The following is a 115,343-nucleotide window of genomic DNA, read 5'->3' as shown; positions in this document are numbered from 1 at the left end:
CGTCCCCGGCCGGTTGCCGGCCAGCGCCCGGTACACGTCGACCGGGGTGCGCCCGCCGAGCCCGACCTTGCGCACGACCGGCACGACCCCCCGGGTCCCGGCCAGCTCGCGGAACCGCGGCCGGGACGGGCTGGTCAACCCGAGGTCGTCGTCCTCGTCGAGCAGGTGCACCCACATCCGGTTCGCTCCTCACCGCGTTCGCCCTCCGCCGTGTCTATCGGGCCCGGTCGGGTGCGTGCAGCGGATTTCTTGCGGTGGCGGTGGTCGGTTGTTGCGCCGCACGGCGCCTGTTGCTGACCGTCCCGCTTTTCGTGGTCGGGCCACGCGGGCTCGACTACACACGGACCAGGAGCACCGCCGCGGACGTCCGGGCCGCGGGCGGCTCCGGCACAGACACCGGGAAGGTGCGCGATGGTTCCGCTCAGGCCGCTCGTCACGGGGCTCGGCGCCGTGTCCGCCGCGGGGCTCGGGCGCACGCCGCTGTGGGACGCGGTCCGGCACGGCAAGGTGTGCACCGGGCCGGTGCGCCGGTTCGCGTTCCCGCACCCGGCCGGCGAGGTGCCGCCCGAGGCCGGGCTGGACGTGCCGGCGCACCGCTCGCTCGCGGCGCGGTTCCTCGCCGCCGCGGTGCTGGAGGCGCTCGGGCACGCGGGCGTCACCTCCGGTCGGATCGGGCTGTTCGTGGGCACCGTGCTCGCCGACCCGCGCGACCTGTTCGACGTCGTCCGCGCCGCGGTGGCCCTGCGCGGGCCCGCGGTGCTGGTCGGCTCCGGGTGCGCGGCGGGCAACGACGCCATCGCGCTGGGCGCCAACGCCGTCGCCGCGGACGAGGTGGACGTGGCGATCTGCGCCGGCGTGGACGAGCTGGGCCCCGGCACGGCCGCGGCGTTCGCCGGCATCGGCCCGCTGAGCCCCGACGTGGTGCGCCCCTTCGACGCCGGCCGGCTGGGCACGCTGCCCGCCGAGGGCGCCGGGGTGGTGGTGCTCGAACACCCCCGGCACCTGGCCGCGCGCGGCGGCACGGCGCTCGCCGCCCTGGCCGGCCACGCGTCCACTTCGGACGCCCACTACCGGACCCGCCGCACACCCTTCGACGGCGCGGTCGTCGACTCGCTGCGGCGGTGCCTGCACCGCGCGGGCCGCCGGGCCGACCAGGTCGACTGGCTGTGCGCGCACGGCAGCGGCACCCGCGCGGGCGACGCGGTCGAGGCGGTCGCCGCCGCCTCCCTGGGCACGCCGGCGGTGTCGTCCACCAAGGGCGCGCTCGGGCACGCGCTCGGCGCCGCCGCCGCGCTGGACGCGGTGGTCGCGGTGCAGGCGCTGCGCGCCGGGTTCATCCCCGGCAACGCCACGCTGCGCCACGCCGACACCGACCTGGACCTGGTCGAGCCCGCCGGCCGCCGCGCACCGGTCCGGCTGGTGCTCAGCCCGGCGTTCGGGCTCGGCGGCGGGGTGTGCACGATCGCGCTGGAGGCCGTCGATGAGCGCTGAGCCCACCGTCCGCGTCGCCGTGCGCGGCACCGGCCTCCGGCTGCCCGGCGTGAGCTGCCCGGAGATCCGCTGGCCCGTCAACCACGACCGGGAGTCCTCGCTGGCCGTGTCGGCGGCCTCGGCCGCGGCGTTCCGGGCGAAGTCCGGCCGGGGCGCGCCGGTCGTCGGCCGGGTCGGCACGGTGTGGGCGACGCCGGGGGCGCGGGTCGCCTCGGAGGTGTCGCGGCGGCTGCACCTGACCGGCCCGTACCTGGACCTGGTGGGGACGCGGGACGCCGGCGCGCAGGCGTTCGTCGAGGCCGCGCACATGGTCCAGCAGGGGTGGGCGGACCAGGTCGTGGTCGGCGCGTCGGCGGGCCCCGACCGCGACGGCGCGGTGTCCGCGGTGCTGGACAACCGGCCGGTGGCGGGCGACCTGGTGGTCAGGCCGGTCGGCCGCACCCAGCTCGGGGAGCCCGACGACCTGCTGGCGGAGTGCCTGGACCGGCTGGGCGGGCCCGCGGACGCGGTCGTGCTGTCCGCGAGCGGCGGGGTGGAGGAGTTCCGCGCGGCGGTGCGGCGGCGCGGGCTGCCGTTCAGGCACGTGGAGCAGCAGTTCGGGGATTTCGGCGCGGTGGGCGGGCTCGTCGCGGCCGTGTCGCCGGCCACCGTACGGACACGACAACACGCACTCACTCTCGTCGTCACCGTCGGCGAAACCGGCAACGCGGTCGCCGTCGAGGTGACGACCTGGAACGGAGATCCGCGATGGACCTGATTCACCACCTGGTCGGCAGGCACGACGGTGACCGCGTCAGCTACGTCGACCCCGCCGCGGGCGAGGTGACCTACCGCGAGCTGCACGAGGCGGCCGGGGCCTACGCCGCCCGGCTGCGCGACAGCGGCGTGCCGCGCGGCAGCCGGTGCCTGATCGTCTCGGACGACTCCGTCGCGGCGGTGACGGCGGTGCTCGGCACGTGGTGGCACGGGTGCGTGCCGGTGCCGGTGAGCCCGGTGCTGCGCGAGTCCGAGATCGTGTTCATGGCCAAGGACTCGGGCGCGGTCGCCGCGCACATCGACGCGCCGCCGGCCAAGGAGCGGGTGCTGCGCGAGGAGCTCAGCTCGCTGGTGCGGCTCGACGGCGCGGAGGCCGGGACCGGCACCGCGCCCGAGCCCGCGGTGTTCGCGGCCGACGACGAGGTGCTGGTGCAGTACACCTCGGGCAGCACGGGCACCCCCCGCGGCGTGCGGCACGGCCTCGCCGGCGTGGCGGCCACGCTCGCCGGGTTCGGCGCCCACCTGGGGCTGACCCCGGACGACGTGGTGGTGTCGACCGCCAAGCTGTCCTTCGGCTACGGCTTCGGCAACTCGCTGCTGTTCCCGCTCGCCGCGGGCGCGAGCGTCGTGCTGCTGGGCGGCGCGGTCGACCCGTACGTGGTGGCCACCGCGCTGAACACCCACCGGCCGACCGTGCTGTGCTCGGTGCCCAGGGTGTACGCGGGGCTGGTCGCCCTGGCCGAGCAGGTCTCGGCGGGCTCGCTGCGCCGCGCCGTGTCCGCGGGCGAGCACCTGCCCGCGGAGCTGGCCGAGCGGTTCACCGCGACGTTCGGCGTGCCGCTGGTCAACGGCCTGGGCGCCACCGAGGTGCTGCACATCGTCGTCGCCACGGACCCCGGGCGCACCGAGCCGGGCTCCACCGGCCGCGCCGTGGCGGGCGTCGAGGTGACCGTGCGGGACGAGGACGGCGAGGTCGTGCCGGACGGCGTCGACGGCAGGCTGCACATCGCGGCCGGCTCGGTGGCGCTCGGGTACATCGACCGGCCCGACGCGACGGCGCGGACCTTCGCCCGGGGCGGCGCGTACACCGGCGACATCGTGCACCGCACCCCCGAGGGCGACGTGCGGCACCTCTGCCGCGCCGACGACCTGCTGAACCTCGGCGGGTACAAGGTCTCGCCGGCGGAGATCGAGAAGGCGGTGCGCGGCACCGAGGGCGTCGCCGACTGCGCGGTGGTCGGCGAGACCGACGACAACGGCCTCCAGCAGGCGATCGCCTACGCCGTGCCGGTGGCCGGGGTGGGCGCGGCGGACCTGCGGCAGGCGATCCTGCGGTCGGTGCGCGCCGACCTGGCGCCGTTCAAGCGGCCCGCGCGGATCGAGGTGCTCGACCAGCTGCCGGTCACCTCGACCGGCAAGCTGGCCCGGTTCAAGCTGCGGTCGACCGGGGTCGCGAAATGACCTGGGACATCACCGGCCTGGGCGCGGTCGCGAGCGTCGGCGACACCCCGGAAGAGGTCTACGAGGCGCTGTGCGCCGGGCGCAGCGGCGTCTCCGGGCTCCAGGTGTTCGACACCTCGAAGTACCGCGCCCGGCACGCCTACGAGATCGACGACCGCGCCACGCCCGGCGTCGACGAGCCCCTGCGCGCCACGAAGTGGCTCGGGCAGGTCGTCGGCCAGGCGCTGGACGACGCCGGGCTGCCCCGGGACGGCGACTACCCGGTGCTGGTCGGCACGACGCTGCGGGAGCTGCGCTCGGCCGAGCTGTGGTGGCGGCACGGCACCCCGGTGTCGCTGCCCGACCTGCACTTCGGCGGCGCGCTGCGGACCGGCTTCGGCACCACCGAGAGCCACACGGTCGCCAGCGCCTGCGCCGCCTCGCTCTACGCGCTCGGCATGGCCACGGACATGATCGAACTGGGCCTGGCCGACACCGTCGTGGTGGCGGGCACCGACTCGATCACCGAGAGCTCCTACGGCGCGCTCGACCGGCTCCAGAACCTGACCCCGGAGGCCGTGCGCCCGTTCCACGCCGACCGGCGGGGCATGTTGATGGGCGAGGGCGCGGTGGCGGTGGTGGTGCGCAGGTCCGGCGCCGGCGGCCGGGTGCGGGCCCGGGTCCGCGGGGTGAGCATGAACTGCGACGGCGCGCACCCGACCATGCCCGACGTGGCCGGCATCGTCCGCGCCATCCGCGAGGCGCACGACCGCGCGAAGGTGCGCCCCGAGGACATCGACCTGGTGATCACCCACGGCAGCGGCACCAAGCAGAACGACCTGGCCGAGACCGTCGCGCTGGAGGACGTGTTCGCCGCCGTGGCCGAGCCGCCGTTCGTGACGTCCGTCAAGTCCGGCGCGGGCCACACCTGCGGCGGGTCGGGGCTGCTCAGCCTGGTGGTGGCGGTGCTGTCGCTGGACCACGGCGCGGTGCCGCCGATCATCGGCCTGGACGACCGCATGGAGGAGGCGGCGGACCTGCGCCTGGTGCACGGCGAGCCCGCGCGCGGCGACCTGTCCACCGCGCAGGTCCACTCCATCGGCCTCGGCGGCATCAACGCCGTCGCGATCGTGGAGCGGGTCGCGTGAGCGCCCCGGCGAGGGCCCTCGTGGGCGCCGAGGTGACCGGTGTCGGTCTCGCGGTGTCCGGCGTGCGCGCGGTCGAGGACCTGCTGCGGCCCGCCGCCGGGGACTTCGAGCCGTCGCTGCGCGGCCGGGGGATGAGGCACAAGGACCGCGCGTCCAAGCTCGCGCTGGTGGCCACCGCCGAAGCCCTGCGCGACGCGGGGGCCGACGACCTGGACGGCGACCGGGTCGCCGTCGTGGTCAGCTCGAACTTCGGCAACCTCGACACCGCCTGCGAGTTCACCGACATCATCCACACCGAGACGGTGACCGGCATCAGCCCGATGCGCGTGCCGCACATGTCCAGCAACGTGACCGCGTGCTGGGTGGCCATCGAGCACGGCCTGCGCGGCCCCAACCTGACGCTGTGCAGCGGCACGGCCGGCGGGCTCGACGCGGTGTCCTGGGCGCGCAACCTGATCGCGGTGGACCGCGCCGACGTCGCGGTGGTCATCGGCGTCGAGCCCGACACCGAGCCGGTCGCCCGGCTGCACCGGGCCAACGGCGGCCGGCGGTGGCTCGACGGGGCGGTGGCGCTGGTCGTCGAGTCGACCGGTCGGGCCCGCCGCCGGGGCGCCCGGGTGCGCGCCCGGGTCGGCGCGTACGGCCGGGGCGTCGAGCCGCGCACTGCCGTCGAGGCGGCCCTGGGCGGGCACGCCGAGCCGGTGGACCTGTACGTCTCGGCGCCGGGCGTGGCCGGGCTGCCCGCCGGGGGCGACCCGGTGGACCTCACCGACCGGTTGGGCCGCTGCTCCGGCGCGCTCGGCGTGCTCCAGTGCGCCGCCGCCGTGGCGTGGTTCGACGCGGCCGGGGGAGGGGCCGGCGGGGGAGGGGCCGGCGCGGGCGCGGTGCTCGCGGTGGCCGGCGCGCCCGACGACGGCGAGGGCGATGCCACGGGTAGCGCGGCACTGGTGCTGACCGGCCCGCGCGCGACGCGACAGGAGGACGTGGCGTGACGGACGACGACACCCGCGTGGTGATCACCGGGATCGGTGCCGTGTCCTGCCTCGGGACCGGGGCGGACGCGCTGTGGAAGGGCCTGCTGGCCGGCGGCGGGGAACCGGTGCCGGTGCCCGAGCCGCACCTGAACATGGGCGCCACCAAGATGTACCTGGTCCCGGAGGCCGACCTGCCCGCGGAACCGACCGCGTTCGCGCACGTCCGGCTCGGCGACGGGCCGAGGTTCGGCGTCGCCGCGGCCAGGCAGGCGATCGCCGACGCGGGCCTGTCCGCCGACGCGGTGCGGGACCTGCCGGTCGTGATGGGCGTGGAGATGGGCAACGCCTCGCGGCAGGAGCAGGAGCGCGCGGCGCACGGCCGCATCGGTCGCTGGACCCCGCTCACCGTCACCTCGGCGGTGGTCGGCGCGGCCATCGGGTCGCGGGCGGGCAACGTCAGCGTCGGCAACGCCTGCTCGGCCGGCGGCTACGCGCTGACCATCGCGCTGGACATGATCCGCGGTGGCGAGGCCGAGGCCGTGCTCGTCGGCGGCGCCGAGGCGTTCACCCGGGTCGGCATGGGCGGGTTCGACCGGCTGGGCGCGGCCGACCCGCTGCGCTGCCGCCCGTTCGACCGCGGCCGGCGCGGCACCATGTTCGGCGACGGGGCCGCGATGGTGGTCCTGGAGTCGGCTGCGCACGCCGCCCGGCGCGGCGCCCGCACCTACGCCGAGCTGGCCGGCGGCGCCTGGAGCTGCGACGCCCACCACCCGACCGCGCCCGACCCGAGCGGTGCGCAGATCACCCGGTGCATGGGCGAGGCGCTCGCCGAGTCCGGGCTGCGGCCCGAGGACGTCGGCTGCATCCTGCCGCACGGCACCGGCACCCCGCTCAACGACGTCGTGGAGAGCGGCGCGCTGCGGGCGGTGTTCGGCGACGCCTGCGACCGGCTGCCCCTGCTGTCGCTCAAGGCGATGATCGGGCACACCGCGGGCGCGGCCGCCGTGTTCGCCTGCGTGGCCGGTGTGCTCTCGCTCCAGCACGGGCAGGTGCCCGGCAACCCGCCGATCGACCAGGACCCGGAGTGCGCCGTGTGGGTGCCGCAGGGCGAGCCGGTGCCGCTGGAGCGCCCGGCGGTGCTGGTCAACGCCTACGCGTTCGGCGGCAACAACGCCTCGTTCGTGCTGACCCGCGGGGGGAACGACCGATGACCATGGTGATCACCGGGTTCCGCACCGTCGCCCCCGGCACCGCCGCTCCCGGCGGCGGGGCCGAACCGGGCGCGGACTGGTTCGACGTGAAGACCGCCCTGCCCGGCCGCGGCTACAAGCGGCTGCCCAGGGCCTGCCAGTACCTGCTGGCCGCGGCGCGCGAGGCGATCGCCGGGGCGGGCGACCCGCTGGCCGGGGCCGACCCGACCCGCCGGGCGGCGGTGGTGGGCACCAACAACGCCGGCGCGCGGCTGCTGGAGGAGCTGGACCGGACGATCATCGACGGCCACGCCGGCGAGATGTCCCCGATCACCGCGCCGTTCATGGCGATGAGCTCGTTCGCCAGCCGGCTGTCCACCGAGCACGCCATCAAGGGCTTCAACCTCACCACGAACTCGCCCCGCACGGCCGGCCTCGACGCCATCGGCATCGCCGCGCGGGCCCTGCGCGCCGGTCGCGCGGACGTGTTCGTCGTCGGCGCGACCGAGGACGACCCGCCCGAGGACCAGCGCGCGGGCGCGGCCGACGTCGGTGCGGCCGTGCTGGTCTGCGAGTCCGCCGAGGCGGCCGCGGCGCGCGGCGCCACCGTCTACGGCGAGTGCCGCGTGCGGTCGTTCTTCCTCGACCCCGCCGATCCGGACACCTCGGTGCTCGCCGGGTCGACCTGCACGGACGCGGTGCTCGACGACTCGCCCGTGGGCCGGGCGGTGCGGGCCTGGGCCGGCCGGCCCCGGGAGCACCGGGTCGAGGTCGACAGCGGGTGCTTCACGCCGGTGCGGGTCCTGGTCGACCTGCTCGCGGCGGGCGGGGACGGGTCGCGCCCGCGGACCCTCGTCACCGCGTCCGCCGAGGGCACCGTGGCGCTGGTCGAACTCGTGGCGCCGAACCCGCGGTGACGCCGCGCAACCACACTCCACCGGAGGGAGCTTGAACGTGCTGGTAACGCTGAAGGGGTCCTGGGCGCTGATATTCGGCGTGTCCAGCGGCATGGGGCGCGCGGCCGCCCGCGCGCTGGCCGCCGAGGGCTGCCACGTCATCGGCGTGCACTTCGACATGGCCGACGGGCAGGAGGCCGCCGACGAGCTGGCGGCGGAACTGCGCGAGCTGGGCGTGGAGGCGCACTTCTTCAACCGCAACGTCGCCGCCCGCGAGACCCGCGCCGAGCTGGTGCCGGCGATCAAGGAGCTGACCGGCGGCGTCGGGACGCGCGTCGTGCTGCACTCGGTGGCGTTCGGCTCGCTGGTGCCGTTCCTGCCGACCGAGGACGCGCCCAAGGGCGTGACGGCCAAGCAGATGGCCATGACGCTCGACGTGATGGCGCACAGCCTCGTCTACTGGACGCAGGACCTGCTCGCCGAGGGCCTGCTGCCCCGGGGCGGCAAGGTCTGGTCGCTGACCAGCTCCGGCGGCACCAGGGTGCTGAGCAGCTACGGCGCGGTCTCGGCGGCCAAGGCGGCGCTGGAGGCGCACTCGCGGCAGCTCGCCGTGGAGCTGGCGCCGCACGGGGTGGCGGTCAACGCCATCCGGGCGGGCACCACCCTCACCCCGGCGCTGCGGAAGATCCCGGGCAGCGCGGAGGTCGCCGAGCGGGCCCGCGCGCTCAACCCGCACGACCGGCTCACCACCACCGAGGACGTCGCCGAGGCGATCGTCCTCCTCTCCTCGACCGACTCGTCCTGGATCACCGGGAACGTGATCGGCGTCGACGGCGGCGAAGCGATCGTCGCCTGAGGGCACTACGAAAGGACACCCACACCATGGCCGACGTCGACAAGAACGAGCTGCGCACGCTGGTGGCCGACGCCATCGAGCTGGAGCCCGAGGAGGTCACCGACACGGCGGACTTCGTCTCCGAGCTGGAGGTGGACTCGCTGACCACGCTGGAGATCACCATGCGGCTGGAGAAGAAGTACGGCATCAAGATGGCCGAGGAGGAGCTGCTGGAGATCACCTCCCTCAACCGGGTGCACGAACTGGTCACGGCCAAGCTCGCGGCCACGTCGTGACCGGGTCGGGACCGGAGGTGGCGGCGGAGGCGCCGGCGGAGCGCGGACGACCGGTCGCGCTGGTGACCGGCGGCTCGCGGGGCATCGGGCGGGCCGTGGTGCGCCGCCTCGCCCACGACGGCTTCGACGTGGCGTTCTGCTACCGGTCCCGGCCGGACGCGGCGGAGGAGCTCGTCGCGGAGCTGGGGACGTCGGGCGCGCGCGTGGTCGCGCGCAAGGCCGACGTCTCCAGCTCCGGCGAGGCCCGCGCGTTCGTCGCGGAGGCCGAGGAGGAGCTCGGGCCGCTGTCGGCGCTCGTCACGTGCGCGGGCGTGGTCAGGGACAACCCGCTGGTGCGGATGACCGACGAGGACTGGCGGTCGGTGATCGACACCAACCTCGACGGCACGTACTTCGCGTGCCGGGCGGCGATCTTCTCGTTCATGAAGCGCCGCACCGGCAGCATCGTGACCACGTCGTCGGTGGCCGGCGTGCACGGCAGCGCGACCCAGTCGAACTACTCGGCGTCCAAGGCGGGCATCATCGGGTTCACCCGGGCGCTGGCCAAGGAGGTCGGCCGCTACGGCGTCCGGGCGAACGTGGTGGCGCCCGGCCTGATCGACACCGACCTGACCGAGGGCTTGCCGGGCGCGGTGCGCGGGAAGATCCTGGAGCGGGTGCCCCTGGGTCGCGCGGGCACCCCGGACGAGGTCGCCGACCTCGTGTCGTTCCTCGTGTCCGAGCGCGCCGCCTACATCACGGGCCAGGTGCTCGGGATCGACGGCGGACTCGTCGTCTGACCACCTCAAGGGAGTCGTCCGTGAAGCGTTCCCCCCTGCCGGGGGTGCTGGCCGCGCCGATCGCGCCGGTGCTGGCCGCCCTGGTCGCCTACCGCGTCTGCCATCCGCCGCGGCCCAAGCGCACCAAGCGCCCGGCCGAGTTCGGGCTCACCGCGCGGGACCTGCCGGTGCCGGCCCCGGTGCCCGGCCGGACCCTGGACGCCTGGCTGTTCGAGGGGGACCCGGCGCGCGTGGTGGTCGTCGGCCACGGCATCGGCCTGGACAAGTCGCGCAGCCTGCTGCACGCCCGCTTCCTGCACCAGGCCGGGTACACGGTGGTGCTGTTCGACTTCCGCAACCACGGCCGGAGCTTCACCGACCGGGGGCTGACGAAGTTCAGCGAGCGGTTCGCCGACGACCTGATCGCGGTCGTGCGGCACGTCCAGGCCATGCCCGAGCACGCCGGGGCCGGGTTCGGGCTGTACGGGTTCTCGATGTCGTCGTTCGCGGTGCTGCACGCGCTGGGGCGGCTGTCGGGCATCGACGCCGTGGTGTGCGACAGCGGCCCGGCGCCCGACCCCGACCGCACCATCCGCAACCTGCTGCGCTCGGGCATGGTGCCGGTGCCCGAGCCGGTCCGGGCCGCGCCCGCGCGCGCCGTGTTCGACGCGGTGTTCCGCCCGCTGGCGGCGGCGAGCACGTCCACCCCGCCGAACTGGCCGCCCGCGCCCACCACGCCCGGCTACGCCACCGTGCCGATGCTGTTCCTGGTCGGCGACCAGGACACGGTGGTGGGCGTCGACGAGGTGCGCGGCCTGGCGGAGCCGTACCCGCTCGCGGAGGTCGTCGTCGTGCCGGGCGCCGGGCACATGCGCCCCATCGCCGTCGACCCCGGCCACTACAGCACGACCGTGCTGGAGTTCCTGGGCAAGGCGATGGGACAGGTCGGATGAGACTCGCGCTCAACCTGCGCTACCTCGGGCCCCGCACCGACCACCGGGACCTCCCGCGGCTGGTGCGGGAGGCCGAGCGGCTCGGGTTCGGGGTCGCCTGGGTGGCCGAGGCGTTCAGCTCCGACGCGCCGTCGGTGCTGTCGTGGCTGGCCGGGCAGACCACCACGATCGGGCTGGGCAGCGCCGCCATGCAGATCCCGGCCCGCAGCGCGGCGATGACCGCGATGACCGCGGCCACCCTCGACGTCCTGTCCGGCGGCCGCTTCCACCTCGGCCTCGGCGTGTCGGGCCCGCAGGTCGCCGAGGGCTGGCACGGCGCCCGGTTCGGCAAGCCGCTGGCCCGCACGCGCGAGTACGTCGAGATCGTGCGCCAAGTCCTGGCGGCCAAGGGCCCGGTCACCCACGAGGGCGAGCACTACCCGCTGCCGCTGCCCGACGGCCCCGGCAAACCGCTGCGCCTGGGCATGCGCCCGCCCCGCCCGCACCTGCCGATCTACCTGGCCGCCGTGGGCCCGAGGAACCTGGCGCTGGCGGGCGAGATCGCGGACGGCTGGCACGCGGTGTTCGTGGACCCGGAGTTCCTGCCCGCCCAGCTCGCGGGGCTCGGACCCGTCCGCGACGGGTTCGACGTGGTGGCCAACCTGCCGCTGGTGGTGGCGGACGACGTCTCCCTGTGCGTGGACCGCGTCCGCGCGTACGCCGTGCAGTACCTGGGCGGGATGGGCAGCCGCGAGGAGAACTTCTACAGCAGGCTGGCCGCGCGCATGGGCTACGCGGACGCGGCCACCGAGGTGCAGGACCACTTCCTGGCCGGTCGCATGCGCGCCGCGGCCGCCGCCGTGCCGGACGAGTTCATCGACCGGACCTCGGTGCTCGGCCCGGTCGACCGCGTGGCCGACCGCCTGCGCGACTACGCCGCCGCGGGCGTCACCACCCTGTCCACCATCCTGTTCGTCCGCGACGCCGACGAGGGCGTGCGCACACTCCAGGACGTCGCCACCGCGCTGGACAAGGCGGGCGTCGGCGCCTGAGACCCCGGAGGTCCCGTGTACGACATCATCGTGGTGGGGGCGCGCTGCGGAGGCGCGCCCACCGCCATGCTCTTCGCCCGCGCGGGCTACCGGGTGCTCCTGCTCGACCGCGCCAAGCTCCCCCGCGACACGCTCTCCACGCTCTACATCCACCAGCCGGGCATCGCCCTGCTGCACCGCTGGGGCCTGCTCGACGCGCTCGTGGGGTCCGGCTGCCCGCCGATCACCTCCGCGCTGCACCAGGTGGAGGACGTCCGGCTGGTCGGGTGCTCGATGCCGGTCAACGGCATCCGCGCCGCCTACGCCCCGCGCCGGTACGTGCTCGACCGGATCCTGCTCGACGCCGCCGTGGCCGCCGGGGTCGAGTTCCGCCCGGAGTGCGGGGTCGAGGACGTGCTGTTCGACGAGGGCGGCCGGGCGGTCGGCGTGCGCGGCCGCGGCTTCGAGGAGCGGGCCCGGCTCGTGGTGGGGGCCGACGGGATGCGCTCCCGCGTGGCGGCGGCGGTGGGCGCCGAGTACGAGGTCGAGGACCCCGAGATGACCTGCGTCTACTACTCCTTCTGGGAGGACGTGCAGGCGGGTTTCGAGGCTTACGGGGCGCGCGGCAGGTGGGCGGGCTGCGTGCCGACGCACGACGGTCTGACGCTGGTGGCGGCCTACTTCCCGCAGGCCGAGTACCCGAGCGTGCGGATGGACGCGATGGCGGCGTACCTGGAGAACCTGCGGGCCGTGGCGCCGGGGCTGCACGCCCAGGTGGTCGACGGGGCGCAGGCGGAGCGGCTGTACGGGACCGGCGCGCAGCGCAACTTCTTCCGGCGGGCGTTCGGCGCGGGCTGGGTGCTCGTCGGGGACGCCGGGCACCACAAGGACTCGATCATGGCCAACGGCATCACCGACGCGTTCCGGCAGGCGCAGCTGCTGGTGGACTGCGTCGGGACGGGGCTGCACGACGAGCCCGCGCTGGGGGTGGCGCTGCGGCGGTTCGCCGACGAGCGGGCCCGGTTGTTCACCGGGGTGTACCAGGACACGCTGACGGTCGCGCGGTTGACGCCGGACCGGCGGTTGGGCGTGCTGCGGGCCATCGCCGACGACCCGGTGAAGGTGGAGAAGTTCTTCACCAAGATGGCGGGGGCGACGAGGGACGACCCGATCTTCAGCACGGAGCCGGTGCCCGCCTCCTGACGGGCGGCGGCGCCGCGGGTGGTCCCGCGCCTGCCGGGGACGCGCTCCGGTCCCGCGTCCCGGGGCCGTCGGTCCCGGCGTGAGGGTGGCGGTGACCCCGATCAGCCGGGTGGCGCGTCGGGGGGCGGCGGGGTCGCGCGGGCGAGGACCTCGTGGGCCGTGCGCAGGACGGCCGGGTCCACGAAGCGCCCGGTGCGGTCCACCGCGACGTCCCCGGTGAAGCCCCGCACCAGCGCGGTGGCTTCGGCGACCTCCGCCGGGGTGGGGGTGAAGACGGCGTTGATCGTCCCGACCTGGCGGGGGTGCAGCGCCGTGCGGGCGCGGAAACCCTGCCGCAGCAACGTGGTCGTGGTCTCCACGAGCCGCTCGGTGTCGTGCACGTCGGTCTCGACGGGGCCGATCGGCGCCGCCAGGCCCGCCGCGGCGGAGGCCAGCACCACCTGGAGGCGGATGCCGTGCAGTTCGCTGCGCCGGTCGTCGGGGCGCAGGCGCAGCTCGCGTGGCGGACGTCGTGCGCACCTCGATCGGCGTGCGGGACGGGAAGGTCGCCGCGATCTCGCCCGACCTGGGCGCCGAGGACGCCGACGAGGTCGTGGACGGCGGCGGCCGGCTCGCGTTCCCCGGCGTGGTCGACGCCCACCAGCACCGGGGCATCTACAACGAGCTGGGCGCGGACGTGGCCTCGGAGAGCCGGGCGTGCGCCCAGGGCGGCGTGACCACGGCGTTGACCTACATGCGGACCGGGCAGCACTACCTCAACAAGGGCGGCGACTACGCCACGTTCTTCCCCGAGGTGCTGGAGACCGGGCGGGGCCGCGCGCACGTGGACTACGGGTTCCACCTGGCGCCGATGATGCGCGGGCACGTCGAGGAGATCCCCGAGCTGGTCGAGGCGTTCGGCGTGCCGTCGTTCAAGGTGTTCATGTTCTACGGCTCGCACGGCCTGCGCGGGAAGTCGAAGGACCAGAGCTCGTTCCTGATGATCCCGGAGGGGGAGCGGTACGACTACGCCCACTTCGAGTTCGTGATGCGCGGCATCCAGGCCGCCCGCGAGCGGTTCCCGGAGCTGGCGGACTTCCGCACGGCGCACGGCCTGGGCGGCAAGGTCAACCCGCCGCTGCGCGACCGCGACGACGTGGAGGCGCTGTGGGAGTACGTCGCCGACGGCACGATCGACTGGGTGGTCAGCGACCACGCGTGCTGCCGCGACGAGACGAAGTTCGGCGACCCGCGCGAGGACGTGTTCGTCGCCGAGTCCGGCTTCGGCGGCACGGAGTACCTGCCGGCCGGCCTGGTCACCGGGGGACTGCGGCGCGGCCTGCCGATGCACCGCGTGGCGGAACTGGTGTCGGCGAACCCGGCCCGGCGCTGCGGCCTGCGCACCAAGGGCGACCTCGACGTCGGTTACGACGCGGACATCGCCCTGGTCGACCCCGACCACCCGTGGGTGGTGCGGGCCGAGGACTCGGAGTCGACCCAGGAGTACACGCCGTTCGAGGGCTTCGAGCTGACGGCGCGGGTCACGGACACGTTCCTGCGCGGACGGCGGATCCTCCAGGACGGCGAGGTGGTGGGCGAGCCCGCCGGCCGGTACCTGTCCCGCCCGACGACCTGACCACCCGCGACGCGCCGCCGCACCCGGTCGCGGGGCCACCCGCCCCGTCGGCCGGGCGTGGTCCGTCCTCGCCGAAGACCCGGTTCGGGCACGACCCGGACGACGGGGTGGGTGGCCCCGACCGCCCGGGACGTCAAGCGGGTGAGGCGGTGTCCGTGTCGGCGCCGTTGTCGGCGTGGCGCTGGGTGCGGTCGGTCCCGTGCCAGTCCAGGCAGAGCACGGTGGCGTCGTCCTGGAGGTGGTCGTCGCAGGCGTGGCGCACCGCCCTGGTCACCGCCCGCACCACCTCCCTGACGTGCAGCCCGGCGGTGTCGCGGATCAGCGCCGGCAGGTCGGCGTCGGCGGCGTCGCGTTCGAACATGCCGTCGGTGATCAGCACCAGCCGGTCGCCGGGGCGCAGGTCGAGCCGCTGCACCCGGTACCGGCGCGGCTGGACGCCGAAGAGCAGGTCGATCTCCAGCTCGACCGGTCGCACCACGCCGTCGCGCAGCAGCAGCGGTGGGGGATGACCGGCGTTGACCAGCTCGCACCGCCCCCGGTGCAGGTCGACGCGCAGCAGCAGCCCGGTCGCCAGCGATCTCCCGCCGTGGTCCAGCAGGGCCTGGTTGGCCTGCCGCGCCTGCTCGGCCAGGTCGTGGCCGGCCCTGCGGGCGCCGCGCAGCGCGCCGACCAGCAGGGTCGCGGTGAGCGCCGAGGTCACGTCGTGGCCGACGGCATCGGTCATCGACAGGTGCAGGGTGTCGCGGTCCAGGGTGTAGTCGTAGGTGTCGCCGCCGATGTCGTCGGCGGGCACCAGGGCGCCGGCGACGGTGAACTGGGCCGCCTCGCAGCAGGACGCCGTGGGCAGCAGCTGGTGCTGGATCTCCGCGGCCAGGCTCATCGGGGTGGTGCGCCGGCCGGAGTGGTAGAGGTCGGTGAAGCGGCGGTCGGCGACGATGACGTAGGCCAGCGCGTGCGCGGCTCGCCCCAGCTGTGCCAGCACGGCCTCGTCGAGGGACGGCACGGTCACCTCCAGCACGCCGACGCTGTCGCCGCGGTTGGTCACCGGCAGCACCACCCGCACCCCGTCGCCGTCCCGCTCCTGCCACGGCTGCTGGGTGCGCAGCACCTCCTCGTAGGCGCTGCCCCTCAGGTCGACGCGCTCCGCGCCCCACCCGTGCGCGGTCTCCGCCGTCGAGGTCAGCCGCACCAGCTGCTCGTCGACGAGGTCGACCAGCAGGAACGACACGTCGAAGGCGTCGAACCGCTTCGCCAGGTCACGCGCGACCACCTCGACCGAGTCCGCCGGCGGTGCGCTCTCGGCCGCCCCCAGCACGTCACCCGGTTCCAACACCCCACCGCTCACGGCAACCTCCGACGACTGGAGGTCCAGCCAACCACATCGGCCACGCCGTCATCGGCCACGCCGCCCGGAGCACGCGGCTCGCCGGTGGCGCGGTCCGCCGGGGGACGGGCTTCAGGACGGGGTGAGCGGTACGGCGTCCAGCAGACCCAGCACGGCCACCTTGCGGCGCACGACCGGTGAGGGCACCAGGCGCAGCGCGCGTCCCGACCGGTCGCACCAGCGGGCCAGCGCGGACAGCGCGTACGCGGCCTCGCTGCACAGCAGCCCGACCCCGGTCAGGTCCACCACCACCGCGGGCGCGTCGGTGTCCAGCACCCGGAAGAAGCCCTCCAGCAGTTCGCCCACCATCGGGTAGGGCACCCCGCCGGTCACCCTCAGCACCACCTCGCCGGTGGCGGTCCCGGAGAGGTCGACGGCACAACGGCGCACTCCGGCGTCGGGCACTGCGGTGGTGGTGCTCATTCGGGGTGGCCCCTTCGCCGGCGCCTGGTTATCGCGACGACGCACACGGTCGTTACCCGCTGTTCGTCACCCACACGGGTACTGGTTCGCCCCGACTTCACCGGTGCCCCGGTCGGAACGGACGCCGTTCGGCCGGAAAGCCCATTTCGGGCGGCCGAGTTCCGGAGTGGTCCAGGGCCGCCCGGATGCGTCCGCGAGGTCGATTGCCGATGCGGATGTGCGGTCATTGTGCGGTGGCGGAGGCGGCCGAACGAGTGAGGGCGTTGTCCCAGGTAGAAGCTGGTCTGATAGATTTCCCTGGCGCAATTTCCGGTCAGCGGCACCGGTTTCGGCGGCGTTCGGTTCATTCGTGTCGCGCATCTGCCGGTACTTCGGGGGCCTGTTATTCGAGGGGGAGTCGTGTCGGCACGACAGGAGAGGCCGCTCAGATCCCGGGTGTTGTCGATGCGCGCCCTCGTGGTGCTCGTTCTGGTGGCGGCGTCCGTCGTGGCGGTGGGCGACGCCCGGCCGAGACCCGTCCATGCGCAGCCCGCCGCCGCGGCGGCGGTGTGCGACGCGCCGGTGGTCAACCAGGTGGCGTGCGAGAACACCAAGCCCGGTGCGTCCGACTGGCAGGTGGCCTACCGCGACCCGTCCATCGTCGGCTTCACCACGGACATCAGCGCGACCCCCGGCAGCCGGGTCGACTTCAAGGTGAAGACCAGCGCGACGGCCTACCGCGTGGACGTCTACCGGCTCGGCTGGTACGGGGGAGCGGGGGCGCGGCTGATCGACTCGGCCGCGCACGGCGGCGGCTCGACCCAGCCCGCGTGCCTGCGCGGCACGGACGGCAGCGCGCTGATCGACTGCGGCAACTGGGCGGTGTCGGCCGGCTGGACCGTGCCGCTCGACGCCGTGTCGGGCATCTACTACGCGCGGCTGCGGCGCGACGACACCGGCGCGATGAACGAGATCGTGTTCGTGGTGCGCGACGACACCAGCACGTCGAAGATCCTGTTCCAGACCTCCGACTCGACGTGGGCGGCGTACAACCGGTACGGCGGCAACAGTTTGTACTTCGGCGACGGTCCGGGGCAGGGTGGTCAGGCGTACAAGGTGAGCTACAACCGGCCCTACACCGGCGGTGACGGCGAGGAGAACTTCATCTTCAACGCCGAGTACCCGATGCTGCGGTTCCTGGAGCGCAACGGTTACGACCTGAGCTACACCACCGACGTGGACTCGGCGCGGCGCGGGCACCTGATCCGGAACCACCGGGTGTTCATGGCGGTGGGTCACGACGAGTACTGGTCGGAGGAGCAGCGCGCCAACGTCGAGGCCGCCCGGGACGCGGGGGTGCACCTGGCGTTCCTGACCGGCAACGAGATCTTCTGGAAGACCCGCTGGGAGAAGTCCGTCGACTCCTCGCGCACCGACTGGCGCACCCTGGCCTGCTACAAGGAGACCAAGGGCGCGCAGGACGACGGGCTGGACGACTGGACCGGCACCTGGCGCGACCCGCGCCACAGCCCGCCGCAGGACGGCGGCCGACCGGAGAACGCGTTGCTGGGCAACACCTTCACCGTCAACGGCCGCCGCGACGACCGCCTCCAGGTGCCCGCCGCGTACGGGAAGATGCGGCTGTGGCGGCACACCGACCTCCAGGACATGGCCGCCGGCTCCACCCACACGTTCCGGCCCGGAACCCTCGGCTACGAGTGGAACACGGTGCCGGACAACGGGTTCCAGCCCGCCGGCGTGGCGAAGATGTCGTCGACGACCGTGGCCCTGAGCGGCGCGTACCTCCTGAAGAACCACGGTGACCTCTACGTCTCGGGGACGGCGACCCACTCGGTCACCTACTACCGGCACCCGAGCGGGTCGCTGGTGTTCGGCGCGGGGACGGTCCAGTGGGCGTGGGGCGTGGACGACGAGCACGCCTTCCTGACCAACACGCCGACGTCCGACGTCCGGATGCGGCAGGCCACGGTCAACTTCCTGGCCGACATGGGCGCGCAGCCCGCCACGCTCCAGCCCACCCTCCGGGCGGCCACCGCGAGCACCGACACCGCGCCGCCCGTCGTGGCGCTCACCACCGTGCCCGCCCTCTCCACCGTCGGCGCCGCCTACACCTTCTCCGGCACGGTCGCCGACGCGGCCGGCCAGGTCGCCGGCGTCGAGGTGTCCACCGACGGCGAGTCCTGGCACCCGGCGGTGTGGCAGCCGGGGCGCGGCACGTGGAGCCACACCCACACCCCGGCCAGGTCCGGCCCGGCGAGCCTGCGCGTGCGCGCGGTCGACGACTCGCTCAACCTCTCCGCGCCCGTCACGGCCACGCCCACCACGTCGGCGCGGACCTGCCCGTGCGGCATGTGGACCAACGACGACCGGCCGGCGGAGCTCGAACTCTCCGACGGCTCCGCGCTGGAGCTGGGCGTCAAGTGGCGTGCCGACCGGAGCGGCTACGTGCGCGGCGTGCGGTTCTACAAGAGCTCCGGCAACACCGGCAGGCACACCGGCAGCCTGTGGACCCCGACCGGTCAGCGCCTGGCCACCGGCACGTTCACCAACGAGACCGCGAGCGGCTGGCAGACCCTGCTGTTCGCGACCCCGGTGGCGGTCGCGGCGAACACCACCCACGTCGTGTCCTACCTGTCCCCGACCGGCCGCTACTCCACCAACATCGAGTACTTCAGCCACTTCAGCCGCCTGCGGACCCACCTCGAACCGCTCACCGCGCTGCCGAGCGGCGTCGACGGCCCCAACGGCCTGTACCGCTACGGCGCCGGGTTCCCCGACCGGAGCGCGGAGGACGCCCACTACTGGGTGGACGTGGTGTGGGCCCCGACGGCGAGGGGCTGAGTCCGAGCCCCGTTGGCATCGGGGTCGATCACACCCCACCACCGCTTCGAACGGCAGGTTCACGACCACCGGTGCCGACCTCGGCCAGACCATCGACGCCTTCGTGTCCGCCTTCAACGACCCGGAGCCCGACCTCGACCGGGTGATGTCCTTCTTCGCCGAGGACGCCCGCTACCTGCCCGGTCACGGCCCCGAACTGCGTGGCCTCGCGGCGATCCGGGCGGAGTTCGCGCCGCAGTTCGCCGGCCGCTACGGCGCGATGACCTTCGACGTGTACGACCGGGTGATCGACGAGTCCCGCGGCCGGGCCACGATCCGCTGGGCGTGCCGACTGGACCTGACCGGCGAGCACGGTCGGCGCGCGATCCCGCCGCTGCGGTGGTTCGCCCGGATCCGCCACGGCGGCCGCGTCCAGCGGCACGGCCTGGACGTCTTCCACTTCGATCCCGCGGGGCGGATCACCGGCAAGTTCACCTACGCGACGTTCCGCCTCCCCCTCTGGGAACGGGCGCGCTGACGAATCCGCCGCACCGCCGCCGGCACGGGCCTCATCGCGGCCGGTGCGCGAGCACGCGCGGTCGCGACCCGTCCCGGCCGGGTGGCGGCGGGATCTCGCCCGAACCCCGCTGGACGAGGGTGGCAGGGACGACCGCGTGCGTGGGTGGGGACTGCTCGCCCGTGATGCGGTTGAAGATCAGTTCCGCGGCCTTGCGGCCGAGGGCGGGGACGTCCTGGCGCAGCACCGTGACGCCGGGTTCGAGCATGTCGGCCAGGGGGAAGTCGTCGAAGCCGATGAGCGCGACCGAGCGGTGCAGGTCGCGGTCGCGCAGGGCGCGCATCGCGCCGACGGTGACCAGGTTCTGCGCGGTGAACAGCGCGGTCGGCGGCTCGTCCAGGTCGAACAGGGCCGCGGTGGCGGTCGCCGCGGCGTCGGGACCGCGCAGGTCGGTGCGGACGAGTTCCGCGCGCAGGGTCAGACCGGCGCGGGCGAGCCCCTCCAGGTAGCCGGTGTAGCGCTCCTGGCTGGTCCACAGCGTCTGGCGGTCGCCGAGGAAGGCGATGCGCCGGTGACCGAGGCCCGCGAGTTGGAGCACGGCCTCCCGGGAGCCGTCGCGGTTGGTGGTGGTGACGCTGTCGGTGCCGTCGAACGTCGGCGGACGGTCCACCAGGACCATCGGCGTGCCCCGTTCGCGTTCCTGCTGGAGGGCGTCCTGGTGGCCGCCGGCGGCCATGACGACCACGCCGTCGACGCGGCGGGTGGCCAGGGAGGTGAGCAGTTCGCGCTGGAGTTCCGGGTCGTCCTCGCTGCTGCCGGCCAGCACCAGCACGTCGTTCTGCCTCGCCCGGTCCTCGACCGCCCGCAGGAGGGCGGCGTCGAAGGGGTTGGACAGGTCCTCCAGCAGCACGCCGATGGTGGCGCTGCGCCGGTCGGCGCGGCGCAGGCTGCTGGCGGTCAGGTTCGGCCGGTAGCCCAGGGTGCGGGCGGCCGCGCGGACCCGTTCGACGACCTCGGGGCCCGCGCCGGGCAGGTCGTTGATCACCCGCGACACCGTCTTCGTGCTGACCTTGGCGAGCGCGGCGACGTCCCGCATGGTCGGCTCCCGCCGTGCACCCCGTACATCCATGGACCCCTGCCCCATTCTGAGTAACGCTTGCGTAACGGCGGCTTGTCGTGACCTGGACCACGAAGCTAGCGTCAACGATGACTTAACGAAAGCCCCACTTCCTCGGAGCGTCCTGACGGGGCCGGAAGTACGGCTATTTCCACTGCTGACCGCGTAACGGATACCCGCACGGGAACTCGTCGTGCCCGGAGGTCTGTTACGTCAACGTTGACGTAGGAGGAGACATGACCGGACGGTCGCGGATGGGCGTCAGGCTCACGGCGCTGGTGTCGGCGTCCTTGCTGGCGCTGGTCACCGGGTGCGGGGACGGTGGCGACGCGGCCGGTGGCGGCACGCTCGTCGGACTGGTGACCAAGACCGACACGAACCCGTTCTTCGTGAAGATGAAGGAAGGCGCGCAGCAGGCCGCGAGCGGCACGGGTGCGGCGGTGCAGTCGTTCGCGGGCAAGCAGGACGGCGACAACCAGTCCCAGGTCGACGCGGTCGAGAACCTGATCGGCGCCGGGGCCGAGGGCATCCTGATCACGCCCAACGACTCCAAGGCCATCGTGCCGTCGGTGGACAAGGCGCGGCAGGCCGGGCTGCTGGTCATCGCCCTGGACACCCAGCTCGAACCCGCCGACGCCGCCGACGCGACCTTCGCCACCGACAACTACCGGGCCGGGCTGCTGATCGGTCAGTGGGCGAAGGCGAAGTTCGAGGCCGAGGGCAGGCAGGCGAAGATCGCCCTGCTGGACCTCAACCCCAACCAGGTGTCCGTGGACGTGCAGCGCGACCAGGGCTTCCTGGAGGGCTTCGGCGTCGACGTCGAGGACAAGGCGAAGATCGGCGACGAGGACGACCCGCGCATCGTCGGCCACGACGTCACCGACGGCGCCCCGGAGGGCGGCCGGACGGCGATGGAGAACCTGCTCCAGAAGGATCCCGGGATCAACCTCGTCTACACGATCAACGAGCCCGCGGCGGCGGGCGCGTACGAGGCGTTGAAGGCCGCGGGCAAGGAGAAGGACGTCACGATCGTCTCGGTCGACGGCGGCTGCCCCGGTGTGCAGAACGTCAAGTCGGGGATCATCGGCGCGACCTCGCAGCAGTACCCGCTGAAGATGGCCCAGCTGGGCGTGGAGGCGATCGCGAAGTTCGCCCAGGACGGCACGAAGCCGCAGAACACCGCGGGCAAGGACTTCGTCGACACCGGCGTCACCCTGATCACCGATCAGCCGGCGACCGGCGTGGAGTCGAAGGACTCCGCCTGGGGCCTTGAGAACTGCTGGGGCTGAGACATGTCGACGACGTTGTCCAAGAGCCACCCGACCGGCGGCAACCCGTTCGACGGGAACACCGGGCGCTCGCCCCTCGCCCGGCTCCAGCACCTGCTGCACTCGCAGGCCACCATCGGCCCCGCCGTGGTGCTGCTGGTCTCGGTCGTGGTGTTCGCCCTGCTGTCCGAGCGGTTCCTCACCCCCGGCAACATCTCCCTGGTCCTGCAACAGGTCGCGGTCATCGGCACCCTCGCCGTCGGCCAGACCATCGTCATCCTCACCGCCGGCATCGACCTGTCCTGCGGCGCGATCATGGTGCTCACCTCGATCGTGATGGCGAAGGTGGCGGCGGACACCGGGCTGCCGGGCCTGCCCGCCCTGCTGCTGGGCTTCCTGGTCGGCACGCTGTGCGGCCTGCTCAACGGCCTGCTGGTCACGCGGCTGAAGCTGCCGCCGTTCATCGTCACCCTCGGCACGCTCAACGTGTTCTTCGCGCTCAACCTCTGGTACTCCGAGAGCGCCACCATCCGCGGCACGGAGATGCCGTCGCTGCTGCTGTGGACCGGTGAGACGTTCGCCATCGGCGGCACGCGCATCACCTACGGCTCGGTCATGATGGTGGTGCTGGTCGCCGCGATGGCGTTCGCGCTGAAGAACACCGCGTGGGGTCGGCACGTCTACGCCACCGGCGACGACCTCGAAGCCTCCCGCCTGTCCGGCATCCGCACCGGCCGCGTGCTGCTCAGCGTCTACGCGGTGGCAGGTCTGGTGTACGCGCTGGCGGCGTGGGTGCTGATCGGGCGCATCGCGTCGGCCAGCCCGCAGGCCGGGCAGCTGGACAACCTCGACTCCATCACCGCCGTGGTCATCGGCGGCACCAGCCTCTTCGGCGGGCGTGGCGCCATCGTCGGCTCGCTCATCGGCGCGCTGATCGTCGGCGTGTTCCGCAACGGCCTCGCCCTGGCCGGCGTGGACGTGCTGTGGCAGACCATGGCCGTCGGCGTGCTGATCATCGTCGCCGTCTCGCTGGACCAGTGGATCAGGAAGGTGAAGCCGTGACCACGCCCGTCCTCCAGGCCCGCGGCCTGGTCAAGCGGTACGGCAGGGTCACCGCCCTGGCCGGCGCCGACCTCGAACTGCTGCCCGGCGAGATCCTGGCCGTCATCGGCGACAACGGCGCCGGGAAGTCCAGCCTGATCAAGGCGCTGTCCGGGGCACTCGTCCCGGACGAGGGCGAAATCCTGGTCGACGGGGAGCCGGTGTCGTTCACCTCGCCGATCGACGCCCGGGACGCGGGCATCGAGACGGTGCACCAGTCCCTGGCCGTCTCGCCGTCGCTGGACATCGCCGCCAACCTGTTCCTCGGCCGCGAGCGCCGCCGCAAGGGCGTGCTCGGGACGGTGTTCCGGATGCTCGACCGCAACGGGATGCGCGAGGAGGCGCGGCGGCAGCTCGACGCCCTGGGCATCATGACCGTCCAGAACCCCGCCCAAGCCGTCGAAACCCTGTCCGGTGGCCAGCGGCAGGCCGTCGCCGTGGCGCGGGCCGCCGCGTTCGGCAGCCGCGTGGTGATCATGGACGAGCCCACCGCCGCCCTCGGCGTCCGCGAGTCCCGCGCGGTGCTCGACCTGGTCCTCCAGGTCCGCGACCGCGGCCTGCCGGTCATCCTGATCAGCCACAACATGCCGCACGTCTTCGAGGTCGCCGACCGCGTCCACATCCAACGCCTCGGCCGCCGCAAAGCCGTGGTCGACCCGAGGACCATCTCCATGTCCGACGCGGTCGCCATCATGACCGGCGCGATGGAGCCGCCCGACCAGGTCGCCTGACACCTCACCCCGGCTCCACCACCGCTTCCCCGACAAGGAACAGGACATGATCATCGTTGCCGGCGAGGCGCTCGTCGACCTGGTGCCCGACCGCGTCGGCGGCTACCGTCCCCTCCCCGGCGGCAGCCCGGCCAACACCGCCGTCGGCCTCGGCCGGCTCGGCACGCCGACCGCGCTGCTGGCGCGCCTGGCCGACGACCGCCTGGGCGCGCTGCTGCGCGCCCACCTGGAGACCTCCAACGTCGACCTCCGCCACACCGCCGAGTCGACCGCGCCGACCACGCTCGCCGTGGTGGACGTCGACCAGCACGGCGTGGCCGACTACTCCTTCTACATCGACGGCTGCGCCGACGGCGGCTGGCAGCCGGCCGACCTGCCGGCCGCCCTCCCGCCGGACGCGGCACTGCACGTGGGCGGCTCCTTCGCCCTCGCGGTCGAGCCGATGGCCGGCGCGTTCGAGACCCTGCTCTCCCGCGAACACCCCCACCGGGTCATCAGCCTCGATCCCAACATCCGCCCGGTGCTCATCCACGACCACGCGGCCGTGCGCGCCCGGCTGCGGCGGTGGCTCGGCATGACCGACATCGTCAAGGTCAGCGCCGACGACCTGCGGTGGATCGCACCCGACCGCCCCCTGGCCGACGTCGTGGCCGAGTGGCACGAACAGGGACCGGCGCTCGTCGTCGTCACCCGCGGCCCCGAAGGCGTCCACGCCTCCAGCCCCACCGGTCAGGTCGACCTGCCCGCCCTGCCCGTCGACATCACCGACACCGTCGGCGCCGGGGACGCCTTCACGGCCGGCCTGCTGGCCGCCCTCGACCGCGACGACCTGCTCACCCGCACCAACCTGACCACCCTGACCCACGCCGAACTCACCGACACCCTCACCTACGCCCAACGCGTCGCGGCCATCACCTGCACCCGCCCCGGCGCCGACTCCCCGTGGTTCGACGAACTGCTCCCCGCCGAGGTCCGGCCGGCGACCTGCTGAACGCGGCCGGTCACCCGAGGCGCGCTCCCTCTTCCCACAGATGTGAAGTGAGGCAAGCATGCCCAGATTCACCCTGACGAGAGCACTGTGGCGTCGCGTCACCACCCTGTCGGCAGTGGCGGCACTGGTCGTCACCTCGGCGATCGCCGCCCCCTCGGCACAGGCGGCGCCCTACCCGGAGTACCCCTACGACGCGACCGACTACAACGAGCCGTTGCGCGGCCAGTTCCACTTCAGCTCGCAGGGCGGCTGGATGAACGACGTGAACGCGCCGCTGTACCACAACGGCGTCTACCACCTGTTCTACCAGCACAACCCGCACAGTTCGCAGTGGGACACCATGCACTGGGGCCACGCGACCAGCCCGGATCTCGTGCACTGGACCCAGAAACCGATCGCCCTGGAACCGGGCCTGCACAACGCCACCCTGTTCTCCGGCGGCGGCTGGGTCGACCACAACAACGCCACCGGCCTCAAGACCGGCGCCGACGCCCCGATCCTGCTGTTCACCAACACCAACGGCGTCTCCATCGCCCACAGCACCGACGGCGCCCGCACGTTCCGCATGTACAACGGCGGCGCCAAGGTCATCTCCACCCCGTACGAGTCCCGCGACCCGAAGGTCTACTGGGACGCCGCGCGCAACCGCTGGGGCATGGTCTTCTGGGGCAACGAGGGCGGCAACACCGCCAAGTTCTACAGCTCCACGAACCTGCTCAACTGGACCTACCGCGGCGAGTACCGCGCCGACTGGCTCTTCGAGTGCCCCGACCTCTACCAACTCCCGGTCGACGGCAACACCGGCAACCAGAAATGGGTCTTGCAGGACGCCAGCGGCGAATACGTCATCGGCACGCTGAACAGCGCGGGCGTCTTCGTGCCGGACGCCGGCTGGTCGCGTCCACAACGGATGGACGTGGGTCGCACCGACTTCGGCGGGACCGCCTACGCCGGCCTCACCTTCACCAACACGCCCACCAACCGGGTGGTCCAGATGTTCTGGCAGCCCGGCAACAAGGGCAGCACCTGGACCGGCAACGCCTCCTTCCCCGCGCAGCTCGGGCTCAGGACGTTCCCCGAAGGCATCCGGGTGACCCGCAACCCCGTCGGTGAGATCTCCACCATCCGCCAACCCGCGCAGACGTGGACCAACCTGACCATCTCCAACGACCTCGTCACCAACCCCTTCAACGGCACCAGCGCCGACACCTACGAGATCGAGGCGACCTACGACCTCACCGGGGCCACGGCCACCGACTTCGGCTTCGAACTGCACCGCCGCGCCAACGGCACGCGCGACGCCGCGATCGGCTACGACCGCGTCCGGCAGACCCTCGCCGACGCCCCCATGCCACCGGTGAACAACCGGGTCAAGCTGCGGGTCCTCGTCGACCGCGGCCAGCTGGAGACCTTCGGCAACGACGGCAGGGTCTCCGTCACCGACAACGTCAACTTCGACTCCTCCAGCGGCAGCCTCGGCATCCGCGCCTACGCCAACAACGGCACGGTCCGCATCGAATCGCTGACCTTCCGGCGGCTGAGCAAGGCGTGGACGAACGCGGCGGGCGGACCGGACCAGGGCATCGGCACGATCAAGTGGAACGGCACCAACAAGTGCGTCGACCGCGACAACGCCACGGCCCTGGTGAACATCCGGGACTGCTGGAACGGCACCAACCAGCGCTGGACCTTCACCGCCGCCGGGAAGATCAAGATCGGCAACGAGTGCCTCGACCAGCCCGGCGAGACCATCGGCAACGGCGCGAAGCTCAAGACCTACCCGTGCTGGGGCGGTGACAACCAGCGCTGGATCCGCATCGGCGCCAACCAGTACCAGAACGCGTGGTCCAAGCGCTGCCTCGACCTCGCCGAAGGCGACGCCACCAACGGCCGCCCGGTGCAGGTCTGGGACTGCGTCGGAGGCCCGAACCAGCAGTGGAGCACGCCGACCGGCTGAGGCCGGCCGCCGGATCACCGGCCCGGGGCCGGCCGGACCGCACGAGCCGTCAACTCGTCGGGGTGCTCCTCCGGTGGTGCCACGGGCGACTTCCCTCGGAGCCCGTCGGACCGTGCCGGGACAGGCTCCGGGCCACCGGGGGGAGTTCGAGCGCGGCGCGGTGGGTGGCATCGGGTGCCGCGTCGGCGACCAGGGTGGTCGCGTAGTCGCGGAGCAGGGGGTGGAAGGCGTACCGGCCCGCCGTCGGCTGGTCGAGCAGGTGCGCGTCCACCAGGTCCTCCAGGAGGCGGTCGGCCTGCTCGACCGTGGTGCCCGCGAGCACCGCGGCGGCGCGTGGTTCGACATCGGCACCAGGGTGCAGGCTCACCAGCCGGAACATGCGGCACTGCTGGCTGTCGAGCGACAGGTAGGAGGTCTGGAACGCGCCGGCGATGGTCTTGCCGTCGGCGCGCAGACCGTGCAGCCGCCACCACCGGTCGGCGAGGCGCTCGGCGAGGTGGGCCGGCGACCAGCTGGCCCGCGAGCGCAACCGCGCGCCCGCCATCCGGACCGCGAGCGGAAGCCTGCCGCAGAGTTCGACGATGTCCGCGGCCAGCGGTGTCGCCGCCGGATCGGCCAGGCCCGCGGCGCGGTTGAGCAGGCGGACCGCGTCCGCGGTGGGCGGGACGGCCAGGCGGAGCGGTCGGGTGTTGGCGAGGGTGAGCAGGTCGCGACGGCTGGTGACCAGGACCAGGCAACCGGGTGCGGCGGGGATCAGCGGCTGGACCTGGGCCGCCGCGGCGGCGTCGTCGAGCAGGATCAGCACCCGCCTGCCCGACAGTTCGGAGCGCAGGAGCGCGGACCGTTCGTCCACACCGTCCGGGATGCGGTGGGCGGGTACGCCGAGCGAGCACGCCAGCCTGCGCAGCGCCTCCGCGGGCTCGACCGGTCTCGTCCCGGCGTCGAAGCCGTGCAGGTCGAGGTGGAGCTGGCCGTCGGGGTAGTGGTCGCGGACCCGGTGTGCCCAGTGGACGGCCAGCGCGGTCTTGCCGACGCCCGCCATCCCGCTGATCACGCTGACCACCGGCGCCCCCGCGTGGGTGTCGGGTGCGCGGCGCAGCACACCCGTCAGCCGGGCCAGCTCGTCCTCGCGGCCGATGAACGCGGCGACGTCGGGCGGGAGCTGCGCGGGCGCCGGCGAACCCGGTCCGCTCGGCTGCCCGGTGGGTTCGACGGCGGCGGGTCTTTCGACGACGCGCTGTTGTTCGGTGGTCAGCAGCGCGTCACGGAGTTGGTCCACCTGTGGTGACGGGTCGATGCCGAGTTCGGTGGCGAGGGTGTCGCGCAGGTTCTCGTAGGACTTGAGGGCCTCGGCCTTGCGACCGGATCGGTGCTGGGCGGTGATGAGCTGGGCCCACGTTCGCTCCCGCAGCGGGTCGGACGCCACCAGCCCGCGCAGCTCGCCGATCAGCTCCGCGTGTTTGCCGCAGGCCAGGTCGCAGTCGATGCGCACCTCCAGCGCGACCTGGTGCAGCTCGGTGAGCCTGGTGGCCTCGCCCTCGATCAGCGCGCTGGCCGGCACGTCGGCGAGCACCGGGCCGCGCCAGTGGACGAGCGCGTCGCGCAGCAGGGCGGCCGCCCGCTCCGGGGCGCCGTCGCGCAGTTCCTGCCGACCCGCCTTGACCATGGACTCGACCAGGCTCGCGTCGACGTCCTGTTCGTCCACCACCAACTGGTAGCCGGGAGCGCGGGTGACCAACAGGTCCCGGCCGTCCACACCGAACGTCCGGCGGAGCCTGCTGACCAACCGGTGGACCTGGTTGGTGGAACCGCTCGGGGCGCCCTCGGGCCACAGCTCGTCGACGAGCTTCTCGGTCGACACGACCTGGTTGGGGTTGCACAACAACGTGGCGAGCAGGGCGCGCGCTTTCGGCGCGCTCACGCCTACCCAGGCCGTCCCGTTCCAAACCTCCAATGGCCCCAACACCTTGAACCGCATGCCAGGCCCCCCGACTCGGAGTCCAACAGGGAGCTCAACTTAAACCAGGGACAAGCACAGCAAAAGCACAGAGCGCGAACAGCGCGCTGTGCGAGGGTGGGGGTCGACGAGCACAGTGTTGCCCGACCAGGGCGAACGCCACCGGATTGGACGATTCGTGACCCATGTCGCAGATCCACCGCTGGCGGCCACTCGACCGGCCGCCCGGCTGTCCGCGTTCTACGCGGACGCGGTCGGCGACCTGGAGGCATCCGACCCCGCCCTGCTCCACCTGCTCGGCGACGAACTCGTGCGGCAGCGGGACACGTTGGCCCTGGTCGCGTCGTGCAGCCCGGCGAGGCCCGCCGCGCTGCTGGCGGAGGGGAGCGCGTTCGCCAACGTCACCGCCGAGGGGTACCCGGGGCGGAGGTTCCACGCGGGCTGCGTCAACGTCGACAAGGTCGAGCAGTTGGCCATCGACCGGGCCGTGCTCGCGTTCGGCGCCCGCTACGCCAACGTGCAGCCGCACTCGGCGAGCACCGCCAACCAGGTGGTGATGACCTCGCTGCTGGAGCCGCACGACCCGATCCTGGGCCTCGACCTGGATGCGGGCGGCCACCTCAGCCACGGGGCCCCGGTCAACGTCTCCGGGCGCGTGTTCACCGCGTACGGCTACGGGCTCGGGCCCGACGGGCTGATCGACTACGACGAGGTCCGCGCCAAGGCGCGCGCGCACCGGCCCCGGCTCATCATCGCCGGGACGACGGCCTACCCGCGGGTGCTCGACTGGGCGGCGTTCCGGGAGATCGCCGACGAGGTGGGCGCGTACCTGCTCGCCGACATCTCGCACATCGCCGGTCTCGTCGTGGCCGGGCTGCACCCCTCGCCGATCGACCACGCGCACGTGGTGACGACGTGCACGCACAAGCAGCTCTACGGTCCCCGCGGCGGCCTCGTCCTGCTCGGCGAGTCGGCCGACCTGCGGCTGCCCGGCGGCCGCACGCTCGCCCAGACCATGCAGAGCGGTGTCTTCCCGCTCATGCAGGGCGCGCCGATCGTCAACAGCATCGCGGGCAAGGCGTACGCGCTCGGGGCCGTGACCGGCCCGGGTTTCACCGAGACGATGGGTCGGATCCGCTCGCTCGCGGCGGCGCTCGCGGCGGAGTTGGTCACGCGCGGTGTCCGGGTGATCTCGGGCGGTACCGACAACCACATCGTCGTGGCCGACGTGCTGTCCTCGTTCGGCATCACCGGGATCAACGCCGAGAAGGCGCTGGAGGAGTGCGGCGTCCTCGTGAACAAGAACCGGATCGTCGGCGACGCGCACCCGGCGCAGGTGGCGTCCGGGGTGCGCTTCGGGAGCAACGGCATGGCGGCCCGCGAGTTCGACACCGACGACGTGACCCGGGTGGCCGACCTGGTCGTCGAGGTGCTGACCGCCACGCGGGCCACCTCGAACACCACCTACGAGCTGCCCGCGGAGCTGCGGGAGCGCACCGCGGCGCTGGTCCGGGAGATGTGCCGGCGCAGGCCCGTCGCCGGATACCGATGACGTGACGGAGGGGCCGCGATGAGTGCTGGGGGACCGGGGGCCGTGGAACGGGGAGCCGTGGAAGAGGGCACCGCGGCACAGGTGCGCCGCTACTACGAGCGCGTCGACGCGGGCGAGGTCGACGGGCTGCTGGCGCTGTTCGCGCCGGACGTCGTCTACGACCGGCCCGGGTACCCCGTCATGCGCGGCCGGGACGCGCTGGCCGAGTTCTACGGCGGGCAGCGGGTCATCTCCTCCGGTACGCACACGCTGGAGCAGGTCACCGCCGAGGAGTCGGTGGTGGCGGTGCACGGCGAGTTCGCCGGGGTGCTCAAGGACGGCAGCGAGGCCAAGCTGCGCTTCGCCGACTTCTTCACCCTCGCCGCCGACGGCCTGATCTCGCGGCGGATCACCTTCTTCCACGCTCCGGTGGTGTGACCATGACCGACAACCCCTCCCGAATCCGCTCGGTGGTCGACGGCGCCGAGGTCGCGGGCGGGACCGTGTTCTCCTCGCGCAACCCCGCCACCCTGGACGACGTGGTCGCCGAGGTCGAGCTCGCGGGCGCGTCGGTGCTGCGCGACGCCTGCGCGGTCGCCCGGCGGGCGCAGCGGGAGTGGGCCCGCGTGCCGGCCCCGGTGCGCGGGCAGGTGCTGGGCGCCTTCGGCCAACTGGTCCGCGCCAACAAGGACGAGCTGGCCCGGCTGGTCACCAGGGAGATCGGCAAGCCGCGGGCCGAGGCGCTCGGCGAGGTCCAGGAGATCATCGACACCTGCGACTTCTTCCTCGGCGAGGGCAGGCGCCTCTACGGGCAGACCGTGCCCTCGGAGATGCCGGACAAGCAGCTGTTCACCTTCCGCGTGCCGGTCGGGGTCGCCGCGATCGTCACCGCGGGCAACTTCCCGGTGGCGGTACCGTCCTGGTACCTCGCCCCGGCGCTGCTGTGCGGCAACGCGGTCGTCTGGAAACCCGCGGAGTACGCCGCCGCCTCCGCCAGGGCACTGGCCGAGCTGGCCTGGCGGGCGGGGGTGCCCGCGGGCGTGCTGAACGTCGTGCACGCCGACGGGGAGTCCACCTTCGACGGCCTGGAGCTGGCGCTGGGGGAGGGCCTGGTGGACAAGGTCGGCTTCACCGGCTCCACCGAGGTCGGCAGGCGGGTCGGCGAGCTGTGCGGCCGGTTCCTCCAGTCCCCGTGCCTGGAGCTGGGCGGGAAGAACCCCATGGTCGTCGCGCCCGACGCCGATCTCGACCTCGCGGTGGAGGCGGCGCTGTTCTCGGGCTACGGCACCGCGGGCCAGCGCTGCACGTCGTTGGGCACCGTGCTGGCGCACGTCGACGTCCGCGCGGAGTTCGTGCGGCGGCTCACCGACGCCGTGCGGTCCGCGCCGGTGGGCGACCCGACCGGGGAGGTGGTGTACGGACCGCTGCTGGACGAGCGGTTCGCCCGGTCCTTCGAGGACGTGCTCGGCTGGATCGGTGACCACCACGCGGTGCTCGGTTCGACCGCCACCGGGCGGATCACCGCCGCGGCGCCCCGCGACGGTTTCCTCGGCGACCCGTCGAACGGGCTCTACTACCACCCGGTGCTGCTCGACGGGGTCCGCCCGGACGACCGGGTCTTCACCGAGGAGGCGTTCGGGCCGATCGTCGGGGTCACCGGGTACCGGACGCTGGACGAGGCGATCGAGCTGGCCAACGCGCCCGGCTACGGCCTCTCGTCCGCCGTCTACACCAACGACCCGGCGACCGCGTTCCGGTTCCGGCAGGGCGTCGGCGCGGGCATGGTCAGCGTGAACAACTCCACCTCGGGCGCGGAGGCGCACCTGCCGTTCGGCGGCAACGGGCGGTCCGGCAACGGCAGCCGCCAGTCCGGGATCTGGGTGCTGGACCAGTTCACCCGGTGGCAGTCGATGAACTGGGACTTCTCCGGGGCGTTGCAGAAGGCGCAGGTGGACGTGCTCACCATCGAACCGGACCTGGACTACCGGCTCCCCACCGCCTGGACCGGGCAAGGCTGATCCCGCTCGCAACCGGGATCGGCGAAGGTGCGCTGGACGATCGTGCGACCGTGCCCGACGACCCAGTCGGGCAGCGCGCCGAGCACCTTCGCCACGTCCGGGCCGGTGGACGGGAACACCTGGTCGACCTCGATCCGGACCGGGCCGGTGCGCTCGATCGCCGCGGTGTGGCCGCCGGGCCTGCCGACGAGGTCGAGCACGGCCTCGCCGCCCTCGAAGGGCCGGCCGTCGATCGAGCGGACCGCGCCGGTCACCGTGATGCGGACCAGGCTCGCCGGGTTCGGTCCGACGGCCACCCGGAGCGGTTGGGTCGGTCCGGCGGTCGTGAACTCGACGGTCCCGGACGGGGCCCGCACGTCTTCCGCGACGAGCGCGCCGTCGACGACGGCCAGACCGGTCCCGGCCGCCACCTCGTCCACCAGGCCGAGGGCCTGCGGGGTGTGGAAGTCCCGCCCCTCCAGCTCGATCCGCGCGGGCTCACCGTCGGTCTGGGTGTGGAAGGCGGCGACGTACTTGGGGTGCTCGGCGTCGTAGGGCGTGGAGAACGCCCCGATCACCAGGCCGACCGCGGTGATCGCGGTCGCGGCCGCGACGAACCGCCGGACGTGGCCCGCGTGGAACACGAACGGCGCGAAGGCGACCGCCAGCAGGACGCCCACGACCGCGACCACCACCCCCAGGACCGGGTCCATCGGGATCGCGGTGGGCAGCCTGCCCAGCTGCGGCACCGCCAGCTCCAGCAGGCCGCGCGCGAACTCCGCGACCAGCAGGCACTGCGCCGCCGTGGTCAGGACGAGCGGGAGCGCCCGCCACCGCTCGGGCAGCACGACGGCCGGCCCGAGGGACACGACCAGGAAGGCGCTGCCGACCCACAGCAGGTAGCCGGGTCCGAAGTCGAGCCAGGCGGTGGCGACGCCGAGCGCGGTGACCACCGCGGCGTTGCCCAGCAGGACCACCTCGGCCCCGTCGTCGCGGTCCGGGGCGCGGCGCAGGGCGCGGCGGCGCAGGAGGACCTGAGGCAGCAGCGCGCCGACGACGGTGGGCGGGAGCAGCGCCACGTACACCAGCCACGGCTTCGCGTACCAGGCGTGCGAGCCGCCGACCAGCCACAGGGCGCCGCCCACGACGGCGCCCGCCGGCACCGCGAGCAGGACGCCGAGCAGCGCCGCGGCGGCCGAGGCGACCACCCGCCGGGCCGGGACGGCCCAGGACCGGCCCGCCCACCACACCAGCACGACCAGGGCGAGCAGCAGCGCGAGGGTCCAGACCTTCGTCACCACCGGGTCGAACGTCACCCACCACCGCGACTGCACGTCGACGTAGGCGGGGTTGGGCGCCTCGCCCGCGACCTCGGCGCCGTCCGCCACGTCCCCGGCGAACCGGGTCACCAGGTCGACGTACGCCTGGGCCACCCCGGGCCCGATGCGCTCGACCCGGTCCGCCGGCGTGTGGTAGGCGTAGCCGTCCCCGAACACCGCGTAGTCGAGGCCGGACCACCCCTCCGCGCGCCACACCCTGCTGTCCGTGTCGGAGTTGATCAGGCCGGCGTCGAACAGCTCCTGACCGACGACGGTGCCGTGGGGCCGGGGCGTGTCGCCGACCAGCTCGATCATCCCGCCGTCGTCCTCGCCGGCGTGGAACATGATCGGCAGACCGGACGACCCGACCGCCTCCAGGTTCAGGTACCAGCGGACGGTCTTCGCCCACGGGTGCTGGAGGAAGGCGTTCGAGCCCGCCAGCCCCACTTCCTCGCCGCCGTTGAACAGGTAGACCACCGAGCGCTGCCGGTCGACGCCCGCCAGCTCGCGGGCGGCCTCGATCAGCGCGCCGACGGCGACCCCGTCGTCGGCGGCGCCCGGTCCCTCGAACGCGGAGTCGACGTGGACGTTGACCAGCAGGGCGTCGTCACCGGCGCCCTGCTGCCTGGCCACCACGTTGTCGACGGTGTACGCGATGTCGCGGTCGTCGAACCGGGAGGTGCCCGACGCGTTCTGGCGCTGCACCTGCAACCCCGGGATCGCCTCCAGCTCGCGGGCCACCAGGTCGAGGCCCCGCGCCAACGCCTCGTTGCCGACCACCCGGGGGCCGAGTTCCTGCAACTCGGACACGGTCGCGAGCGCGCGCCTGCCCGCGTCGCCGTCGGGTGCGGGCTTCACGTTCAGGTGCGCGAGCAGGAACGGCGCCGCGACGAGCAGGCCGATGACCGCCCACGTGAGCGCGTGTCGGCGGTCCCGGACCGCGGCACGGGTCGAATTCAGCACTGTTCCAGCCTTCGCGTAGTCAGCGTTCTCCACCGGGGGCGGTCACCGGGCCGGGGGTGGCGGCACCGTCCGCAGCCAGGACCGCAGTTCGCGCTCGACCTCGGCGGGTCGCTCCAGCACGAGCATGTGCGCGGTGTCGGCGATCCGGACCAGCTCGGCCCGGGGGCAGTCGCGCTCGACCGCGGCGGACATGGCGATCATCCCGCTGGTGTCCGCCTCGCCCACGAGGACCCGCACCGGGCAGGCCAGCTCGGACAACCGCCCGGCCGCGGGCGGGTCGAGCGCGGTGAACCCGGGGGTGTCGCGCTGCTGGGCGTAGTTGACCCGGGACATCTCGGCGATCCAGGCGCGCAGCTCCGCCCGCTCCTCGGCCGCGTCCCTGGTGGGCCCGTCGACGAACAGCCGCAGCTCGTTGTCGATGAGGTCCTCGACCTCCCACGCCTCGTCGGCCGCCTCGATCGCGGCCTGCAACGCCCGTTCCGCGTCGGTGGCGGGCGCGTCGAAGCCGGAGACGTCCGGCGCGACGAGGAACAGCCCGCGCACCCGCTCCGGGTGCGCCAGGGCGAAGTCGATCGCGATCCGGGCGCCCCGCGAGGTGCCGACCAGGACGGCGGAGTCCAGCCCGAAGGCGTCCAGCACGGCGGCGAGGTCGGCGAGGTCGGAGTACGGCCCGCCGAGGTCGGTGGTCGAGCGGCCGAAGCACCGGCAGTCGTAGGAGACGACGAACGCGTCCTCGTGCAGGGCCGCCGCCAGCGGGTCCCACATCCGCGAGTGCGCCAGTCCCGAGTGGATGGTCACGACCGCGGGCAGGCCGACCGCCCCACCGGCTCGGGCGTGCAGCCGACCACCCGGGACGGTCACCGACCGCTCTCCCGCCGTCACCGGGCCCCCGCGCCCAGGTGCCGGTCGGCGACGAACCGGGCGACGTCCTCGACCTGGTCCAGCAGGTACATGTGGCCATCGTCCCACAGCCGGGTCTCGACACCGCCGTCGGTCAGTTCGGCCCACCGCGCCAGGTCCGCTCCGTCCACTTCGGCGTCCTCGGCCCCGCTCAGCGCGACGACCGCCGAGGACAGCCTCGGGCCCTCCCGGTAGCGGTAACCCAGCGCCATCGAGTAGTCGGCGCGCAGCCCGGGGAGGACCAGCTCCACCAGTTCGGGCAGCTGGTCCAGCTCCGGTGGCGCGGAACCGTTGACCCTGAGGTCGCGCAGGATCTCCTCGTCGGTCGGCGCGGGCCGGGCGGGCAGCGTCTGCGGCGCGGCCATGCCGGACACGACCAGGCAGCGGACCGGGGTCGAGCGCTCGTGGAGCAGCCGGGCGACCTCGAACGCCACCAGCGCGCCGAAGCTGTGCCCGAACAGGCTCGTCGGCCGGTCGTCACCGCCCAGCTCGTCGGCGAGGCCGCGGACGAGCAGGTCGAAGTCGGTGACCGGGTCCTCCAGCATCCGGCGCTCCCGGGCCGGGAGGTCGGGGACCCACAGCTCGACCCGCTCGGGCAGCGCGCCCACCCAGTCGGCGAAGGTGGACGGGCCGCCACCCGCGTGCGGCACGCACACCAGGCGGCTGGTCCCGCTGGTCCCGGTCAGTCTGCGCAGCCAGGGCATCGGTGTCGGTCAGCCCCGCACGCTGCGGGGGCGCATGTCCGTCCACACCCGCTCGATGTGGTCGAGGCACTCGTCCTTGGTGCCGACCGTCCCCTCCTCCGTCCAGCCCGCGGGGAGCGCGCGATCGATCGGCCAGACCGAGTACTGCTCCTCGTCGTTGAACACCACCGCGTAACCCGCCGGCGCGTCGCTCATCGCCCCACCTCTTCCGTTTGCGTGCTCTTGTCGCGGATGGACCATGCCACGCCGCCGAAGACGGCGCTGACCACCAGGCACAGGACGCCGATCACGGCGACCGTCGTCGCCCCCGAGGTCGCCTCCAGCGCGACGCCCGCGACGAGCAGCGACAGCGGGCGCAACCCGAACGTCGCGACCTGCGCCGTGGTCGTCACCCTGCCGAGCAGCTCGTCCGGGGTGAGGTGGGCGCGCAGCGTCGTGTAGAGGATCGCCGACACCGCCTCGCCGGCACCCGCGAGCAGCGCGACGCACAGGATCAGCGGCAGCGACGCGGTGATCGCCAGGACCAGCAGCGCGACCCCGCTGACCACCGTGCCGCAGACCGTCATCAGCACCGGTCTGCGGTTGAGCCGGGAGGCCGCCAGCGCCCCGATGATCGCACCGAGCGCGTAGGCGGTGATCACCAGTCCCAGCAGCGTCGGCGACCAGCCCAGGTCCTCGCGGATGAGGTAGGTGGCGCACAGGACGACCGGGGCGGTGAAGAAGGTGACCGCCGTCGAGTAGAGCAGGATCGAGCGCAGCAGCCGGTGCCCGAGGATGAACTCGAAGCCCTCCCGGACCTGCGAGCGCATCGACGTCGGCGCGGGCCGGGTGGCCGCCTGCAACGGCCTGCGGATGAACACCAGGGTCAGCGCCGACACCGCGAACGTCACGGCGTCGACGCCCAGCGTCAGGGCGCCGCCGAAGCCCGCCACCAGGACCCCGGCCAGGCTCGGCCCGATCATGTAGCCGAGCGCGTTCCCGATCGCGAGCGTCGAGTTGGCCTCGCCGAGCCGGTCCCGACCGACCAGGGCGGGGATGCAGGACAGGCAGGCGGCCTCGAACACCGCGAACAGCACCCCGATCGGGAACGCGATCGCGTACAGCACCGGCAGCACCGGGACGTCCAGCAGCACCGCCAGCGGCACCAGCGCGACCAGCACCGCCCGCCCCGCGTCGGACCACAGCATCATCCGCCGCCGGTCGAGCCGGTCGGCGAGGGCGCCCGCCTGCACCCCGAACAGCAGCATCGGGAGCGCGGAGAGCATGGCGATGGCGCCCATGTGCAGCCCGGACCCGGTCAGCGCGAGGACGAGCAGCGGCAGGGCGGTCTTGCTCAGCGCGTCACCGAGGGCGGACGCCCCCTGCCCGCTCGCGAACAGGACGAAGTCGCGGTCGCGCAGCAGGCCGGGGCGGGCCTCCGCCGGTGCCGTCACCACCTACTTCCAATCATCCCAGTCCTTGGCGCCGGTGATGTTGTGCAGGCCGCCCTTGAACTTGAAGTACGCCTCCGCGAGGTAGCGCTCGGGGATGCACCGCAGCCAGTCGAAGGCGTTGTTCTCGTTGACGACCTGGTGGCTGTAGGAGATCGAGAAGTCCAGCGACTCGATCGCGTGCCAGTAACCGTTGGGGACGTAGAGGATCTCGCCCGGGTTCAGCACCGTCTCCTCCACGACGACGTTGCGGAACTTCGGGTGCTTCTCCAGCTCCGGGCGGCGGTAGTCCACCGTGGACATGCCGAACTGCCTGCGGAACGCCCGCGGGTACAGCCGGTCGTGCTGGTCCGGCGAGACGAAGTAGCACCGCTTGCGGCCCAGGACCTGGCAGAGGTAGGCCGAGGTCTGCATGCCGTCGGTGTGGAACGGGGTGATCGTCCCCTTGCTGCCGACGAACATCACCGCGGCGAGCCGGGCGGACACGGTCCTGGTCGACGCCTTCTTGTCGCTGCCCCGGTTGAGCAGCTTCCTGGCCGCCCACAGCCCGAGCGCGCGCAGCGGGTTCCCGGTCGGCGTCGCGGGCTGCGCGGGGAAGCGGATGTCGGCCCAGTTGGGCGCCAGGGAGGGCAGCTCGTAGTCCTCCTCCAGGTCGGGGTAGTGCTCCAGCATCTTGTGCACCGGGTAGGCGCGCAGGTACTTGGCCTGGTTGGGCTGCTCGTCGTGCTCGATCTTGTCGAACAGCTCGGTCAGCTCCATCGACTGGAACTTGCCGATCTGGCCCAGGATCACCTTGCTGTCGAGGTCCTGGATGTTGGCCTGGACGTCGAGGTCGCCGAAGAACTTCCGGAAGTAGTCGAGGTCCCAGCGCTCCATCGCGGGCCAGTGGTCCATCATCCCGGTGATGACCACCGGGCGTCGCTTGTCGACGTACTCCCGCTTGAAGTCCTCGGGGTCGGGCCGGTGGACCCGGTCGATGGACTCGATCTTCAGGGTGATGTCGCTCGACATCGTGGGGGCGGGCAGGGCGTCGTCCTGGCGTGCGTCGCTGACGGTCATGGGTCCCTCCTTCATGGCTTGGCGTCTGGGGAGATCTGGTTCTCGGCGAGCGTGTGCAGGATGGCTTCGAGCACGGTCGCGCAGCCGAGGCCGAGGGTGTCGGCGTCGGCGACGAGCGGGGGCAGCAGCTTGAGCACCGCCTTGTCCCGCCCGGTCGACTCGACGATCACACCGCGCTCGAAGCACCGCGCGACCACCGCGCTCGCGGTGGCGCCACCGCCGAGCGCGGTCAGGTCGACACCGACGGCGTGGCCCTCGCAGCGGACCACGAGTCCGGGCAGGGTGTTGTCGCGCCAGAACCGGCGCAGCAGCTCCGCGCCGCGGCGCGCGGTGGTCAGGAAGTCCTCCGACCGCCACAGGTCCAGTGCCGCGGTGCCCGCGACGAAGGCCAACTGGTTGCCGCGGAACGTGCCGGGGTGGTCACCCGGTTCCCAGGAGTCCATGCCCCCGCGGATGAGCAGCAGCGACATCGGCAGGCCGAGACCGCTGATCGACTTCGACATCGTGATCAGGTCCGGTACGACCCCGGACCTCTCGAACGAGAAGAACCCGCCGGTCCGGCCGCAGCCCGCCTGGATGTCGTCGACGATCAGGACGATCCCGTGCGCGTCGCAGAGCGAGCGCAGCGAGCGCAGCGCGGCGTCGGGGATGCGGAAGACGCCGCCCTCCATCTGGACGACCTCCAGGATCACCGCCGCGGGCGGCTCGACGCCCGAGAGGTCGTCGGTGAGCAGCTGTTCGAGCAGGGCCGTGGTCGCGAACCCGCCGCGGGGCCCGACCGGGAACGGCAGGAAGGTGACCTCGTCGAGGGCCACCCCGGCGGTCCGGCGCAGCCGCAGGTCCGACGTCGCGGCGAGGCTGCCCCGGCTGACCCCGTGGTACGACCCGGAGAACGCGATGACCTTGGACCGGCCGGTGTGCTTGCGCGCCAGCTTCAGCGCCGCCTCCACCGCGTCGGTCCCGGTGCCGCCGCAGAACTGGATCCGGTGGTCCATCCCGCGCGGCTCCAGGATCTCCCGGCCGAAGCGGTCCAGGAACTCGCGCTTGGCCGGGGTGTGGCAGTCGAGCGCGTGGACCAGCCCGTCGCCGCCGAGGTAGTCCACGACCCGCCGCTTGATGTGCGGGTGGTTGTGGCCGTAGTTGAGGGCGCCCGCGCCCGAGAAGAAGTCGACGTACTCGGTGCCGTCCTCGCCGACCACCGTCGTCCCCCTGGCCGAGGCGAGCACGGCCGGGTAGGTGCGGCTGTAGGAGCGGACGGTGGACTCGCGGGCCGCGAACACCGCGGTCGGCGATCCGGCCGCGATGCCCGCCGGATCGCCCGTCGTCATCAGGTCGGTCATGAGTGGTCTCCTGTTCGGCCCCGGAGGGGGAGGACCTGCGCCCCGGTGGCCGTGGGTGCCGCCGCGACCGCGCCCAGCAGCGCCAGGTAGTCGTGGAGCAGGTGCTCGGCGGCGGTGTCGTCGAGGCGGTCGGCGTAGTAGGACAGCGCCACCCGGGGCTCCTCGTCCTCGGTGACGTCCAGGCGCAGGGAGAAGTCGGTCTGGTTGCGGGTGCCGTCGCCGTCGTCGTCCGGCCGGCCCGCGGCCTGCCGCGCCCGCAGCGCGGGGGAGACCGGGTAGTTGGCCACGACGACCACCGAGTCGAACAGCGGCCCGTCGTCGGAGCCCAGCCGCTGCAACTCGGCCGTCTCGACCGAGGCGTGCTCGGCGCCCTCGGCCCTGGCGAGCTGGAAGCGGTCGAACAGGCTGGTCAGCGATTCGTCGACGTCGACGGAGATCCGGACCGGGAGCGCGGCGATGAACACCCCCACCGCGCGCTCGATCCCGTCCGCGTCCTGGTCCCGGCCCGCCGAGACCACCCCGGTGGTGATCTCGGGCTGGTCGAGCCGGGTGGCCGCCAGCAGCGCCCAGCCCGTGCACACCAGGGTCGAGAACGTGTGGCCGTGCGCTGCCGCGCGCTCGCGCAGCACCGTGCCCGCGCCGGGGGCGAGCCTGCCGGTCAGCCTGCGGAAGCGGCTCGCGCCCAGCGCGCCCGGCGGCGCGGCCAGCCGGGACGGCAGCGCCCCGGCCAGCTGGTCGCGCCAGAAGGCCGTGTCCGCGTCGCGCTTGGCCGGGCCCTGGTCCACCCCGATCACCGGGACGGGCGGCAGGTCGGCCCGCCGGTCCTCGACGGCGGCCAGGTACAGCACCAGCAGTTCGTCGAGCAGCACCAGGTTCGACCAGCCGTCGGCCACCAGGTAGCACTGCACCTGGCCCATCCACCACGAGTCCGGGCCGCGCACCAGCCACACCCGCCACAGCGGCGGCACCGCGACGTCGACCGGGGCCGACCGCTCGTGCTCCAGCAGCGCGACCAGGTCGCCGGACACCGCGGCCGGGTCGCGGTCGCGCCAGTCCAGCTCCTCGACCGCCGGGGCGGCGCCCTCGACGACCACGCGTTCCCAGTCACCGCCGTGGCCGCGGCGGAAACCGGCGCGCAGGCTCTCGTGGCGCAGCGCGAGCTGCTCCCACGCCCGTGTGAAGCACCGCGGGTCGACCTCGAAGGGCAGCCGCAGCGTCGACTGCATCCGGTACAGGCCGGGCACCCACGAGTCCGCCAGCCGGGTCAGCATGTGCCGCTGCCCCGGGGTGACCCCGAGCGGCCCGCCGGGCGCGGGCGCCGGCTCGACCGCGGTCCCGGTGGCGGTGTCCTGGTCCAGCGCCGTCGCCAGCGCCTCGACCGTCTGGTGCGCGAACACCATCCGCGGTGTCAGCGGCAGCCCGGCCCGGCGCGCGGCGCTCGCCATCCGGATGACCTCGATCGAGTTGCCGCCGAGGGCGAAGAAGCCCGCGTCGACCGGGACCTCGGTGGTTCCCAGCACCTCCTGCCACAACCCGGCCAGCACCCGCTCGGTCGGCGTGGACGCGGGGCGCCCCGACGCGGCCTCCACCGCGGGCGCCCGCAACGCGCCCCGGTCGATCTTCCCGTTGCGGGTCAGCGGGAACGACTCCAGGCGGATGAAGGAGGCGGGCACCATGTGCGCGGGCAGCCGGGCCGCGAGCGCGCGCTTGAGCTCGTCGTCGGACCTCGTCGGGCCCGGCGGTGCGACGACGTAGGCGACCAGCGTCCTGGCCGTGTCCCGTTCGCCGTGCGCGGTCACCAGCACCGAGGCGCCGTCGAGCAGGTCGCGCAGGGCCGCCTCGACCTCCCCGGTCTCCACCCGGAAACCGTTGACCTTGACCTGGAAGTCGATCCGGCCCAGCAGCTCCAGGGTGCCGTCCGGGGTCCACCGCACGCGGTCCCCGGTGCGGTACAGCCGGGCGCCGGGCACGTCGCCGAACGGGTCGGGCACGAACCGCTCGGCGGTCAGCCGGGCGCGGTCGTGGTAGCCCCAGCCGACACCGACACCGCCGAGGTACAGCTCTCCCGCGACGCCGACGGGCACGGGGGACAGGTCGGCGTCGGTGACGTAAGCCTTCTGGTTCGCCATCGGCACGCCGTAGGGGATGCTGCGCCACTCCGGGTCGACGTGGCCCACCACGTGGATCGTGGAGTCCATGGACACCTCGGTGGCGCCGCCCATGCTCACCACCACGGCCGATCCGCGCAGGAGCGGGACGGCGCGCGGCGGCAGCGACAGCGGGATCCAGTCGCCGCCGAGCAGCACCAGCCGGATCGGCAGCCGCTGCCCGCCCCTGGTCTCGGCCTCCTCGACCAGGAGCCCGAACAGCGCGGGGACGGAGTGCCACACCGTGACGCCGTGCCGGTCGACCGCGTCGAGCCAGCGGTCCGGCGACTTCTCGTCCTCCGGGGCGGGGAACACCACCGCGGCGCCCGCCGCCAGGGTCCCGAACACGTCGTAGGCGCTCATGTCGAACGCGAGCGCCGACACCCCGAACACCCGGTCCGCCGGACCGACGTCGAACCGCCGGTTGAAGTCGGTGAAGTTGTTGACCCGGCCGCGGTGGTCGAGCAGCACGCCCTTGGGCCGCCCGGTCGACCCGGACGTGTAGATCAGGTACAGCAGGTCCTCCGGGCGGACCCCGCGTTCCGGCCGCGTGCCCGGGTACGGCGACGCCTGCTCGACCTCGACCCGGGTCAGCGCGTCCGTCGCCAGGTCGGGGTCGCCGCCGATGAGGAACCGCGCGCCGGAGTCGGCCAGCACCCACCGCAGGTGCTCGGCGGGGAAGCCGCGGTCGAGCGGGACGTAGCCCGCGCCGCTCTTGGCGACGGCGAGCTGGGCGACGACCAGGTCGATGCCCCGCTCCAGGCAGGTGCCGACGCGGTCGTGGCGCCCGCAGCCCAGGTCGATCAGGGCGTGCGCGAGCCGGTTCGCCCGCTCGTCCAGTTCGCGGTAGGTGATCGAGTCGTCGCCGCAGACGACGGCCACGGCGTCGGGCCGCCGGTCCGCCCACTCCTCGAACAGCCCGTGCGCGGTCGCGTGGTCGGGGAACGCCTCCCCGGTCCGGTTCCACCCGACCACGACCTGCTCCCGCTCGGCCGGGTCGAGCAGGTCGACCGAGCCGACGGTCAGGCCCGGCTCGGCGCACAGCAGGGCCAGCGACCGCCGGTAGTGCGCGAGCAGGCGCCGCGCGGCGTCGGCGTCGAGCACCGACTCGTCGTGCTCCAGCGACACCACGACCCCGTCCGCGGTCACCGAGCAGGACAGGTCGAGCGGGAACTTCGCCGTGCCGGAGTGCACCTGGTCGGGGGTGAAGGAGAGGCCGGGCAGGTCCAGGTCGCCGGTCGTGCCCTGGTTGAACACGAACATCACGTCGAACAGCGGGCTCTCGGCCAGGGTCCGCTCGGGCGCCAGCCCCTCGACCAGCACGTCGAACGGGACCTGGTTCTCGCGCGCCCACAGCGACCGCTCGGCCACCCGGCCGAGCACGTCGGCGAGGGTGTCGGACCGCGAGAGGTCGGCGACGACCGGGGTGGCGTTCGCGAAGTAGCCGATCAGGCGCTCGGTCTGCCCGTCCCGGTTGGCCATGACGGTGCCGACGGCGAACCGGGGGGTGCCGGTGTAGCGGTGCAGCAGCACGGCGAACGCCGTGAGCGCGACGGTGAACACGGTCGTGCGGTGCGCGTCGGCGGTGCGCTGGAGGTCGCGCGCCAGGTCGACGCCCCACCGGCGGTACACGCGGCTGCCCCGCCGCGCGCCGGCGCCGTCCCCGCCCGCGAACAGCGCCAGCGGCTCGGTCCCGCTCATCCGCTCGCGCCAGCGTTCGACGAGTTCGTCGTGGTCCGCCGGTTCGCGCTCGCGCTGGTGGGCGGCGAAGTCGGCGTAGTCGATCGCGAGTTCGGGCAACCGGGCGGGGCGCCCCGACCGCTCCGCGTCGTACAGCTCGGCCAGCTCCTCCAGCAGGATGCCCGCCGACCACGCGTCGGTCGCGATGTGGTGGACCACCAGCACCAGCAGGTGGTCGTCGGCGGCGATGCGCAGCAGCCGCCCCCGGATGACCGGGCCGGTGCCCAGGTCGAGCGGTTCAGCGGCGGCGGCGCGCGCCGCGGCGGACGCCGACTCCTCGTCCGGCAGGTCCACCACGTCGAACGCGACCGGGGCGGGCGGCTGGACGACCTGTTCCAGGTCCCCCTCCGGCCGCTGGCGGTAGACGGTGCGCAGCACGGCGTGCCGGGCCACCACACCGTCGACGGCCGCGCGCAGGGCCGCGACGTCCAGGTCTCCGCGCATCCGGACGCCGTAGGGCACGTGGTAGAGCGCCCCGCCGCCGGCGAGCGAGTCGGCGATCCAGAGCTGCTCCTGACCGCGCGAGGGCGGACAGGGGAGTGCCGGGTCGCGGGGGCGGATCGTGCGCGCCCGCGCCTTCCGCTCACCGCGGGCGAGCAGCATGTTCGCCAGCAGCTGCCGCTTGACCGAGGACAGGTCGGCGGGCGCCCCGCGATCGGTTCCCGTCATCAGCCGTTCCCCTCGTTGTCGGCGGCGAGCATGACCCGCGCCTCGTCGTCGGTCAGCTCGTCGAGCAGCGAGTGCAGCTCCAGCCGTTCGGCCTCGCTCAAGCCCGCCCACTGGAGGCTTTCGAGAGCGGCCGCCACCCCCCGCACGGTCGGGTCGTCGAACACCGCGCGCAGCGGCAGTTCGACGTCGGTGCGCGCGGCCAGCTCCGCCACCAGGCGGGTGGCGAGCAGCGAGTGACCGCCCAGCCGGAAGAAGTCGTCGAGGGTCCCGACCGGGCCGCAGTCGAGCAGTTCCCCGAAGACCGACGCCACCAGGCGCTCGACGGGGGTCTCCGGTTCGGCGTACTCCCGCCGCACCCGCTCGATCACCAGGTCGTCCCGGTTCAGCGCGCCGCGGTCGATCTTGCCGTTGGGCGTGCGCGGCAACCGGTCGACGAACACGTATCCACCCGGGACCATGTAGCGGAGCAGCCGCGCGGAGAGCTGGTCCGACAGCGCGGCCGGGTCGCGCACCGTGCCCGCCACGCAGGCGACGAGCAGCGGCTCGCCGTCGGCGGTGCGCACCGCGACGACCGCCTCGCTCACCCCGTCCACGGCGCGCAGCGCGGACTCGACCTCGCCCGCCTCGATCCGGAACCCGCGGATCTTGAGCTGGTCGTCGAACCTGCCGAGGAACTCCAGGGCGCCGTCCCCGGTGAGCCGCGCCCGGTCCCCGGTGCGGTAGAGCCGCGCGCCGGGCCGGTCGGAGTACGGGTCGGGCACGAAGCGCTCGGCGGTGGCGCGCGGGTCGCCGGCGTAACCGCGGCCGACCGCGATCCCGCCGATGACGAGTTCACCCGCCACCCCGAGGGGCAGCACCCGGCCGTCCCGGTCGACGACGTGGCTGCGCACGCCCGCGACCGGACGTCCGATCGGCACCGGCCGGTCGGTCGGCGGCGGCGTCGACAGCACGGCGAGGTGGGTGTCGTCCGAGCACTCCGCCGGGCCGTAGGCGTTGACCACGGGGATGTCGGGGAACCGGCGCAGCCACCGCGCGCACAGGCCGGGCGGCAGCTCCTCTCCCGTGGCGATCAGGTACCGGACGGAGCGGAGGTCGTCCGGCAGGGCCAGCTCCAGCAGCGCCTGGACGACACCGGGCACGAGTTGCAGCACCGTGACACCGCGGGTCCGGACCAGCTCCAGCAGGGACGCGGCGTCGCGGCTGGTGTCGTCGTCGCTCACCACCGTCGTCGCCCCGCGCAGCACCGCGACCAGCATCTGCCAGATCGAGATGTCGAACGACTGCGGCGCGGTCTGGGCCACCACGTCGGCCCGGGTCAGGTCCAGGTCGTGGGCCATCAGCTCCAGGTGGTTGAGCAGTCCCGCCTGCTCGACCTCCACGCCCTTGGGCTTACCGGTCGTCCCCGAGGTGAAGATGACGTAGGCGCGCTCCCGGGGGTTCGGCCGCCGGCCGTCCAGCGGGCGCGTCCCCGCCCCGACGCCGTCGAGCAGCACCTGCGGCCTGCCGCCCGCCAGCGCGGCCAACCGCTCCGCCCGCTCGTCGTCGGTGACGAGGACGGCATCGCCGAGCCGGTCGAGCACCGCGCTGATCCGGCGGTCCGGGAAGGCCGGGCTGACCGGGACGTAGGTCGCGCCGACCGCGCCGCAGGCGATCGCCGCCGCGATGTGCCGGACCGAGCGCCGCGCGCACACCACCACGGCGGGCTCGGCGGGCAGCTCACCCTCGGCGATCGCCGCGTCCAGGCGCTCGGCGATCCCGGCGACCAGGTCGCGCAGCTCGCGGTGGCTCCAGGTGCGGTCGCCGTCGACGACGGCGGGCGCGTCCGGGGTGAGTGCCGCCCGCAGTTCCAGCGCCGCGGCGGGCGTGGGGGAGGTGAACGGCTCCGGGCCCGTGCCCAGCGCGGCCTGCGCGGCCAGTTCCGCGGGCGGGCGCAGTTCGAGGTCGGCCAGCGCCAGCCCCGGGGCCTCGGCGATGTGAGCCAGCAGGGTCTCGAAGTGGTCGAGCAGCCGCTCGCCGGTCACCGCGTCGAACAGGTCGGCGTTGAGCTCCAGCGTCGCGTGCAGCCCGGACGGCTCCTCCGCCAGGTCCAGGCTGAGGTCGAACTTGGCGGTGCCGGTCGAGGCGTACTGGTGCTCCAGCGTGACCTCGCCCAGGTCGATCTCCGACACCGGCGCGTTGTGCAGCACGAACATGACCTGGAACAGCGGGTTCCGGCTGAGGTCCCGGTCCGGTTGCAGCGCCTCGATCACCCGGTCGAACGGGACGTCCTGGTTGGCGAACGCGGCGAGCGCGTTGGCCCGGACCCGGTCGAGGAGCTGGACGAAGGTGTCCGAGCCGGAGAGCCGGTTGCGGCAGACGATGGTGTTCACGAAGAACCCGACCACGTCCTCGGTCTCGACGACCGACCGCGTGGAGACCGGGACGCCGACCGCGATGTCCGCCGCGCCGCTGTAGCGGTGCAGCTGGCAGTTGAACGCCGCGAGCAGCGTCATGAACAGCGTCCCGCCGTGCTCCCGGCCGACGCGCCGCACGCGCTCCACCAGCTCGCGCGGGATCGTGCGGCGGACGCTCAGCCCGCGGTTGCTCATGGTGGCCGGTCGCGGGCGCTGGTCGGGGAACTCCAGCAGCTCTGCGGGTTCGCCCAGCTCCGCGAGCCAGTGGTCCAGCTGCGCGCGGTAGTCGCCGCGCTCGAACCGGGTCCGCTGCCAGCTCGACCAGTCGGCGTACCGCACCGAGAGCGGTGCCGGCCCCGGGCCCGGCACCTGTTCGCGGCGCGCCCGGTAGAACGCGGCGAAGTCCCGGACGAGGACCTGCATCCCCCAGGCGTCGGCGACGACGTGGTGGGCGACCAGCACGAACACGTGGTCGTCGGCCGCGAGGCGGATCAGGGTCGCCCGCTCCAGCGGGGCCGCGGCGAGGTCGAACCGAACCGCCGCCGCGTCGTCGACGCGCCGCCGCCAGGTCTGCTCGACGGTGTCCGCGGGCTCCTCGCCCAGGTCCACGACGTCGAGCGGCAGGGTCACCTCGTCGGCGTCCTCGATGACCTGGCGCACCGAGCCGTCGACCAGGACCAGCCCGGTGCGCAGCACCTCGTGCCTGCGGACCAGGTCGTCCAGCGCGGCGGTCAGCGCCGCGGTGTCCAGGCTGCCGCGCAGTCGCACGGCGGTGGCGGTGTTGTAGGCGTGCGTGTCGCCTTCGAGCTGGTTGAGGATCCAGAGCCGTTCCTGGCCGTAGGACGCGGGCAGCACCGCACCCGTCGGCTGCCGGGTGATCGGGTCCGCGACCTCGGCGCGTGCGGCGAGGCCGTCGAGGTGCGCGGCGAGCCCGCGGACGGTCTGCTGCTCGAACAGCGCGCGCAGGCCCAGCTCCACGCCGAGCGCGCGCCCGATGCGGGACACGACCCGGGTCGCCACCAGCGAGTGCCCGCCCAGGCCGAAGAAGTTGTCCTCCGGCAGCACCCTGGTGACGCCGAGGACCTCCCGCCAGATCCCGGCGACCAGCTCCTCGGTCGCGGACAGCGCCGGGAGCGGTTCGCCGCCCGACGCCGGCGTCGCCGACGGCTCGGGCAGCGCGGCGCGGTCGATCTTGCGGTTGGGCGTCAGCGGGAACGACGCCAGCGCGACCACGTGCGCGGGCACCATGTGCTGCGGCAGCCGGGTGCGGACGAACGCCCGCAGCTCCTCGCCGGACATCCCTTCGCCGTCGTGGACCACGTAGGCGACCAGCGCGGTCTCCCCGTCCGGTCCCGGCCGGGCGACCACGAGCGCGTCCCGGACCGTCGGCGCGGCGCGCACCACGTGCAGCACCTCGTCGGTCTCCACCCGGTGACCGCGGATCTTGACCTGGTTGTCCGCCCGGCCGAGCGACAGCACGGTGCCGTCCAGCGCGTACCGGCCGCGGTCGCCGGTGCGGTAGACCCGGTCGTGCTCGTCGTCGCCGCTCGCGAAGGGGTTGCGGCCGAACCTGGCGGCGGTCAGCTCGTCGTCGCCGGCGTAGCCGAGCGCGAGGTGCGGGGAGCGGATGACGATCTCGCCCGGCTCGCCGATGCCCGCGCGGTCGCCCGCCTCGGTGACGACGAGCAGCTGGACGTCCTCCACCCCGCGGCCCAGCGGGTAGGCGGCGCCGCCGTCCTGTCCGGTCCCGCCGTCCCGTTCGGCGCCGCTGTGGTCGCCGCCCGCGTCCGGGACCACGAAGTACCCGACCGCCCGCTGCGACTCGGTCGACCCGTACAGGTTGACGCAGGTCACCGGGCCCGCCAGCCGGGTCACGGCGCGCACGTCGCGGCGGGTCAGCGCGTCACCGGTGAAGAACACGCGGCGCAGCGACGGCAGGGTCACGTCCGCCGCGGGCACCTCGTCGAGCAGCCGGGCCATCGGCGGCGTCAGGTGACCGGTCGAGACGCGCTGGTCGCGGAGCCACGCGGCCAGCCGCCGGGGGACCTCGACGTCCTCCCGGGCCGGGACGCAGATCGCCGCGCCGGTGCACAGCGGGGTGAACACCTCGCGGTGCAGCGGGTCGTGGCCGATGCCGGAGAGCAGGCTGTAGCGGTCGTCCTCGGTCAGCCCGAACGTCTCGGCCAGCCACGGGACGAAGTGCGTCAGCGACCCGTGACTGCCGCGGATCCCCTTGGGGCGGCCGGTCGATCCCGAGGTGAAGGCGATGTACGCGCAGTCCCGCGGACCCACCGCGACGGCCGGGACGGGAGCGGGTGCGTCCCGCGCGTCGGACAGGCGGGTGGGTACGGCGATCTGCGGGCGGTCGCCGAGCGCGTCCAGCACCTCGGTCGGCACCGGCCCCGCCGCGTCCAGGCACAGGAGCGCGGTCGGCTCGGCGACCGCGAGGCAGTCGACGAGCCGGGCGGCGGGGTACGCCGGGTCCAGCACGGCGAACGACGCGCCCGCGCGCATCACCGCCAGCAGCGACCAGACCAGCGCGGCGCACCGCTCACCGTGGACGGCGACGACGTCGCCCCTGCCGATGCCGTGCTCGGCGAGCACGGCCGCCAGCGCGGAGATCCCCGAGGCCAGCTCGCCGTAGCCGAGGTCCTGCCCCGGCTCGGTGATCGCGAGCCGCTGCGGTTCCCGCTCGGCCCAGTCCTCGAACCGCTCGACGACCGAGCCGAACCAGGTCGCGTCGAGGGGCGCGGTCGGGTCGGGGAGCAGGCGCTCCGCCAGCGGCGTCCGCAGCCGCAGCGAGTCGATGGGGCGCTCGCGGTCGGCCACCGCCTGGTCCAGGACGCCGATCCACTGCGCGAGCAGTTCGTCCATCGCCTCGGCGTCGAAGCGGTCGACCGCGTAGACCAGGTCGACCGACATCCGCGGCCCGTCCGGCTCCACGTAGAAGGTCAGGTCGAACTTGGCACCGAGTTCCGGGACGGCGAACGGCGCGACCGAGAGTCCGGGCAGGTCCGACCGCAGCGGTGGGATGTTGACCAGGTTGAGGTAGACCTGGAACAGCGGTGTGGTCGTCAGGTCCCGCTCGGGGGCCAGTTCGCCGACCAGCGTCTCGAACGGGACGTCCTGGTGCTCGTAGGCGTCCAGGGTGGTCGCGCGGACCCGTTCGAGCAACCCGGTGAAGGACGGGTTGCCGGACAGGTCGGCGCGCAGGACCAGGGAGTTGACGAAGAAGCCGATCAGCTCGGCCACCTCGTGCCGCTGCCGCCCGGCGACCGGCACACCGATCGCGAAGTCCCGCTGTCCCGCCAGCCTGCCCAGGGTCACCTGGAGGGCCGCGGCCAGCACCATGAACGGGGTCGCCCCCGACTCCACGGCCAACCGCTCGATGCCGGACCGCAGCGGCGCGTCGATGATCGCCCTGCGGCGGTTGCCGTGCGCGGCAGCGGGTTCGGCGCCGCGCCGCGACCCGGGCAGCCCCAGCGGGGGGAGGTCGGCGAGCTGGTCCCGCCAGTACGCCACCGAACCGTCGAGCGCGCCCGTGCCCAGCTGGTGGCGCTGCCACCCGGAGAACTGCGCGTAGGTCACCGGCAGCGGCGGCAGGGGCTCGGCGGGCGGCTCGCCCACCTCTTCGGCGTAGTGGTGCGCCAGGTCGCGCTTGAGGATCTCCAGCGACCAGCCGTCGCCGACGATGTGGTGCAGGGTCATCACCAGCACCGCGTCGTCGCGGTCGAGGTCGAGGAGCCGCAGGCGCAGCAGCGGGCCCGCGGCGAGGTCGACCGGTGTGGTCGCGTCGCGCGCCACCAGCTCGTGCGCCTCGGCGACGCGCTCCTCGGGGGTCGCCCCGGCCGGCGTCTCGCGCGGCAGCGCGATGTCGACGTGGTCGAGGACGCGCTGCGACAGCTCGCCGTCCTCGTCGACCACCACCGTGCGCAGGGCGGCGTGCCGCTCGACCAGGCGGGCCACCGCGCGGCGCAGGCCGTCCTCGTCGAGCGCCCCGGTGAGCCGGATCGCGCCCGCCAGGTGGTAGCGGCCGTGCAGGGCGTCCTGCCCCGCCCCCCGGTCCAGCTCCTCCAGGATCCACAGCCGCTCCTGCATCACCGAGAGCGGGGCGGACCGCCCGTCGCCCCCGTGCGCCGCGATCCCGCCGGTGGCTTCCCGGAGCGCCCCGCCGGTGGTCAGCGCGGCGTAGTCGCGCAGGACGGGAGCCTCGAACAGCGTGCGGAGCGGGACGTCGCGGCCCAGCTCGGCGGACATCCTGGCGGTGACCACCGTCGCGAGCAGGGAATGCCCGCCGAGGGCGAAGAAGTTGTCGGCGCCGCCGACCGCGTCCACGTCGAGGACGTCGGCCCAGACCCGGGCGACCGCCCGCTCCGCCGCCGACTCCAGCGGCAGCGGCGCGGTGTCCACGAAGTCGTTGCGGCGAGGGCGCGCCAGCCTGCTCGCGTCGAGCTTGCCGTTGGGCAGCCGGGGCAGCTCCGACTGGACGACGAAGGCCGCGGGGACCATGTAGGAGGGCAGCGCCTCGGCGCAGAGCCGCTCCAGCTCGTCCGCCGTCGGCACCGGGTCGCGGGCCTCGACGTAGGCGACCAGCACGGCGTCCACCCGCCGGGCCGAGGCGTCGGTGACCCCGTCCACCGCCAGCAGGACCGCCTCGATCTCCTCCGGCTCCACCCGGTAGCCGCGCAGCTTGAGCTGGTTGTCCTGGCGGCCGCAGTACTCCACGACCCCGTCGGCGCGCACCCGGACCAGGTCGCCGGTGCGGTACATCCGGGCGCCGGGGACGTCGGAGAACGGGTCGGGCAGGTAGCGCTGCGCGGTCAGCGCGGGGCGGTCGTGGTAGCCGATGCCCACCCCGGCGCCCGCGACGTACACCTCGCCGATGGCGCCGGTCACCGCCGGCCGCAGGTCGGCGTCGAGGACGCGGACGTCCCCGCCGGGCAGGACCCGGCCGAGCGAGATCGGCTGCCCGGCCACGCACTCGTCGACCGTGATCATGATCGTGCACTCGGTCGGGCCGTAGCCGTTGAGGAAGCGGCGACCGGGCTGCCAGCGGGCGACCTGGTCGGCGCGGCAGGGCTCACCGGCCGACACCAGGGTGGCGAGCCGGGGCAGCGGGCGGTCGGGCAGCGAGGCGATCACCGACGGCGGCAGCAGGCAGACGGTGATGTCGCGGGTGACGAGTGCGTCGGCCAGCGCGGCGCCGACCAGCGCGTGCCTGCGGGCGATGAGGCAGAGCGTCGCGCCCGAGGCGAGGGTGCTGAAGATCTCCCACACCGAGCCGTCGAAGCTCATGCTGGCGAACTGGAGCAGCCGGGTCCGGTCGTCGATGCCGAAGCACCGGGCGTGGACCCCGGCGCTGGTGGCCAGGTTCCGGTGCGAGACCAGCGCGCCCTTGGGCCTGCCGGTGGACCCGGAGGTGTACATCAGGTAGGCGGCGGCGTCCGGTTCGACCGGCGGCAGCGGGTCGTCCAGCGGCGGCTGGTCGAGGGCGCGCCGCACCGTCTCCGCGGTCAGCACGGTGCGCGCGCCGGAGTCGACGCGCATGAAGGTCCGGCGCTCGGCCGGGTAGTCGGGGTCCACCGGCACGTACGCCGCCCCGCACCGCTGCACCGCCAGCACCGCGACGACCGCCTCGACCGAGGACGCGATCTCCACCGCCACCACGTCGCCCCGGCCGGTGCCGTACTCCCGCGATACCACCCTGGCGACCTGCTCGACCTGGCGGCGCAGCTCGCCGTAGGTCACCGCGCGGTCGTCGTCCTCGACCGCGATCGCGTCGGGCGCACCCGCGGTGACCTGCTCGAACCGCGACCAGAACGTGTCCGGCACCTCCGCCGGGGCGACCTCGGTCGGCCAGTGGTCGAGGGTCGCGTGCGCCCCCGGTACGGCGATCAGGTCGTCCGGGCGGCGGGCCAGCGCCCGCGACGTCTCGCCGAAGGTGCGGGAGATCTGCCGCGCCGTCGCGGGGGTGAACAGGTCGCTGTTGTACTCCAGCCACCCGGTCAGCGGGCCGCCGTCGTCGGTGATCTCGAAGGTCAGGTCGGTCTTCGCCGACCCGGCGAACAGCGCGCCGGTCTCGACCCGCAGGCCCGCCAGGTCGGGCGAGGGCAGCCCGCCGCTGTGCACGTCCAGGATCACCTGGAAGACCGGGCTCCGGCTCGGGTCGCGGTCCTGGACCACGGCCTCGACGACGGCGGAGAACGGCACCCACCGCCACGCCATCGCCTCCACCGTGGACGCGCGCACCCGGTCGAGCAGGGCCGTCGCGGTGTCCCCTGGGGAGACCTCCAGGCACAGCGGGACGGTGTTGACGTAGAAGCCCACCGCGTCGTCGTGCGTGCCGTCGGCGGGGCGGTTGGCGTCGGGCAGCCCGATGACCACGCGGTCCTGCCCGGACAGCCGGGAGAGCGTCGAGGCCAGGCACGCCGCGAGCGCCATGAACACCGTGGCCCGCTGCCGGCCCGCCACCTCCCGGAGCAGGGCCGAGTCCTCGGCGCTCAGCGCCAGCGGGACGCGGGCGCCGCGAAAGGTCTGGATGGCGGGCCTCGGCCGGTCGACCGGCAGTTCCAGGCCGTGCGGTGCGTCGGCGAGGTGCCGCTGCCAGAAGGCCAGCCCCCGGCGCCCGGCCTCGGACCCCAGCAGGGCGCTCTCCTCGCGCGCCCACCGGAAGTAGTCGGCGGCCGGCGCGGGCAGGTCGGCGGTCCCGCCGGTGACCCGGGCGCGGTACAGCTCGCCCAGTTCGGTCGCGACGACCGCCAGCGAGCGGCCGTCGAACACGATGTGGTGCACGCTCAGCAGCAGCGCGTGCTCGTCGGGCCCGAACTCGACCAGGGCCGCCCGCAGCAGCGGCGGCCCGTCCAGCGCGAAGGTCCGCCCCGCGTACCCGGCGGCGAGGTCGGCGAGCGCGGGCTCGCGCCCGGCGGGCGGCACGTGGGTGCGGTCGACGACCTCGAACGGGCAGCCCGCCCCGGCGACGACGAACGGAACCGGCCGACCGGCCTCGTCCCGGAAGCCGGTGCGGAGCGCGGGGTGCCGGGCCACCACGTCGTCGAGGGCACCGCGCAGCGCGTCGCGGTCCAGCTCGCCGTACACCCGCAGCACACCGGACACCAGGTACGCGCCCGCGTCCTGCGCGAGCCGGTCGAGGAACCACAGCCGCCGCTGGCCCAGCGACAGGTGCGGCTCGACGGGTGCCGCCGCGGGCGTGGCCCCGACAGCCCCCGACCGCTCGGCCGCGAGCAGTTCGTCGACCCGGGCCGCCTGCGCGCGCACCGTGACCGCCTCGAAGAACATCCGCAGCGGCGGCGCGACGCCGAACTCGGCGCGCACGCGGGTGTTGAGGGCCGCGACCCGCAGCGAGTGCCCGCCGAGGGAGAAGAACTCGTCGTCCGGTCCGACGCCGTCCACGTCGAGGACCGCGCGCCAGATCGCGGTGAGCCGCTGCTCGGTCGGCGACAGGTCGGCCACCTCGGACGACGCCGCGGCCGACCTGGCCAGCGCCCGCAGCGCGGCCGCGTCCACCTTGCCGTTCGCGGTGAGCGGCACCCGGTCGAGCACCAGGAGCCTGCTCGGCACCATGTAGCTCGGCAGCTCGCGGTGCAGCCAGTCGCGCAGGTCCTCGACCTCGACCTGGCCGGTGACCGCGCCGATCAGCTCGGTCTCACCCGCCTCGCGGGTCACCACGGCGGCGGCCTCGACCACGGCCGGGTGCCTGCGCAGGGCCACGTCCAGCTCGCCGAGTTCGATCCGGTAGCCCCGCACCTTGACCTGCTGGTCCGCCCGCCCGACGTAGCGCAGCTCGCCGTCGCCGGCGCGGCGCACCAGGTCGCCCGTGGCGTAGAGCCGCCTGCCCGGCTCGGTCGTGAAGGGGTCGGGGACGAACCGCTGCGCGGTCGTCCTGGCCGCGGAGGCGTAACCGCGCCCGACGCCCACGCCGCCGATGTACGCCTCGCCGACGACGCCGTCCGGGACCGGTTGCCACGCCGCGTCGAGCACGTGCACGACGGCGTCGGTCATGTCCCGGCCGACCGGGATGTCGCTGGCCAGCCGCGGCCGACCGGCGGTGGGCCGCAGCAGGGCGAAGGTGGAGCACACCGTCGCCTCGGTGGTGCCCCAGCGGTTGAACAGGTCGACGTGCCCGCGGTCGGCGGCGAACCACGACGCGAGCTTGTCCGGGTGCAGCGCCTCGCCCGCGATGAGCACGGTGCGCAGGGTCGGGGGCACGGTGGCCCCGCCGTCGAGCGCGCTGACCAGCACGTGGAAGAAGGCGGTCGGGAGGTCGACGAGCGTGAGCCGCTGCTCGCCGCACCAGGCGAGGAACCGCTCCGCGGACTCCACCACGGCCTTGTCCCGCAGCACGAGCGCGGCGCCCGCGCTCCAGGTCGCGAAGATCTCCTCGATGCAGGCGTCGAAGGTCAGCGGCGCGAACTGGAGCACCCGGTCACCGGGGCCGATCGCCACGACGTCGCGGAACGACAGCACGAAGCTCACCAGCGACCGGTGCTCGACCTGCGCGCCCTTGGGCCGCCCGGTCGAGCCCGAGGTGAAGATGACGTACGCCAGGTTGCTCCCGCCGACGGCGGTCTCCGGCCTGCCGTCCGGGTGCGCCTCGGTGCCCGGCTCGTCGAACCGGACCACCGCGCCCAGGCCGGCGGCCAGCTCGGCGGTCTCGGCGACGCAGACCACCCGGGCGCACCTCGCGTCGTCGACCATGTCCGCCAGGCGGGCCCGGGGCAGGTCCGGGTCGAGCGGCACGAACGCGGCCCCGGCCTTCAGGACGGCCAGCATCGCGATCACGAGTTCGGGCGAGCGCGGCAGGCACAGCCCGACGGTGTCCTCCGGCCCGATGCCCCGGCCGCGCAGCGCGTGGCCGAACCGGTTCGCCGCGCGGTCGACCTCGGCGTAGGACAGCTCCAGGTCGCCCGCCACGATCGCGACCGCGTCCGGCGCCCGCTCGACGCTCTCCTGGAACAGGTCGACGACCGAGGTGACGCCCGCCTGGACCCTGGCGGGCACGTCGGCGCGACCCAGGGAGTCGGCCGCCCCGGTCAGGCGCAGCGCGGAGACCGGTGCCGCCAACCGCGGCGCGACCTGGCCGAGCAGGTCCAGGTACTGCTCCGCCAACCGGTCGGCGAAACCCGCGGGGAAGCGATCGGCGCGGACCAGCATGTGCGCCAGCAGGCCGTCGCCCGCGGGCACCACGTGCAGCGTGATGTCGAACTGGGTGGCGGGCAGCTCGCGGACCGGGAACGGCTCCAGGGCGAGGTCGCCGAACGCGGCGCTCGGGGCGCCGGTCCCGAACACCACGGACGCGACGTCCTCGGCGAACGCCCTGTGCGAACGCTCGTGGACCACGGCCGCGTTGATCACGGGCGCGCCGTTCGTCCTGGCGCGCAGCACCTCGACCAGCCTGCGGTACGGGAAGTGCTGGTGGCCGAGGGAGTCGCGCACCTGCTGCCCGGTGCGGGAGATCAGCTCGCCGACCGTCGTGGGCGAGACCAGGTCGGCGCGGACGGGGATGACGTTGGACAGGTACCCGAGCGTGTTGCGGAACCGCGCCCCCGGGCGACCGGTCGTCGTCGTCCCCACCACGAACTCGGCGTCGCCGCTGTGCGCGCCGATCAGCCGCTGGAAGACGGCCATCAGGACCGAGAACTGCGTCGTGCCGCACTCGTCGGCGACCCGGTCCAGCTCGGCGACCACCCGCGCGGGCACCGGGACCCGGGTGCTCGCGATGCGGCTCTCCGGCTCGGCGCCCTCCTGGTACGGCAGGTTCGGCGCGCGCACGTCGCCGGACAACAGGTCCAGCCAGTAGCGCTCGTCCCGCTGCCAACGCGGGGATCGCTCGTACTCCTGCTGCCAGCGGACGAACTCGGGGTGGCCGACCGCGGGCGGCAGGTGCGGGTCGCGCCCGCGCACCAGGTGCCCGTAGAGCGCGGCCAGCTCGTCGAGCAGGGTCACCACCGACCAGAAGTCGGTGATCAGGTGGTGCTGGGCCAGCACCAGCACCGGGGACCCGACCCCCGTGACCAGCGTCGCTCGGGCGACCTCGCCGCGCTCGACGTCGAGGGGGGTGAGCGCGCGGTCGTCCACCCGCGCGCGCAGCTCCGCCTCCGACGCGCCCGCCAGGTCGACGGTCTCCAGCTCGAACCGCCGGTCGGGGTCGGCCCGCTGCCAGTGGCCGGTGCCGTCGGTGCCGAAGCGGGTGGTCAGGATGGGGTGTCGGGTGCCGAGCAGCCGCACCGCCCCGGCCAGCGCGACGACGTCCAGCGGGTCGGCCAGGCGCACGGCGAGCGAGACGTTCTGCCGGGAGCCCGAGGTCTCCATCTCCCGCATGAGCAGCAGCGACTGCTGGCCCGCCGACAGCGGCACCGCACCCCGGTCCGCGTACTCCGGGTCCGCGTCCTCGGGTTCCGGGTGCCCCGGCTCAGGGTGCCCGGGTTCCGGGTGCGCCGACCCGGCGTCGGGCGCGGGGGCGGCGCGCAGGCGGGCGTCGATCTCGACGGCGAGGTCGCGCAGGCTCGACGGGCGCAGCAGCACCGCGAGGTCCACGTCGACGCCGAGGCGTTCCTCCAGGGTGAAGGCGAGTTCGACGGCGGCCAGGGAGTCCAGGTCCAGCTCGGACACCAGCACGGCGTCCTGCCTGCCGGCGGCGAGGCCCCGCACGAGCGCGTCGATCCGCTGCTCGTCCGGCAGCGCCAGCAGTTCGGCGCGGGAGGGGAGGGACTGCCCCGGCAGCTGCGGCGCGGCGGCGGCACCGCGGCGGCGGTAGCGCTCGCCGTCGACCGGACCCGACCGGTAGGCCGCCTGGCAGGCCAGGCGCTGGACCTTCCCGCTGGAGGTCTTCGGCAGGCTCCGGGGCGCCAGCAGCACGACGTCGACGAGCGAGACACCGTGCTCACCGGACACCGCCGAGGCGATCGCCTCGGCGACCTCCGGCAGCTCGTCGTCCGCCGTGCCCGCGGTGACCTCCTGGAGGAGCACGCACTGCTCGCCGTCGGGGGTCTCGACGGAGAACACCGCGCCGCAGCCGGGACGGGCCCGGCGCGAGGCGCGGACCGCGCTCTCCTCCAGGTCGTGCGGGTACAGGTTGCGGCCGCGGACGACCACCAGCTCCTTGACCCGCCCGGTGACGTAGAGGTGTCCGTCGTGGACGAACCCGAGGTCACCGGTGCGCAGGTAGGGCTTGGGGTCGCCGGGCAGCCGGGCGCCGAACACCGCGGCCGTCGCGTCCGGGTCGTCCCAGTACCCGGCGGCGACGGACGGACCGCTGACCCACAGCTCGCCGACCCCGCCGTCCCGGACCGGCGTGCCGGTCCGGCCGTCCACGACGGCCACCTCGTGCCCGGACGCGATGTTCCCCGAGGACACGACGTGGTCGCCGTCCGCGCGCGGCACGACGGCGCGCCGCTCCAGCTCACGCCGGTCCACCCGCAGGCTCCGGGCGCCGCGCCCGCGCCCGCTGCCCGCCACGAACAGCGTCGCCTCGGCGAGGCCGTAGCACGGCAGGAGCGCGGACGGGTCGAAGCCGCTGACCGCGAACGCCTCGGTGAACCGGGCCAGCGTCCGGTGCCGCACCGGCTCGGCGCCGCAGAACGCCACCCGCCACCCCGACAGGTCCAGCGCCGCCCGCTCGGCCTCGGTGCTCTTGCCGACGCACAGGTCGTAGGCGAAGTTGGGGCCACCGCTGACCGACCCCCCGCGCGCCGCGATCGTCTCCAGCCAGCGCATCGGCCGCCGCATGAACTCCAGCGGCGACATCAGGATCGTCGAGACGCCGCTGAGCAGCGGTTGCAGCACGCCGCCCAGCAGGCCCATGTCGTGGTAGAAGGGCAGCCAGGAGACGTTGACCTCGTGGCCGTCGAGGCCGAAGTCGCGCGCGATCGCGCGGCCGTTGGACAGCAGGTTGCCGTGGGTCACCACGACCCCGCGCGGCGTGCCGGTGGAACCCGAGGTGTACTGCAACAGGGCCACGGAGTCCCGGTCGAGCGCGGGCGGTCGCCACCCGTCGTCGGCGGTGAGGACCGCGTCCTCCGTGACCAGCCACGGCAGCGCGCCCAGCTCGCCGGCCTGGTCGAACAGCGCGTCGGCGAACCCGTGCAGCAGCCGGGTGGAGAGCACGATCGCGGCGTTCGAGCCGCGCGCGATCGCACGCAGCCTGGGCAGCGTCCGGTCCAGCCGGGCGGGGTCGGGCGGGTAGACCGGAACCGCGACCATGCCCGCGTACAACGTCCCGAGGAACCCGGTGACGAAGTGCTCACCGGGCGGGTAGAGCAGCAGCACCCGCGTCCCCGGCCGGGCCCGCTGCGCCAGCGCGGCCGCCACCGCCCGCGCACGCCGGTCGAGCTCGCGGATCGTGAGCGTCGAGCCCGTCCCGTCCCCGTCGGCGAGGAACTCGTAGGTCACCTCGTCGCCGCGATCCGCCACGGTGCGGCCGATGGCTTCCACGGCGGATTCGGTGGCGTCCAGGCGCGTGGCGGAGAACTCCGCCGGAGTTGAACGGATCTCATCCCCAGTTGTGCTCATTATTTCGAGCCTCGCACGACGCTCTGTTTGCGGACTGTTCTTCCTCTGTGCTCCGCCTGTACTGCCGCCCCGGGAGCAGCACCGCGACCAGGTGGTTCGACGCGTTCCGACCGGGCGACCCGGCTCCCCGGCCGGCGTCCCGGATATCGCGACCGCCCCATACCACAAATGTGAGCGATAGTCACTTTTTTTTCGTGCGGCGGTTCGTGATCGCACCCGTTCGGACGATATCCGCGTACTCCGGAGGCTCGTTGGTGGAGGGCAACTCCCACGACGTGAGGACATGACGGATGAGAAGGCTCGGAGCCGGGCTGGCCGGCGCTGTGCTGGTGCTGGCCGGGGGTGCGCCGGCGGGTGCCGTGGACGGCACCCTGCCCGGCGGGATCGGGATCGCGGTGGACATCGAGACGCCGCTGCCCGACACGGTGATCCCCAAGGGCACCACCACGGTGGTCGGCACGGCGTCGATCGGCACGAAGGCGACGACGCCGACGACGTCGCTGGTGTACGTGCTGGACAGCTCCGGCAGCCTCACCCAGAGGGGGTGGGACGCCGAGAAGCAGGCCGTCGGCGAGTTCCACCGGCAGGTGGCGCAGCAGCCGTACCTGGGGGTGGGCAACGCCGGCCTGGTCGCGTTCTCCACCCGGGCGCAGATCGCCTGGACCGGCCCCGCGGCGGGTCCGCGGTTCCACGACGCGCTGGCGGACCTGCCCTGGCACGACGGCAGCACCAACTTCACCGCGGGACTCCGGGCGGGCGCCGAGGTCGCGAGCGCGACGACCGAACCCCGCTCGATCATGCTCTTCCTGTCCGACGGGCGCGACAACCACACCCTGGAGGACTTCGAGGGCGCGCTGGCCGCGGTGCCCGAGCGGGTGGACATCCACACCGTGGCCTTCGGCCCGGACGCCACCTGCGGCGACGGCCCGCGCAGCCTCAAGCGCATGGCGGACGTCACCGGCGGCGCCTGCGTCTAGGCCCCCGACATCCGCGACCTGCCGACCGCGCTGGGGACGCTGTTCCCCTCCGAGCTGCAACGCCTGACGCTGACCGTGGACGGCGGCCCGGAGCTGCCGATCACCGACATCACCCCGGCCCTGCCCCAGCCCGGTCCCCGCGAGGTCCGCTACACCGTCGAGACCCCGCCGCTGGACGTGGGCAACCACCCCCTGTGCGTCACCGCCCACGGCACCGACCACGCCGGGGCGGGGAAGGTCACCGACTGCACCAACGTGATCATCCTCGAACCCACCCCCGGCACCACCCCGACCACCCCGTCCACCAGCCCGCCCACCAGCGCCACCCCGACCAACCCCGGCAGCCCGTCACCGCCGGCGGCGCTGCCCGGCAACCGCCAGGTCAGCGTCATCCCGCGCGGCGGCGTGGACACCGGTGACGGGACGGCGGCACCGTGACCGCCCGCAAGCGCGCGGTCGTCGCCGCCGCCGCGGCCGCGCTGCTGATCGCCGGCCTGCTCACCACGCGCCTGCTCCGGCCACCGGGCGACGACGACCCGACGACCGGGCAGGCCGTCGGGCAACCCGCGACCGCGGCACCACCGGCGGTGTCCGCCGCCGCACCGGTCGAGGTGCACATCCTCGCCCTCGGCGCCCGCTCCACCCTCATCCCGCTCGGGCTCAACGCCGACGGCACCGCCGAGGTCCCGCCGCTGGAGCAACCCCTCCAGGCCGGCTGGTACAAGCACGGCCCCGCACCCGGCGACCCCGGCCCCGCCGTCCTGCTCGGCCACGTCGACGGCCACGGCCGACCGGGCATCTTCCACGACCTCGCGGAGCTGAGGCCCGGCGACCGCGTCGAGGTCACCCGCCACGACCACACCACCGCGGCCTTCACCGTCAGCCGGGTCGACCGCGTCGCCAAGGACCACTTCCCCACCGAGGCCGTCTACGGCGAGACCACCACCCCGCAACTGCGCCTGATCACCTGCGGCGGCGCCTTCGACCCCGCCACCGGCGACTACCGGGACAACGTCATCGCCTACGCCGACCTCGCCTGAAACCCGGGGCCGCGCCCCGCCGGCGGTGGGGCGCGGTCGCCGCGTCGGTCCCGCGACCCGGCGGTCGTCGACCACCGGATCGCCTGTGCTCGCGGGGCACCCCCTGCGTGCCGCACACCGGCGTCGGCCGGGAACACCCGCCCGGGAAACCGGGCTCCGGGTCGGGCACGACCTGCTCTACCCTCCACTGTGGACGGTGGTCCGGAGCGGACTCCCGACCTCCTCGGGATCGGGTCGGTCGGTCCGGCCCCGAGTGCGGGCATCGGGCTCGACCCCGGTCGGTGCGGTCCCGGCCGGTCAGCCGGCGATCCTGCCGAACAGGTGCGCGGCGGGGGCGTCCGGGTCGTCGCCGTAGAAGAACTCCGTGAGCGCCCGGTGGAACTCGGCGCGGCTCAGCCCGCCCGAGCCGTCCAGGTCCAACGCGTCGAAGACCGCGGCGCAGTCCTCCGGGGTCACGTTGCCCGCCAGGCCGAAGATCTCCCCGAACTCGTCCCGGTCCACCCGGTCGTCGCCGTCGAGGTCGACCAGGTCGAAGTAGCAGTCGCCCACCGGCCCGACCTGCTGCGGGTACAGGGCGGGGTCGGCCAGCGCCCGCCGGAACCCCTCGGTCATCTCCCGCAGGTCGACCTCCCCGTCACCGTCCTGGTCCATCGGCGCTATCACGTTGGCCCAGAACGCGTCCAACCCCTCGGTCAGCCGGCGGGCGGTCGCGGACCCCGGCGCCGCGCCGCGGGCCGCGAGGTACCGCTCGCCCATCAACCGGACGTCCTGGCGGGTGATCACCCCGTTGCCGTCGACATCCGCGCCCTTGAACCACTGGCGGTACTTGAGATCCCGAATTTCGGTCATGGCCACGCAGCGTAGTCAAGTGACCGCCGAATATCCGGGGCGACGCGACCACCGGGGGGCGGATCACTCGTTCGAGTGATCCGCCGTGGGCCACGTCAACCGGGCGGCACGAGGTTCGGCGGCGCGAAGGCGAGCACGTCGGGAAGGGGGCCGTCGTAGGGCTCGACGTCGACCAGCGCGCTGAGGGCACTCGGTCCCTGGGACAGGCTCGAACACGGTCGATCCGCCGTGAGGGCGTTCGGGTTGCCGTGGCGGTCCAGCGTTCCGCCCAGACCCGGCTGGACCGGGTCCCACCACGCTCCCGTGGACAGCTGCACGACGCCGGGCATGACGTCGTCCGACAGGACCGCGCCCGCGAGGCAGCCGCCCCGGTCGTTGTGGACGCGCACGACCGTGCCGCTCTCGATGCCGCGTGCCGCGGCGTCCGCCGGGTTCATCGTCAGGGGCTCACGACCGCGGATCTTCGAGCCGAGGCTGTGGCCGCCGTTGTCGTACTGGCTGTGCAGGCGTGAGGTGGGCTGGTTCGAGATCAGGTGCAGCGGGAACCGGTCCGACAGGTCGGCGCCGAGCCACTCGGCCGGTTCGAACCACTTCGGGTGCCCGGCGCAGTCGTCGTAGCCGAACGAGTCGATCTCCTCGGAGAAGATCTCGATCCGGCCCGAGGGCGTCGACAGGGGGAAGCGCCGCGGGTCCGAGCGGAGGTCCTCGAAACTGCCGGGGAACGGTCCGGTCAACGCCGGCAGCTCAGCGGTGGAGCTCCGCCAGAAGTCGTCGAAGTCCGGCAAGGCGCTGTCGCCACCGAGCCCGGCCCTCGTCCGCTCGTAGAGGTGCCGGACCCACTCGATCTCGGAGCGCGACTCCGTGAACTCCCGCTCGAACCCGAGCCGGGAGGCCAGGGCGGCGAAGATGTGGTGATCGGTGCGCGACTCGCCCGCCGGTTCGCGGACCTTCGGCATCGCGACGAGGTGCGGGTCCGAGAACCCGGCGGCGAAGTCGTCGCGCTCCAGGCCGGTGGCGACGGGGAGGACGATGTCCGCGAACTTGGCCGTCGTGTTCCACCAGGCTTCGTGGACGACCACCGTGTCGGGGGTCTGCCAGGCGCGGGTCAACCGGTGGAGGTCCTGGTGGTGGTGGAACGGGTTCCCCCCGCACCAGTAGACGAGGCGGAGCTCGGGCAACGTGAGGCGCCCGCCGTCGTAGTCGATGACCTCGCCCGGGTGCAGCAGGGTGTCGGCGATCCTCGCGACGGGGATGAAGTCCGGAACCGGGTTGGGGACCTCCGGCAACGTCGCCACGGAGGCGCGGCCCTCGGCAACACCCGTCGCGTCCATCGTCGCGTAACCCGCGCCCCACCCGCCGCCGGGCCGACCCATCGAGCCCGCCATGGCGGCCAGCACGACGGACGTCCAGATCGGTTGTTCGCCGTGGTCCGCCCGCTGCACCGCGTAGTTGACCATGATGAGTGACCGCTGGGTGGTGAGGCGGCGGGCGAGGTCGGTGATCGCGTCGCGACCGATGCCCGTGATCCCCGCCGCCCAGTCGGCGTCCTTCCGGACGCCGTCGAGTTCGCCGACCAGGTAGGAGGCGAAGCGGTCGAACCCGACGCAGCACCGGCGCAGGAAGTCCTCGTCGTGCCACCCGTTGACCAGCATCGTGTGGGCGATGCCGAGCATCGCGGCGGTGTCGGTGTTGGGGACGACGGGCAGCCACTCGGCGTCGAGGAAGTCGGCGACGTCGTTGCGGATGGGACTGATGTTCACGAACTCCACCCCGGCCTCGCGGCACCGGCGTTGCAGGTCCCGCGTCCGGTGCCTGACCAGCCCGCCGGGGTTGATCTGGCTGTTCTTGAGGGCCAGCCCCCCGAACGCCACCACGAGCTCGCAGTTCTCGGCTATCGCGTCCCACATCGGCATCCGGCTCTGGTAGCTCCACGGGTGACCGCCGATCACGTGAGGGAGGACGACCTCCAGGGCGGCGGTGCTGTAGGTGTTGCGGGAGTCGGTGTACCCGCCGTCCAGCGCCAGGAACCGGTGGAGTTGTGCCTGCGCGTTGTGGAACACGCCCGCACTGGCCCAACCGTAGGACCCGCCGAACACCGCGCTGTCCCCGTGCTGCGAACGAACCCGACGGAGTTCATCGCTCACCAGCGTGATCGCGTGGTCCCAGCTCACCTCCACGAAGGCGTCCGAGCCCCTGGCCGTGCCGTGGGCGCGGGGCTCGCCGTCCAGCCAGCCCCTGCGCACCGCGGGGCGCAGCACGCGAGCGCTGTCGTCGGCGGCTGTCACCATCCCCGGGCCGATGGGCGAGGGCGCGGGGTCGTCGGGCCTCGGCTCGATCCGCACCAACCGGCCGGAATCGACCACGGCGACGAAACTGCCCCAGTGCGTCGCAACCGACACGCGTCGTTCCACCACGCATCAACTCCACCTCTGAAGGATTTCGACCTCGGACAACGGTCGTCCGCGCCACCGCCGGGAGACGAGCGGAGCACCTCGAGCGGCGGGGGACGCCGAATTCGAGCGCGAGGCACATCGGGTTCGCCCTTCTCGACGATCGGCGGAGGGGTGCACCAGATGAGTCCCCGAACGCGTCCCCGGTGTTAACCGATCGGGCCGCGCGTCACCCGGTCGGGGCTGCCCGCCCACCGGGTCCGCTGCGGTCGGGCCGCCCGCGACGAATCCCTCGCCGACCGCCTGTGGCAGGAGTCCGGAGCGCTCACCGGCACGACCTCCCACATCGGGCGCGCCGACTCGTCGAGGTGAACATGACGGCGACCGACCCGTCAGGTTGCTGCGGAAGAGTGGTGTGAAGGGTGGATGAATGCTCCGTTCGGGTGAAACGGGGCGGAATCGTTCAAGTCGGTCGAGGTGCCTGCCGATGCAGTGGAGGAGAAGCGCCGGACCTGCCGCAGCCCGGTGGGGGAGGCCAAGGTCTGCGGTCGGTGCCTACGCGGGACTCTCGGCGACGGTGAGGCGGCGGGCCGAGGCCACGTCCGGGCAGCCCGCCAGGCGCAGCGCCGTCTCGAACTCGGCCCGCAGCACGTCCAGCACCGCCGTCACGCCCCGCTCACCGCCCGCCGCGAGCCCCCACAGCACGGGCCTGCCGACCAGGACCGCCGCGGCCCCGAGCGCCAACGCCCGCAGGACGTCCACCCCGCTGCGAACCCCGCTGTCCAGCAGCACCGGGCACCGCCCGCCCACCGCGGCGACGACCCCCGGCAGCGCGACCGCGCTCGGCACCGCACCGTCCAACTGCCGCCCACCGTGGTTGGACACCACCACACCCCGCACCCCGAGGTCGACGGCCCGCGCCGCGTCCCGCGCGTCGAGCACCCCCTTGACCACCAGCGGCAGGTTCGTGTGCGCCCGGATCCACTCCAGGTCGCGCCAGCTCAACGACGGGTCGAACACCGCACTGGTGTGCCGGGCGATCGCCGAGTCGCCGGGCACCCGTTCGCCGACCTCGCCGTCGGTGTTCACCGGCTTGACCCACGACGGCAGCGCGAACCCGTTGCGCAGGTCCCGCAGCCGCCGCCCGAGCACCGGCACGTCGACCGTCAGCACCACCGCGGCGCACCCCGCCTCCTCGGCCCGGCGCAGCAGCTTGACCACCACCTCGCGGTCGCGCAGCCAGTACAGCTGGAACCACGTCGTGCCGCCCGCCGCGGCCACGTCCTCGATCGGGTCGGAGCTGAGCGTGCTCACGACGTACGGCACACCGGCCGCCGCCGCGGCGGCCGCGGCCGCTCGCTCGCCGCCGTCGTGGACCAGCCGCTGGTAGGCCATCGGGGCCACGGCCAGCGGCAGCGCCGACGTGACGCCGAACAGCTCGCAGCCCGTGTCGCAGGCCGAGACGTCCACCAGTGCCCGCGGCACGACCGCGACCCGGTCCAGCGCGGCCCGGTTCGCGGCGAGCGTGACCTCCTCACCGCTGCCGCCCGCGATGTAGTCCCACACGTCCGGCGCCGACCGCTCGGCGGCCAACCGCTCGACATCGGCCGTCGACCACACCTCACGCATACGCCGCCGCCTGCATCGAGTAGAGCTCGGCGTACAGGCCGTTCGCGGCCATGAGCTGCTCGTGCGAACCGTGTTCCCGGACGTGCCCGTCGGCCACCACCACGATGAGGTCGGCCATGCGCACGGTGGAGAATCGGTGCGAGACGAGCAGGGTGATCGCGCCGGTGCGCCTGCCGACCTCTCGCGCACTGGCCGCGTACCGCTCGAACAGCCGGTGCTCGGCCTGCGCGTCGAGCGCCGAGGTCGGCTCGTCGAGGACGAGCAGCAACGGTTCCCCGCGCATCATGGCCCGGCCGAGGGCGAGTTTCTGCCACTGCCCGCCGGACAGCTCCGCGCCGTCGGCGTAGGTCTTGCCGAGCCGGGTCTCGATACCGTCCTCCAGGCGGTCCAGGACGTCTTCGGCGCGGGCCCGGCGCAGGGCGCCGTGCACGGCGTCGGCCGATTCGATCTCGGCCAGCTCGCCGACACCGACGTTCTCGCGGGCGAGCAGCTCGAAGCGGGCGAAGTCCTGGAACCCGACGGTGATCCGGCGGCGCCAGGCGTCCACGGCAAATCGGGTGAAGTCCGTGCCGTCCAGCGAGACCGTGCCGGTGGTGACCGGGTAGAACCGGCACAGCAGCTTGATCAGGGTGGTCTTCCCGGCGCCGTTCTCACCGACGAACGCGACCGTGCCGCCCGCGGGCAGGGTGAGGTCGACGTCGGCGATGACCGGCCGGTCGGTGCCCGGGTAGGTGAAGGACACGCCGCGCAGCTCGATGCCGTCCCGGATGCGTCGGGGCACGTCCCGGTCGGGCGGTGGCGGCGCCTGGCTCGCCACCAGCGCCCGGACCCAGCGCAGGTTGCCCATGACCCGCCCGGTGCGCTGCATCTCCTGCAACGTGGCCACGGACGAGGTCACCTGGAGGTTCACCTGGGACGCCAGGGTCAGCACGAGCAGGACGTCGCCCACGCCGCGGCGGCCGGCCACCGCGTCGCGCAGCACCAGCAGCGTGCCCAACACGTAGGCCACGGCGAAGAACAGCTCACCGCCGGTGCGCAGCACCACGGCCCGGCGCTCACCGCGCCACAGCTGTGCCGACGCGTCGTCCCAGGCCCGGCGCTGGCGCGAGCGCAGCTCCGACTTCAGCCCGCTGACGCGCAGCTCCTTGGCCGACGCCGCGTTCGCCACGAGCCCGAAGAGGTGCTTGGCGTGCCGGGACGGCAGTGCCGAGCGCTCGCGCGCGCTGTTGACGATCGACTCGGCCCGCCGCCCGAGCAGCAACGGCGGCACGGCCGCGAGGGGCAGCAGCAACAGCAGCGGGTTGAGCCGGGCCAGCAGGACCGCGGTGATCGAGATGGCCACCAGCAGGCCCAGGCTGTTCAGCAGGCCCTCCATCGAACCCCACCCGGCCCGGTGCAGTTCCTGGCGCAGCACCTGGAGCTTGTCGGCGTACTCGGGCCGCTCGTGGTGCTCCAGCCCGGCCGAGCCGTTGGTCATCTCGATCAGCTCGCGCTCCAGGCGCGGCACCGCGCGGTCGCCGAGCTCGAAGTAGAAGATGTGGGCGAAGTGCCCGGCGGTCAGCGCGGCGATCACCGCGACCACGACCAGCACCGCCGCGGTGGTCGCCCCCCGGACGTCCCCGGCCAGCGCCGAGTCGGTCAGCGCGGCCAGCGCGGGCGCGGCCAGCGGCATCGCCGACGCCTGGGCGATCATGAGCACGACGGCGAGCACCAACCGGTACCGGCTCTCCTGCCAGGCGATGACGAGCAGCTCCCAGCCACCGCGGACGACCTCGATCACCGGCTGACCCCCTCCACCACCGCGGCCGTGTCTTCGGTGTCGTCGTCCTCGGCTTCGTCGTCCTCGGCGTCCAGCCCCCGGGCGAACCGCTTCGCCTGCAGGGTGAACAGGCGCGCGTAGTGGCCGCCCGCCGCGATCAGCTCGTCGTGCGAACCCCGCTCCACCACGTGCCCGCCGTCCACCACCACGATGTGGTCGGCCCGCCGGACGCTGGAGAACCGGTGCGAGATCAGCAGCGAGGTCACCCCGCGGGTCAGCTCCACGAACCGGTCGAAGAACGCCACCTCGGCGCGGACGTCCAGCGCCGCGGTGGGCTCGTCCAGCACCAGGACGGTGGCGCCCGCCTCCAGCGCGTAGAACGCCCGCGCGATGGCGATCCGCTGCCACTGGCCGCCGGACAGGTCCGTCCCGCCGGGGTAGGCCCGCGAGAGCGGCGTGTCCAGGCCGTCGGGCAGGGCGAGCAGCGCTTCGGCGATCCCGGCGCGTTCGGCGGCGCGCAGCACCACCGCGCGGTCGACCGGCACGTGCGCCGCGCCCAGCGCGATGTTCTCCGCCGCGGTCAGCTCGTAGCGCACGAAGTCCTGGAAGATCACGCCGACCTGACGCCGCCAGAGCACCGGGTCGAACTCCGCGATGTCCACGCCGTCGGCGCGCACCGCGCCCGACGTCGGCTCGTACAGCCGCGCCAGCAGCTTCACCAGCGTGGTCTTGCCCGCGCCGTTGACGCCGACCACGGCCGTGCACCGCCCGGCGGGCAGGACCAGCTCGATGCCGTCGAGCACGGTGCGGTCCGAATCGGGGTAGTGGAAGCCGACGCGGTCGAACGCGAGCGACGCGGCCGGCGTGCCCGGGGGAACCCCGGCCCGACCCGGCGGGGGCTGCCCCTCGTCCAGCTCGTCCAGCCGGTCGCGCAACCGTTGCAGGGCCGTCAGCGACAGCATCGCGTACTGGGTGCTGGTGTCCGCCTCGGGGTAGTAGCCGCCCAACGAGATCGCCAGCACGATCGCCTGCACCCCGAGCGCCAACGCGGTCAGGCTCACCCGCCCGGTCGCGGCGAGCTGGGCGGCGTACACCATCGCGCCGCCCGCCAGCAGCAGGCCCAGCGACGTCAGCACCAGGTACGGGGTCAGGTAGACGCGGCGGCGTGCCCGTTCGAAGGTGTTGCGCACGGTCTCCCACACGGCCGCGTAGCGATCCGCGAGCCAGCCGGTGAGGCCGAACACCCGGATCTCCTTCGCGGCCACGTCGGTCATCGTGAGTTCGTGCAGGTAGCCGATCTCGCGCATCCTGCCGATGAGGTCGCGCCCCACCCGCGAGTACTTGCGCAACCCGCCGCGCTGCCCGTAGCGGAACGCCAGCACCGCCGCACCGACCCCGAGCCCCGCGAGCCACCCGATCGTCAGCCCGATGGCCACCACCAGCGCCACCAGGCGGGTGTAGCGGGCGACCAGCGCCACCATGCCGAAGCACGCCTGCCCCGGTGTGCCCCAGTCGCGGTCGAAGGCGCGCACGGCCTCGTTCAGCTCGTTCAGCGTGCGCTGGTCCTCCAACGGCCCGATGCCGACCGGGCGCAGCATCAACGCCATCGCGTCGTCCCGCAGCGCGCTGTCCACCCGTCGCCGCAACTGCTGGCCCAGGGCGTTGCCCACGGGGGTGAGGACCTGGGTGAGCAGGAACGCGGCGGCGGCGAGCAGGAAGATCGAGGTCAGCCGGTCCCAGGCCGCGCTGCCGACCCCGCCGCCGACCGCGGCGGGCACCTCGCCGACCAGGGTGCTCGTCGCGACCACGAAGGCCACCGGCAACAGGCCGAGCACGAGGTTGAGCACGGCCAGGAACACGACCAGGCCCACACCCCCGGACGGCAGCAACCGCGCGATCCGCAACCGCGGCCGCACCGCCTCGTCCACCCAGTTCGCCCACGTGGCGCGCAACCCGGCCGTCGCGGACCCCGCCGCGGGAGGTGTTCCGGTCGTCATGGCGCTCCCGCGGGTCCTCCGGTGGTGCGGTTCGTCGACCGACCGCTCGTCGAATTGACCGCGGGCGCATTGCCGCGGTTTTCGTGATGTCGGGTGGACGCCAATCCTCAATCGGCCGGCCGGGCGTCCCAGGGCATCCAAGCACAGGGGCGCGAGCACCTTCAAGAAGGTTATTTCGTGAATCCGCACGATTTTTTCGCGCCACTCGTCGGACGTTGCTCCGGTCGGTCCAGCGGCCTGCCGCCACGGTCCTGGCACGACGGCGTGAGCGCTGGGTGCCGGGTATTTCCCGTAAGTTTTTCGACCGCGACGAACGAATTCTTCCGGGAGCCCCCGTCGGCCGCGCCTGCCGAAGATCGTGCGGCCGGACGTGCCGATGAGCCGTAGTGCCGGGACGAAGTCCCCTCCCCGGCGTCGTCGCGAAAGGCTACGGTCGTCGCGCGACAGGCGGCGTGCGGGCGGATGGGATGAGGTGGAGGCGAATGGCCACCGGTGGCTTCTCGTCGAAACGGCTGGTTCGGGTGCGAGAACTGCTGGAGCACCGCGTCGAGTCCGGCTTCGTGCCCGGTGCGGTGGCCGTTCTCGCCCGCCGCGGCGAGGTGCACGTCCAAACGGCGGGCACCCTCGCCTTCGAGGGCCCGGGTTCGGGAACACCGATGGCGGCGGACACGATCTGCCGCACGGCCTCGATGACCAAGCCGATGGTCGCCGCGTGCGCCTTGACACTCGTCGAGGACCGCACCCTGCGCCTCGACGACCCGGTGGACGACCTCATCCCGGAGCTGGCGGACATGACCGTGCTCGTCGATCCCCAGGGGCCGCTGGACGACACCGTCGCGGCGCAACGCCCGATCACGCTGCGGGACCTGCTGACGTACACCTGCGGCATCGGCGTGGTCCCGACCAAGCCGGGACGGGTCCCGATCGTCGACGCGGTGAACGCGCTCGACTACACGTCGCCGGACGACTGGGTGCGCGGGCTGGGCAGGCTCCCGCTCGTCCACCAGCCGGGTGAGCGCTGGATGTACGACACCGCCTCCAACGTGACCGGCGTGCTGATCGCCAGAGCCACCGGAATGTCCTTCGGGGACGCCTTCCGCGAACGGATCTGCGAGCCGCTCGGGATGGCGGACACCGCCTTCAGCGTGAGCGGCGAGGACATCGCCCGGTTGGCGACGGCGTACCACCGCGACGACGCCGCCACCGGCGAGCCGGTCGTGGAGGACGGCCCCGACGGGCGGTGGAGCCGACCGCCGTCGTTCGAGTCGGGCGGCGGCGGACTCGTCTCGACCGCCCAGGACTACTGCGCCTTCGCGTCGACCCTGCTGGCCGGCGGCTCCCACCGCGGCCGGCGGGTGCTCTCCCGACCGCTGGTCGCGCTGATGACCAGCGACCGCCTGACCCCGGCGCAGAGGGCGGTCTCCGGGTTCTGGCCGGGGTTCTTCAACGAGATGGGGTGGGGTTTCGGGGTGTCGGTCCTGACCCACCCCAGCCCGCTCGGCCCGTCGGCCGGCAGCTACGGGTGGTCCGGCTTCTACGGCACCGCCTGGTACAACGATCCCGCCGAGGACATGACGGCGATCTTCTTCATGCAGCGGGGGCACACGGGCGACCAGAGGTTGCCGATGTGGCACGACCTCTGGACCGCCGCCTACCGGGCGATCGACGACTGACCGCCGACCCCCCGACCCCGGCGCCGCCCCGAGGCCCCCCGGTGGTCAACGCCCGGTGCCGGTGGTGAGGGGTGCCGGCCACGCGGCGGGGTCCGCCGCGTCGGCCGGGGCGGTGGGGCACAGGACGTAGTGGCGCGGGGCGAGGGCGTTGAGGTGGTCGGGCAGCGCGGCCAGGCAACGGGCGTGGGCCTGCTCGGGTGTCCGCACGGCGTCGGTCACGGTCAGGTAGGCGACCAGGTCGCGGCCGTCGACCGAGCCGAAAATGCGGGCCGTCGAAGGCGCCAGGGCCTCGTCCAGCAGCTGTTGCACCTCGGCGAGGTCGACCCAGCACGAGTCGACCAGCACCCAGTCGGGCGTGCGGGCGACGGGGTCCAGGCCGATGACCTCGCGGACGCGCGGGGCGTCGAGGTCACCCGCGGCCGCACCGACCAGCAGGCGCTCGACGGCCAGCAACAACGATTCCATCTCGGCCCGGGGCACCAGCCCGGTGTCCGCGCTCCACAGGTCGAGCCGGACCCGGCCGTCCACCTCGTTCAAGCCGAACCGCAGCGGCGTCCCGTTGTGGGGCACCGGGCGCCACCGCAGCTCCGTCTGCCGCAGCGCGGCGGTGATCTCCTCCGGCCGGTGCCTGGCGCCCGCGGTGACCCCGGACCACGACTCGGGCACGAGGCTGTTGAACAACGGGTCGTAGAGGAAGTGCACACCCCGTTCGTGCTGGATCCGCTCGTCCGCCGCGCCACGCTCGACGCCGTCGTACCTGGAGTGCCTGCTCGCCTCCAGCACCGCGGCCCACGTGTGCTTGACCAGCGCGTCGAAGCTCCGGTCGCCGACCTCGACGGCGACGAGGTTGCCCTGCGCCAGGGAACCGACGAAGTCGAGCAGGTGGCGGTCGAACCGGTTGCTCGACAGCGACGGGAACACCAGCTCGCGGTAGCCGGTGCGCCGCGCCAGCACCGCGCACGTCGCGGCGAGCACGACGGAGGACCGGCTCGACCGGGTGCGTGCCGCCACCTGCCGCACCGCCATCGCGGCGGCCGGGGACGACAGCTCCACCGCCAGCGACTCGCCGGACCGCGTGGCCCGGGGCAGCACGAGCAGGCAGCGGGGTTGCCGCCGCGCCAGCTCCCGGACGTGGTCGTTCGCCGCCCGGGTCCGACGTCGCTCGGCGGGCGTCGCCTCCAGCTCGGCCTGGTCCAGCGGCTGGTGGCGGGGACCGCCCACCTGTCGGCGGTCCGGGTGCGCGAGCATCTCGGCGAACTCGCGCTTGAGCACCTCGATGGAGCCGAAGTCGACGGCCAGGTGCGAGAACCCCGCGACGCAGGCGATGACCGTGCCGTGCCCGTCGGTGGCGACCGCCATCCGCAGCGTGGTGGCCGACGTGTCGTGCCGTTCCCGCAACCACGCGAGCAGCCTCCCGGCCACCGCCGAGCGGTCGCGAGGCCCCCACCGACCCTCGCCGAGGGCGCACACGTGGAGCGTGAACGCGACGGTCGCCGCGACCACCTGACGTGGGTCCTCACCCCGGACGTAGGTGGTCCGCAGGGACTCGTGCCTGGCCACCAGCACGGCCGCCGCCTCGGCCACGTCGTCCGCGGACCTCCCGTCGGGCACGGGCAGCTCGACGCGCAGGACCGCGGCCAGGTGGTCGTCGTCGGGCCCCAACCACTGCATGGTGTTGAGCTGGCCGAGGGTGACGGGTCCCTCGGCCGCACGCGCCCCGGTGGAGCTGACCTGGATGGCGTCGACGGGCGTGAGCCGCACGCGCCGCCTGCGCTGACCGGTGTCGGTCGAGGTGCTCATCCCGGTCAGCCGATCAACCCGCGCAGCGCGCCGGCCACGTCCCCGTCCGGCGGCGTGTGCTCGCGCGTCACCGCCGACGGCCAGTCCGCGAACGCCGGCCGGTCGTCCGAGGGGCCGGCGAAGACGTCGAGCGGACCGGGGTACGGCCGGGGTTCCCAGTCGCGGACGGCGTCCTCGTTCGCCTGCCACACGCGCGCCGAACGCCTGACGAACCCGGGGGTCGCGTCCGACGGCACGAGGTCGAGTTCCTTCCACCGGTCCAGGACCGCGACCAGGTCACCGGGCGGCTGGTCGAACCGGGGTCCGACGTCGAGGAGCTCGGCGTCGACCAGGGCCAGCAGCCGCACCTCGGCGTCGTCCCCGGTGATCAGGGCGGCCATCTCGTGGGCGACCGCCGCGCCGGTCGAACAGCCGCCGAGCAGGTAGGGACCGGTCGGCCGCGCCGCGCGGACGGCCTCGACGTAGGTGCGCGCCATGGCCCGCACCGAGGCGACCGGGTCGACGTCCGAGTAGAGCCCGGCCGCCTGGAGCCCGAACACGGTGAAGTCCTCGCCCAGCGCCTGGGCGAGCCCGGCGTACGGGCCGACCTGCCCGTTGGCCGGGTGGACCAGGAACAGCGGGGGAGCGGCCCCGTCGCCGCGCTGGATCAGGACCAGCGGGCCGGCCAGCCGCCCGTTGTGGTCGCGCAGCCGGGCGGCGAGGCTCTCCACGGTGGGGTGCTCGGTCATCGTGTTCAGGGGCAGTTGCACGCCCAGTTCCTCGAGGACGGAGTTGACGACCCGGGCCGCGTCCAGGGAGTTGCCGCCCAGCTCGAAGAAGTTCTCCCGGATGCCGACGGCGAACCCGATGACCTCCTGCCACTGCCGTGCCAGCCACAGCTCCACCGGGTCGCGGGGGTGCCGGTAGCCGGTGTCGAGCACGTCGTCCACGGTCGGGTTCATGGTGTGGGCGCACCGCCTTCGGAATCGGCGGCGAGCCGCCAGCGCTGGATCTTCCCGGCCGCGGAGCGGGGGAGTCGGTCGACGAACGCGAAGTGCTTCGGGATCTTGAAGCCGGCCAGCCGCCGGCCGCAGTGCGCGGCGAGGTCGGCCTTGCGGACGCTCACCTCGGGGCGCAGCACCACCTGCACGCCGACCACCGACCCGAGGGTCCGGTGCGGCACGGCCAGCGCGACCGCGTCGACCACCGCGGGGTGGGCCAGCAACGCGGCCTCGACCTCGTTCGGGTCGACCTTCTCGCCGCCCACGTTGATCGTGCCGTGGTCGCGGGGTTCGAGGTAGAGGTAGCCGTCGCGGTCGAGCCTGCCGCGGTCGCCCACCGTGGCGAACCCGTCCGGGGTGGTGCGGACGACCTGGTCGTTGACGTAGTCGGACCGGCCCACCCGCCGGGGGGTGCGCATGAACACCGTGCCGACCTCGCCCGGCGCGACCGGTGCCCCGTCGTCGTCCAGGACGCGGAGCTGGGTCAGGACACCGCGCCCGACCGTGCCCGGCCGGGCCAGCCACTCGTCGCCGCGGGCCAGCGTCACGCCGATGCCCTCGGTCGCGCCGTACAGCTCGAAGACCCGCTCGGGGCCGAGCAGGTCGATCCACCCGCGCTTGGTGTCCGCGTCGCAGGCGGCCGCGGTGTGCAGGAGCGCGCGCAGGCTGTCGAAGGCCGCCGGGTCCGCGTCGGCGAGCACCAGGATCTCGCGCATGTGCGTCGGCGTCAGCTGCACCCACTCGATGCGGTGCTGCCGCACCAGGTCGACGGTCCACCGCGCGGAGAAGAACGGTTGCAGCACGACGGTGTTCAGGTCCAGCAGCGCGTCCACGAACGCGGTGAACGGTGCCGCGTGGTACAGCGGACCGACGATGAGCTGCCGCTGGCCGGTCCGCCAACCGGTCTGCCGGATCACCAGCGACGGCGTCAGCGCGGGGTCGTAGCGCAGCGGCCCCGGTCGCGCCGAGACCTTCGGCACGCCCGAGCTCGCGCCGGTCGCCAGCAGGTAGGCCACGGCGCCGTCCCCGGCCGACGGCAGCGTGGCCGACACGATCGCCGGCCCCGGCCGGTTCCCGACGTCCACCAGGTGCACGTGCCGGTACCGGCGGCCGAGCAGCCCGAGCAGGACGTCCCGCTCGGCCGCGGGGGTGGCCGGGTTCAGCGGGAAGACGGGCACCTCGGCCGCGAGCGCCGCCGCGAGGCCGGTCGCCGCGGCCAGGGTGTTGGCCGCCTCCACGACGACGCACGACGGCACGTCCGGGTCGAGCGCCGCCCGCAGCGCGGCCACCGCCTCCTCCACCGACCCGGCGAGTTCCCCCCACGTCAGGGTCTGCTCGGCCAGGTCGGCGTCGAACCCGATCAGGGCCGGCCGACCGGGTTCGGCGCGGGCGATGTCGGCGATCCGCCGGTGCACGGGGAGGACCACCGCTACCGCAGCATCTCGGCCAGCCGCCGGACGCTGGACGCGCTCATGAACTCGTACACGTCCAGCGACCGGTCGAACTCCGCTTCGAGCGCGGCGATGATGCCGAGCGCGGACAGCGAATCGCCGCCCAGCTCCAGGAAGTCGTCGGTCACGCCGACCGGCCGCACGTCCATCAGCGCCGACCAGATCGCCGCCACCCGCCGCTCGACGTCGTCGCGGGGGTCCTCGAACGTGGTGCACCGGCCGTCCGCGACGGCCGCCGCCAACTGCCCCGCGTCCACCGCGCCGTCCGCCATCGGCAGCCGGTCCACGACGAGCACGCCGCCCAGCCCGCAGTCCTCGCCGAGCCGGTGCCGCACGTGATTGCGCAGCACCGGCCCGCTCAGGTACTCGGTCAGCTCGACGGCGGCGATCGTGACGTCACGTCCCTCGTGGCGCACGACGGCGACCCCTGCCCGGCTCACACCGGGGTGCGCGGACAGGACGTCGGCTATCTCGGCCACGTTCACCACGGGCGCTCTCCTATCAGCAGTTCGGCGACGAGGTCGTGCACCGCGGGCTCGCGCAGCAGGCCGGGGTGGTCGAAGTCCAGCGCGAGGCGCCGGGCGCCGTCCACGGGCGGCTCGTGCTCCTTGGAGGACAGGAACAACGGCGTCCCGGAGCGCGTGTCGAACCGGCCCTGGGCGGCCAGGAGCAGGTACTCCACGTAGGCGGTGAACCCGCCGGTGAGCTGCTGCCGGAAGAACTGGTTGAGCGACAGCCGGGCGGCGACCTCGCCCATCAACGCGTCGTACCGGTCGACCAGGGCCGCGGCGATGCGGGGCAGGTCGTCCGGGTGCGCCTCGACCAGCTCGTCCGCCAGGGCACGCGCGTCGTCCAGCTCCCCGGCGGTCAGGTGGTCCGCGGAGGTCTCGATGGTGGACGTGAACTGGTGGCCCAACGAGCCGGCGCTGGTCGCGGCGGCGTCGAAGAGGAGGGTCACCGGCGTGGGGGCGGACTCGGCGAGGGCGTCGGCGACGCAGGTGGCCAGCGACGACCCGGCGCAGTACCCCAGCACCGCGCGCACCGGGCGGCCGGTGGCCGTCGCGTCCGCCACCCAGCGGTCGACGCACGCGTCGAGCGGCCCCGAGCCCGGCTGGGCGAGGTGCAGGAAGCAGGCGTCCACGGGAACACCGGACGCCAGGTCCGCGAACCCCGCCGCGGCCCGTGCGCCGGGGAAGTCGAGGCACAGCACGAGGTCTGGTCCGCGGTCGGACAGCTGCCGCCAGTGAGTCAGTTCCACCGGCCGACCTCCCGGGTGTCCACGGCCGCCGCCAGCGCCCGGTAGTCGACCTTGCCGCCGGGCGTCCGGGGCAGGCGGTCGACGTGGCGGACCGCCACGTGCCGGCTCGGCACCCCCAGCACCTCGGCCAACCGCCGCCGCTGCCGCTCGTGCACGTCCGGGTCGCCCGCGCCGAACAGGTACACCACGTCGTCGTCGCAGACCACGGCGGACGGGTGGTCGGCCCGCTCGACCACGCGCTCCAGGTCGTCCAGGCTCGTGCGGACGCCGAGCACCTTGACGATCCGCTTGGTGCGGCCGGTCAGGTAGAGGTAGCCGTCGCGCAGGTACCCGAGGTCGCCCGTGTCCAGGACGTCCACCTCGGGGCCCCGGCCGAGGTCGTCGCGACCGGTCGCGTAGCCGAGCATCACGCCCGGACCGCGGTAGTGCACGGCGCCCTCGCCGGGGGCGGCCCGGTCGTGCGCTTCGGCGGGCGCGATGGTGATGACGCCGCCGGGCACCGCCGTCCCGACCGAGCCGAGGCGGTCCGGGAGGGCGGCCGGGTCGAGGCACGTGATCCGCGAGGTGGCCTCCGTCTGGCCGTACATGGGGAAGAACCGGCCCCGTCGCCGCTCCATCACGCGCACCAGCCGCATCGTCAGCTCGTCGCCGAGACGGGCGCCCGACTGGGTCATCGTGCGGATCTCGCTGCGTTCCAACAGGTCCGCGTGCGCCGGGCCGAACGCCGCGTAGGTCGTCGGCACCGCGGCGAACGAGGTGGCGCCCGCCCTGGTCGCGTGGTCCCACATCGCCAACGACAACGGCGACCGGTCGGTCAGCACGACACCCGCGCCCGCGCTCAGGTGGCTGTTCACCACCGACAGGCCGTAGGCGTGGGTGATCGGCAACGTGGTCGGCGCGCGTTCCGCGGCGGTGACGCCCAACGCGCGGACGATGGCGGCGGCGTTGTCGGCCAACCCGTCGTACGACAGCCGCACCGCCTTGGGGCTCCCGGTCGTCCCGGAGGTCGAGAGCAGCAGCGCCAGGTCCGGGAAGATGTCGCCCGCCGGCTCCGCCGAACGCCTGCGGAAGACGTGCGGACCTCCCACGTTTTCCCCGGCCCCATGTTCCCCGGGCACGTAGCCGAGGTCGGCCAGGTCCGACCCGCCACCGGGGGCCGGGACCACGAACTCCGGTCGGTACGCCGCGAGCACCTCGGCCGAGGCGGGCAGGAACGCGACCGAGTGGCCGAGCCGCAGCGCGGCCAGGTAGGCGGTCAGCGTGGACAGGTCGCGGTCTCCCGCGCACAGCACCAACGCCTTGGTGTCGTGGCGCAGGGACCGCTCGACCTCGCGGACCAGCGCGGCCAACTCCCCGTAGGACAGTGTCCGCCCGCCGACGAGGTGGACGGCGGGGGACCGCGGCGACGCCTCTCCGTGCGTCACGAGATCCAGCATCGCCGAGGGCATGGCGCACATTCTGCGGCCGTTCCCGACCGCGGTCCATAGTCCGTATTCGGTACGGGCTCGCGCTTGACGGCCTCGACCCCGGTGAGGCAGATTCCCGTTGACCTCCCGGAGAGGGGAAGCACCGTCATGAATTCCGAGATCCGCCAGTTCCTTTTCGACTCGTTGACGGTCATGAAGTACAGCACCGCCGACATGGACGACGACACGGTGCTGGGCCCGGCGGGCGCCGACCTCGAATCGCTCGCCCTGGCCGAGCTCTCGCTGCGGGTGGAGGAACACTTCGGCGTCCGGTTCGACGAGGACGAGGCCGAGCGGTTCGCCGCCATGACGGTCGGGGAGTTCTGCGCCGAGGTGGCCCGACGCTCGCAGACCGCAACGGCGACGTGAGCACGACCGTTGCCGTGACGGGGATCGGGCTGGTCAGCCCGGTCGGCACCGCGGTCGACGAGGTCTTCGCGGCGGTCTGCGCCGGTCGGTCCGGGGCCGTGCGCCCGCCGGAGGGCCACCCGCTGCACGGCGTGGTCGACGTGGCCGCGATCGGGCCGTTCATCGACCCGGAAAGCGTTATACCGCCCAAGGAAGCGCGCGTGGTCGATCGCTCGGTCGTGATGGCCGTGCGGGCCGCGGACGACGCCCTGGCCGAAGCCGGGATCGAGGTCGGCCGGGACGTCGACCCGTACCGCGTCGCGGTCGTGCTCTCCGGGGTCGGCGGGCTCGGGACGCTCGCGGACCAGGCGGTGGAGCGGTCCCGGCGCGGCCGCCTGGGCGTCAGCCCGTTCCTGCTGCCCGGTGTGCTGCCCAACATGGCGGCGGCCCGGGTCGCCATCAAGTTCGGCATCCGGGGGTACACGTCGTCGTCGGGCACGGCGTGCGCCGCCGGTGGTCAGTCCATCGGCGAGGCGATGCGCATCCTCCGGTCGGGCGAAGCGGACGTGGTGGTGTGCGGGTGCACCGAAGCGCCGCTGTTCCCGACCTTCGCCGACGCCTTCGGCAACGCGCTCGCCCTCGCCCGCGGCTGGTCCGACCCGACCACCGCGAGCCGCCCGTTCGACCGGCGCCGCAACGGTTTCGTGCTCGGCGAGGGTGCCGGTGTGCTGGTGCTGGAGCGGCTCGACTTCGCGCGGGCGCGCGGCGCGGCGGTCCACGCCGGCGTGCTCGGCTGGGGTGCGACGAGCGACGCGCACCACCCGACCACACCCCGGCCGGACGGCTCCAGCGCGGCGGAGAGCATGCGGATCGCACTTCGGGATGCCGGACTGTCGACCGGCGACATCGACTACCTCAACGCGCACGGCACCGGCACGAAGGCGGGCGACACCGCCGAGGCCGCGGCGATCCGGGGCGTGTACGGCGACGCCATGCCGCCGGTCAGCTCGACCAAGGGGGTGACCGGGCACATGCTCGGCGCGTCCGGTGTGGTCGAAGCGGCGGTCGGCATCGCGGCCATGCGCAAGGGGCTGCTCCCACCGACCCACAACCTGGACGATCCCGACCCGGCCTGCGACCTCAACCACGTCCGCGGCGAGGCGCTGCCCGCCGCGGTGGGCGCGGTCATGTCCAACTCGTTCGGCTTCGGTGGCCACAACGTGAGCGTGATCTTCGGGAGTGCCGGTGGATGAACCGATCGTCCACGACCGCGTCACCGTGCCGTTCTCCGGACCCGGCGCGGGAACCGCGCCGCTGACCTGGGGTCAGAAGAGCATCCTCCAGGACATGCGCAACAGCGACTGGACCTACAACATCAGCGGTGCGCACCACCTGCCGGAGGGCCTCACCGTCGCCGACGTCGCCGAACGCCTGGGCCGGCTGATGGGCAAGCACCCCGCGCTGCGGACCCGGTTCGGCACCGACGACGAGGGGAAGCCGTGCCAGGTGGTGCACGGGTCCGGGGAGATCGACCTGGAGGTCATGACCTTCGCGGACCACCTCGACCGCGCCGCCGCCGTCGACCACGGCAACAAGCTGTGGCTCAAGTGGATGGCGGCCCCGCTGGCGGAGCACACCCCGTGGTCGCTGCGCATGGGCGTGATGCGGCACCGGGGCGAAGCCGTGTACGCGGTGCTCACCATCGGCCACCTGGTCGCCGACGGCGTGGGCGCGTTGCTGCTCATGACCGACCTCGGCCTCGGCGAGCTGGTCGGCCGCCCGGTGGACCCGGACGCGGTGCTGCTCGCCGACCTCGGCCGCCGGGAGGCGGCACCGGAGCTGCGGCGGGTCAGCGACCGGGCCATGCGCTACTGGGAGGGCCACCTCCGCGCCCTGCCGCCGCTGACGTTCGGCGAGTCGGGCGCGCCGGACTACGAGGCGGGGCGGCGGTGCCGGAACGTGCGGTTCAGCTCGCCGGCCGCCTACCTGGCCGTGGTCGAGATCGCCCGGCGGACCCGCACGGACACCGGGCGGGTGCTGCTCGCGGTGATCGCCACCGCGATCGCGCGGACCACCGGCGTCGACCCGCTGACCCTGCACGTGGCCGCGGGCAACCGGTACCGACCCGGGTTGGCCGACGTCATCGGCACGGTGGTCCAGAACGCCGTGCTCACCCTCGACCTCGACGGCACGGTCGACGACGTGATCGCGCAGGCGCGCCGGGCCACGACCGCGGCCCTGATGAACTCCTACTACGACCCCGACCGGCTGGCGGAGCTGGCCGCGCGCCTGGACGCCGAACGCGGCCACCCGGCCCGGATCACCTGCCGGGTCAACGACCGGCGGTTCAGCACCAGGACGCGTGCCGACGCGGTGGCGGACGCCGCGCCCCTCACCGAGGACGAGATCAGGTCCAGGCTGCCCGAGACGTACCTCAGGTGGAACAAGTTCGTCTACCGGTGGACCGACCAGCTGTTCGTCAACATCGAGGACCACCCGGACACCGTGTACCTCCAGGTGGTCAGCGACACCGAGGTCTTCTCCGCCGAGCAGGTGGAGGAGATGCTGCGCGCGGTGGAGGAGGTGGCCGTCGAGGCCGCGTTCCGCCCGGACGTGCCGACCGGCGCACGACCCCGACCGGCCGTCTCCGGTAGCGGACCGAGGTAGCCGGGGGCGGCACCGCGCGCCTCGCGGCCGGGGCGGGACCCGCTACGCCCCGGCCGACCGGTCCTGCCCGTCCACGCAGGACGGAGCGGCCGCGACCACGGCGAAGCAGAGGTAGCGCAGTTCCCGGTCGTAGTCGCCCACCAGCACCGCGCCCTCGCGCGCACCGGCCAGGTGCCACCACACCCCCGTCGTGGGCTGCCCGGCCGGCGCGCGGGTGTGGTCGGGGCGGTCCGGCCACGCCGCGGCGAGCGAGTCGCTCAGCACGACCCGCGTGCCGGGCCGGCCGGCCGACAGCTCGGCCACCCCGAGGCGGGCCACCTCCGGCACGGCCCCCGGCTCCACGTCGGGGTACTGGCGGACCCCGGTCACCCGGGTGCCCGCCCCCTCCTCGTACAGCATGGCCACGCCCCGGTGCGCCAGCGGTGTCGCGGCCGCCGACCGGTAGGGCAGCGCGGCCTGTTCGACCACGACCAGCAGCGCCCGTCGCACGCCGTAGTCGCCGATGACGCGCAGACCGGTGAACGGCGACGCGCTGCCCTGGTCGCAGATGGCGAACGACATCGGCGTGCCGGGGCAGACGTGGCTGAGGTAGGTCGCGGTCGCCCGGCCCGGCCACACGTCGTGGATCGAGAACGCCAGCACCAGCAGGTCGACCGGCTCGGTCGCGGGCACGACCTCCGCCACCAACGCCTTCGCCATCTCGCCGTAGGACTGGCCGGACAGGTCGGTGACGGGTCCGGCGCCGAAGGGCCGGACCAGGTCCGCGAGGTACTCGGTCACCTGCGCGCGGTGGTCGTCGTCGGCCAGGACGGCGGCGTCACCGGTGAAACCCCGGCGCCCGGCGCGGACCAGGCGCATCACCAGGGCCGGCTGTGACCGGCGATGAACGTGGCCAGCTGGCCGACGGTCAGCAGCTCGTCCGGGCGCATCCGCTCCACGTCGATCTGGATGCCGAGCTGCTCCTCCACCTCCAGCAGCAGCTCCAACCCCATCGACGAGCTGACCCCCAGCTCGTCGACCATGTGCATGTCCTCGGTGATCGGCTCCTCGCGCTCGACCAGCCGCTTGAGCACGGTCGTCATGGCCTGGACCACGCGGTCCCGCGATGCGTTGTCGACCTGGGCGTCGGGTGCGGTCATGTCGGCCTCCTGGGTGGGACGGGGTGTCAGTGCTGGAACACCATCGCGGAGAACGTCGCCCCGGCTCCGGCGCCGACGGTCGCGACGAGGTAGTGGTCGCCCTCGCGGAGCAGGTCGCGCTCCCGGGCGGTCCGGTAGTTGGCGAACGCGTCGGTGCAGAACAGGTGGCCGTTGTCGGGCACGTTCGACAGCAGCACGCGCCGCACCGGGAAGTCCATGAGGGAGCACAGGCGTTGCCAGGTCACGACGTTCACGTTGTGCGGCAGGACCAACCGGATGTCGTCCAGGACGAGCCCGGCCTCGGCGACCGCCCGGTTGATCACCTCGGCCAGCGACGGGCGGTACCGGCGCTGGAACTCGTCCTCCCGATCGCCGAACTCGCCGTCGAACTCACCGCGTTGCGCGCACACGGAGGACAGCACCCGGTCGCGCCGCCCGTTGGCGCTCACCAGGCACGCGGACGCGCCCTCGCCGAAGAGGGACGTGCCCGGCAGCAGCCGCGCGTGACGGGTGAACGCCTTCTCGCCCGTCAGCACCAGCGCCAGCGCGTCCCCGTCCGGGTCGCCGGCGAGCAGCCGGCCGGCCAGCTCGACCGCCAGCAGCCCGCTCGCGCAACTCTGCTGCGTGACGGTGAAAGCCAGCGCGTGACCGAGCCCCAGCTCCCGGCAGACCTCGTGCAGCGGGTTGTGCGGGTACGGCACGACGACCGGCATCGCCCGGCCGTGGACCACGTACCGGACCCGGTGCTCCTGACCGCGCAGCTCGGTGAGCCCTTCGACGGCGGCGCGCAACAGCCCGGCAGGCGACCGGTCCGGGTCGAACCGGACCTGGTCGAGCCCGTGGAACCGCCGGAAGAGCCTGACCTGGATGCCGGTCAGGCCGAGCGGGTCGGCCAGGTCCTCGATGGGGACGCGAAAAGCCGGTGTGTACACCGACACCGCGTCGAGAGCGGTCACACTTCGGGATCCCACCACGTCGTTCCGGGGATCGTCAATGTGTGCCACGATGGTGCGGTGTCGCGGTTCCTGCTGGTCGTGCTGCCGCTGCAAGGTCACCTCTACCCCATGCTCGCGATCGGGCAGGAGCTCGCCCGCGCGGGTCACGAAGTCGTCTGGTGCGGTCCGGAGAACGTGCTGCGCCCGCTGGTCGGTCCGGGTGCGACGGTGCACGCCACCGGCACCCGGGCCTACCGCCGCTACGACGAGACGGGCATGGCCGGGGTGCGGGCGATGTGGGACGGGTACCTGATCCCGTTCACCCGCTTCACCCTCGGCCCCGTCGACGAGGCGGTGCTGGAGCACCGGCCGGACGTCGTGGTCACCGAGCAGTACGCGCTGGCCGGCGCGTTGGTGGCGCACCGGCACGGCGTGCCGTGGGCGACCCTGTGCACCGGCACGCTGGAGCTGACCCCGCCGGCCGACCTCGTCGGGTTCGACGACTACCTGGCCGACAAGGTGGCGCAGGCGCTGGCGATGGCGGGCCTGTCCGGCGAGCCGATCGACCCCCGGTTCTCGCCGCACCTGGTGATCGCCCTGATGACACCCGGACTCGTGGGCGACGCCGTGCTGCCGGACCGCTGCGTGCTCACCGGCGCGGCGCTGGGCGCCAGGCCGAACGCACCCGATTTCCCCTGGCACCTCTGGGACCCGGACCGCAGGCACGTGCTGGTCACGGTCGGCACGCTGGTCGGTCACATGGTCGGCGACTTCTACGACCGGGCCGCGGCGGTGCTCGCACCCGTGGCGGACGAGGTGCAGGCGATCTTCGTGACCTCCGGCGTGGCCGCGGAGTCGTTCCCGGACAACGCCATCACCGCCGAGCTGGTGCCGATGCTCGACCTGATGCCGAAGCTGGACGCGGTGGTGTGCCACGCGGGGGGCGCGGTCAACGAGGCGCTCACCTTCGGGGTCCCGATGGTCGTCGCGCCGGTCCGCGCCGAGCAGGCGGCGCTGGCGCGGCAGGTCGCCCGGTCGGGCGCGGGCATCGAGGTGTCGATCCTCGACGTCACGGTGGCCGAACTGGGCACCGCGGTGCGGGCGGTGCTCGACGAGCCGGACTACCGGCGCCACGCCCGTCGGATCGGGGCGGAGTTCGCCGCCGCCGGTGGAGCTGCCGCGGCTGCCGCGCACCTGGTCGGGTTGGCGTCCGGCACGTGAGCACGCGCGAGCGGGAGGGTGGTCCGGTGGACGGGTCAGCGGTGAAGGTGTTGCCGGCGGCCGAGGAGTTCGCGTGGGCGAGACAGCGGCGGGCCGACATCCGCCGCGCGGGTGGCGTCCTCGACCTGGTGCTGCCGCTGAGGGAGGGCGGTGACGGCCCCGCGCTGTTCTGCGCGCCGCCGTTGATCGGTGCGAGCTGGTGCTACCTCGCGCTGCTGCCGCACCTCCCGCCCGAGCACCCGGTGTACGGCCTGCAACTGCGCGGGCTGCGCAGGCCCGAGCCGCTGCCGGTCGACATGGCCGAGCTGGCGCGGGACTTCGCCGACCGGATCAGGCTCACCCGGCCACACGGCCCGTACCACCTGTTCGGGTGGTCGATCGGCGGCAACACGGCGCACGCGATCGCCGAGGAGCTGGAGCGGCGCGGCCACGAGGTCGGCCTGCTCGTCATCGGCGACACGGTGCCCGGCCTGCCGAACAGCCTCAGCGTGGCCGACGACAACCTGTGGCTGCTGTGCGACTTCGTGCTCCGCGAACTCGGCTACCAGCCGGTGGTCGAGCCGGACGACCCCGACCCGGTGCACCGGATGCTGGAGGTGGTCCGCGGCCGGCCGGGGTTGGGTCTGCACGAGTGGCCGGACCGCCAGCTGCTCGCCCTGCCGCACGTGATCAGGAACAACCTCGCGGTGGCGCAACGGCACCGCCCCGGTCGGGTCCGCTGCCCGGTGCTGTTCCTCTCGGCCACCGGGGACGAGCGGACCACCGGGGCGAAGGTGGCCTCCTGGGACGACTGCGTGAGCGGGCCGGTCGACGTCGTCGAAGTGGACTGTTCGCACGAGCACATGCTGCTGCCGGCGCCGGTCGCGCGGATCGGCGCCGCGATCGCGGCCCGGCTCGCCGGGAACCCGAAGTCGCCCGCGCCGACGGCGGACGCGTCCGAAAGCCCGATTGCCACAGGGGAATCGCGAACCTAGTCTCGGACCACACGTCCGCGCCCGCGGTCGCCAGGTCCACAAGACCGGCGGTCGGCGCCGCAGTCCGCGAAGCGCCGCACCCCGCCGCTGTCGATGCGGGAACCCGACTCGGTGATGTCCGTTCGGTAGTCCATTGTTCTCCGCAAACGGGAGGTCTGATGAGTCGGGCGAACCTGCGCACCGCGCTGGCGCGGGACATGCGGGTCGGCGCGGGCAACGTGCTGCCCATGCTGCTGGAGCACGGCGCCGACCTGGACGCCCCGCGGATGACCTTCGACGTCGAGGTGGACGGCACACCCGCGTGGACGCCGCTGTCGCTCCGCGACCTGACCGAACGGGTCGCGGCGCGCGCGGACTGGTTCGCCCGCAGGGGGATCGGCCGACGCGACCCCGTCGCCGTGTTCGTCACGTCGGCGGCCGACGTGTTCCTCAACTTCTTCGCGCTCAACCACCTCGGCGCGATCCCGGCGCTGATGAACGGGTCCATGCCGATCGAGGTGGCCGCGGAGTTCGTCCGCCGGCTGCGCGGCGTCGGCGTGCTGGTCGACGCCGACCACGCGGCGCTGCGGGACCACGAACTCGGCGTGCCGGTCCTGGGCGACGCCGCGGAGACCGGCACCGGCGACCCGACCCAGGCGCCCCCGCCCCACCGCCACCACGACGACGACCCCGTGGCGATCACGCACTCGTCGGGCACCACCCGGACGCCGACGCCGGTCGTGCACTCGCACCACAGCCTGTTCGCCGCGGTGCGGGCGGTGCGGCTCACCGAAGCCAGGCCGTACGGGCAGGTGCGCGAGCTGTCCGTGCTGCCCGCCGCGCACGCCGCCGGGATCATCGTGGTGAACCAGGCGCTGTGCAACGGCTACGAGCTGCTGTGCCTGTCCGGGCAGGGAGGGCCGTTCCGGCACAGCGGCGAGGTGGTCCTGGACGCCATCGAGCGGTGGCGGCCGACCGGGGTGTTCGGTTTCGCGGTCACCTGGGCGGAGCTGGCGCGGTTCGACCTGACCCAACGCGACCTGAGTTCGGTGCGCAACTGGTCCAGCACCGGCGACTGCGCGCACGAGGCGCACATCCGCAAGCTCGTCGCGGTCGGCAGCCACCCCGTGTGGACGCCGGACGGCGTGGTCGACGTGCCGGGCTCGAAGTTCATCGACACGCTCGGCTCGACCGAGATGGGCCACAGCGCGTTCGCCATCAGCCACCGGCCCGACAGCGACCGCTACGACCGCTGCGTCGGCAAGCCCTACCCGTTCGCGGAGGTGGCGCTGCTGGACGTGGCGACGGGGGAGGAGGTGCCGGTCGGCCAGGTCGGTCAGTGCGGGCTCAGGTCACCGACGCTCGCGCCCGGCTACTGGAACGACTCGACCGCCACCTACCGCAACCGCCTCAACGGCTACTACCTGACCGGCGACCTGATGTACCGGGACGAGGAGGGCTACTACTACCACCTCGACCGGGCCGGTGACGCGGTCGACCTCGGCGACGGGAACCGGCTCTACACCGCGTTGACCGAGGAGCGCATCCTCGCCCGGTGCCCGGACGTCCGCGACTGCACGGTCCTCGCGACCGGGCGGGAGGACGGTCCGCCGATCACCGACGTGCTCCTGGTGCTGCACGAGGGCGCCGACCCCGCGCCGGACCGGGGTGAGGAGGTCCGCGCCGCGGTCGGTGAGGCGGTGGCGCGCACCCTCCGCCGGGTCGACGTCGTGCCCGACGTGCAGCTGACGGTCGGGCCGACCGGGAAGGTCCGCAAGTTCCTCATGCGGCAACGGGTCCTGGCGGACGCGCCCCACGGGAGGTAGTTCGTGCGGTACCCGCTGTCGTTCGCGCAGGCGCACGCGCTGTCCCTGCCCGAGCCCCTGTGCCACGCGACCTGGCTGGACGGCCAGGTCGATCCCGTCGCGCTGCAACGGGCCGTGGACGTCGTGGTCGCGCGGCACCCGACGCTCCGGACGAGCGTCACGGCCTCCGGCGAGCAGGTCGTCTCGGAGTCGGGTTGTGTGGTGGTCGAGCACGTCGTCCTGCCCGGCGACGTCGAGCGGGCCGAGTCGATCGCGGTGGCCCTGGCGGAACGGCCGTTCGACCTCGCCCGCGAGCCCCTGCTGAGGGTCGCGGTGGTCGAGGTCGGCGCGGACCGGTGCCTGTTCGTGCTCGTGGCGCACCGGGTCGTCGCCGACGGCTCCGCACTGGCGATGCTGCTCGCCGACCTGTCCACCGTGTACCGCGGAGGGCTGTCCGAGCTGCCGGGGTCGTGGATGGACTACGGGGACTACGCCGTGTGGCAACGCGAGCGGTTGGGCGGCGAGGAGCTGGCGCGCCAACTGGAGCACTGGCGCGAGGTGCGCGACGTGCCCGCGCCGTCGCCGCTCCCGGCCGGGCACCCCGCCGCGCGGTCGACGGCGGTGGTCGACCCCGCCGCGGTCCGACGACTGGTCGACGTGGCGGAGGGCGTCGGAGCCACCCCGTCCACGGCGTTCCTCGCCGCGTACGCCGTGGTGCTGTCCCGGTACGCCCGGCGGGCCGACCTCGTGATCGCGGTCCCGGTGAGCGGTCGCGTGCGGGTGGAGCTGGAGCCGATCGCGGGCCCGTTCGCTGACGCGGTCCCCGTCCGGGTCTCCCTGGCGGGTGAACCGTCGTTCGGCGACCTGCTCGCCCGGGTGCGGGACGCCACGGCGCACGCGCTGTCGCACGACGAGGTCCCGCTGACGAAGCTCGCCGAGGAACTGGGGGTCGACCTGTCCGCCGCGCCGCGGTTCACCCCCGGGCCGCCGGCCGCGCCGGCGCTGGACCTCCCCGGCGTCACCGTGCGGAGCCACGTCGTCCTGGCGGGCACCGCCGAAGCCGACCTCGACCTGCGCGCGGACGAGAGCGGCGCGCTGACCCTGGAGCACCGCACCGACCCGGGGTTCGCCGGCTGGGTGCTGCGGTCGGTGGTCGCCGTGCTGGAGCACGCGGCCGCGGACACCGCGGTGGCGGAGCTGCCGGTGCCCGCTCCCGACGGGGACTGGTCCGCGGCGACCGGGCCGCCGTCGAACGGCGCGGTCGGGCGCGCCACCGCGGAGCCGGAGCCCGAGGTGGACGGGGACCCGGTGCCGTCGCGTGACCGGATCGAGGGGACCATGGCCCGGATCTGGGCCGAGCTCCTGCGCACCACCGAGCCGATCGGCCCGCACGACAACCTGTTCGGCCTCGGCAGCGGGTCGTTGACCGCGGTCCGGTTCGCCGCCCGGATCGCCGACCTCTACGGCGTCGTCCTGCCCATGGACCGCATCATCGCCTCACCCACGATCGCGGCCCTCGCCGAGGTCGTGTCGGCCGAACTCGCCCCCGACCCGCCCGACGACGCCGCCCGCGACGCCGCGCTGGCCGACCTCTCCGACGACGAGCTGGACGACCTGCTGCGCGCGGTCGTGGCCGCTCGCGAGCGGCGTCGGAGAAGTCGAGGGGGACCTCCGGTGAGCACACCGCCGGTGAACGCGGAGAACATCGCCGAGCTGACCACCGGAACGTTGTTCGGCGCGTTGGAGGACCCGGCGCTCAACTCGATGAATTTCCTCAACGAGGTCGCGATCCACTACCCGGACGCGATACCGCTGGCGGCCGGCAGGCCGAGCGAGGAGTTCTTCGACCTGGAGGACGTGCACCGATATCTGCGCGAGTTCTGCCGGTATCTCGCCGAAGACCTCGGGCGCACCGGGGAACAGGTGCGGCGCACCGTATTGCAGTACGGCCGGACCAAGGGGATCATCCACGACCTGGTCGCGGAAAACCTGCGGCTCGACGAGGGCATCGCGATCGACCCGGAGTCGGTGGTGGTCACCGCGGGGTGCCAGGAGGCGATGTTCCTCGTGCTCCGCGCGCTGCGCGCCGACGAGCGCGACGTCCTGCTCGCGGTGTCGCCGACGTACGTCGGGCTGACCGGCGCGGCGCGGCTGGTCGACCTGCCCGTGCGCCCGGTGCGCACCGGCGGTCACGGGATCGACCTCGACGACCTGGTGGCCGTGATCCGGCGGGAGCGCGCCGCCGGCCGCCGGCCGCGCGCGTGCTACGTGGTGCCCGACTTCGCCAACCCGTCGGGGCTGAGCCTGGACGTGCCGACCCGGCGGCGGCTGCTGGAGGTGGCCGCCGCCGAGGACGTCCTGCTGATCGAGGACAACCCCTACGGGCTGTTCCACGGCGACTCGGGCCGGATGCCCACGCTCAAGGCCCTGGACGAGGGTCGGCGGGTCGTCTACCTGGGCTCTTTCGCCAAGTCCGTGCTGCCCGGCGCACGGGTGGGTTACGCGGTCGCCGACCAGCGGGTGGTCGGCGCCGACGGCGTGGTGGGCCTGTTCGCGGACCAGCTGTCCAAGATCAAGAGCATGCTGACGGTGAACACGTCGCCGATCGCGCAGGCCGTCGTCGGCGGCAAGCTGCTGACGCACGGCTGCCGCCTCACCGGGGCGACCGCGCCGGAGCGGCGGCTCTACGACCGGAACCTGCGGCACCTCGTGGCCGGGCTGGCCGAGCGCTTCCCGGACGGGACGGGCGTCACCTGGACCGTGCCGACCGGTGGGTTCTTCGTCGTGGTCACCGTCCCGTTCGTGGTCGACGACGCGCTCCTGGAACGCTCCGCCCGCGACTACGGCGTGTTGTGGACGCCAATGGGACATTTCTACGGCGACAGTTCGGAAGTCCGCGCCCTGCGCCTTTCCTCCAGTGTCGTCCCGGTCGACCGGATCGACCACGGCCTGGATCGGCTGGCCGCATTGATCAATGACCGGCTGGGTCGATCGGGGAACCCGGTGGTTCGTCACGGCCGATTGGCCGATGGTGCGTCGGCCGAACCCTGACGTACGATTCGGATCACTCGTTCCGCGGGTGATCGGAAAGTTCGGCGAAACTTTTTCGAAATGACTTTCGGACCAGGCGGGAGAACTGGTGGAAAAGGTTCTGGCGTCGGCCGGATCGGCATTCGCGGCAAGTCCGGAATGGGTCGACGAGATCCTGCTGCGCGGTGCGGACGACGACAGCTGCCTCCACGCGGGCGGCCCGGTCGACCGGGCCGCGCTGCGCCGGCTGGTCGCGCAACGGCAAGCGCGCCTGGCGGAGGCGGGACTGCGCGCGGGCGGGTCGCTGGCGCTGCGCCTGCCGCCCTCGGTCGCGTACGTGGCCAACCTGCTCGCCGGGTGGCGCATCGGCGCCCAGGTGAGCCTGCTCGACCACCGGCTCACCGCGTTCGAGGTCGACGCCGCGCTCGGCAGGCTCGCACCGCAGGTGCTGGTCGAGGCGGGACGGATCACGAGCAGCCCGCTGAGCCCGTTCGCGGACGTGGAGGAGACCGTCACGGCCCGCCCCGGCCGTCCGGCGGCGACACCGCACGCGGTGATCCAGTTCAGCTCCGGGTCCACCGGCCCGTCCAAGGTGATCGGCCGCACGGCCGCCGACCTGGTCGCCGAGATCGAGCGGTACACCCGGATCGACGGCGTGCCGCTGCCGGGTGAGCGGATCATCGTGCTGGCCTCGGTGGTGCACGTCCTGGGGCTGGTCGGCGCCCTGCTGTACGGCCTGCACGCGGGTGTGCAGATCAGACCGCCGGAACGGCTCACCGGCGACAGCGTGCTCGACGCGGTGGCGGCCGAACCCACCCCCGCGACCGTGCTGGGCGTGCCGTTCCACATCGGACTGCTCGCGTCCGTCGTGGACCCCCCGCGACTGCCGAACCTCAAGCGGATGACCACCGGCGGCGAGGCGGTGCCGGCCGCGACCGCCACCGCCTTCACCGACAGGTACGGCGTCCCGCTCGGCAACATGTGGGGGATGACCGAGGTCGGTGTGATCGCGACCGACCTGTTCGGCGCGCACCGACCCGCGCTCTCGCCCGCGCCGGGCCTCGCGGTCGTCGAACGCGGCGGCGAGCTGTGGGTGAGCCGCCCCGAATCGCCGTACGTCGGTCCGTCCGACCCGGACCGGTGGGCGGACGGCTGGCTGCACACCAGGGACGCGGGCGCGGTCGACCCGGGCACCGGCCTCGTCACGGTCAAGGGACGCCTCGACTCGCAGGTGTCGGTCGGCGGCCTGAAGGTCGACCTGACCGAGGTGGAGGCCACGCTGGCCGGGCTGCCGGGCGTGGTGGCGGCCGTCGTGCTGCACGACGACGTCATCACGGCCTACGCGCAGCTCGACGCGCCGGCCACGGCGGCGTCCGTCCAGGCGGGTCTGACCGAACGGCTCGCCCCCTACAAGAGACCACGCCGGGTGCACGTGCTCGACGCGATGCCCCGCACCACGACGGGGAAGCTGGTGCGCGACCGCTCGGTGCTCCGCGCGGCCGCGACCGGGAACGGGGTGCCGGGGTGAACCGGGGCGGCGCACCCGATCGGGACGACGTCCTGGCGATGCTCGCGAGCCTCGACGGCAGACCGGCGCAGGACGTCCCCGAGCTGATCGAGTCGATGGAGCTGGCCTGGCTCGTGCACCAGGTGGAACAGCGCTACGGCGTGCGCATGGAACTCGACAGCGGCCAGTACGGCCGCATGACCACCGTCTCAGGAGCCGCTGACGTGCTCCGTGAAGTGATCCGGATACCTGATGAACCTCTCCAGGATTGACCACATCGAGATGTACGTCGGCGACGCGAGGCAGGCGGCGTTCTACCTCTGCACCGCCTTCGGGTTCACGACCTGCGGTCAGGGCGGACCCGAGACCGGGCTGGAGGGCGCGCGCTCGTTGCTGCTGCGGCAGGGCGACATCCAGGTCGTCCTGACCACGGGCCTGGTCCCCGACCACCCCGCGACCGAGTACGTGCGCAAGCACGGCGACGGCGTGGCGGTCGTGGGGATCGGCGTGGACGACGTCGAAGCCGCCTACCGCGGCCTCACCGAGCGCGGCGCCGAGCCGGTGTCGCCGCCGCGCGAGTACGTGGCCGGGGGACCGGGCGGGCGCGACCAGCGGGTCGTCGTGGCCGAGGTCTCCGGCTTCTCCGACGTGACGCACCGGCTGGTCGAGCGGCACGGCTCACCGAGGGAGTTCCTGCCCGGCGCGATCGAGGTGACCGACCTCGAGCCGCACACCGACGACAAGCTGCTGCGCGCGATCGACCACCTGGCGATCTGCGTGCCCGCGGGTGGCCTCGCCGCGACCGTCCGGTACTACGTGGACGTGTTCGGGTTCACGCAGATCTTCGAGGAGTACGTCGAGGTCGGCGGCCAGGGCATGGACTCCAAGGTGGTGCAGAGCCCGTCCGGGCACGTCACCTTCACGTTGATCGAGCCGGACCCGGAGCGCCGGCCCGGTCAGATCGACGACTTCCTGACCTGGCACGCGGGCGCGGGCGTCCAGCACGTCGCGTTCGGCACCGACGACATCGTCAAGGCGGTGAGCACGCTCGGCGAGAGGGGTGTGCGGTTCCTCGGCACGCCGAGCGCCTACTACGACACGCTCGAAGAGCGGGTCGGCCACCTGGACGAGCCGGTGGACGAGCTGCGCCGGCTCGGCGTGCTGGTCGACCGGGACCACTGGGGCCGGCTGCTCCAGATCTTCACCGAGTCGATGCACGTGCGCCGGACGCTCTTCCTGGAGATCATCGAGCGGCGGGGCGCGTTGACCTTCGGCAGCGGGAACATCAAGGCGCTGTACGAGGCGAAGCGGGACGAGCTGTCCGGCACGACGGCCGGCTGAGGGGGAACCACCGTGAACGGGTTCACGCTGACCGAGCGGGAGCGCGCCCTGCTCCCGACCGACGACGAGGTCCGGTTCTACGCCGAGCACGGCTGGTACCTGTCGAAGAAGCTGTTCTCCGACGACGAGGTCGACGAGCTGGCCGCGGCGGTCGACCGGTACTACGCGGGCGAGCGGAGCCGCAGGCTGCCGACGCGGCCGCCCCGGTTGGCCTACTGGGAGCCCGAGCACGGCGACGTCCAGCGCCACAACGACTACGTGCACCACGAGAGCGACCCGATCGCCAAGGCGCTGCTCAAGCCGCTGGTCGGCGCGGTGGCCGCGCGCCTGGCCGGTGCGGAGGAGATCCGGGTGTTCCAGTCGACCCTGATCTACAAGCCGCCGATCGCCGAGGAGCCGTCGAACGTCGTGCCCTGGCACTTCGACAAGCACTACTGGTCGTCGTCCTCGTCGGACCGGATGCTCACCGCGTTCATCCCGTTCCACGACTGCGACGAGGAGCTGGGCACCATCACGATGGTCGACGGCAGCCACCTCTGGGAGGAGGTCGGCTCGGACGACAGCGCCACGAGGCACTTCGCCGAGCGCGACCCGGACCACCTGGAGAACCTGCTCACGGCCAATGCCGAGCACAACGGCACCACGGTCGCCAAGATCCCTGTGGTCATACCCAAGGGGCACCTGAGCTTCCACCACTGCCGGACCTACCACGGCAGCGGGCCCAACCGCTCGAACCGGCCGCGCCGGGCCATCTCACTGCACCTCCAGGACGGCGACAACGCCTACCGCGAGTTCCCCCTGTCCGACGGCGGCCTCGCCTTCTACAACCACGACTCCCTCGTGCGGCGCACCCCGGACGGCAGGCCGGACTACGCCGACCCGGAGTTCTGCCCGACCGTGTGGCGGTCCTGACCGCCGTGGGGGCACACGCGCCGGACACCGACATCGGCCTGTACCGCACGGTGCGGCTGATCCGCCGCTTCGAGGAGCGGGCGGTCGAACTCGTCCACTCCGGTGACATCGTCGGCGGCATCCACCCGTACACGGGCCAGGAGGCCATCGCCGCCGGGGTGTGCGCGGCGCTGCGCGTGGACGACATGATCACCAGCACCCACCGCGGGCACGGGCACGTGCTCGCCAAGGGCGCCGACCCCGCCCGGGTGCTCGCCGAGCTGGCCGGTCGCGCCACCGGGCTGAACAAGGGGCGCGGCGGGTCGATGCACGCCGCGGACTTCGCGCTGGGCATCCTCGGCGCGAACGCGATCGTCGGCGCCAACGGCGCGATCACCGCGGGCGCGGCCTGGGCCGCCCGGCAGGAGGGGAGCGACCGGGTCGCGGTGAGCTTCTTCGGCGACGGCGCGGTCAACCAGGGCGTGCTGCTGGAGGCCATGAACCTGGCCGCCCTGTGGCGGCTGCCGGTGCTGTTCGTCTGCGAGAACAACGGCTACGCCACGACCCTGACCGTCGGCGACGCCGTCGCCGGTACGATCACCGGGCGTGGCGCGGCGTTCGGCATCCCGTCGGTGGCGGTGGACGGGATGGACCCGCGGACGGTGCTCGCCGCGGCCGGCGAGGCGGTGGACCGCGCCCGCGCGGGCGGCGGGCCGTCGCTGGTCGAGTGCCTGACCTACCGGTTCGACGCGCACCACACGTGGGAGCACAGGGCCCGGGTCCGCTACCGCGAGGACGACGAGGTCCGGAGCGGACGGGAGAGGGACCCGGTGGAGATCCAGGGCGCGCGGCTGGCCGGCGGTGAGCGGGAACGGGTCGACGAAGAGGTCGAGTCCGTCGTGGGCGCGGCGGTCGCGTTCGCGCTCGGCAGCCCGCACCCCGACCCCGCCGGCGCGCTCGACCACCTGTACGCCACCGGGATGCGGGCGCGTCCGGGCGGTGGTGGGTGATGCCGTGGCTGTCCTACCGGAAGGCGCTGAACCGCGCGCTGGGCGACGAACTGGCCCGCGATCCGGCGGTGTTCGTGCTGGGCGAGGACGTCCGGGTCGCGGTCTCCACCGTGACCGCGGGCCTGCTCAAGCGGTTCGGGCCGGACCGGGTGCTGGACACGCCGCTGTCGGAGCAGGCGTTCACGAGCTTCGCCACCGGGGCGGCGCTGGGCGGGCGGCGGCCGGTGATCGAGTTCCAGATCCCGGCGCTGCTGTACCTGGCGTTCGAGCAGATCGTCAACCAGGCGCACAAGTTCTCGCTGATGACCGGGGGTCAGACCCGCGTGCCGGTGACGTACCTGGTGCCCGGCTCCGGGTCGAAGACGGGCTGGGCCGGGCAGCACTCCGACCACCCGTACGCCCTGTTCGCCCACGCCGGGGTGAAGACGGTGGTGCCGGCCACGCCCGAGGACGCCTACGGCCTGCTGACCACGGCGATCCGGGACGACGACCCGGTGGTGGTGTTCGCGCCGGCGGCGGCGCTCGGCGTCCGGGTGGACCTCGACCACGACGGGCTGGCCCCGGTGCCGCTCGGTGTCGGCCGGGTCCACCGCGAGGGCGGGGACGTCACGGTCGTGGCGGTCGGGCACCTCGTGCACGACGCGGTGGCGGTCGCCGAGGAGTTGGCCGCCGAGGTCTCGGTCGAGGTGTTCGACCCGCGCACGGTGTACCCCTTCGACTGGGACGGGCTGGCCGCCTCGCTGGCCAAGACCGGCAGGCTGGTCGTGGCCGACGACTCCAACCGCACGTGCGGCATCGCGGCCGAGGTCATCGCCACCGCGACCGAGCGGTGCGACCTGACCGCGCCGCCCGTCAGGGTGACCAGGCCGGACGGCGCCGTGGTGCCGTTCGCCCCCGGGCTCGACCTCGCCGTGCAACCCGACCGCGCCCAGCTGACCGCCGCGATCCGGAAGGTGCTCGAGCAGTGACGACGGAGGCCCCCATGCCGATGGACCCGCGGCCCAGGCCGGTGCGCGAGGACGCTGCGCCCCCGCCGCTCTACACCCTCTCGGTCGAGGAAGCGCGGGCCGCCGACCTCGTCGCGATCCGGGCGGCGGCGGGCGCGGGCGAGCCGGTGCGCCACGTCACCGACCGGCACCTCCCCGGACCGGGCGGCGACCTGCCGATCCGGGTCTACCGCCCGGTGGACGAGGCGGGATCCCTGCCCACGGTGGTCTACTTCTTCGGCGGCGGTTGGGCGCTGGGCGGCATCGAGACCTCCGACGAGATCTGCCGCGCCCTGGCCAACGCGGTGCCGTGCCAGGTGATCACCGTCGGCTACCGGCTGGCGCCCGAGCACAGGTTCCCGGCCGCCGTGGACGACTGCCGCGCGGCCGTCGCCTGGATCGCCGCGAACGCGGCCGAACTCGGCGTCGACCCCGACCGCCTCGCCGTGGCGGGCGACAGCGCCGGCGGCAACCTCGCGGCCGTGGTGACCCTCGACCGCGGCGGGCCCGCGCTGGCCGCCCAGGTGTTGGTCTACCCCAACACCGACCACCGCGGCGACACCGCGTCCATGCGCGAGAACGACGACCCCGCCGCGTTCAACCGCCGATCCGTCGCCTGGTACTGGGGCCACTACCTGGCGAACCCGGACGACGGCCGCGACCCGCGGGCCTCACCCCTGCTCGCCGAGGACCTGACCGGCCTACCGCCGGCACTCGTCATCACCGCCGAGCACGACCCGCTGCGCGACGAGGGCGAGCAGTACGCCGAACGGCTGCGCGAGGCCGGTGTGCCCGTCGTCGCGACGCGTTATCCCGGGGTGGCGCACGGCTTCTTCGCCATGTCGGGCGTGGTGGACGCGGCTCATGAGGCGCGGGCCGAGGTCGCGGCGTTCCTGCGCGCCCACCTCGGTCGGTGGAGTCCGGGCAGCGCGACGACACCGGGGACCGGGTCGCCGGGTCGGTGACCGGTGCCGTGCCGGGAGCAGCCACCGCCGGCGAAAACGCACGTGGCCACGAAGTGCGGGTGGAGCCTAGGCTTCGAGCCCGTGCGCATCCTCTTCTCCAGCCTCGGCCTGTACGGGCACACCTTCCCCCTGCTGCCGCTCGCCGTCGCCGCGCGGGAGCTCGGCCACGACGTCGACTACTTCACCGGCAAGGGCTTCGAGGACGTCCTGGCCGCACACGGCATCCAGCACGTCGAGGGCGGCATGTCGCCCCGCAAGGCGTTCGAGTACGCGATCGCGGGCGCCGCGCCCGGGACGCCCGGGGACGTCGAGACCGAGCGGGTCGCGTTCACGTTCGCCTCGGTGCTGCCGCGCAGCTTCGCCACCGGGCTCGCGCCGGTCCTCGCCGAGCGCAAGCCGGACCTGGTGGTGCACGAGTTCGGCAACCCGGGCGCGGGCCTGGCCGCGAAGGTCGCGGGCGTGCCCGCGTTGTGCCACTCGTACGGTCGGATGTGGCAGGAGCCCGACTTCGCCGAGCCGGCGCGCGACTACCTCACCGCCCTCGGCGCGGAGCTGGGCGTCGAGGTGCCCCGGACCGACTCCATGACCCTGGGCCACCCGTACCTCGACATCTGCCCGCCCTCGGTGCAGAACCCGGCGTTCCTGGCCTCGTCGGCGCACCGGATCCCGTTGCGGCCGGTGGTGTTCGCCGCACCGGGCGAGCTGCCGTCGTGGGTCGCGGAGCACCGGGAGCCCCTGGTGTACCTGACGTTGGGGACGGCGTTCAGCGAGGCGGCGCTGCTGCGCACCGCCATCGACGGCCTGGCGGAGGTGGGCGCGAGGGTGCTCGTGTCAGGCGGGCTGAAGGTCGACCCGGCGGCGCTGGGCGAGGTGCCGGACAACGTCGTGGTGCTGCCGTGGGTGCCCCAGGCCGACGTGCTGCCCCACGCGGACCTCGTGGTCCACCACGGCGGCGCGGGCACCACGATGGGCACGTTCGGCGCGGGCGTGCCGCAGCTCGTCCTGCCGCAGGCGGTCGACCAGTTCAACAACGCCGAGGTGGTGACCGAGGCCGGGCTGGGCGACCACCTGCTGGCCGAGGACGCGACCGCCGAGGCCATCGCGACCAGGGCGCGGCGCCTGCTCACCGACGAGGCCGTGCGCGACGCGGCCCGCGCGATGGCCGCCGAGGTGGCCGCGATGCCGTCGCCGCGCGACGTGGCCCGCACGCTGCCCGACTACGCCTGAACGGCCACCGAGCCCCGCCGAACTCCCCCCAGCCCGGCACGGCCGTTCGCCGAGGTCGGGGATGGCGGCGCACCCGCAATCGAAACGCTTCGACACACCGCACCCGTCCCGCCGCTTGCCTCTGGCGCCACGGCACGTCACAGTGTTCTGGGAGCGCTCCCAAGAACGGCACGGCCCCGCGGGGTCGGACAGCGGTCCCGACAACCACCGGACCACCGCCGCGGTCCGACCGAACGGGTGGAGGCGTCTGTGCCAAGCAGTCGACAACGGCGAGGACCACGACCGTCCGCGGCCATCGGGCTGTCGGCCGTCCTGGTCGCGGCGACGTTCACGGCCCTGACGGCGACGAGCGCCGCGGCGGCGACCGCCGGCCCCGTGCTGTCGGTGGACGTGTCCGCCGGCCGGCACGCGATCAGCCCCGACATCTACGGCCTCAACGGCGGCGATCCGGCGTTCAACGCGGAGATCGGCCAGTCGGTGGCGCGCTGGGGCGGCAACGCCTCCAGCCGCTACAACTTCAAGAACCGCACCTACAACACCGGCAGTGACTGGTACTTCGAGAACATCGTCGCCGACGAGGCGAAGTCCCTGGAGACGATGGTCCGGAGCAACCTGGACCGCGGCATCAAGCCCGTCGTCACCGTGCCCCTGGTCGGCTGGGTGGCCAAGGACTCCCCGTCGCAGCACCCGTTCGCCTGCGGGTTCCCGGCGACCCGGTTCCCGCGGCAGGACGCGTTCGACGAGTGGGACCCCCACTGCGGCAACGGCCTGCTGAACGGGGAGAACCTCGCCGGCGTGCCCACCGACACCTCGATCCCGGCGGGCCCGGAGTTCGTGGGGGAGATGGTGTCGCACCTGGTGGCGGAGTTCGGCACGGCGGAACGGGGCGGCGTCCCGATCTACGAGCTCGACAACGAGCCGGTGCTGTGGGCGCACACGCACCGCGACGTGCACCCGGAACCGGTCTCGATGGACGAGCTGGGTGACAAGGGCACCGCGACCGCCGCGGCGATCAAGGCCGCGGATCCCGGCGCCAAGACCCTCGGCCCGTCGGGCTGGGGGTACTGCGAGTGGGTGGCGTCCGGTGTGGACGGCTGCGGGCCGGGTCCCGACTCGGCCGCGCACGGAGGGCTCAACCTCTCCCAGTGGTACCTGAAGAACATGAAGGACTACAGCGACGCGCACGGCGGCACGCGCCACCTCGACTACTTCGACCAGCACTTCTACCCGCAGATCACCGCCGGTACCGATCCCGCGGCCAACGCCTGGCGGCTGCGGTCCACCCGGTCGCTGTGGGACCCGACCTACGTCGAGGAGTCGTGGATCGGCCCCGGCGGGGTCAACGCACCGCCGTTGCAGTTCATCCGCACGATGAAGTCCTGGATCGACCGGTACTACCCCGGCACCAAGACCGCCATCACCGAGTACAACTGGGGCGCGCTGGACGACATCAACGGCGCGCTGGCGCAGGCCGACGTCCTGGGCATCTTCGGGCGCGAGGGCCTCGACCTGGCCACGATGTGGGGTGAGCCCAAGCCGACCGACCCGGGCGCGTACGCGTTCCGCATGTACCGCAACTACGACGGCGCGGGCAGCCGGTTCGGCGACGTCAGCGTGTCGGCCGGCTCCGGCGACCAGGACCGGCTGGCGGTCTACGCGGCGGAGCGCTCCTCCGACGAGGCGCTGACCGTGATGGTCGTCAACAAGACCGCCGAGGACCTGACCTCGCCGCTGTCGGTGGCCGGGTTCGACAGCGCCGGCGCGGCACGGCGGTTCACCTACGGCCCGGCGGACCTGGGCGCCATCGTGCGCGGCACCGACCTCCCGGTGACCGGGGACCGCGTCGAGGCGACGTACCCGGCGAACTCCATCACGCTGCTGGTCCTGCCGCCGGCGGGGTGCTCGGCAACCCTGCACGTCAACGCCGACTGGGGCACCGGACACGTCGCGACGGTCACCGTCACCAACAACCGCCGCACGGCCATCACCGGCTGGCGGGTCGGCTGGACGTGGCCCGCGGGCCGGCAGGTCGCCAACTCGTGGAACACCACCCTGACGCAGGACGGCACCGCCGTGACCGCCGCGAACGCCAGGTGGAACGGCTCGATCAGGGCGGGCGGCACCACCACCTTCGGGTTCCGCGCCACCGGGGGAGCGGCCTCACCGGCACTGGTCTGCGGCCCCACCTGAGCAGGCGTCGCGCAGCCGCCGCGGGGGACCGGCACCAGCCGGTCCGCGTCACCCGATTCCGGTGAAGCCGTCGGGGATGGCCGGCGACACCCTTCGTCGCACGGGGTTCAGGGCGGGTCCGTTCTCCCGTTCTCGGTCGTGTCCGCCTGCCCGACCGGCGTCGGGTCGAGGTCGGCGAGTTGCCGGAGCACCCGCTCGGTGTCGGTGTCGCGGCCCTGGTCCCGGTACAGCGCCAGCGCTTCCCGCCACGCCTCGCGGGCCTGGTCGTGGTGGCCGAGGGCGGCGTGCGGGTGGCCGAGGCGGTCGAGGGTGTCGGCGGCCGCGGCCGTGTCGCCGAGGGTGCGGTAGAGGGCGACGGCCTCGCGGTAGTGGTGGACGGACCCGGTGTGGTGGCCGGTGCGGTGGTCGATGTACCCCAGGCTGTCCAGGGCGTTCGCCTGACCTTCCGGGTCGTGGTGACGTCGCTGGAGGTCGAGGGCGGCCCGGCAGTGGTCGCGGGCGGTGTCGTGGTCGCCCAGCGCCGCGGCGGCCCAGCCCGCCTGGTTGAGCGCGTCGCCCTCCAGCACCGGCCGGTCGAGGCCGCGGATGAGGCGCAGGGCGCGCTGGGCGTGGTCCAGGGCCTGCCGGTAGTCCCCCCACAGCTCCCAGGCCCTGAAGAGCGCGTGCTCGGTGTAGGCCGCCTGGAGGGTGTCGCGGTGGCGCTCGGCCGTGGCCAGGGCCCGGTGCAGGTGTTCGACGGCTTCCTCGTGCTGCCCCAGTTCGAAGTGGGCGCGGCCGAGCAGCCGCAGGGCGAGGATGTGGTCGGTCCGGCCGGGCAGGTGGGCGGCGGCGTCCAGCGCGACCCGCCACACGGCCAGCGCGTCGTGGAAGTGCCCGCGCCGCCAGTGGAAGGTGGTCAGGGTCCAGGCCACGTGCAGCGCGGCCTGGTGGCGCTGCTCACCGGCGGCGGTCCGCTGGGCGGCGACCAGGTGGGAGTGCCGGTCGTCCAGCCACGCCAGCGCGGCGGGCAGGTCGGGGAGCGGCTGGGTGAGGACCCCCGGTGCGGGCGGGTCGAGCCGGACCGGGTCGCGGGTGGGGTCCAGGAGGCGGTCGGCGGTGTGGGCGGTGTGCAGGTAGAAGTCGACCACCCGCGCCAGCGCGGCCCGGCGCACCGGTTCGGGCAGTTCGTCGCGGGCGGTGGTGGCGGCGTAGGCGCGGACCAGGTCGTGCATCGCGTAACGGCCGTGCGGGTGCCGGTCGAGCAGCGAGTGGTCCTCCAGGACGTGCAGGGCCTTGCGCGCCTCGGCCGGGGTCAGGCCGGTGAGGGAGGCGGCGGCGGGCAGGTCGATGTCCGGGCCGGGCGCGATCCCGAGCATCATGAACACCGTGCGCTGCCGCGCGGTGAGGCGGTGCAGGGACCAGGACAGCACGGCGGGCAGGCTGGCGGTGAGGTCGGTCTCGTGGTCGAGCATCTCCAGGCCGACTTCGCGCAGCTCCGCGGCCAGCTCGGCCAGGGGGAGCCGGGGACGGGTGGCGGCGTGCCGCGCGGTGATCGCCAGGGCCAGGGGGTGCCGACCGCACAGCCCGACCAGCTCGTCGACGGCGCCGGGTTCGGCGTCGGTGCGGTTCCGGCCCAGGCGTGCGGCCAGCAGGGCGCGGGATTCGACGGGGGTGAGCACGCCCAGGGGCAGGTGGTGCGCACCGTGCCGGTCGATCAACGACGGCAGGCTGGTGCGGCTGGTGACCAGCACGGTGCAGGTGGGGCTGGCGGGGAGCAGCGGGACGACCTGGTCGGCGGTGGCGGCGTTGTCCAACAGCACCAGCACCCGTCGCCCGGCCACCAGGCTGCGGTACAGGGCGCCGGGGTCGGATCGGCCCCTGTCGGGGGTGACGCCCAGGGCGGTGAGGAAGTCGCGCAGCGCGTCGGTCGGGTCGGTCGGGTTCCCGGTGGGGCTGAACCCGTGCAGGTCCACGAACAGCTGCCCGTCGGGGAACCGGTGCAGGTTGCGGTGCGCCCACGCCAGCGCGAGCCAGGTCTTGCCGATCCCGCCCACGCCGCCGACCGCCGAGATCGCCACCGTCGCGGTCGCCGGGTCCCCTGGCGCGTCGGTCCCGTCGCCCGGTGCCGCGAGCAGGGCGCGGTCGAGTTCGGCCAGGTCGGGGACGCGACCGGTGAACGGCGCGGGCGCGGCGGGCAGTTGGCGGGGCACCACCGGTGACCGGTCCGCTTCGGGAACGGCCAGGTCGGGGTCCGCGGCCAGGATCTGCTGGTGGAGTCGTCGCAGGTCCGAGCCGGGGTCGGTGCCCAGTTCGTCGGCCAGGCCGGCGCGCAGTCGCCGGTACCGCTCCAGGGCCTCGGCCTGGCGACCGGCGCGGTAGAGGGCGAGCACGAGCTGGGCGGTCACGTGCTCGTTCAGCGGGTGCGCGGTGGCGCGGTCGGTCAGTTCGGGCAGCAGCGCGGAGTGCCGCCCGAGCCGCAGCGCCAGGTCCAGGCGGTCGGTGTCGGCGGCGAACCGCTCCCGCTCCAGCCCGTGGCGCACCGCGGTGGTCCACGGTGTGTCCAGCCCGAGCAGCGCCTCGCCGTGCCACAACCCCGAGGCGCGCTCGGCCAGTTCCAGCGCGCGGACGGGGTCGGTCTCGGCGCGCGCTCGGGCGACCAGTCGGCGGAACCGGTGCACGTCCACCGCGTCGTCCTCGACAACCAGTTCGTACCCGCTCGACCGGTGCACGATGGCGGCCTGGCGGGTGGCCCGCAGTGCCCGGCGCAGGCGCGACAGGTAGCCGTAGAGGGTGTTCCGGCCGCCGGGCGGGATCCGGTCACCCCAGGCCCGGTCGAGCAGTTGGTCGGCCGACACCCACTGGTTGGCCTCGATCAGCAGCACCGCCAGCACGCACCGCTGGCGGGCGTGACCCAGGTCGAGCGGTCGCTCGCCGAGCCTGGCCTGCACCGGACCCAACACGCGGAACTCCACCGCCACCGCGGACCTCCTCGCCGACCGGTCCCCCGTCGGTGCCGGTCTAGCAGGGACGTTCGGCGGTTGCAGGTTTACCGCAGGTTTTCGTTCGTTCGGCCGAGCAAGGTGGTGGACGCGGCGGAACCGGACAACGACACCCGGGTGTGCCGAGCGTCGCCCGCGTCCCCCTGACGCGTCGCGGTCGGCACTGCGGCGTCGTGGTGCGCGGCCACCTGCCGGCCCGGCACCGTCAACCCCTCGAGGAGTTACGTGAACAGGATCGCGCGAAGGTGCACTGCGGCGGTTGCGTGCGCCGTGCTCGTCGGTACACCGCTGCCGGCCACGGCCGAGCCGCTCGTGGGGCCGTCGGCGGCTCCAACGGTCGGCGTCCCCCCGGCCGACGTGGTGTCCGCCATGCAACGCGACCTGGACCTCACCGCCGATGAGGTCCGGGTCCGGCTGGCCAAGGAGGACGCCGCCGCCCGCGTCGAGCAGGAGGTGCGCGCCGAACTGGGCGCCGGCTTCGGCGGCGCCTGGCTGACCGCCCGCGACCAGCGGTTGATCGTGGCCATCACCGACGCCGGCGCGGCCGACCGGGTCCGCGCACTGGGCGCCCAGCCCCGGGTGGTGGCGCGCGGTGAGCGGCAACTGGACACCGCCAAGGCCCGGCTGGACCTGGGCAAGGCGCCGGCCGGCGTCGCCGGCTGGTACGTCGACGTCACCACCAACACCGTTGTGGTGCTGGCGGCGGCGTCGGCCGTGGCCGCCGCCGCCGGCTTCGTGGCCGGCAGCGGCGCCGACCCCGGGGCGGTCCGCATCCAGGTATCCACCGAACAGCCGCGACCGCTCTACGACCTGCGCGGCGGCGACGCCTACTACCCCGGCAACACCCGGTGTTCGATCGGGTTCTCCGTCACCGGCGGGTTCGTCACCGCCGGGCACTGCGGCGGCGTGGGCACCACCACCGCCGGAGTCAACGGGGTCGCCCAGGGCACGGTGGCCGGTTCCACCTTCCCCGGCGTCGACCACGGCTGGGTGGCGGTCAACGCCGACTGGACCCCCACTCCGCAGGTCAACGCCTCGGGCAGCACGCCCGTCGAGGGTTCGCAGGAGGCGGCCGTGGGCGCCTCGGTGTGCCGGTCCGGGTCCACCACCGGCACGCGCTGCGGCACCATCCAGGCCAAGAACGCCACCGTCAACTACGTCGAAGGGACGGTGCGGGGTCTGACCCGCACGAACGCCTGCGCCGAAGGTGGCGACTCCGGCGGGTCCTGGCTGTCCGGGCTGCAGGCCCAGGGTGTCACCTCCGGCGGTTCCGGCAACTGCACCAACGGCGGAACCACCTACTTCCAGCCGCTGCCGCCGATCCTGGCCGCCTACGGCTTGACGCTGACCGTCGCCAACGCGGCTCCGCACACCGTCATCCGGTCCGTGACGTCCCAGGGCCAGGCCACCACCCGCGAGGCCGCGATCGGCAACGGCATCGCGGCCAACAGGGTCGCGCTCCGTACCGCCGGCATCAACTGCAACCCCTACGACTCATCGACTTCCACGCATGTGTGGACCGCTCCGGACGGCTCTTGGCGCGTCTACGACGTGACCACCAAGGGGTACTGCACCAACTGACTCACAGGAGGATCGTGTGTTGGCAAGAAGAAAGGCGTTACCCACCCTGGTCTTCGCGGTGGCCGCGCTGCTGTCGGCGCCCGGCACCGCCCTGGCCGCCGAGGCCCCGGCGGCATCGGCGGACCAGCTCGCGGCGGCGGTCACCCGGATCGTCGGCAACGACCACAGCGCCGCCGATCTCGCGCTGGTGAAGACCCGGCCCGAGATCGCGCGCCACGTACCGGTGCCGGACGGGCTCACGATCTCCGTCAAAGCCGACGGTTACGCTTTGGCGCAGGGCAAGGGGGCGTCGGCCGCCGCGGGTGGCGCGGCGCTCCTGGCCGAGAACTGCGCCGGCTCCATCGACGTCGGCCTCCAGCAGAGGTCGATGCTCGGGAACGTCATCTGGCAGTACATACACCACGTCGAGGCGTGCAGCGACAACGTCAACGTCACCCGGTTCCTCGTGCGCCGCGACATGGCGAGAACGGACGGCACCATCGAGATCCTGGAGCAGACGCAGAACGTGGCGGGCGCCACGCCGGCCGCGTGGACCACGTCGATGTTCCAGCGGCACCTGAAGCAGTGCCTGCCCATCATCCCGTGCACCAACTGGTACCCGTGGATCCGGATCACGCTGTACGCCGACCACACCTACACCCCCGAGGGAAGCATCACCACGTGACCGCACCCGGTACGGCAGTACACCGTCCTGTGACGGCCGTGCGCGCGATGGCCGCCGTGGTGTGAGGTTGTCCCCGGAGACCGGACACCGGATTTTATGCCACGAGAGCGAGATCTTGACGGTAGCCGACGCGGGCTTCGTGCGGGGTGCGGTAGCCGAGTGTCGAATGTAGACGGTCGTGGTTGTAGTAGCCCAGGTAGGCGAAGACATCCCGTCGAGCGTCGTCGCGGGTGTCCCGGACGGTGGTGCCGATCTCGGTCTTGAGGGTGGCGAAGAACGACTCGGCGACCGCATTATCGAAGCACGATCCGGTTCGGCCGGCCGACGGGCGGATGCCGTGACCGGCGAGCGTGGAGCGGAACAGTCCGGAGCTGTATTGTGACCCGCGATCGGCGTGAAAATCGCATCATCACTGGTCAGGCCGCGTCGGGCGGCGAGGTCGAGGGCGTCGCGGACCAGGTCGGCACGCATGTGGTCGGCCATCGCGTGCCCGATGACCTCGCGGTTGTGCAGGTCGATCACCGTGGCCAGGTGGAGCCACCCCTCCCACGTGGGCAGATACGTGATGTCCCCGACCAGTCGTCGGCCCGGTGCCGGGGCGGTGAAGTCCCGACCGATCAGGTCCGGCACCGGTGCCGCGACGGTATCGGGCCTGGTCAATGACCTGCGTCGTCTGCGGGTGACACCGATGATCCCGCGCTCGCGCATGACACGCCCAACCCGCTTGTGGTTCACCCGATGGCCCCGGCGGCGCAGCGCGACGACGACCCGCGGACGCCCGTAGGCGCCCCGGTGACCGGCGTGGACCTCGCCGATCTCGGCGGCCAGGCGCTCGTCGTCCTCGGCCCGCTCCGTTCTGGTCGGGGCGGTGGCGAGCATTCGTAGAAACCGGGACGTCGCACGCCCAGGACCCTGCACAGCCGGGTGACGCCGAAGGCGCCGCGGTGTTCGGAGATGAACCGGTAGCTGCGGGTCAACGACCCATCTCCTGCGCAAAATAGGCGGCGGCCTTGCGGAGGATGTCCTTCTCCAACTCCAGTTCGGCCACCCGCTTGCGCAGTGCCCGCAACTCCTGACGTTCCTCGGGCGACACGCCGCCCGCCGGCGGAGCGGCCTGGGCCTGTTCGGCGGTGCGGACCCAGTTGCGCAGGGTCTCGTGGTTCACGCCCAGCTCGCGGGCGACCTGCCGCAACGGCCGGTCAGAGGAGCGGGCCAGCGCGACGGCGTCCTTGCGGAACTGCTCGGGGTACTTCGACTTGCCTGACACGGGGAACATCCTTCCCCAGACCGCTGTCTGGGATCAGGGTGTCCGGTTCAAGGGGACAACCTCAGACACCGCGACAACGGAAATTCTGCCAGAGCGGCGCTTCGACAACCTCCGATCAGCCTGGTTTCCCCTGTCCGCGCACCAGGGCACCCGATCGGTTCGAGGCCGGGAACAGGTACTAGTGCTGTTCGACGCTGAAGTGGCGTACTGCTGTGGTTGACGCGGTGAGCTGCACGTCCTCCACGACGATGTCGGTCATCGTCAACTGCGGTGCCGGGAGGGGTGGCAGCGGGATGGTGCCGTCCAGGGTGATCGGGACCTGACCGAAGAGCTTGCCCGACAGCGACTTGGCCCTCAACACCACCGTGCCGGAGAACGTCGAGCTGTCGACGCGGACCACCGTGCCGGACTCGGCGGTCAGCACGACATCGGTCAGCTCCAGTGACTGCATCCGCAGCACGAGCTCGTCGCCGAGTTCCTGATGTGCCACGTGCGCGACCGCCGTCTCCGCGTGCAGGCGGCTGTGTGCCGCGTCGGTCGACGGTGACCGAGTCGAACTGGGCCGCGTGTCGACCGTGGACCACACCGCCGTGCCCGTGGCCACGAGGACCACCGCGGACAGTTGACCGATCATGCCGGCAGGGCCGACTTCCACGCCGTTGCCAGCGATCCGGCGACGATCGCCAGCGCCATGCCCACGAGGAAGCCGCCCAGGTTCGCGACGACGTAGGCGACGAGTCCGAGGCCGATCACCACCGCGCCGAGGGCGGTGCCGTGCCCGGGGAGTCGCCACAGCGCCGCGCCGGCCGCCACCAGGCCCACGGCGACGAGCACGGTGCCGATCCCGCCGATGCCCTGGACCAGGAGGTACCGGTAACCCGTGACCGGGATCAGCAGGACCTCCAGCCCGGCCAGCATGGCCAGCAGACCCGCCCAGAAGGGGCGCCCGCCTCGCCACCGGTTGAACCTGGTGACCATCAGAAGCACTCCTGCCGTCCCGGTACCGCGGTGATGTGCAGGCCGGTGAGCTTGAAGACCCCGGCGGTGGTGGTGCCGGCGGTCGACCGGAGCCGCTCGATGACGATGCCGTCCGCCTGGTGCGCGTAGTCACCGGCCTGGCCGGTGACGCCTTCCGCGCCTCGGTCGACCGTCGCCGCGTCGGTGCCCAGCACCAGGTTGGTGAGGGTCGCGTCGGCGTTCATGTCGCTGAGGTTGAGCACCAGGTCCCGTGCTTCGACGGCTTCGGCGCCGCCTGCCCTGGCGACGATCGTCACCTCGCCGACGGGGCTGGGCACCAGTGCCGAGAAGCAGAGGTCCTCGACCCGGGCGGCGCCGATGCTCGTGACCACGACGGCCTCCTGGTTCTCCCCGACGCCGACGAACTGGGCGAAGCCGTCGCCGTTCACCCGGTCGGCGGAGAACTTGAAGTTCTTGCCCGACAGGGCGAACGCGGTCGGGATCGCGGCGGTGGCGGTGGCGGTGACCAGACCCGCGGCGAGGCCGGTGCTCGTGAGGAGGACGACGGTGAACCGCAGCCACCGCGTCCGCCCCCGTGCTGAGGGCACGTGGGTGGTTTCGTCCTCGGGCATGGGTACCTCCCTCGCCGTGATCGGCACATCGGGAGGCGAACGCTAGGGGGAGGGCGGAGCCCGGGACCTCGTACGTAACCGGTACGGGTGATAAATTCCCGAATGATCACTCCATCGACTGAACGGCGTTTGGGGCAGTCGGGCCATCACCGGTAGATGTAGCCGCTCCTGACTGGGGTGCGGGTTCCTCGCACCGAGCGGTGCGGAGATCCCTTTGGTCCAGCACGACCTCGTCGCCGTCGTCGGCGTCGCATGCCGGTTGCCCGGCGGCATCACGGACCTCGACGGGTTGTGGGCCGCGTTATCGACCGGACGCGACCTGGTGAGCGAGCTCCCGCCGGACCGGTTCGACCTCGACCGGTTCATCGACGAGCGCGGGCCGCGCCGGGGCAAGAGCTACGCCCGTGCCGCGGGAGTGCTCGACGGGGTGGACCTCGCGGCGTTCGACGCGGGTTTCTTCGGGCTCTCCCCGAAGGAGGCATCCAGGGTCGACCCGCAGCAGCGGCTGCTGCTGGAGATGGCGGTGGAGGCGCTCGACGACGCGGGCCTCGACGCGCGCGCCCTGGCCGGGTCGGGCACCTCGGTCTTCGTCGGCATCACCGAGAGCGGCTACAGCACGCTCCAGCAGACCGATCCGCGCCACATCAACGCCTACACCAACACCGGCAGCGCGAACTCGATCGCGGCCAACCGGCTGTCGCACTTCTTCGACCTGCGCGGCCCGAGCATGGCGATCGACACCGCCTGCTCCTCATCGCTCGTGGCCCTGCACCAGGCGGTGCGGCACCTGGCGAGCGGTGACGGGGAACTCGCGCTGGTCGGCGGCGTCAGCCTCCTGCTCAACCCCGCCACGCACGTCGGGTTCGCCCAGGGGTCGATGCTCTCACCCAGCGGCAGGTGCCGGACCTTCTCGGCCGACGCCGACGGGTACGTGCGCGCCGAGGGCGGCGCGGTCGTGGTGCTGAAGCGGCTCTCGCACGCCGTGCGCGACGGCGACCGGGTGCACGCGGTGGTCCTGGGCACCGGGACGAACTGCGACGGACGCACCGCGGGCCTCGCGCTGCCGAGCGCCGAGAGCCAGGAGGCGCTGCTGCGCGAGGTCTACCGGCGGGCGGGCGCCCACCCGGACGACCTGGCGTACTTCGAGGCGCACGGCACCGGCACCCCGGCGGGCGACCCGGCCGAGTGCGCGGCGGTCGGCGCGGCCCTCGGCCGCGACCGCGCGACCCCGCTGCCGATCGGGTCGGTCAAGACCAACCTCGGGCACCTGGAGGCGGCGTCGGGCCTGGCGGGTCTGCTCAAGGCCGTCCTCGTGCTGCGGCACGGCGAGATCCCGGCGTCGCTGCACGCCCAGCGGCTCAACCCGGCCATCGACTTCACCGGGCTGGGGCTCGCCCCGGTGGCGCGACGCACCGCGTTGGCGCACCGCGGGCGGCCGGTCGTCGGCGTCAACTCCTTCGGGTTCGGCGGGGCCAACGCCCACGTGGTCCTGACCTCCGGTCCGCCGGCGCCCGGTCCCACCGCGCACGATGGGCGCATGCTGCCGGTCGTGCTGTCGGGGCGGTCGCCGCACGCGCTGGCCCGAGCCGCCGACCTGCTGGCCAAGCAGCTGGACCAGGCCGCGGCGGACGACTTCTACGACGTCTGCCACACCGCCACCCGTCGTCGCGGCCGGCACGCGCTCCGCGCCGCCGTCCTGGCCCGCGACGCGCGGGACGCGGCCGAGCAGCTGCGCGTGCTCGCCGGGCAGCCCGACCCCGTCCGGGAGAGCGGTGGGCGAACCTCCTTCGTCTTCTCCGGCAACGGCGCGCACTGGGCGCGCATGGGCGTCGACCTGCTCGACGACCCGGCGTTCCGGGCGGCCGTCGAGCAGGTCGACGCCGCGCTGCGGGCGCACCAGCGGTGGTCCGTGCTCGACGAGCTGCGCGCGCAGCCCCGCCGTTCCCGGCTGCACCGCACCGAGTTCGCCCAGCCCGCGTTGTTCGCCGTCCAGCTCGGCGTCGTGGCGGCCCTGCGGGCCCGGGGGATCACCCCGGCGGCCGTGGTCGGGCACAGCGTGGGGGAGATCGCGGCGGCGCACGTGGCGGGTGCGCTGGACCTGGGCTCCGCCTGTCGGGTGCTCGCCGCGCGCAGCGCCGCCCAGGGGCGCACCGCCGGCCTGGGCCGGATGGCCGCCGTCGGGTTGTCCGCGGCCGACGCGGAGCAGCTGCTGCGACAGTGGCCGGGACTGTCGCTCGCGGGGGTCAACAGCGACCGGGACGTGACGATCGGCGGCGACGCCGGGCAGCTCGCCCGGCTGGGCGGAAACCTGGCCGCGCGCGGGGTGTTCTTCCACGAGCTCGACCTGGACTACGCCTTCCACAGCCCCGCCATGGACGCCGTCGAGCGCGAGGTCCGCACCGGGCTCGACGGCCTGACCGCCGACCCGACCGCGGTGCCGATGGTGTCCTCGGTGACGGGCAAGCCGATCACGGGCCCGGAGCTGGACGCGGGGTACTGGTGGCGCAACGTCCGCGAGCCGGTCCTCTTCGCACCCGCCGTGCGTCACCTGACCACCGAGGGGGTCGACGCGTTCGTCGAGATCGGGCCGCACCCGGTCCTGCGCACCTACCTGCGCAGGCTGGCCCCGGACGCGCTGGTGCTGCCGACCCTGCGCCGGGACTCGCCCGGTGAGCCGGCGATCCGGGCCGCCACCGCGGCGCTGCTCGCGGCAGGCGTGCCGGTCGACTGGGACCTCTACTTCCCCCACCGCGGCAACGTCGTGGAGCTGCCGCCCTACCCGTGGCGGCGCGAGCGGCACTGGAACGGCGACACCCACCTCTGGGTGCGCTCCAGCGGCACCGGGGTGACCGACCACCCGCTGCTGGGGGAGCGGGCGCCGGTCGCGGAGCCGACCTGGCGCGACGTCGTGGAGTCGGTGCGGGTGCCGTGGCTGGCCGACCACCGCGTCGGCGGCGCCGTGGTGATGCCCGCCGCCGGCTACGTCGAGATGGCGCTGGCCGCGGGGGCACGGGTCCACGACGACGCCGTGGAGATCACCGGCCTGCGGATCGACCAGGCGCTGGTGCTGCCCTGGGACGAGGACGTCACGACCGGCCTGCAGTGCTCGCTGTCCGAGGAGGACGGCGAGCTGCGGATCGCCAGTCGGGCCGAGGGGACGAGCTGGTGGCGGGTGCACGCCACCGGACGGGTCCGCCGCCTGTGGCACGCCCCGCCACCGGCCCTCGCGCTCGAGCGGCCGGGACTCGTCGACGTGCCGGTGGACCGGCACTACCGGCGGGCGGCCGAGGCGGGGCTGGACTACGGCCCGGCGTTCCGGGTCCTGCGCGAGCTGCGCGTCGGCCCGGACGAGGTGGTCGCCCGGTACCGCTTCGAGGGGCCGACCGCCGGCTACGAGGCGCACCCCGTCGTGCTGGACGGCGCCCTGCAAGCGGGTGCGCCGCTGCTGGGCGACGACCTCGTGGACGGCGCGTTCCTGCCGTCGGCGATCGGCGCGGTCCGACGTCGGCGGGCCCCGTCGCGCGACGGGTTCGCGCACGTGCGCCTCCGTCACCGCGACACCCGGTACGTCCGGTGGGACTTGGTGATCACCGACGAGTTCGGCGTCGTCGCGGTGGAACTGGACGACGTGGTGCTGCGGCGGTTCGACGCGGTCGGCTCCGACCGGCTGGAGCGGCTGCGCACCGTGCTGCGGGCAGCGCCGCTCGCGGGGGACGGCGGCGGGCCGCTGCCGGGAGCCTCCGACGTGGTCGCCGCAGCGACCGCGGAGGTGGCGTGGGCACGCCGGGAGTTCGAGCGCCTGGACGACGGGTTCCTGCCACGCCTGGTGGCGAGCTTCGCCCACCGCGCCGCCTCGGCGCTGCGGGCGTTCGTGCCGGACGGGCGGGCGTTCACCACCGCCGACCTGGTGGCCGAGGGGATGCTGCCCAAGCACGTCCGGCTGGTCGAGCTGCTGCTGTCGACGGCCGAGCGCACCGGGCTGGCCGAGCGGGTGGATCGGGACCGGTGGAGGTTGTCCGGTGACGACGACCCTGACGCGCTGCTCGCGTCGATGGCGGCGGAGCACCCCGGGCACCTGCCGGAGCTGGTGATCAGCTCGCACGTGGGCGGCCGGCTCGCGGACGTGCTCGGCGGGCACGTCGACCCGGCCGAGCTGATCTTCACCGAGGCCGCGCAGTTCCTGGAGCAGTACTACGACGTCGCGCCGATCTACCGGCTGTTCAACCAGCTCCTCCGGGCGGTGCTCCGGGAGGTCGTCGCGGACTGGCCCGCGGACCGCCCGCTGCGGGTGCTGGAGGTCGGCGGCGGCACCGGCGGCGCCACCGCGGCCGTGCTGCCCTGCCTGCCGCCCGAACGCGCCCACTACGTGTTCACCGACCAGAGCCACGGGTTCTTCCCCCGCGTGCGCAAGCGGTTCGAGGCCCACGACTTCGTCCGCTACGAGGCGCTCGACCTCGACCACGACCCGACGCGGCAGGGGTTCGCCCCCGGCTCGTTCGACGTCGTGATCGCCTCCAACGTGCTGCACGCGACGGCCGACCTGCGCCGATCGCTGCACGCGGTGGCGGACCTGCTCACCGACCGCGGCCTGCTGCTCGCCTACGAGGCGCACGACCCGGAGTACCTGGCACTGCCCTTCGGCGTGCTCGACGGGTTCTGGCGCTTCACCGACGGGGACCTGCGGACCCGGTCGCCGCTGCTGTCGCGCGAGCAGTGGCCTGCCGTGCTGCGCGAGTGCGGGTTCGACGACGTTTCCCAGGTCGGCGCCGAGGACGGTCCGGTGCGCGGTGCGGGCACGGTCCTCGTCGCGAGCCGCGCCGGCCGCACCGGTCCTTCGACCGTGCCGCCGACGTCCACGCGCACGGAGGTGCGGTGGGTGCTGGCGGCCGAGGACGACACCGAGTCCGACCTCGTCGCCGGGGTCGCGCACCGCCTCGCGGGCACGGGCGACGCGCTCACCACGACCGCGGCCCACGAGGTCGACCACTGGTCACCGCTGCTGGGCGACCACGCCGGGGACGTCGACGTCGTCCTCGTGCTCGCGGACCACCCGACCGCCTCGGTGGCCGAGCACGCGACGCGGCGGGCCGCCGTGCTGCGAGCGCTGGCCGTGGCGTGCGACCGGCGACCCGCCGCGGGCGCGGTGTCGCTGTGGCTGGTCACCCGACCCAGCGGTGCGCTGCCCGCGCCGGAACGGCCCGACCACCCCGCCGACGCGGCCACGTGGGGCGTCGCGCGCTCCCTGGGCAGCGAACGCCCCGACCTGACCGTCCGGCGGCTGTCCCTGCACCGCGGCCAGGACGACGCCGCGCGGCTCACGCGCGAGCTGCTCGACCCGTCCGACGAGGACGAGGTCGTGCTCACCGAGGCGGGACGCTTCGTCCCCCGCGTCGTCGAGGCGACGCCACCCGTGGACCGCGCGCCCACCCCGTACCGGCTCGACCTGCGGCGGGAAGGGCTGTCGTTCGCGCTCGCCTGGGTCCCCGCGCCGGCGGCGGCGCCCGGCCCGGGGGAGGTGGCCATCTCCGTGCGGGCCTCCGCGCTGAACTACCGCGACGTCATGCTGGCCACGGGCGCGCTGCCGCCGCAGGCGTGCGCGGAGTCGTTCGACGGCGGCGCGCTCGGCCTGGAGTGCGCCGGGGTGGTGACCGCGGTCGGCCGCGGGGTGACCTCCGTCCGGCCGGGCGACCGGGTGGCGGCGCTCGCGGCCCGGTCGCTGGCCTCCGCGGTCACGGCTCCCGCGCAGTTCGTGATCCCCATGCCGGACGGCCTGTCCTTCGCCGAGGCCGCGACCCTCCCGGTCGTCGCCGCGACCGTCGAGCACGGTCTGGTGACGTTGGCCCGCCTCGGCCACGGCGAGGTGGTCCTGGTCCACGGCGGCGCGGGCGGGGTCGGTCTCGCCGCGCTGCAGTGCGCGCGTCGCCGCGGCGCGACGGTGATCGCCACGGCCGGATCACCGGTCAAGCGCGCCTTCCTGCGCTCGCTCGGGGTCGAGCACGTGCTGGACTCCCGCGGCCTGGCGTTCACCGCCGAGGTCATGGCTGTCACCGGCGGCCGCGGTGTCGACGTGGTGCTCAACTCCCTGGCCGGCGAGGCGCTCACCCGCAGCCTGGAGCTGCTGCGGCCCCACGGCCGGTTCGTGGAGCTGGGCAAGCGCGACATCGTGGAGGACCGGGGGGTTCCGCTGCGACCGCTGCGCCGCAACGCGAGCCTGTTCTGCGTCGACCTC

Annotated in this window: 82 protein-coding genes and 1 pseudogene (2 of these 83 cut by a window edge); 47 read left to right on the top strand and 36 right to left on the bottom strand. The window is 73.7% G+C overall.

Annotation, left to right across the window (positions count from 1 at the left end):
• Positions 1-177: the beginning of an anthranilate synthase component I gene (locus Q5530_RS06760; RefSeq protein ID WP_415361343.1), read on the bottom strand. It extends 1,401 nt beyond the left edge of the window; only the first 177 of its 1,578 coding nucleotides appear in the window; the start codon lies at positions 175-177; its stop codon lies beyond the left edge, outside the window.
• A gap of 234 nt (positions 178-411) precedes the next feature.
• Here Q5530_RS06760 and Q5530_RS06755 point away from each other — a divergent pair, with 234 nt between their 5' ends.
• The 13 genes from Q5530_RS06755 to Q5530_RS06695 are packed head-to-tail and all read left to right on the top strand — an operon-like array spanning position 412 to position 12,950.
• Positions 412-1,491 (top strand): beta-ketoacyl synthase N-terminal-like domain-containing protein, encoded by a 1,080-nt coding sequence (locus Q5530_RS06755; protein ID WP_415361342.1) that lies wholly within the window; start codon positions 412-414, stop codon positions 1,489-1,491.
• Complete coding sequence (locus Q5530_RS06750) at positions 1,481-2,248, top strand: hypothetical protein (RefSeq protein WP_380635755.1); 768 nt, start codon at positions 1,481-1,483, stop codon at positions 2,246-2,248. The genes Q5530_RS06755 and Q5530_RS06750 overlap by 11 nt, the downstream gene beginning before the upstream one ends.
• On the top strand, positions 2,239-3,708 hold the full coding sequence (locus tag Q5530_RS06745; protein ID WP_415361340.1) for an AMP-binding protein: 1,470 nt from the start codon (positions 2,239-2,241) through the stop codon (positions 3,706-3,708). Before Q5530_RS06750 ends, Q5530_RS06745 begins: the two co-directional genes overlap by 10 nt.
• Positions 3,705-4,835 (top strand): beta-ketoacyl-[acyl-carrier-protein] synthase family protein, encoded by a 1,131-nt coding sequence (locus Q5530_RS06740; protein ID WP_415361339.1) that lies wholly within the window; start codon positions 3,705-3,707, stop codon positions 4,833-4,835. The genes Q5530_RS06745 and Q5530_RS06740 overlap by 4 nt, the downstream gene beginning before the upstream one ends.
• A complete protein-coding gene (locus Q5530_RS06735; protein WP_415361338.1) occupies positions 4,832-5,827 on the top strand; it encodes a beta-ketoacyl synthase N-terminal-like domain-containing protein in 996 nt (331 codons plus the stop codon). Before Q5530_RS06740 ends, Q5530_RS06735 begins: the two co-directional genes overlap by 4 nt.
• A complete protein-coding gene (locus Q5530_RS06730; protein ID WP_415361337.1) occupies positions 5,824-7,020 on the top strand; it encodes a beta-ketoacyl-[acyl-carrier-protein] synthase family protein in 1,197 nt (398 codons plus the stop codon). Before Q5530_RS06735 ends, Q5530_RS06730 begins: the two co-directional genes overlap by 4 nt.
• Positions 7,017-7,916: a beta-ketoacyl synthase N-terminal-like domain-containing protein gene (locus Q5530_RS06725; RefSeq protein WP_380635746.1), complete on the top strand. Its 900-nt coding sequence runs from the start codon at positions 7,017-7,019 to the stop codon at positions 7,914-7,916. Before Q5530_RS06730 ends, Q5530_RS06725 begins: the two co-directional genes overlap by 4 nt.
• Before the next feature lie 37 nt (positions 7,917-7,953).
• The gene (locus Q5530_RS06720; RefSeq protein ID WP_415361336.1) at positions 7,954-8,751 is read left to right on the top strand and encodes an SDR family oxidoreductase; all 798 of its coding nucleotides are present in this window, start codon (positions 7,954-7,956) and stop codon (positions 8,749-8,751) included.
• A 26-nt stretch (positions 8,752-8,777) separates the two neighbouring features.
• Positions 8,778-9,026 carry an acyl carrier protein gene (locus Q5530_RS06715; protein WP_380635742.1) on the top strand — a complete coding sequence of 83 codons (249 nt, stop codon included), beginning with the start codon at positions 8,778-8,780 and terminating at the stop codon, positions 9,024-9,026.
• On the top strand, positions 9,023-9,805 hold the full coding sequence (gene fabG / locus Q5530_RS06710; protein ID WP_415361335.1) for a 3-oxoacyl-ACP reductase FabG: 783 nt from the start codon (positions 9,023-9,025) through the stop codon (positions 9,803-9,805). Before Q5530_RS06715 ends, fabG begins: the two co-directional genes overlap by 4 nt.
• Positions 9,806-9,825: 20 nt before the next feature.
• Positions 9,826-10,737: an alpha/beta hydrolase gene (locus Q5530_RS06705; protein WP_415361334.1), complete on the top strand. Its 912-nt coding sequence runs from the start codon at positions 9,826-9,828 to the stop codon at positions 10,735-10,737.
• On the top strand, positions 10,734-11,768 hold the full coding sequence (locus Q5530_RS06700; RefSeq protein ID WP_415361333.1) for an LLM class F420-dependent oxidoreductase: 1,035 nt from the start codon (positions 10,734-10,736) through the stop codon (positions 11,766-11,768). The genes Q5530_RS06705 and Q5530_RS06700 overlap by 4 nt, the downstream gene beginning before the upstream one ends.
• A 15-nt stretch (positions 11,769-11,783) precedes the next feature.
• Positions 11,784-12,950 carry an FAD-dependent oxidoreductase gene (locus Q5530_RS06695; RefSeq protein ID WP_415361332.1) on the top strand — a complete coding sequence of 389 codons (1,167 nt, stop codon included), beginning with the start codon at positions 11,784-11,786 and terminating at the stop codon, positions 12,948-12,950.
• A gap of 101 nt (positions 12,951-13,051) precedes the next feature.
• Here the strand turns inward: Q5530_RS06695 and Q5530_RS06690 are convergent, their stop codons facing one another.
• Entirely contained in the window at positions 13,052-13,390 is a 339-nt protein-coding gene (locus Q5530_RS06690) for a hypothetical protein (protein ID WP_415361331.1), read from the bottom strand.
• 59 nt (positions 13,391-13,449) lie between these two features.
• Here Q5530_RS06690 and Q5530_RS06685 point away from each other — a divergent pair, with 59 nt between their 5' ends.
• The gene (locus Q5530_RS06685) at positions 13,450-14,565 is read left to right on the top strand and encodes a dihydroorotase (RefSeq protein ID WP_415361330.1); all 1,116 of its coding nucleotides are present in this window, start codon (positions 13,450-13,452) and stop codon (positions 14,563-14,565) included.
• A gap of 133 nt (positions 14,566-14,698) precedes the next feature.
• Here Q5530_RS06685 and Q5530_RS06680 read toward each other — a convergent pair whose 3' ends face one another.
• Entirely contained in the window at positions 14,699-15,910 is a 1,212-nt protein-coding gene (locus tag Q5530_RS06680) for a PP2C family protein-serine/threonine phosphatase (protein WP_415361328.1), read from the bottom strand.
• A 111-nt stretch (positions 15,911-16,021) separates the two neighbouring features.
• On the bottom strand, positions 16,022-16,372 hold the full coding sequence (locus Q5530_RS06675) for an STAS domain-containing protein (protein WP_415361327.1): 351 nt from the start codon (positions 16,370-16,372) through the stop codon (positions 16,022-16,024).
• 444 nt (positions 16,373-16,816) lie between these two features.
• Between Q5530_RS06675 and Q5530_RS06670 the strand changes: the two genes are divergently transcribed.
• On the top strand, positions 16,817-19,213 hold the full coding sequence (locus Q5530_RS06670; RefSeq protein WP_415361326.1) for a N,N-dimethylformamidase beta subunit family domain-containing protein: 2,397 nt from the start codon (positions 16,817-16,819) through the stop codon (positions 19,211-19,213).
• Between the two features lie 103 nt (positions 19,214-19,316).
• A complete protein-coding gene (locus Q5530_RS06665) occupies positions 19,317-19,730 on the top strand; it encodes a YybH family protein (protein ID WP_415361325.1) in 414 nt (137 codons plus the stop codon).
• A 31-nt stretch (positions 19,731-19,761) separates the two neighbouring features.
• Here Q5530_RS06665 and Q5530_RS06660 read toward each other — a convergent pair whose 3' ends face one another.
• Positions 19,762-20,805, bottom strand: a complete 1,044-nt coding sequence (locus tag Q5530_RS06660; protein ID WP_415361323.1) for a LacI family DNA-binding transcriptional regulator — start codon at positions 20,803-20,805, stop codon at positions 19,762-19,764.
• A 257-nt stretch (positions 20,806-21,062) separates the two neighbouring features.
• On the opposite strand from Q5530_RS06660, the gene Q5530_RS06655 reads away from it, so the two are divergent.
• From Q5530_RS06655 to Q5530_RS06635, 5 genes are all read left to right on the top strand, one after another.
• Positions 21,063-22,115, top strand: coding sequence for a sugar ABC transporter substrate-binding protein (locus tag Q5530_RS06655; RefSeq protein ID WP_415361321.1), 1,053 nt, complete (start codon positions 21,063-21,065; stop codon positions 22,113-22,115).
• A gap of 3 nt (positions 22,116-22,118) precedes the next feature.
• Entirely contained in the window at positions 22,119-23,156 is a 1,038-nt protein-coding gene (locus Q5530_RS06650; RefSeq protein WP_415361319.1) for an ABC transporter permease, read from the top strand.
• Positions 23,153-23,926: an ATP-binding cassette domain-containing protein gene (locus Q5530_RS06645; RefSeq protein WP_415361318.1), complete on the top strand. Its 774-nt coding sequence runs from the start codon at positions 23,153-23,155 to the stop codon at positions 23,924-23,926. Before Q5530_RS06650 ends, Q5530_RS06645 begins: the two co-directional genes overlap by 4 nt.
• A gap of 46 nt (positions 23,927-23,972) precedes the next feature.
• Positions 23,973-24,917 (top strand): carbohydrate kinase family protein, encoded by a 945-nt coding sequence (locus Q5530_RS06640; protein WP_415361317.1) that lies wholly within the window; start codon positions 23,973-23,975, stop codon positions 24,915-24,917.
• Positions 24,918-25,032: 115 nt separating this feature from the next.
• On the top strand, positions 25,033-26,874 hold the full coding sequence (locus Q5530_RS06635) for a ricin-type beta-trefoil lectin domain protein (RefSeq protein WP_415361316.1): 1,842 nt from the start codon (positions 25,033-25,035) through the stop codon (positions 26,872-26,874).
• A 49-nt stretch (positions 26,875-26,923) separates the two neighbouring features.
• Here the strand turns inward: Q5530_RS06635 and Q5530_RS06630 are convergent, their stop codons facing one another.
• A complete protein-coding gene (locus tag Q5530_RS06630) occupies positions 26,924-28,795 on the bottom strand; it encodes a BTAD domain-containing putative transcriptional regulator (RefSeq protein WP_415361315.1) in 1,872 nt (623 codons plus the stop codon).
• 214 nt (positions 28,796-29,009) lie between these two features.
• On the opposite strand from Q5530_RS06630, the gene glyA reads away from it, so the two are divergent.
• From glyA to Q5530_RS06615, 3 genes are read left to right on the top strand one after another with little or no spacing between them, the layout of a single operon-like run.
• Positions 29,010-30,383 carry a serine hydroxymethyltransferase gene (gene glyA, locus Q5530_RS06625; protein WP_415361314.1) on the top strand — a complete coding sequence of 458 codons (1,374 nt, stop codon included), beginning with the start codon at positions 29,010-29,012 and terminating at the stop codon, positions 30,381-30,383.
• A 57-nt stretch (positions 30,384-30,440) separates the two neighbouring features.
• Positions 30,441-30,800 carry a nuclear transport factor 2 family protein gene (locus tag Q5530_RS06620; protein ID WP_415361313.1) on the top strand — a complete coding sequence of 120 codons (360 nt, stop codon included), beginning with the start codon at positions 30,441-30,443 and terminating at the stop codon, positions 30,798-30,800.
• A 2-nt stretch (positions 30,801-30,802) separates the two neighbouring features.
• The gene (locus Q5530_RS06615; protein WP_415361312.1) at positions 30,803-32,380 is read left to right on the top strand and encodes an aldehyde dehydrogenase family protein; all 1,578 of its coding nucleotides are present in this window, start codon (positions 30,803-30,805) and stop codon (positions 32,378-32,380) included.
• On the opposite strand, the gene Q5530_RS06610 is transcribed toward Q5530_RS06615, so the two are convergent.
• The 9 genes from Q5530_RS06610 to Q5530_RS06570 are packed head-to-tail and all read right to left on the bottom strand — an operon-like array spanning position 32,344 to position 59,551.
• Positions 32,344-34,641, bottom strand: coding sequence for a M28 family peptidase (locus tag Q5530_RS06610; protein ID WP_415361311.1), 2,298 nt, complete (start codon positions 34,639-34,641; stop codon positions 32,344-32,346). The genes Q5530_RS06615 and Q5530_RS06610 overlap by 37 nt on opposite strands.
• A gap of 42 nt (positions 34,642-34,683) precedes the next feature.
• Positions 34,684-35,502 (bottom strand): alpha/beta fold hydrolase, encoded by an 819-nt coding sequence (locus tag Q5530_RS06605; protein ID WP_415361310.1) that lies wholly within the window; start codon positions 35,500-35,502, stop codon positions 34,684-34,686.
• Positions 35,503-35,519: 17 nt separating this feature from the next.
• Positions 35,520-36,245 carry a thioesterase II family protein gene (locus tag Q5530_RS06600; RefSeq protein ID WP_415361309.1) on the bottom strand — a complete coding sequence of 242 codons (726 nt, stop codon included), beginning with the start codon at positions 36,243-36,245 and terminating at the stop codon, positions 35,520-35,522.
• Between the two features lie 9 nt (positions 36,246-36,254).
• Positions 36,255-36,440 carry an MbtH family protein gene (locus Q5530_RS06595; RefSeq protein WP_415361308.1) on the bottom strand — a complete coding sequence of 62 codons (186 nt, stop codon included), beginning with the start codon at positions 36,438-36,440 and terminating at the stop codon, positions 36,255-36,257.
• On the bottom strand, positions 36,437-37,678 hold the full coding sequence (locus tag Q5530_RS06590; protein ID WP_415361307.1) for an MFS transporter: 1,242 nt from the start codon (positions 37,676-37,678) through the stop codon (positions 36,437-36,439). The genes Q5530_RS06595 and Q5530_RS06590 overlap by 4 nt, the downstream gene beginning before the upstream one ends.
• A 3-nt stretch (positions 37,679-37,681) precedes the next feature.
• The gene (locus Q5530_RS06585; protein WP_415361306.1) at positions 37,682-38,734 is read right to left on the bottom strand and encodes a cupin-like domain-containing protein; all 1,053 of its coding nucleotides are present in this window, start codon (positions 38,732-38,734) and stop codon (positions 37,682-37,684) included.
• Positions 38,735-38,745: 11 nt separating this feature from the next.
• Complete coding sequence (locus Q5530_RS06580; RefSeq protein ID WP_415361305.1) at positions 38,746-40,074, bottom strand: diaminobutyrate--2-oxoglutarate transaminase; 1,329 nt, start codon at positions 40,072-40,074, stop codon at positions 38,746-38,748.
• Entirely contained in the window at positions 40,071-44,630 is a 4,560-nt protein-coding gene (locus Q5530_RS06575) for a non-ribosomal peptide synthetase (RefSeq protein WP_415361304.1), read from the bottom strand. The genes Q5530_RS06580 and Q5530_RS06575 overlap by 4 nt, the downstream gene beginning before the upstream one ends.
• Positions 44,630-59,551 (bottom strand): amino acid adenylation domain-containing protein, encoded by a 14,922-nt coding sequence (locus Q5530_RS06570; protein WP_415361303.1) that lies wholly within the window; start codon positions 59,549-59,551, stop codon positions 44,630-44,632. Before Q5530_RS06570 ends, Q5530_RS06575 begins: the two co-directional genes overlap by 1 nt.
• 290 nt (positions 59,552-59,841) lie before the next feature.
• Between Q5530_RS06570 and Q5530_RS06565 the strand changes: the two genes are divergently transcribed.
• From Q5530_RS06565 to Q5530_RS06555, 3 genes are all read left to right on the top strand, one after another.
• Positions 59,842-60,528 carry a vWA domain-containing protein gene (locus Q5530_RS06565; protein WP_415361302.1) on the top strand — a complete coding sequence of 229 codons (687 nt, stop codon included), beginning with the start codon at positions 59,842-59,844 and terminating at the stop codon, positions 60,526-60,528.
• Between the two features lie 75 nt (positions 60,529-60,603).
• Positions 60,604-60,966, top strand: coding sequence for a hypothetical protein (locus Q5530_RS06560; protein ID WP_415361301.1), 363 nt, complete (start codon positions 60,604-60,606; stop codon positions 60,964-60,966).
• Entirely contained in the window at positions 60,963-61,568 is a 606-nt protein-coding gene (locus Q5530_RS06555; RefSeq protein ID WP_415361300.1) for a class F sortase, read from the top strand. The genes Q5530_RS06560 and Q5530_RS06555 overlap by 4 nt, the downstream gene beginning before the upstream one ends.
• Positions 61,569-61,865: 297 nt before the next feature.
• On the opposite strand, the gene Q5530_RS06550 is transcribed toward Q5530_RS06555, so the two are convergent.
• The 5 genes from Q5530_RS06550 to Q5530_RS06530 all read right to left on the bottom strand — a co-directional run bounded on the left by Q5530_RS06550 (position 61,866) and on the right by Q5530_RS06530 (position 70,192).
• Positions 61,866-62,417: an EF-hand domain-containing protein gene (locus tag Q5530_RS06550; RefSeq protein WP_415361299.1), complete on the bottom strand. Its 552-nt coding sequence runs from the start codon at positions 62,415-62,417 to the stop codon at positions 61,866-61,868.
• Between the two features lie 95 nt (positions 62,418-62,512).
• Positions 62,513-64,816: a molybdopterin-dependent oxidoreductase gene (locus Q5530_RS06545; protein ID WP_415361298.1), complete on the bottom strand. Its 2,304-nt coding sequence runs from the start codon at positions 64,814-64,816 to the stop codon at positions 62,513-62,515.
• Between the two features lie 546 nt (positions 64,817-65,362).
• On the bottom strand, positions 65,363-66,436 hold the full coding sequence (locus tag Q5530_RS06540; protein ID WP_415361297.1) for an alpha-hydroxy acid oxidase: 1,074 nt from the start codon (positions 66,434-66,436) through the stop codon (positions 65,363-65,365).
• Entirely contained in the window at positions 66,429-68,216 is a 1,788-nt protein-coding gene (locus Q5530_RS06535) for an ABC transporter ATP-binding protein (RefSeq protein ID WP_415361296.1), read from the bottom strand. The genes Q5530_RS06540 and Q5530_RS06535 overlap by 8 nt, the downstream gene beginning before the upstream one ends.
• The gene (locus Q5530_RS06530) at positions 68,213-70,192 is read right to left on the bottom strand and encodes an ABC transporter ATP-binding protein (RefSeq protein ID WP_415361295.1); all 1,980 of its coding nucleotides are present in this window, start codon (positions 70,190-70,192) and stop codon (positions 68,213-68,215) included. The genes Q5530_RS06535 and Q5530_RS06530 overlap by 4 nt, the downstream gene beginning before the upstream one ends.
• Before the next feature lie 482 nt (positions 70,193-70,674).
• On the opposite strand from Q5530_RS06530, the gene Q5530_RS06525 reads away from it, so the two are divergent.
• Positions 70,675-71,865 carry a serine hydrolase domain-containing protein gene (locus Q5530_RS06525; protein ID WP_415361294.1) on the top strand — a complete coding sequence of 397 codons (1,191 nt, stop codon included), beginning with the start codon at positions 70,675-70,677 and terminating at the stop codon, positions 71,863-71,865.
• 45 nt (positions 71,866-71,910) lie between these two features.
• On the opposite strand, the gene Q5530_RS06520 is transcribed toward Q5530_RS06525, so the two are convergent.
• Genes Q5530_RS06520 through Q5530_RS06495 form a run of 6 tightly spaced genes read right to left on the bottom strand, consistent with a single transcriptional unit; the run spans position 71,911 to position 78,778 of the window.
• Complete coding sequence (locus Q5530_RS06520) at positions 71,911-73,665, bottom strand: condensation domain-containing protein (RefSeq protein ID WP_415361293.1); 1,755 nt, start codon at positions 73,663-73,665, stop codon at positions 71,911-71,913.
• 5 nt (positions 73,666-73,670) lie between these two features.
• The gene (locus Q5530_RS06515) at positions 73,671-74,606 is read right to left on the bottom strand and encodes a thioesterase domain-containing protein (RefSeq protein ID WP_415361292.1); all 936 of its coding nucleotides are present in this window, start codon (positions 74,604-74,606) and stop codon (positions 73,671-73,673) included.
• Entirely contained in the window at positions 74,603-76,072 is a 1,470-nt protein-coding gene (locus tag Q5530_RS06510) for an AMP-binding protein (protein WP_415361291.1), read from the bottom strand. The genes Q5530_RS06515 and Q5530_RS06510 overlap by 4 nt, the downstream gene beginning before the upstream one ends.
• 2 nt (positions 76,073-76,074) lie before the next feature.
• Positions 76,075-76,584, bottom strand: a complete 510-nt coding sequence (locus Q5530_RS06505) for a phosphopantetheine-binding protein (RefSeq protein WP_380635684.1) — start codon at positions 76,582-76,584, stop codon at positions 76,075-76,077.
• Positions 76,578-77,354, bottom strand: coding sequence for a hypothetical protein (locus tag Q5530_RS06500; RefSeq protein ID WP_415361290.1), 777 nt, complete (start codon positions 77,352-77,354; stop codon positions 76,578-76,580). Before Q5530_RS06500 ends, Q5530_RS06505 begins: the two co-directional genes overlap by 7 nt.
• Positions 77,345-78,778 (bottom strand): AMP-binding protein, encoded by a 1,434-nt coding sequence (locus Q5530_RS06495; protein WP_415361289.1) that lies wholly within the window; start codon positions 78,776-78,778, stop codon positions 77,345-77,347. The genes Q5530_RS06500 and Q5530_RS06495 overlap by 10 nt, the downstream gene beginning before the upstream one ends.
• Positions 78,779-78,928: 150 nt before the next feature.
• Between Q5530_RS06495 and Q5530_RS06490 the strand changes: the two genes are divergently transcribed.
• Genes Q5530_RS06490 through Q5530_RS06480 form a run of 3 tightly spaced genes read left to right on the top strand, consistent with a single transcriptional unit; the run spans position 78,929 to position 81,835 of the window.
• Complete coding sequence (locus Q5530_RS06490; RefSeq protein ID WP_380635680.1) at positions 78,929-79,189, top strand: phosphopantetheine-binding protein; 261 nt, start codon at positions 78,929-78,931, stop codon at positions 79,187-79,189.
• Between the two features lie 14 nt (positions 79,190-79,203).
• Entirely contained in the window at positions 79,204-80,421 is a 1,218-nt protein-coding gene (locus Q5530_RS06485; RefSeq protein ID WP_415361288.1) for a beta-ketoacyl-[acyl-carrier-protein] synthase family protein, read from the top strand.
• Complete coding sequence (locus Q5530_RS06480) at positions 80,414-81,835, top strand: condensation domain-containing protein (protein WP_415361287.1); 1,422 nt, start codon at positions 80,414-80,416, stop codon at positions 81,833-81,835. The genes Q5530_RS06485 and Q5530_RS06480 overlap by 8 nt, the downstream gene beginning before the upstream one ends.
• Positions 81,836-81,877: 42 nt before the next feature.
• Here the strand turns inward: Q5530_RS06480 and Q5530_RS06475 are convergent, their stop codons facing one another.
• The 3 genes from Q5530_RS06475 to Q5530_RS06465 are packed head-to-tail and all read right to left on the bottom strand — an operon-like array spanning position 81,878 to position 83,930.
• A complete protein-coding gene (locus tag Q5530_RS06475) occupies positions 81,878-82,696 on the bottom strand; it encodes a hypothetical protein (RefSeq protein ID WP_415361286.1) in 819 nt (272 codons plus the stop codon).
• Positions 82,693-82,974 (bottom strand): phosphopantetheine-binding protein, encoded by a 282-nt coding sequence (locus tag Q5530_RS06470; RefSeq protein ID WP_415361285.1) that lies wholly within the window; start codon positions 82,972-82,974, stop codon positions 82,693-82,695. The genes Q5530_RS06475 and Q5530_RS06470 overlap by 4 nt, the downstream gene beginning before the upstream one ends.
• A 26-nt stretch (positions 82,975-83,000) precedes the next feature.
• Positions 83,001-83,930 (bottom strand): 3-oxoacyl-[acyl-carrier-protein] synthase III C-terminal domain-containing protein, encoded by a 930-nt coding sequence (locus tag Q5530_RS06465; RefSeq protein ID WP_415361284.1) that lies wholly within the window; start codon positions 83,928-83,930, stop codon positions 83,001-83,003.
• A gap of 57 nt (positions 83,931-83,987) precedes the next feature.
• Here Q5530_RS06465 and Q5530_RS06460 point away from each other — a divergent pair, with 57 nt between their 5' ends.
• The 13 genes from Q5530_RS06460 to Q5530_RS06400 all read left to right on the top strand — a co-directional run bounded on the left by Q5530_RS06460 (position 83,988) and on the right by Q5530_RS06400 (position 101,035).
• Positions 83,988-85,130: a glycosyltransferase gene (locus Q5530_RS06460; protein WP_415361283.1), complete on the top strand. Its 1,143-nt coding sequence runs from the start codon at positions 83,988-83,990 to the stop codon at positions 85,128-85,130.
• Positions 85,131-85,156: 26 nt separating this feature from the next.
• Positions 85,157-86,104, top strand: a complete 948-nt coding sequence (locus Q5530_RS06455; protein WP_415361282.1) for an alpha/beta fold hydrolase — start codon at positions 85,157-85,159, stop codon at positions 86,102-86,104.
• A 158-nt stretch (positions 86,105-86,262) separates the two neighbouring features.
• On the top strand, positions 86,263-87,909 hold the full coding sequence (locus tag Q5530_RS06450; RefSeq protein ID WP_415361281.1) for a class I adenylate-forming enzyme family protein: 1,647 nt from the start codon (positions 86,263-86,265) through the stop codon (positions 87,907-87,909).
• Positions 87,910-87,912: 3 nt separating this feature from the next.
• Positions 87,913-90,939 carry an aminotransferase class I/II-fold pyridoxal phosphate-dependent enzyme gene (locus Q5530_RS06445; RefSeq protein ID WP_415361280.1) on the top strand — a complete coding sequence of 1,009 codons (3,027 nt, stop codon included), beginning with the start codon at positions 87,913-87,915 and terminating at the stop codon, positions 90,937-90,939.
• 88 nt (positions 90,940-91,027) lie between these two features.
• A complete protein-coding gene (locus Q5530_RS06440) occupies positions 91,028-92,446 on the top strand; it encodes a class I adenylate-forming enzyme family protein (RefSeq protein ID WP_415361279.1) in 1,419 nt (472 codons plus the stop codon).
• Positions 92,443-92,697 carry a hypothetical protein gene (locus tag Q5530_RS06435; RefSeq protein WP_415361278.1) on the top strand — a complete coding sequence of 85 codons (255 nt, stop codon included), beginning with the start codon at positions 92,443-92,445 and terminating at the stop codon, positions 92,695-92,697. The genes Q5530_RS06440 and Q5530_RS06435 overlap by 4 nt, the downstream gene beginning before the upstream one ends.
• Positions 92,678-93,766, top strand: a complete 1,089-nt coding sequence (hppD, locus tag Q5530_RS06430; RefSeq protein ID WP_415361277.1) for a 4-hydroxyphenylpyruvate dioxygenase — start codon at positions 92,678-92,680, stop codon at positions 93,764-93,766. Before Q5530_RS06435 ends, hppD begins: the two co-directional genes overlap by 20 nt.
• A gap of 12 nt (positions 93,767-93,778) precedes the next feature.
• On the top strand, positions 93,779-94,678 hold the full coding sequence (locus Q5530_RS06425; RefSeq protein WP_415361276.1) for a phytanoyl-CoA dioxygenase family protein: 900 nt from the start codon (positions 93,779-93,781) through the stop codon (positions 94,676-94,678).
• Complete coding sequence (locus Q5530_RS06420; protein ID WP_415361275.1) at positions 94,666-95,667, top strand: thiamine pyrophosphate-dependent dehydrogenase E1 component subunit alpha; 1,002 nt, start codon at positions 94,666-94,668, stop codon at positions 95,665-95,667. The genes Q5530_RS06425 and Q5530_RS06420 overlap by 13 nt, the downstream gene beginning before the upstream one ends.
• Entirely contained in the window at positions 95,667-96,635 is a 969-nt protein-coding gene (locus Q5530_RS06415; RefSeq protein WP_415361274.1) for an alpha-ketoacid dehydrogenase subunit beta, read from the top strand. The genes Q5530_RS06420 and Q5530_RS06415 overlap by 1 nt, the downstream gene beginning before the upstream one ends.
• A 14-nt stretch (positions 96,636-96,649) precedes the next feature.
• Positions 96,650-97,618, top strand: a complete 969-nt coding sequence (locus tag Q5530_RS06410; RefSeq protein ID WP_415361273.1) for an alpha/beta hydrolase — start codon at positions 96,650-96,652, stop codon at positions 97,616-97,618.
• Positions 97,619-97,699: 81 nt separating this feature from the next.
• A complete protein-coding gene (locus Q5530_RS06405) occupies positions 97,700-98,845 on the top strand; it encodes a glycosyltransferase (protein ID WP_415361272.1) in 1,146 nt (381 codons plus the stop codon).
• 249 nt (positions 98,846-99,094) lie between these two features.
• Positions 99,095-101,035: a glycoside hydrolase family 44 protein gene (locus tag Q5530_RS06400; RefSeq protein ID WP_415361271.1), complete on the top strand. Its 1,941-nt coding sequence runs from the start codon at positions 99,095-99,097 to the stop codon at positions 101,033-101,035.
• A 107-nt stretch (positions 101,036-101,142) separates the two neighbouring features.
• Here Q5530_RS06400 and Q5530_RS06395 read toward each other — a convergent pair whose 3' ends face one another.
• Entirely contained in the window at positions 101,143-103,992 is a 2,850-nt protein-coding gene (locus Q5530_RS06395; protein ID WP_415361270.1) for a BTAD domain-containing putative transcriptional regulator, read from the bottom strand.
• A 390-nt stretch (positions 103,993-104,382) separates the two neighbouring features.
• On the opposite strand from Q5530_RS06395, the gene Q5530_RS06390 reads away from it, so the two are divergent.
• Positions 104,383-105,594 (top strand): S1 family peptidase, encoded by a 1,212-nt coding sequence (locus Q5530_RS06390; protein WP_415361269.1) that lies wholly within the window; start codon positions 104,383-104,385, stop codon positions 105,592-105,594.
• Positions 105,595-105,613: 19 nt separating this feature from the next.
• A complete protein-coding gene (locus Q5530_RS06385) occupies positions 105,614-106,258 on the top strand; it encodes a hypothetical protein (RefSeq protein WP_415361690.1) in 645 nt (214 codons plus the stop codon).
• A 94-nt stretch (positions 106,259-106,352) separates the two neighbouring features.
• Here the strand turns inward: Q5530_RS06385 and Q5530_RS06380 are convergent, their stop codons facing one another.
• From Q5530_RS06380 to Q5530_RS06355, 6 genes and pseudogenes are all read right to left on the bottom strand, one after another.
• The gene (locus Q5530_RS06380) at positions 106,353-106,592 is read right to left on the bottom strand and encodes an integrase core domain-containing protein (protein WP_415361681.1); all 240 of its coding nucleotides are present in this window, start codon (positions 106,590-106,592) and stop codon (positions 106,353-106,355) included.
• Between the two features lie 101 nt (positions 106,593-106,693).
• Positions 106,694-107,137 (bottom strand): annotated as a pseudogene (locus Q5530_RS06375) (IS3 family transposase); the annotation flags it as partial.
• Between the two features lie 94 nt (positions 107,138-107,231).
• Entirely contained in the window at positions 107,232-107,525 is a 294-nt protein-coding gene (locus tag Q5530_RS06370) for a transposase (protein ID WP_415361268.1), read from the bottom strand.
• A 178-nt stretch (positions 107,526-107,703) separates the two neighbouring features.
• Complete coding sequence (locus tag Q5530_RS06365; RefSeq protein WP_415361267.1) at positions 107,704-108,159, bottom strand: hypothetical protein; 456 nt, start codon at positions 108,157-108,159, stop codon at positions 107,704-107,706.
• Positions 108,156-108,503, bottom strand: a complete 348-nt coding sequence (locus tag Q5530_RS06360; RefSeq protein ID WP_415361266.1) for a DUF6114 domain-containing protein — start codon at positions 108,501-108,503, stop codon at positions 108,156-108,158. Before Q5530_RS06360 ends, Q5530_RS06365 begins: the two co-directional genes overlap by 4 nt.
• Positions 108,503-109,114, bottom strand: coding sequence for a DUF6230 family protein (locus tag Q5530_RS06355; RefSeq protein WP_415361265.1), 612 nt, complete (start codon positions 109,112-109,114; stop codon positions 108,503-108,505). The genes Q5530_RS06360 and Q5530_RS06355 overlap by 1 nt, the downstream gene beginning before the upstream one ends.
• A gap of 214 nt (positions 109,115-109,328) precedes the next feature.
• Between Q5530_RS06355 and Q5530_RS06350 the strand changes: the two genes are divergently transcribed.
• Positions 109,329-115,343, top strand: the 5' portion of a protein-coding gene (locus Q5530_RS06350) for an SDR family NAD(P)-dependent oxidoreductase (RefSeq protein ID WP_415361264.1). 1,305 nt of this gene lie beyond the right edge of the window; only the first 6,015 of its 7,320 coding nucleotides appear in the window; the start codon lies at positions 109,329-109,331; its stop codon lies off the right edge, out of view.

The sequence above is a fragment of the Saccharothrix sp. BKS2 genome (assembly GCF_047689505.1).
Classification (GTDB): Bacteria; Actinomycetota; Actinomycetes; order Mycobacteriales; family Pseudonocardiaceae; genus Actinosynnema; species Actinosynnema lopnurensis.
This window is presented reverse-complemented; position numbering and strand designations above follow the sequence as displayed.

Excerpts from the sequence above, each read along its gene's own strand:
- Q5530_RS06755 (WP_415361342.1), top strand. The coding sequence starts at position 412 with ATGGTTCCGCTCAGGCCGCTCGTCACGGGGCTCGGCGCCGTGTCCGCC.
- Q5530_RS06750 (WP_380635755.1), top strand. The coding sequence starts at position 1,481 with ATGAGCGCTGAGCCCACCGTCCGCGTCGCCGTGCGCGGCACCGGCCTC.
- Q5530_RS06745 (WP_415361340.1), top strand. The coding sequence starts at position 2,239 with ATGGACCTGATTCACCACCTGGTCGGCAGGCACGACGGTGACCGCGTC.
- Q5530_RS06740 (WP_415361339.1), top strand. The coding sequence starts at position 3,705 with ATGACCTGGGACATCACCGGCCTGGGCGCGGTCGCGAGCGTCGGCGAC.
- Q5530_RS06725 (WP_380635746.1), top strand. The coding sequence starts at position 7,017 with ATGACCATGGTGATCACCGGGTTCCGCACCGTCGCCCCCGGCACCGCC.
- Q5530_RS06715 (WP_380635742.1), top strand. The coding sequence starts at position 8,778 with ATGGCCGACGTCGACAAGAACGAGCTGCGCACGCTGGTGGCCGACGCC.
- Q5530_RS06700 (WP_415361333.1), top strand. The coding sequence starts at position 10,734 with ATGAGACTCGCGCTCAACCTGCGCTACCTCGGGCCCCGCACCGACCAC.
- Q5530_RS06675 (WP_415361327.1), bottom strand. The coding sequence starts at position 16,372 with ATGAGCACCACCACCGCAGTGCCCGACGCCGGAGTGCGCCGTTGTGCC.
- Q5530_RS06670 (WP_415361326.1), top strand. The coding sequence starts at position 16,817 with ATGCGCGCCCTCGTGGTGCTCGTTCTGGTGGCGGCGTCCGTCGTGGCG.
- Q5530_RS06660 (WP_415361323.1), bottom strand. The coding sequence starts at position 20,805 with ATGCGGGACGTCGCCGCGCTCGCCAAGGTCAGCACGAAGACGGTGTCG.
- Q5530_RS06655 (WP_415361321.1), top strand. The coding sequence starts at position 21,063 with ATGACCGGACGGTCGCGGATGGGCGTCAGGCTCACGGCGCTGGTGTCG.
- Q5530_RS06650 (WP_415361319.1), top strand. The coding sequence starts at position 22,119 with ATGTCGACGACGTTGTCCAAGAGCCACCCGACCGGCGGCAACCCGTTC.
- Q5530_RS06640 (WP_415361317.1), top strand. The coding sequence starts at position 23,973 with ATGATCATCGTTGCCGGCGAGGCGCTCGTCGACCTGGTGCCCGACCGC.
- Q5530_RS06615 (WP_415361312.1), top strand. The coding sequence starts at position 30,803 with ATGACCGACAACCCCTCCCGAATCCGCTCGGTGGTCGACGGCGCCGAG.
- Q5530_RS06600 (WP_415361309.1), bottom strand. The coding sequence starts at position 36,245 with ATGCCCTGGCTGCGCAGACTGACCGGGACCAGCGGGACCAGCCGCCTG.
- Q5530_RS06595 (WP_415361308.1), bottom strand. The coding sequence starts at position 36,440 with ATGAGCGACGCGCCGGCGGGTTACGCGGTGGTGTTCAACGACGAGGAG.
- Q5530_RS06585 (WP_415361306.1), bottom strand. The coding sequence starts at position 38,734 with ATGACCGTCAGCGACGCACGCCAGGACGACGCCCTGCCCGCCCCCACG.
- Q5530_RS06580 (WP_415361305.1), bottom strand. The coding sequence starts at position 40,074 with ATGACCGACCTGATGACGACGGGCGATCCGGCGGGCATCGCGGCCGGA.
- Q5530_RS06575 (WP_415361304.1), bottom strand. The coding sequence starts at position 44,630 with ATGACGGGAACCGATCGCGGGGCGCCCGCCGACCTGTCCTCGGTCAAG.
- Q5530_RS06570 (WP_415361303.1), bottom strand. The coding sequence starts at position 59,551 with ATGAGCACAACTGGGGATGAGATCCGTTCAACTCCGGCGGAGTTCTCC.
- Q5530_RS06565 (WP_415361302.1), top strand. The coding sequence starts at position 59,842 with ATGAGAAGGCTCGGAGCCGGGCTGGCCGGCGCTGTGCTGGTGCTGGCC.
- Q5530_RS06550 (WP_415361299.1), bottom strand. The coding sequence starts at position 62,417 with ATGACCGAAATTCGGGATCTCAAGTACCGCCAGTGGTTCAAGGGCGCG.
- Q5530_RS06540 (WP_415361297.1), bottom strand. The coding sequence starts at position 66,436 with ATGCGTGAGGTGTGGTCGACGGCCGATGTCGAGCGGTTGGCCGCCGAG.
- Q5530_RS06530 (WP_415361295.1), bottom strand. The coding sequence starts at position 70,192 with ATGACGACCGGAACACCTCCCGCGGCGGGGTCCGCGACGGCCGGGTTG.
- Q5530_RS06525 (WP_415361294.1), top strand. The coding sequence starts at position 70,675 with ATGGCCACCGGTGGCTTCTCGTCGAAACGGCTGGTTCGGGTGCGAGAA.
- Q5530_RS06520 (WP_415361293.1), bottom strand. The coding sequence starts at position 73,665 with ATGAGCACCTCGACCGACACCGGTCAGCGCAGGCGGCGCGTGCGGCTC.
- Q5530_RS06515 (WP_415361292.1), bottom strand. The coding sequence starts at position 74,606 with ATGAACCCGACCGTGGACGACGTGCTCGACACCGGCTACCGGCACCCC.
- Q5530_RS06490 (WP_380635680.1), top strand. The coding sequence starts at position 78,929 with ATGAATTCCGAGATCCGCCAGTTCCTTTTCGACTCGTTGACGGTCATG.
- Q5530_RS06470 (WP_415361285.1), bottom strand. The coding sequence starts at position 82,974 with ATGACCGCACCCGACGCCCAGGTCGACAACGCATCGCGGGACCGCGTG.
- Q5530_RS06450 (WP_415361281.1), top strand. The coding sequence starts at position 86,263 with ATGAGTCGGGCGAACCTGCGCACCGCGCTGGCGCGGGACATGCGGGTC.
- hppD (WP_415361277.1), top strand. The coding sequence starts at position 92,678 with ATGAACCTCTCCAGGATTGACCACATCGAGATGTACGTCGGCGACGCG.
- Q5530_RS06415 (WP_415361274.1), top strand. The coding sequence starts at position 95,667 with ATGCCGTGGCTGTCCTACCGGAAGGCGCTGAACCGCGCGCTGGGCGAC.
- Q5530_RS06410 (WP_415361273.1), top strand. The coding sequence starts at position 96,650 with ATGCCGATGGACCCGCGGCCCAGGCCGGTGCGCGAGGACGCTGCGCCC.
- Q5530_RS06390 (WP_415361269.1), top strand. The coding sequence starts at position 104,383 with ATGCAACGCGACCTGGACCTCACCGCCGATGAGGTCCGGGTCCGGCTG.
- Q5530_RS06365 (WP_415361267.1), bottom strand. The coding sequence starts at position 108,159 with ATGATCGGTCAACTGTCCGCGGTGGTCCTCGTGGCCACGGGCACGGCG.
- Q5530_RS06360 (WP_415361266.1), bottom strand. The coding sequence starts at position 108,503 with ATGGTCACCAGGTTCAACCGGTGGCGAGGCGGGCGCCCCTTCTGGGCG.
- Q5530_RS06355 (WP_415361265.1), bottom strand. The coding sequence starts at position 109,114 with ATGCCCGAGGACGAAACCACCCACGTGCCCTCAGCACGGGGGCGGACG.